We start from the raw sequence: 115,343 nt of genomic DNA, 5'->3' as shown, positions 1-115,343 counted from the left end.
GGCAGAATTTCAAGACTTCATAAAACAAAATTGGGATCCTCAAAATATCCGATAGACTTAAAGAAAGTGGGCTTCATCCTAATTTTTTTACTCTATTTTTGATATAATAGTGCGATGAAAAAAAGTAAAAAAGGAACCCTAACTATTTGGATTACCAGTATCGTTATTTTATTACTTCTTGTTGATATAGGAGTCACTTATTATTTTTATAATATTGCCTATGTCCGAGATGAGACACCGGTTAGTCAAGTGAAATCTACAAGTAAGAACTATTCTCTTGTTACTCAATTTGATAAACTAGAAAAAGAAAATCTGACATTAAACAACGATGGCTTAAAACTTAAAGCTTGGTATGTGCCAGCTGAAAAGAAAACCAATAAGACGGTAATCGTCGTGCATGGTTTCCGCCAAAATAAGGAAGCTATGCGCCAATATGCTCAACTTTTTCATGAGCTCGGTTACAACGTACTCATGCCAGACAATCGGGCCGCAGGTGAGTCTGAGGGTCAACTGATTACCTATGGTTATTCTGATAAAAAAGATATTATCGCTTGGGCAAAAAGAATAACACAAGAAAAGCCGCAGATTAATATTACTTTATTTGGGCTTTCTATGGGGGCTGCCACGGTTATGATGGCATCAAGCCAAGAGGATCTACCAAGTTCTGTCAATAGCATTATCGAAGATTGTGGCTACAGTGACGTTTGGTCTGAGATAACCTATCAGGCGAAGTCAGCTTACAGTATACCTCCATTTCCGCTTGTTTACAGCCTTTCAGCTATGAATAAAGTACGTCAAGGATGGTTCATAAAAGAAGCAAGCGCAACCCAAGCCCTTTCGAAAGATAAACTCCCTATACTCCTTATCCATGGTGATGCGGATACTTATGTACCAACATCGATGATCTATGATAATTTTAAAGCAGTGAAGGATGGAACCCCTAAAGAAATGCTCCTCGTAAAAGGGGCAGCTCATGCTAAGTCTTTTGAAACTGATCCTGAACTTTACCGACGTACTGTTACAACTTTCATGAAAAAATACAATGGACTATAAGCTCTAAGAACACCTCTTGTTGGCCACAGTTTTTCCTTGCATTCCACTTCGTAAAATGGTATTATATTAAAGTACTGCTAAGCGGAAGTGGCGGAATTGGCAGACGCGCAGGATTAAGGATCCTGTGGCCTATCTTGGCTGTGCGGGTTCAAGTCCCGCCTTCCGCATATTATTTAAACGTCTAGTTGATAGGCGTTTTTTTATACCTCGTCTGCTTCAAAAACATGTACAAAAATGGTATAATAATGACATCGAGAAAATATATATTCGCAATAATTAAGACACGTAAGTCTTGAAATAAGGAGATAATAAACGACGATGATGAATATGCAAAACATGATGAAGCAAGCACAAAAATTGCAAAAGCAAATGCAAGCTTCACAAGAAGAGATTGCTAATACTACTTTTGTAGGTAAATCAGCACAAGACTTAGTTCTTGCTGAATTTTCTGGTGATCGTAAACTGACTAATTTGACAATCAAGACAGATGTTATTGATCCTGAAGACCCTGAAACTTTGCAAGACTTGGTTGCAGATGCTGTAAATGATGCGCTGTCTCAAATTGAAAAAACAACTGAACAAAAACTTGGTAAGTTCTCCAAAGGACTACCATTCTAAATTTAAAAAGCCTAAAAGGCTTTTTCTTTAACATCAAAATATAAAAAACGCGAAATTATTTCGCGTTTTTTATTATTTTGTGTATTCTTCAACGAGTGCTACAACTTCTTCCATTGTTGCACATTCTGTAAGAGCTTTGTTTGAAAGTTCTTCCATCTTAGTTGAGTCCAAACGTTTCATCAATGAACGTGTTTGGAGAACTGATGTTGCTGACATTGAGAATTCATCAAGCCCGATACCCATGAGAAGTGGAACGGCAGTTTGGTCGCCGGCCATTTCACCACACATACCAGCCCATTTACCTTCTGCGTGAGCAGCTTTAACAACATTGTTGATAAGGCGAAGGATTGATGGGTTGTAAGGTTGGTAGAGGTATGATACTTGTTCGTTCATACGGTCTGCAGCCATTGTGTATTGGATCAAATCGTTTGTACCAATTGAGAAGAAGTCTACTTCTTTCGCGAATTGGTCAGCCATCATTGCTGCAGCTGGAATTTCGATCATAATACCTACTTCGATACCTTCAGCTACTGGAACACCTTCAGCGATCAGTTTAGCTTTTTCTTCGTCATAGATTTTCTTAGCAGCACGGAATTCTGTAACCAATGCAACCATTGGGAACATAATACGGAGTGTACCATGAACAGATGCACGAAGAAGCGCACGAAGTTGAGTACGGAACATTGCATCACCACTTGTAGAAAGTGAGATACGCAAAGCGCGCCATCCAAGGAACGGGTTCATTTCTTCTGGCAAATCAAAGTATGGTAATGTTTTATCACCACCGATATCCATAGTACGGACAACAACGGGTTTACCATTCATACCTTCAAGAACTGCTTTGTAAGCTTGGTATTGATCTTCTTCAGTTGGGAAGTCTTGGGCGTCCATATAGAGGAATTCTGTACGGTAAAGTCCAACCGCTTCTGCACCATTATCGTTTACACCCTCAACATCTTTAGGTGTACCGATATTGGCAGCCAACTCAAAATGCTTACCATCAGCTGTAACAGTTTCTGCATCTTTGAGGGCAGCCCATTCAGCTTTTTGAGCAGCATAAGCTTCACCAGCTGCGTGGAATTCACTTTGTTGTTCTGATGTTGGGTCAAGTACAACTTCACCAGTCAAGCCTGAAACTGCCATAAGTTGACCTTCAGTAACAAGTTCAGTGATATTGTTTGTACCCAATACAGCAGGAATTTCAAGTGTACGTGCCATAATCGCTGAGTGAGAAGTACGTCCACCGATGTTTGTAACAAAGGCTTTTACATATTTCTTATCAAGCTGTGCTGTATCTGATGGAGTTAAATCTTCCGCAACAATGATAACTTCTTCGTTGATCAATGCTGGACTTGGTAATTTAACACCAAGAAGGTTTGCCATTACACGTTTTGTAACGTCTTTAATATCGGCAGCACGTTCTTGCATGTAAGCATTGTCTTCCATACCTTCAAAGATAGCGATGAACATGTCAGTGATTTCTTTGAGGGCAGCTTCAGCATTAACTTTTTTAGATTCAATAGTAGCTTTGATTTGAGCGGTCATATCTGGGTCTGCAAGAACCATCATGTGTGCGTCAAATACGGCTGCGGCTTCTTCTCCGAGGCTATCTACTGCTTTATCTTTAATGATTTGAAGCTCGCTTTGAGCGGCAGCAAGAGCTGCATCAAGACGAGCTTCTTCATTTTCGATATTCTCAACAGTGACTGTCTCAAATGACAAGTCAGGTTGAACAAGCAAGTATGCCTTCGCTACGGCTACACCTGATGATGCAGCGATACCTTTAAGCATAGATGTCATTATTCAGCAAGACCTTCCTTAACCATTGTTTCAGCGATTGTGCTCAAAGCGTCTTCAGCGTCAGCACCTTCAGCAGTGATAGTAACATCAGCACCTTGACCAACACCGAGTGACATAACACCCATGATTGATTTAAGGTTTACAGATTTACCTTTATATTCAAGGTTAATTTCTGAAGTGAATTTAGAAGCTGTTTGAACAAGCAATGTAGCTGGACGTGCGTGGATACCAGTTTCTGCAACGATGTGGAATTCTTTAGATGCCATTTTTGGAATCTCCTTATTTCAATTTTTATTCGATAATGCCTTTTTATTCAGCATATCTATACTTCAACATTATACTACAAAGTGAAAAGGTTTGCAATAATTTTTTCATTAAATTATCCTTATCATTCTGTCTTCCTCACTTTAAAGCCTAGACTTCTTGTGATTCTGCCTTATAAATTTCATGTACCAAGGCATAGGTTTTTTCCCATCCCAAACAAGCATCTGTGATTGACTTCCCAAAGACCTCGGGGCTGTCTTGACGGCCATCTTCGAGATAAGATTCAATCATAAAGCCGCGAACATACCGATGAATTTTCTCATCCCAGTCACGATTAACTAAGGTCTGGCGGACAATTCTAATCTGCTCCATGTATTTCTTGCCAGAATTGTCATGGTTAGCATCAACGATAATAAATGGATTTTCTAGACCCATTTTCTCATAGTTTTCAATGACTTCTTGCAAGTTGTCGGTATAGTAGTTTGGGATATTCTTTCCATGCTCGTCTTGCCCGCCCCGTAAGATTGCATGAGCCAATGGATTGCCTGGAGTTTGTACTTCTGCCCGTCCAAAGAGAAAGTCTTGCTCGTGTTGTGCCGCGTATATTCCGTTGAGCATGACTTTAATATTACCAGAAGTTGGATTTTTCATCCCCGTGGGTGCATCTATACCTGAGGCCACAAAACGATGTTGTTGGTTTTCAACAGACCGTGCACCCACAGCATAGTAAGAAACCAAGTCATCAACCAAGGGAAGATTTTCGGGATAAAGCATTTCATCTGCAGTTGTCAGCCCTGTTTGCGTAATTACTTTATAATGCAAATCACGAACCATTTTTATCCCATTAATTAAATCTGCCTTCCCCGAAGCATCGGGCTGGTGAATAATTCCTTTATACCCATCTCCGTTTGTTCGTGGTTTGGCCGTATAAACACGCATTACCATAAATATTTTATCTTTAACTTCTTCTTGAAGTTTTGCTAGCCGATGTGCGTATTCAAGTACAGCTTCTTCATTGTCAGAGGAACAAGGACCGATGATAAGCAAGAGCCTCTGATCATCACCTTTGATAATTGATTCTAACTCCTTGTCTCTAGCTTGTTTTCTTTGATATTGTTCACTATTAAGGTGTCCTAACATCTTAACCGCATCGACATTTATCTCTGGGCTTATTATTTTGAAAGACATCTTTCTCCTTTCAATTTATTATTTATCAAATCACAAAAATGAAACACCCTAACTTAGGGTGTTTCATCTATTTTATCACTTTTTTGTCTAAGCTGTATGAACGCGACCATGACAGTTCTTGTATTTCTTACCTGAACCGCAAGGGCATTGGTCATTACGGCCTACGTGACTGAAATCAATTCCTTCTGATGAAGCTTGGCTCACATTTGTCAAGTTTTCTTGTGATGCTGTCACAGTTACACGTGGGGCTTGTTCTTGTATCGCTGTTTGTGGATGAATTTGAGCTTTCATCATCAAACGAGTCACTTCAAACTCAATAGCACCAATCATATTGTTAAACATTTTATGTGATTCTTCTTGATATTCAACAATCGGATTATTTTGAGCATACCCACGAAGTCCTACTGACTGACGCATTTGATCAAGGTGATCAATATGCTCAGACCAGTTATTGTCAACTACACGGAGGATCACTGCGCGTTGGAAATCAACTTGGCGTTCCGTATCTCCCAAGCGTTCCATTTGTGTGGTATAGTGTTCTTTAACTTTTTCAAAGAGGAAATCTTTGATATCTTGTACGCTCTTACCACGGAGGTCGTCTATACTGAAAGTATCAGCCGAAAGCATTGTATTCTCAATCGTTTCGTAAAGATTAAGCAGATTTTCCTCTTCTTTAAGATCTCCCGTAGCCGCATGTCCATCTACTTGACGGTCAATTGTGCGTTTGAACATCCCATAAAGAGCAGGTGTCATGTCTTCAGTTGCTACAATTACTTCGTGACGTTGAGCATAAATAACTTCACGTTGTTCACGTATAACATCATCGTACTGCAAAACTTGCTTACGTGAATCATAGTTATTACCTTCAACACGCTTTTGTGAACCTTCAATTTGGCGTGTAATCAAACCAGATTTAATAACTGCATCGTCACCACTGATACGCATACGATCAAGGAAGGCTGAGACACGTTCTGAACCAAAGCGTTTCATCAAATCATCTTCAAGTGAAAGATAGAATTGAGACACACCTGCATCTCCCTGACGTCCTGAACGACCACGAAGCTGATTATCAATACGGCGACTTTCATGACGCTCAGTACCGATTACGGCTAAACCTTGGTATTCTGGATTTGGATGTTCTTTAACCCCAGGGCCAAGCTTGATGTCGGTACCACGACCGGCCATATTTGTCGCAATCGTTACAGCACCTTGCTGACCAGCATTCATAATGATTTGAGCTTCACGGAAGTGATTTTTTGCATTCAAAACTTCATGTGGAATTTTAGCTTCAACCAATTTTTTTGAAATAATTTCTGAAGTTTCTACAGCAACCGTACCAATCAAAATAGGCTGCCCTTCCGAATGACGTCTTTTTACATCTTCCAAAACAGCGTTCAATTTTGCTTCGATCGTTGGATAAAGCAAATCTGGATGGTCTGTACGACGAATTGGACGGTTTGTTGGGATTGGAATAATTTGTATATTATAGATTTCGCGGAATTCTTCTTCTTCTGTTTTTGCTGTACCTGTCATCCCTGACAGTTTTTTATACATACGGAAGTAGTTTTGAATCGTGATAGAAGCCATGGTCTTCGATTCATCTTGAATAGGCACACCTTCTTTTGCTTCAATCGCTTGGTGCAAACCATCTGAATAACGACGCCCAGGCATTGTACGACCTGTAAACTGGTCAATAATTAGAACTTCTTGTTGATCATCAACCATATAGTCAATGTCATGAAGCATGATGTAATTGGCACGGAGTGCGTTGTCTACAAAGTGAGTCAAGGCAACATTTTCCATGTCATAAAGGTTTTCAATATCAAAGAAGCGCTCTGCTTTATCAATCCCCTCATCTGTAAGTGAGATTGTTTTTGATTGTAAGTCAATCTTATAATCATCACCTTCTTCATAGGATTCACGACCTACTAATGTTTTAGCAAACTGATCCGCACGGTAGTAAAGAGCAGATGATCCTTCAGCTTGACCAGAAATAATCAGGGGCGTACGCGCTTCATCAATCAAAATTGAGTCCACTTCATCGACAAGGGCGTAGTTAAGAGGACGCTGTACCATGTCCTCAAAGCGCGTTACCATATTATCTCGGAGGTAATCGAAGCCAAGTTCTGCTGAAGTTGAATATGTGATATCACAGGTATAAGCTTCACGTTTTTCTTCTGGTGATTTAGAGTTCAAGTTGAGTCCGACAGTTAAACCGAGCCAGTTATAAAGTTCACCCATTTCGGTTGCATCACGTGTTGTCAAGTATTCATTAACTGTGACAACGTGTACACCTTTGCCAGAAATGGCATTCAAATAAACAGGCATAGTGGCTGTCAAGGTTTTTCCTTCACCCGTACGCATCTCAGGGACATCACCATTGTGAAGGACAATACCACCCATAATTTGAACATGGAAAGGGAATAATCCCAATACACGTTTTGCTGCTTCACGACAGACAGCAAAAGCCTCGTACAGCATATCATCAAGACTTTCACCCGCTGCTGCACGTTCTCTAAATTCTTCAGTTTTGGCTTGGAGTTGCTCATCTGCAAGGCCAGCCATTTCTTCTTCATATGCTTCGACTTTTTGAGCCATTTTATGTAATTTTTTGAGCTCTTTTTTGTCGTTTTCTACTAATTTTTTAATAATATTTGGCATGTTTTCTCCGTCACTATCCTAGAGGATATTTCCTTCATTTTAGCATTTTTAAAGGTTTTTTCCAATAGATAACGTATTATTTCGCAATATACTTGTAATCTGGATCAATTTCCTTATCAAGTTGGGCAAAAGCAGCTTCCAAACGGCGATTAACCTCTTCAATACCTTCCGCATTGGCTTTTTTTATATCTGAAACATCGATGGGCTCACCAAAATTCAGTTGTACTCTTTCCCGTTTAAAAATCCCCTTCATTGACAAAGGCCCTTGATAAACCGCTGGGACGATACGAACCTTAGCCATCTTAGCTATAATTGTTACACCCCCTTTAAGCTCATTAGAATGGCGCGAACCAGTCGGAAACATAATAAGAGATTTATCTGACTTTTTCAACATCTTTACGGGATATTGAATAACCTCACGGCCGGGATTTTCACGATCCACAGGAAATGCTCCACATTTCTTAATCCACCAAGCAAAGAAAGGATTTTTAAAAAGTTCTTTTTTGGCCATGAAAATAAATTGCTTTGGTCGTGTCGCAAAAGCCATGTAAACCGGATCTAGAATCATTCGATGAGGCGCAACTAATATGTAGTTTTCTGACTTATCTGGAATACGTTCTGTATGATGATATTTGGCTCTACCATTGAAGATAAAAAGTAAGAAACGAACTAAGCCGCGTAAAAATGTATAAAACATAACTGATATAATACTCCTAAAAATATTTAGTTTTAATAAATTTTATACTATTTATCGAGATTTAGCTAGTCAAAAAACCAAAAAAACTCTTTATTAAAGAGTTTTTAGGTCTGAAAAAAATTAATGGAGTTTTAAGTCTAAAATTGTTTGGGGGCTTTGAAGATGAATTGTTTGCAAGCCCGCTTTCTGAGCGCCGTATATATTGGCAGCATTATCATCAATAAACAAAGTTTCCTCAGCGTGTAAACCAGCTTGTAGTAAAACTTCTTCAAAGGCCATTTTATCAGGCTTTCTGAGGTGTAAACCATGAGAGTAAAACACAGCATCAAAATAAGACTCTAAACTTTTTCCCATTTGCTCCACACATCTTTTTTCAAAGCATTCCGCATGGATACTGTTTGTATTTGAAAATAAAAAAATCTTGTATTCTTTTGAAATATTCTCAAGAAACTCCATTCGTTCTTTTTTAAAATCCTTCAAAATTAAATTCCAGGTAGCTTCGATAACCCGATCATCCAACTCTACCTCTGCTGCTTGTCTCAAACGCTCGCAAAATTCTTCTGATGTAATTAAACCTAACTCTAAATCTTCAAAAAAACCTGTTTGTTCTTTTAACGTAAAGTATCTCTCGAAATCTTTAACTCCCAGCTTATGAAACCGATCATTCATTCTTTTAGAATCTAGATCTAAAATAACACCACCAAGATCAAAAATAATATTTTGAAAAGGCATCTTTTCTCCTCTATTTACGCGCGTTTTTTGTGTCCACAAGTATAGTTACAGGTCCATCGTTGATAAGTGAAACTTGCATATCAGCTGCAAAAACTCCCGCTTTCGTCGGTACGATGTGATTAAACTGGTCATTGAACTTAAGATACATTGATTCTGCATATGCAGGATTACCCGCTTGAGAAAAGCTTGGTCGCGTTCCCTTGCGAATATCGGCATAAAGAGTGAATTGCGATATCGAAAGTATTTCTCCCTCGACATCTTGAATAGACAGGTTCATCTTGTCATTCTCATCCGAAAAAATACGCATTTTACTAATTTTACGTACAGCATAGTCAATGTCGAAATCTGTATCTGCATCTTCCACAGCTACAAGGAGCAGTAAACCTTGCTTGATTTCGCTTATGACCTTGTTTTCAATTGTTACTGAAGCTTCCTTAACTCTTTGAATTACTATTTTCATAATTTCATTTTATCAAAAAATCTATCCTTTGGATAGATTTCTTTTTTTAATTATTAACCATTTGTCCGCTTTACACTGTAAACGTCTGGAGTCATCTTAATTTTATCAACAATCAAGGTTAAATCAGACAAGTTTTTGATACCAATAGAAAGATGGATATTGGCCATTTTACGGTCTTTAGTCGGATGAGCATTGATTGAAATTAAACTCTTTGTCGTATTTGATAAAACTTGAACAATATCATTGAGCAAGTTTGGACGATTAAAAGCATAAACATGGATATTAGCCACATACTCTTTAGTTAAGTGTTGCGAATCATCCCACTCTACATCAATCAGACGTTTTTCAAAGTCTTCTTGACTTTGGACATTTTTACAATCTGCCCTATGTATCGAAACACCGCGACCCTTTGTAATATACCCCACAATCTTATCGCCTGGCACAGGATTACAACATTTACTAATATGAACCAGCATACTATCAACGCCAGAAACACTCACTCCTCCATCATGACGAATTTTCATGACGTTCTTGTTTTTGTTCTCCCGTTTCACTTCGCCCTTCATCAGTTGTTCAGATTCAGCTTTTAGCTTTTCTTTTTCAACCTTACGGCGTTCGCTTTCTGTCAAACGATTAAACACAGCAGTTGCCGATATCTCGCCAAAACCAACAGCTGCAAAAAGGGCTTCACTGTCACGATAGCTGAGTTTTTCAAGTACTTCGTCTAGATGTTTCTTGTCCAAATACTGGTTAGGTGTAAACCCGTTGTCTGCCAGCTCTGTTTGAAGCATTTCGCGTCCTTTATGGATTGAAAGTTCTTTGTCTTGGCTCTTGAAAAATTGTTTGATTTTATTGCGTGCTTTATTTGTTTTAACAAGTTTTATCCAGTCACGACTGGGACCAAATGATGTTTTTGAGGTAATAATTTCAACTTTATCACCTGTTTTTAGAACATAGTTGAGTGGCTGCATACGTTCATTGATCTTCGCCCCTGTCGCATGATCCCCAACCTGCGTGTGAATAGCATATGCAAAATCAATCGGGCCAGAGCCTGCTGGCAATTCTTGAACTGCTCCTGTAGGGGTAAAAACATAAATTTTATCGCCAAGTATGTCCTCTTGGACTGCTTTCACAAATTCTTCGGCTGAATCACCTGATTGTTCTTGCAATTCGACCAGTTCATTAATCCAGTTCAGTGTTTCAGAAATCTCATGTACGTCAACTTTTGCTTTACGTCCTTGCTTGTAAGCCCAGTGAGCTGCAACCCCATATTCGGCTATTTGATGCATCTCATGGGTTCTAATTTGGAACTCCATCGGTCCTTTAGGCCCGTAAACCGTGGTGTGAACCGATTGGTAACCGTTAGCTTTTGGATTTGCAATATAGTCTTTGAAACGGCCTGGCATCGGCTTCCACAGGTCATGAATATAACCTAAAGTAGTGTAAACATCACTTGTCGAATCTGTCAAGCACCGGATAGCAATCAGATCATAGATTTCATCAAAGCGTTTTTTCTTATCGTGCATTTTCCGATAAATGGAATAAATATGCTTTGGTCGACCATAAATCTCTGCGTCAACCTGAGCATCTTTCATACGCTCATTTAGCTTGTCAATAACCTCTGACACTAGGTTTTCACGTGCTGCTCGTTTTTCGTTCATTAAGCCGCGGATACGGTAAAACTCTGTTTCGTTCAAATAGCGGAAAGAAAGATCTTCAAGCTCCCACTTGATACTTCCAATACCCAAGCGGTGCGCCAGTGGGGCATATATCGCCATTGTCTCGCTGGAAATACGCTTTTGTTTATCTGGTCGTAGATTTTTCAAAGTACGCATGTTATGAAGTCGGTCAGCAAGTTTAACCAAGATAACACGGATATCCTTACTCATGGCCATAAGCATTTTGCGATGATTTTCCGCTAGTTGTTCTTCATGGGACTTGTATTCTACTTTACCAAGCTTAGTTACCCCATCAACAATATTAGCAATCTCTTCACCAAAAAGTTCTACTAAATCAGATTGTATAAAATTTGTATCTTCTACGACATCATGCAAAAAGCCTGCAGATACAGTCACTGCATCAAGTTGTAACTTTGCTAAAATCCCCGCAACTTGAATGGGATGGATAATGTAAGGCTCCCCACTCGCACGATATTGCTCAGCATGGGCTATGGAAGCACACTTCAAAGCTTTACGTACTAATAAGATGTCTTTTTCGTTCATATAGGCGGAGGCAAGTTTAACCACTTGATCTCCGGTAAAATTTGGTTCTGAGGGCATATTTTAATTCCTGTGAAGTAGCTCCACTTTCCTCCTTGATATATTTTTACTATTCTATCACATTTACGCGGATAAAATTACCCCTTGAGTACTTGAGGTATCGTTTTTCTTCCTTTTTGTTCGGTTTATTTCAGTAAATCAAAATAGGTGGACAGTGCTGACAAGGCATATAAAGGAGCTGTCTCCGCACGCATGATACGTGGTCCTAAACCAATAAGCTTTGCTCCAGCCTGCTCAAATAATGCTATTTCTTCTGGAGCAATGCCACCTTCTGGCCCAAAAATAAAAAGAATTTTCTGCCCTGCCTGAAGTTGTGACATACTTTGGGCAAACATAGATTGTTCTCCTGCTTTAGCAGATTCTTCATACGCAATTAAAACTTGATCAAACTGTGCAAATTCGGCAATTAGCTCTGTTAGTTTTTCAAAAAAACGAATTTCTGGAAGGACTTGTCGGCGAGACTGTTCTGCAGCCCCTAAAACAATCTTATCGAGCTTGTCTTTTTTCTTTGAGAGTTTTTTTGCATCCCATTTTGCCACTGACCATTTAAAAGGAGCACCCCAGATAGCACTTGCACCAAGCTCTGTTGCTTTTTCACTCACAAACTCTAGTTTGTCTCCTTTAGGAAAACCTAGTGCCACTGTTGCATGAACAGGGAGCTCTGTGTGCGTGTCAAGTATTTCTAGAAGTCGGGCCGTCTTTTGGTCACTTGAAACAACCTCGGCTACACCAACTTGCCCTTCCTTAAAGACCACTTGTATCTTTTCACCAGCATTTGCCCGCATCACCGTAAAAATATGATGTGCTGCTGCTTGGTCATCAATTGCAAAAATGTCGCCAATTGGGGGTTGTTTTTTAAATATAAAATACTGATTTGCCATGACTTAACCGCCAATCACTCCTTCTCGATTCTCCGTTTTTTTGAAAATCACACAATTCCACTCTCCTTGAGTCATGCGTGTTTCTAAGAAGAAACCTGCATTTTCAGCAGATTGGATTACCATATCTGCTTTCTCAGCGATAATTCCGCTCATGATCAAGTAACCTTCGTCTTTAACTAAGTTAAAAGCATCTTCTGTCATCAAAACGAGGATATCCGCTAAGATATTAGCGACGATTATTTCTGCTTTTTTTTCAATGCCTTCTAATAAATTATTGGCTGAAACAAAAATCTTTTCTGTATTGGGATTAAGTTCAATATTTTCTCGTGCTACTCGAACAGCAACTTCGTCAATGTCATAGGCATAAATCTCATTTGCCCCTAAGTAGGCACTTGCTACGGAAAGAACACCTGACCCTGTCCCCACATCAAAGACAGTTTCTCCACCCCGTATAACTTGCTCTAAAGCATATAAGCTCATTTTTGTGGTTGGATGTGTTCCTGTACCAAAAGCCATACCAGGATCTAAACGAATCAATTTTTCTGCCATTGATTGTGGCTCATAATCTGTCCAACTTGGAACAATAGTTAAATCATGGGTAATACGGGCTGGCTCAAAGTATTTTTTCCAAGCATCCGCCCAATCTTGTTCTGCCAGATTATTGGTCCTAACTTCTACGTTGGATAGATCAAAGCTCCCAGCTAAAGCCTTTATCTTTTGCTCAATATCTGACTTAAGCTCTGTGATTGGTAAATTTTCTGGATAGTAAGCTGTCACTTCAACCATTTCAGATTGTTCCACTTCTGGAAGAACTTCTCCAAAGAGGTCCTGATGGTTGAGATAGTCCGCACTGTCATTGATTTCCACTCCCGCTGAACCAGCTTCAATCAATATGTTGCTGACGGCTTCTTCGGCGGCACGTAGGATACTTACGGTAATGCTGTTCCAATTGTTCATTTTCTTCACTTTCTTATCTCTCTATGCTTTGGCTCAATAACGTGGGTATTTGAAAAAAGTAGTTTCTTCCAGTTTTTCTAGTCCCAATTCAAATTTTTCTTGATCAAATTCAAGCATAAATTCTTCCTCTTCTGAGTCCAAGAAATCCATCAAGGCATCCAAGCCCTTATCAGCTGTTTCCTGTAAAAATGCCACAAAATATGCAATATATTCCCGGGACAAACCTTTGTCAGAATAAGCAACACCTGCTAAGTATTCTTCCTCCGAAAACTTTGATTTATTTGGGTTATAAAAAATTACTGCATCTTCATAGAGAATATTTTCTTCTGATTCCACCCCATCGGCGTCTGACAAAGCGATTCCCTCAGGATTCGCAGCTTCCAATAAAAAACTGACTTCTACCGCAAAATTGCGTTTGTCCCAATTTATCTCATAATCATAACTAAAATTCTTGCTCAACTCTTCATCTAAAATATCTAAAAAACCATACTTTGCCATTTTTTCACCTCTTTTTTCTGTTATAATTATTATAACAGAAATAAAAATTATCTCTAGAGAGAAATATATGAAAATTAGACCTATTGAACCCCATGATTTCGCGAACGTGGCCAAAATCGAAAACCAAAACTGGACTTTAAAATCGACACCATTCATCATTAACAGTTCCGCAGAGAAGATAATGAAAAAAATCCTAAAAGGAACGCGTTATCTTCTTGCCGAAGAAAACGGGAAAATTCTAGGTGTTCTAGACTATGGGCAGCGTAACAAGTCCGAGTTTGGATCACATGTTATCACTTTTGGTGTGATGACGGTGCAAGAAGCTCGCGGTAAAGGAGTCGCTACGGCACTCATTCAGTACCTCATCCGAGAAGCTCGGACTGAAAATTATGAAAAAATCACTATCAATGCTATGTCAAGTAATCCTAAAGCACTCACTCTGTATGAACACCTCGGCTTTGTGCGTGAAGGAGAATTAAAAAAGGAATACTTTATTGATGGAACTTATATTGACAGTTTGATTTACGCTTATTACCTCTAGTCTCCAAGGAGAATACTACTATGACTCATCAAAACTTAGCGCGGCGTATGCGGCCTCGAAATATTGACGAAATTATTGGCCAAGAGCATCTCGTGGGTCCTAAAAAAATTATTCGTCGCATGGTTGAGACAAAACTTTTAACTTCAATGATTCTTTATGGCCCTCCAGGTATCGGAAAGACGTCCATCGCTTCGGCAATTGCGGGTACGATGAATGCTGCTTTTCGGAGTTTCAATGCCACGACTGACAGTAAGAAAAAATTGCAAGAAATCGCATCTGAAGCAGAATTTTCCGGACAACTGGTACTGCTCCTTGATGAGATACATCGTCTAGATAAACCGAAACAAGATTTTCTTCTACCTTTACTAGAAAATGGACAAATCATCTTAATCGGAGCAACCACAGAAAATCCTTATTTCAGCGTTGTACCCGCCATTCGCAGTCGAGTACAAATTTTTGAGCTCAAGCCTCTGGATAGCGAGGATTTACAAAAAGCTGTAAACCTAGCCCTTAAAGATGATACGCGAGGCTTTGATTTCCGTGTTACTATGGATGATGATGCCCTTTACTTTCTTACACATGCAACAAATGGCGATTTACGTGCCGTTTACAATGCTTTGGAGCTGGCTGTTTTATCCTCTGAAAACCACCATGTAAGTCTTGACGATATGGAAAACTCTTTACAGCGGAAAGCCCTCACTTTTGACAAAGACGGTGATGCGCATTATGATTTACTGAGTGCCTTGCAGAAGTCAATTCGTGGTTCTGATGTAAACGCAAGTTTACACTATGCGGCGCGATTAATCGAGGGAGGGGATTTACAAAGCCTTGCTCGCCGCTTGACCGTTATAGCTTATGAGGATATCGGTTTGGCAAATCCTGAAGCTGCTGTCCATACCATGCTAGGTTTACAGGCCGCAGAAAAACTAGGTTTCCCAGAAGCAAGAATTCCTCTTGCCAATATTGTTATTGATTTAGCTCTTTCTCCAAAGTCAAATGCTGCTTATGTTGCACTTGACTCAGCCATAGAGGATTTAGGTAAGTACGGCAATCTCCCTATACCCTCACATTTGCAAGATGGGCATTACGCTGGCGCCAAAGACCTCGGGCGTAGTGAAGGATATAAGTACCCTCATAACTTTCCTGACCATTGGGTTGAGCAAGAATATTTGCCGGAGAGATTGCGAAAAGTGGATTATTTCCAACCTGATCGTATGGGAAAATATGAGTGGGCGCTAAGTGAACGTAAAAAATGGATTGAAGAACAAAAGAAAAATCGTCAGAAATGACGATTTTTTCATTATTTATTTCTCAAACCCTTCAAGGCCCTTAAGGCATAGAGAATTGATACCACATCAATAACCTCTTGGAAAAGAGCTCCGATAATCGCTGGAATAAGACCTGTGGCCGCAATCAACATTAAGACAACACAGATGATAATCCCAATCAGCACGGACTGCTTAGCGATAGTCAGGGTATCACGACTAATCTTAACAGCTTTTGTTACGGAGGCCAAATCATTTTTTAATAAGACAATATCAGCGGCTTCACTGGCTACAGTATTGTTACCTGTGCCAATAGAAATGCCAACATCAGCAAGAGTTAGGGCAGGGGCATCGTTGACACCATCTCCTACCATGATAGTTGGGCGAATAGTTGAAGCTTCAATCTTCGCTAACTTCTCTTCGGGCAACATGCTGCTGTGAACCTCTGTGATGCCGACTTGTGTTGCAATTTTATCTGCCACACGCGCATTATCACCTGTAAGCATTACAATTTTTTCAAATCCATCATTCCGTAAATCTTTTATTACCTCAGGCGCATTTTCACGTAAGGTGTCTGAGAAGGTGACGGCTCCAATATAATGCCCAGCACGTGAAACATAAAAAGCTGTTTCAAAATTGAGCCCCTCTGGCGCTCCTACGAAGCTCGCCCGCCCAATCTTGACAAGTTGCTCTTTTATTTGCCCTGTGACACCTAAACCAGCAACTTCATTCAGACTTTCCAGCTCTAAACCTTGAATATTATGCGCTTCTGCATAACTTGATACTGCTTTTGCTAAAATATGGTTTGAAGACTTTTCGATAGTGTAAACAATCTCTAGTAATTCTTTTTGTGAAATGCCTTCTGCAGGTACAATGTCATCTACTTCGATTTTACCATCAGTAATTGTACCTGTTTTGTCAAAGAAGATTGCTTTAGCTGTAGCCAACTTCTCAATAATGGTCCCATTTTTAATCAGAAAACCATTTTTAGAAGAACGGCTCATTCCTGATACAAAAGCAATGGGAGCTGCCAAGATTAAAGGACATGGGCTTGCCACTACAAGTACTTCTGCAATACGTACAGGATCTCCAGAGATAAAATAAGCTACAGCTGCAATAATATAAGCTAAAATCGTAAAGGGTACAGCGTATCGGTCAGCTAAGCGAACAAAATTAGCTGGAGTTGCTTCTGCTTCACGAACTAAAGCAATAATTTTTTGAAATTGTGACTCACTAGCTGCTACAGTTGTACGAATCTCAATCGTCGAGCTCCCGTTAATGGCTCCTGAAAGGATTTCATCACCTTGTTGGAGCTCGTTAGGCTTTGTTTCCCCTGTAATTGAAGACTCATCGAGGATAGCTGCTTCCGATAAAAGACAGCCATCAATAGGTACTACCTCCAGGGGTTTAATCAGCAGATGTGCCCCTATTTCCACATCGTCTAAGTCCACATCAACAACTTTGCCCTCTTGTATCACATGCGCGATATCAGGTGTTTTTTGGAGCAACGCTGACAATTCACGATTGGCCCGACCTGCAGCATAGTCCTCTAGCGTTTCTCCGCCGACTAACATCAGAATAATGATGAGAGATGCCCAGTATTCACCTACTAAAAGGGTGGCTATTATAGCTGTAATAGCTAATAAATCCACACCATAATTCCCTTTACGCAAGGTCTTTATCATTTCAATGAACATGGACAGAGCTAAAATGCCCCCCGCCACAGTAATAATGACACGCGCGACCAAAGGGGACTCAAAAACAAACTGTGCCAAAAGAGAGGCGACAGCTATTAAAAATACTAGAACAAGTTTTTGCCAGTTTTTCATGTTTTCTCCTTATAAAATAATTTTTTTCTGAAGCTTTGCCCTGTTTGACTCAAAATATCCTTCATCGAACACTGATTTGTTCGGGATAGAAAAATATTCTTTATCGCACTTTGATTCCGAAGAACTGAGCTTTTATTTCATAAGTTACAACATTCTTAACTCTATATTAGCAAAAAAGAGAATATAATTCTAATCTAACAACTGTCAAATATGTTTGTCAATCCTGTTTTATTCTAGCCTAAAAAACAAAAACGTCAAGTAAAAATACTTTACAAAGCTTGCATTTCGAAAAAGATTAGTGTATTATAGTAAAGTACGTTTTTGGGCTTATCCAAAACGAAAAAATCTACGGAGGAATCAAACCATGGCAGTACCTGCACGTCACACTTCTAAATCTAAGAAAAACAAACGTCGTACACACTACAAAATGACAGCTCCAACTGTTACTTTTGACGAAACTACTGGTGACTACCGTCACTCACACCGTGTTTCACTTAAAGGCTACTACAAAGGCCGCCAAGTAAAAGACGCTAAATAAAAACAGTAAAAAAGTCAGAAAGGAACAGTTATGCGCGTAAATATTACACTTGAACACAAAGAATCTGGTGAACGTCTTTACCTTACTCAAAAGAACAAACGTAACAACCCAGACCGTTTGGAATTGAAAAAATACTCTCCAAAACTACGTAAACACGTTATTTTTAAAGAAGTTAAATAATATTAAACCGCTTATGCGGTTTTTTTGTTTCCATAATAAAAAGCTTTTCTCAATAGAGTTTGAGAAAAGTTTTTTTATTCAAAAAAAGCCTCAAGTAAGCTTGAAACCTTCATTACAATCATCACAATTAATTAAAGCGACCAATAAATATTGCCGCGTAAATTTTTAACACTTAGCATAGCCAAGAAGCTCAAAATATAGAGAACTGAGATAAACAACATCACTGTCATGATGGAATAATGCGCCAGAATAAATCCGATAATGATGGATGAAAAGCCACCAATACAACGTCCAGTATTCATAATCACATTATTTGCTGTTGCTCGAACTTCCGCTGGATATAAGCGTGAAACTATGGCACCAAAACCTGTAAACATCCCATTTGAAAAATAGCCGACTATTGCACCTACTAGCGTCAATGAGGCCAGTGTTGTTGGTATCGTTAAAACATAAACAGCCATAGATGAAGCAACTAAGAAAATACCGAAGGCTACTTTAGGTCCAAGCTTATCCAAGATCTGCCCGAAAGTTAACATCCCCAAAGACATTCCGATAATAGTCGCAATCATCCATGATGAAGAGCCCGCAACTGTCAAGTGAAGTTTATTTTGCATAATCGTAGGCAACCAGTTCATCAAACCAAAATAACCTGCGATTTGTACAATTGCCATCCACATCAAAACAAGTGTTTGGTGTGTCAATTGACGTGTTTTAAACAAATCAGAAATTTTTCCTTTGTTTTCTCTTTTTATAGCTTTAAAAGAGTCACTTTCCTTCAAGTGTTTTTGGATAAAGATAGTCAAAAAGACAGGAACAAGACCAAATAAGAACAAGAAGCGCCAACCGTAAGCAGGCAGGATGCTCATAGCTAATATCGCTGCCGTCATCGCCCCAACTTGCCCTGCAACAGCAACTATCGAAGATGTTCTCCCCAACTTCTTCTTGCTGAAGTTTTCAGCTAAAATAGTCATACCCACTCCGTATTCACCTCCGCCACCGATTCCGGCGATAAAGCGTAAAAGGTAGAGAGAGGTTATACTATGAGAAAAGTAGATAGCACCTGTAGCGAGACCAAAAATGAGGATAGAAAGTGACAACATCTTTACACGTCCAAATTTATCAGCTAGGATTCCAAAAAGTACCCCACCAAGCAGCATCCCTAAGTTAGTAACTGTAGAAATCGCCCCAGCTTCAGTAGTGGAAAGTCCAAATTCACTGATTATTGACGAAAGTGCAAAAGAGAGAAACATGATATCCATGTTCTCCAAACCAAATCCAGCAGAAACTAAAGTTCCCACCTTGACTTGGTAGCCACTGACAGCCTTGGTTTGCGCTATTGTGTTTGTTTTCATATTCAATTCCTCCAAATGCCAGATCTCTGTCTGACTTTATTTGCTTTAGACAGTTTATCATTTTGAAAATTGAGTTGCAAGGACGGGATATGCTTAAAAGAATGTAATCTTTTGAATGTTCGCTTTTTGCTTAATTAAGGACAAAAATAAAAAAGTATATCTTCCCGTATAAGCCATTTTTAGGAGGAAAGAGAAAATCTTTTGCTAAAATATTACTATGTGTACAAGTATAAAAATGCAAGATGCTAATGGAAGTATTGTTTTCGCAAGGACGATGGACTGGTACGACTTCACTCCCGAAGCACTTATTTTGCCTAAAAATTATTATTGGAAAAGTGTCTATGATGATAGTGAAATGATTAACTCTTATGCTATCTTAGGCGTCGGCAGAAATTTGCCTGATTTCCACGCAGATATTTCAGATGGAGTCAACGAATTTGGACTTTCAGTGCAGAAACTTACTTTCTCAAATCATTCTGAGTATGCAGAAAGTCCTCGTAAGGATAAAACCCAGCTCGCACCTTTTGAATTTGTGACATGGGCCTTGGGAAATTGTCGTTCTGTTGCAGATTTGGTCAGCCAGTTGGACAATATCCAATTGATGACGGATAAATTTTCCACCTATAAATTTGGACGTAGTGACTTACACTTTTCAGCTGTCGATGTTACAGGTCGTATGATTAATATTGAGCCACGAAATGGTTCCTTTGAGATTATTGAAAATACAATAGGCGTCGTCACAAACGCTCCGAAATTTGAACGTGAAATTTTGAAATTGCACGATTATATGGATTTGACACCCATACCAACCCGAGCAAATCGTATCTCCACAGGAAACTTTAGTGGCAAACCTGTTTTTCCTGGAGGTTTTACTCCAACATCACGCTTCATCCGGGCAACTATTTTAAAAGAACATGCCATCCTTGCCGCTGATGAACGACAAAATGTAAGTGAAGTTTGGCATATTTTAAATGCGGTGACCGTTCCGAAATCTGATGGGCGTTCTAATACTTATACGGTTTATCGGAGTGCAGTAGACTTAACAAGTCGTACTTTATACCTACAAACTTATGATTCATTATCTGTAATAAGTTATCCTTTTCCTAGCATGTAAAACTATGAGCCGGAACCCCCGGCTTTTTTACTTTATTCTCCCCTTTAAAGCTAATTTTTAAAGTGTGGGACTTATCATCTCTAGGAAAAATTCTAATTTTTCACACAAAATTATAGACACTACGTCCAGTTTGTGTTATAATTGCATATCGTAAACTCAATAAGGGTTATAATGAATATCTTTGCTAATTATAGACGCTATGTTCTTTTTATATTTTAGTAATAGAGGAGGATTTATGGAAAACAGAAAAGAACGTACAAAATCAAGACTTCGTGATGCGATTACTCAGCTTTTGCAGGAAAAACCATTCGACCATATTACAACAACAGAGCTTGTAAAAGTAGCTAAAATTAGTCGGAGCGGCTTCTATACGCATTACCAAGACAAGTACGATATGATCGATCAATACCAAAAGACCCTGTTTAACACAATTGAATACGTCTTTGAAAAAAATAATGGCGATCTACATAAGACAATGTTAGAGACTTATGAGTTTCTTGATAAAAATGAAATTTATGCTGCTTTATTTTCCGAAAATGGCAGCAAAGAAATCCATCAGTTTATGCAAGCTCAGTTGAAAAACATTCTGGCTCGCTCGATTTTGCCACAAAATCCTAAGCGAGATAAAATGAATAAATTGGAGAGCATTTATACAACGACTTACTATGCCCATGCTATTTTCGGTTTAACGCAAGCTTGGATTCGTCGTAAACGTAAAGAGTCGCCAGAACAAATCTCTGAGCTGTTAATGGCTCTTATTAACTGATATTAGAAATTAATCTACCTTAGATTTATTAAAAGAGGAGAATTTGTGAAACATATAAAAAATACCGGAAAACTATTTATTCTGGATTGGAAACGTATCTTTAAAAATCCAATAGCAATTTTTTTAGTGGTTGCATTGATGTTTATCCCATCTTTGTATGCTTGGTTTAATATTAAAGCCCTTTGGGATCCTTATGCGAATACTTCACAGCTCCCAATCGCTGTTTATAGTGATGACCGAACAGAGAAATTCCAAGACAAGTCAATCAATATTGGGGACGAAGTCTTAAGCAACCTTAAAGAGAATAAGCAACTGGGCTGGAAGTTTGTTGACTCAAAACAAGAGTTGGACAAAGGAGTCAAATCTGGTAAATATTACGCTGGTATCTACTTGCCTGCTGACTTTTCAAAGAACTTACTCAGCTTTACAACTGGAGATATCCAGAAACCTAAAATTGTTTATTCCATCAATGAAAAAATAAATGCTATTGCCCCTAAAATTACATCTAAAGGTGCCTCTTCTTTGCAAAGTCAGATTTCCGAAGAGTTTATCAAAACGGCAAGTAGCACCTTACTTAAAACCTTTAATGACATTGGATATGATATTGATAAAAACATGGTCAGTATCCAAAAGGTAAAGAGTACCATTTTATCCACTAATGATAATCTTGATACAATCGATCAATATACCCAACAAGTCGTGGACTTGCATGGCAAGATGCCCGATTTGAAAGCTAAACTGGCTAAAGCAAATGAATTCATCGATTATTTACCTGAAGTTGACGCTTTAGGCGAAAAAGTTGTTCAGCTTGATGAGAGTATGCCAGCCGTTAAAGATCAGCTTTCGATTATCATGACACTTCAAGAAAAAATACCTGAAATACAAAATGCTGGGAAACAGATTGCAATGATCGACAACGACTTTGCCTCTGTACAACAAACAATGAATGAAGGTATTCAAGAAGCTAAACAAGGTTTAATAATCATCCAGCAAGTGCAAACTGCTCTGCCCGATATTCGCAAACTAGGAAATCAAGCGGATCAGTTAGCTTCTACTACTTTGGAGGGGGCAACACAACTTCAGACTGCTTTGCCAAGTATTACAAGTAGTGTTGAAGTAACTTTAAAATCGCTACAAAATGTAGCGGATACTACTTCCTCTATCGTTAATACTATAAAGCAAGCTGTTGCGGATGGACAACTCACTGATGAGGAAAAAGAAAACATCGATAACCTCGTCAAAGCTTACCAAGCAAGTGTTCCCCAACAACAAGAGGCAATCAGAAATTTAGTTGGTTTTCTACAAAAAGCGCAAGAAAATGCAGGAAATGAAGAGTTTAAAGCTGCTATTGACTCGTTGAATAATTTATATACTTTATTAAGCGACATCAGTAGTACACTTGGTAATATAAATGCCATTATCCAAGATCCTTCTTCAGATGAGCATATCGACACTATTAAAGCTTATTTAGATCAAATTGATGCCCTCGCTAAGAACATTTCTGGTCTTGTTAGTCAAATTAATGTTGATGATATAACTGCAAAAATACAAAATGTCCTCACCCAACTCATCGCAACCATCCAGCACGCGCAAGGCCTCCTAACAAAAGCTCAAGCTATTGACTTTGAATCTTTGCTTAACTCAACAAGCAAGACCGTTACGAATGCGATTACTTTACTTGAAAAATATCAAAAAGAGATGCCGGCGATTAAGCAAGAAGTTCATGATGCCAATTTTATGCTCAATGGTAATATGGAGACAATCGTCAACGCCATTAATAAAGGTGCTTCTCTTTATCAAAACGAGCTGCCTCTTGTGGAGCAAAAGTTAGATAAAGCTGCTGATTTTGTCAAAAACGACTATCCTGGTATTCGTAAAGATCTTACACAAACTTTAGGAACTGTTAACGAAAAAATGCCTGATCTTGAGAAAGCCTTGAACCAAGCCAATGATTTAATTATCAATGATTGGCCTAGTATCAAAACAGGTATCCGCAAAGCTGCAGATGCCATTCAAAAGGGTGAAAAAGAAGTCAACTTGGGTGAAATTGTCAAACTTTTGAAACTGGATGCAACTAAAGAAAGTGAATTCTTGACTCAACCCGTTGATGTTCAAGAAAATGCTATCTATCCTATCGCTAATAATGGTTCGGCAAGCACTCCATTCTATACTGCACTTTGTTTATGGGTGGGCGCCGTCCTCTTCTCCAGTGTTGCCGTAACTGGTTTCCACTTGGATGGCAAAGATAAACTGCTCTATTCTAAACGTGAGCAATTCTCTGCCCGTATGCTTACTTTCATCGTGATGGGGCTGGGACAAGCTCTAATCGTTACTCTAGGTAATTACTTTGGCCTCGGGGTCGATGTCCACAATCCCGTCTACAGTGTCTTATTTGCTTTACTGATAGCCATCACCTTTATGATTATGGTGTATGTTTTAGTGGCACTCTTTGGAAATATTGGTAAAGGTATTGCGATTATCATCTTGGTACTTTCTATCTCCGGTGGGGGAGGGAACTATCCTATCCAAGTTTCAGGTAAGTTCTTCCAAGCCATTAATCCTTACTTACCATTCACTCACGCAGTTAACTTATTACGTGAGTCAGCTGGAGGTATCTATTGGCCAAACGCTTGGTTTGCCATTGTAATCCTTGTAGCTGTTTCTGTTGTCTTCTTAGTAGCGGGACTTCTACTTTTCCCACACCTAGAGAAAACTTCGAAAAAAATATCAGAGATGGCACAAAAAAGTCATATCTTCCATTAATAAAAAAAATCTCATGAAAAACATGAGGTTTTTTTGTATAAGGCTTGACCTTGCCCTAAGGTAAAGGTATATAATAAATCTATCAGCTGAAAGGAGACCTATGAAAAATATTAAAAATGTCACCAAAATGACGGGCTTAACTTCAAAAACACTGCGTCATTGGGAGTCTGTAGGGCTCCTTAACCCTCATAGAGATGAGAATGATTACCGCCTGTATTCTGACGAGGATCTTGCGCGGATATTTTATATCATGAGTTTAAGAACTTTTGACCTTCCACTTGAACAAATAAAGGCAATATTATCAGAAGGACGCGATGAAAAAGAAGCATTAAATCAGCATTTAAAACGCTTAAATAGCCAAAAGAAGCATTTGGAAAACTTAATCGCCCACCTGTCCCTAAAGCTAAATAAAGGAGATTATCAAATGAACGAAAAAGACTTTGAATTACTAAAAATCAAACAACTTAAAGAAAATGAAGAAAAATACGGGTCAGAAATACGCCAAAAATGGGGCGAAGCACGCGTAGAACAATCTTACAAAAAATACGCCAAAGCTGACCAAGCCAAAATAAAAGAGTGGCAGGAGTCACACGAAAAAGTTATTCAGCTACTCGAAGAAGCCTATGAGAATAAAGACGATAACTTGGCAAAACAAGCCATCAGTCTGCATAAAAAAATTTTGGAACTTTTTTGGCCAGAAGATACGATTAGCCCAGAAGCTCATATTGGACTCGGACAGATGTATGTTGAAGACCCTCGCTTCCGAGCAAACTATAATCAAAAACATGAAAATCTTCCTGAATATTTCTTAGAAGCCATTGAAAACTATTACAAATAAAAAAGTTCTATATAGGTCTTTTTATTAATCCAACTTTTTCCGAAGCTTCTCAACAAAAAGATAAGCTGCTGGACAAGTTACTGTATTTTTCAATGTTAGATTATTAATCTGGTAAATTTTTTTCCTGTCTGTATGAGGAAATTCACGGCATGCTTTGGGACGTACTTCATATATGCTACAAAGATTGTCACTGCCTAGAAAGGGGCAGGGCATGGTCTGAAAAACTTTATCCCCATCTTCATCTATACGCAGATAGTGTGCTTCAAAATCAGCAGGTTTCATCCGCAGAAACTTTGAAATACGTGTGATATCAGCTTCCGTAAAAAGAGGGCCTAAACTTTTACAACAGTTGGCACAGGCAGTACAATCAATCTCAGCAAAAACTTCATCATGTGTTTCTTTAACCAGATAGTCTAAATTTTTGGGTGCTTTCTTTTTTAAAGTTCCTAAAAACTTTTTGTGTTCTTTCTTTTTTTGAAGGGCTAAATCTTTATAATGTTCTATATCCATTTGCTATTTATTATACAAGAAAAGAACAAAAAATGCCTTAGCTAAGCTAAGACATTTTCTGCTTTTAGGAGTAGGTTTTATGAAAAATTTTATTGGAATAAGGATATTATAATAGACTCGACTTAAGCTAGACTGAAGCCTCGCTAAAATAAAACTAAAAGTCCAATTTATCTCAAATTACGGTGTTTCAAAAAGACTGAAAATATGATAGAATAAGGCGATAACCTTTATAAAAGTTAACTTTTATAAACCAATATATTCTAGGAGAAAAATATATCCATGCTTACAGTTTCTGATGTATCATTACAATTTTCTGACCGCAAGCTTTTTGATGATGTTAATATCAAGTTTACGGCAGGTAACTGCTATGGTTTAATCGGTGCCAACGGTGCCGGTAAATCAACATTTTTAAAAATCTTGGATGGTGAAATCCAACCTACAACCGGACATGTCTCAATGGGCCCAAATGAGCGTATGTCTGTACTTCGTCAAAATCACTATGACTACGAAGACCAAACACCTCTTGATGTCGTTATGATGGGTAACGAAAAGCTCTATGCTATTGCTCAAGAAAAAAATGCCATCTATATGAAAGAAGATTTTTCTGATGAAGATGGGATGCGTGCTGCCGAGCTAGAAGCTGAATTTGGCGAAATGGGTGGTTATGAAGCTGAAGCTGAAGCTGCTCAACTTCTTCAAAGCCTCGGTATCAAAACAGACCAACATTATGATGTCATGGCTAACTTGACTTCTGGTGAACACGTTAAAGTGCTTTTGGCCCGTGCCCTTTTCGGTAAACCTGATGTACTTCTTTTAGATGAACCTACCAACGGTTTGGATATCCAAGCCATCAGCTGGTTGGAAGACTTCTTGATTAATTTCGAAAACACAGTTATCGTCGTTTCCCATGACCGTCATTTCCTCAACAATGTATGTACATACATGGCGGATCTTGACTACGGTAAAATCAAACTCTATCCAGGTAACTATGATTTCTGGAAAGAATCTTCAGAGCTTGCGCTTCGTCTTCAAGGAGATGCTAACCGTAAAGCTGAAGAAAAAATCAAAGAGTTGCAAGACTTCATCGCACGTTTCTCTGCCAATGCTTCTAAATCAAAACAAGCCACATCACGTAAAAAAATGCTGGATAAAATCGAAGTTGAAAGTTTTGTTCCTTCTTCTCGTAAGTATCCATTTATCGGTTTTGACCAAGAACGTGAAATCGGAAATGACTTACTGCGTGTTGACAACTTGTCTGTTGAAATCGATGGTGAGAAAGTCATTGATAACATCAGCTTTATCTTAGCACCTGGCGATAAAACTGCCTTTATCGGACAAAACGATATCCAAACTACTGCTTTGATTCGTGCCTTGATGGGTGACATCGAGTATACAGGAGAGATTAAATGGGGAGTAACTTCTTCTCGCTCTTATCTTCCTAAAGACAACAGCCGTGACTTTGCGACTGATGAGTCTATCTTAGATTGGTTGCGTCAATTCGTCTTGACTAAAGAAGAAGATGACAATACTTATCTTCGTGGTTTCTTGGGTCGTATGCTCTTCAAAGGTGAGGAATCACTCAAATCTGTTTCTGTCCTTTCAGGGGGAGAAAAAGTTCGTGTAATGCTGTCTAAAATGATGTTGCAACGTGCGAATGTTTTGGTTCTTGATGATCCAACAAATCACTTGGACTTGGAATCAATTTCCGCTCTTAATGATGGCTTGAAAAAATTCAAAGGTAGTATTCTTTTCACTTCACATGACCGTGAATTCATCAACACTTTGGCCAACCATATCGTTGTTATTTCGAAAAATGGTGTCATTGACCGTATCGGTGAAACCTACGATGACTTCTTGGCAAATGATGAAGTTCAAGCTAAAGTTAAAGAACTTTGGTCTGAAGGTTAATAGTAGTTACACTAGACTAAAAGTACTGCTCCGCCAAGATTATCTTGAAGCGGAGCATTTTTGATAAGGGGAGAAGATGAATAATCAATTAAAAATATTTGCGACAGACATGGATGGGACCTTTCTCGATGAAAACCGTAGTTACGATAAAAGCCGCCTTCGGGATATCTTAAAAGAGTTCAAAAAGAGAAACTACCTCTTCTGTGCCGCCAGCGGCCGACAACTTTTAGCCTTAGAAGAACTCTTTGATGAATTCCAAGACCAAGTCGCCTTCTGCGCTGAAAATGGAGCCCTTGTAAAATACCAGGGAAACATCCTCTACAGTAGTATTCTCGGACAAGACAAGGCCAGCAAACTCGTGGATGTTGTGCGTCAAAACCCACATATGCACCGTGATGTCGTTCTTTTTTCTGGTCTAAATGGTGCTTACGCTCTTCAAACAGCTGACCCACAATTTGTTGAATTTGCTAATATGTATTATTCTGACTTACAATTAGTGAAGTCGGTCCACGATATTGAAGACGAAATCTTAAAAGTCTGTGTGGAATTTCCACCTGAACAGATCCGTGAATGTGAAAATTGGATTAATGCGCGTGTACCCGATGTTCGTGCCACTACAACAGGTTTCCGCTCTATTGATATCATGTCGGCTGGTATCAGTAAAGCAACGGGTCTATCACACCTTCTCACACACCTCCAAGCTCGACCTGAAGTCCTCACAGCTTTTGGGGATCAAAGTAATGACTTGGAGATGTTGGAACTTGCAGGTACCGCTGTTGCTGTCGAAAATGCCATTCCTGAGGTCTTAAAAATTTCTGATAAGGTCATCGGCCACAATCGAGATGCTGCTGTTTTAACGGAACTTGAAGCGATTTTGACAAATTAAACAAAAGCATGAGTTTTGTCTCATGTTTTTTTGTATTCTTAATTCTAAGCCCAATCATATTGGCTAAAAAAACAGATTTTCGCTATAATTGAACAGAGAAGTTATCGGAGGGTAATACTATGAGAATCGCAATCGATGCTATGGGTGGAGACTTTGCGCCCGAGTCAATCGTCAAAGGAATTAATTTAGCAAAAAAAGAATTTCCAAATATAGAATTTCAACTCTATGGAAATCCTGAAGCTATTAAGGCCCATCTAGAAGATGAAAAAAATGTAAAAATTATTGCAACAACTGAACTTATTGACTTTCATGATGAGCCTGTCAAAGCTATTCGTAAGAAAAAAGATAGTTCTCTTGTCCGTGCCGTAAAGGCAGTTAAAGATGATCAAGCTGATGCTGTTCTTTCGGCAGGAAATACTGGGGCTCTCCTTGCGGCTGGTCTCTTCATCGTCGGACGTATCAAACAAATCGACCGTCCTGCACTGATGAGTACCTTACCGACTGCTGATGGCACAGGCTTTGATATGTTAGACCTTGGGGCAAATGCTGAAAATAAACCTGAACATCTGGCAGATTTTGCTGTTTTGGGAAGCTATTATGCTGCGAATGTTCGTGGTGTGAAAAATCCTCGTGTAGCTCTTCTTTCCAACGGTTCAGAAGAATCGAAAGGCTCTACCATGATTAAGGAAGCACATGCTCTTCTTTCAGATATTGAAGGTATTAATTTCATCGGAAATATTGAGTCTCGCGATATTTTGACAGGCGCTGCTGATGTGGTTGTTGCAGATGGTTTCACGGGAAACGCTGTGCTGAAGGCGATTGAAGGTACTGCGAGTGTCCTCATGCGTCAGATTAAAAACGGTATCATGAATGGTGGTTTCTCTACCAAGATTGGTGGCGCTCTGGTTAAGAAAGAATTGAGTAAACTCAAAGATACCATGGGTACAGACAGCGCCGGCGGTGCAGCGCTAGTTGGTGTAAAGGCTCCAGTCATCAAAGCACACGGCAATTCGAGCCCCGAAGCTATCGTTTCAGCCATTCGCCAAATCCAGCGTATGCTTGATACAGATGTTACTGGTCAACTCGTCAAACACTTTGAAGAGAAAGAATAAAAAAAAGCTTTACCCTAGAGGCAAAGCTTTTTTGTTATTTGTATCTCTTGTAGTAAATATTTTTTACGAACTGTAAGAATAAGAGATAAGCAATGATGATTATGCCCCAATAGAAGAAAAAGGCAACTGGCAGATGGGCTAAATCAATAATTGATCCAAAAGAGCCTAGAATCAATATAAATCCAACGACAAAAGCACCAATGGTTGTGAAAATAACTGGTAACGAAGGTTTGCTTTGTAAGAAAGGAACCTTTTTCGTACGTAGGATATGGAAGGCCAAAGCCTGTGTTCCTAAGCTGACTGCAAACCACCCTGCTTGGAAAAGACTCGCATGCGCAACTGTATTGAAACCAAAAACATACCATAATACAAGGAAAGTAATGATATCAAAGATGGAAGATACTGGACCTACAATAAAGGCAAAGCGAGCAAGACCTTTGGTTTGCCATTTAACTGGTCGAGCAATATCTTCTTCATCCACATTATCCCAAGGGATGGAAAGTTGACTCATATCATAGATGAGATTCAAAGTTAAAATTTGTAAACTTAGCATCGGTAGGAAAGGCAAGAAAGCACTGGCCACCAATACAGAAAAGACATTCCCAAAGTTTGAAGATAAGGTAATACGAATATACTTCATCATATTTGTAAAGACTTTACGCCCTTCAGTTACACCTGTTTCCAATACTTGTAAACTCTTTTCCAGTAAGATAATATTGGACGCATCTTTGGTTATATCTGCTGCTGTATCTACAGAGATACCTATATCAGCGGCGCGTAAACTTGGAGCATCGTTTATCCCATCACCCATAAAACCAACAGTATGTACTTTACGGATTAGCTCAATGATACGTGCTTTTTGCATGGGATTAAGCTTAGCAAACAGGTGGACTTCCATCGCTGTATTGAAGAGTTCCTCATCATCCATGAGATCAATCTCACTTCCGATGCAATAACTGTCAACCGGTATACCGACATCCTCACAGACTTTTTGTGCAACAATAGCATTATCACCTGTCAACACTTTTACAGTTACACCATGATCTTGTAAACTCCTAATTGCTTTTGCAGCTGATTCTTTAGCAGGATCAAGGAAACCGATAAAGCCAACAAGTGTCATATCACGCTCACTTGCAGAGTCGAAATCTTCTAGTTCATCGTCGGAAATGATGCGCTCAGCTATTGTGAGTACACGCATGCCTTGCATATTCATCTCACGGTTGACTTCCTTCATCTCTGCAAGTCGTTCCTCCGTGATTTCGACACGCTTACCATCTTCCATGACATGGGTACAAATGGCTTGCATTTCCTCAACAGCACCTTTAGTAACCATCAAGTTTTTATTATTCGTTTTAACAACAACAGATAAAAGGCGACGTGAAAAATCGAAAGGAATTTCGTCTACTTTAGTTATATTTTCGTCTGGTAATTCCCGGTCCAACTTTTTAAAGTAGTCAATGACCGCAACATCCATCAAGTTTTTCCAACCCGTTTGGTAATTAGAGTTAATGTAAGCTGAATTTAGAACTTCATCAGCTTTATCTCCTCGTGAATTTACATACTCCACCATGACAACACGGTCTTCCGTAATCGTCCCTGTCTTGTCAGTACAAAGAATGTCCATTGAACCAAGATTTTGAATGGCAGACAGATTCTTAACAATAACTTTTTCTTTACTAAGCGCTACAGCCCCTTTAGCAAGATTAGCATTCACAATCATTGGTAACATTTCTGGAGTTAACCCAACTGCTACAGCGATAGCAAAGAAGAAAGATGTTTCAAAGTCACCTTTTGTCACCCAGTTTAGGATTAAAACAACTGGGAACATAATCGCAACCAAGGTTAAAAGTAAACGACTTACGCGACTTAAACCTTTGTCAAAGGAAGATTCAATTTTTGTAGCCGTGGCCTTGCTGGCGATATCGCCAAACATCGTTGAAGCACCTGTTTTAACGATTAATATTTCGCCATTACCTGATAGTACATCCGTTCCCATAAAGAGAATATTCGGGGCATCAAGTGCGGAGGTTAATTCCCAATCAATTTGTTCATCTTCATCCAAGTCTTCTGGTAGTCGTTTTTCTACAGGAAATGACTCCCCTGTCAACGAGGCTTGATTGATAAAGAGATCGCGGTGAGACAGCAAAATGGCATCTGCTGGAATCATGTCGCCAGTTTGCAGTTGGATAATATCACCTGGTACTACTTCATCCATGGGGATTTCGAAGTTCTCCGCTCCCCGTTTAACATTTGTCGTATTTTCAATCATCTCATGTAGAGCAATTGAAGCTTTTTGTGACTTATATTCCTGCACAAAGCTTACACCTGCAGATACGGTTACCATGAGCAACATATAGAGTGCTCCCTCCATATCGCCTGTTAGTGCGGAAACAACCGCCAAAAAAGCAAGGACAAAAACGAAGGGATTTTTAAAGGCATGAAGCAGTATTATATACCAGGGGGTTGGTTTTTGACTGGCAACTACATTCGGGCCATATTCATCTAAGCGTTCCTCAGCCTGTTCAGCGTTTAAACCTGTAAAGTTGGTGTTTAAACGTTCAAAAAGCTCGTCACGATTTAGCTGTGCTAGTTCTTTTAGCACTTCGTTTTTGTTGGTTTTCATTTTTTGCATACATGCACCTCCCATTTCTAGGGCGCGAGCTTCTTTAAGAAGCTCACTTTTCTTTTATTATGGTGTTGGTTTGCGAAATTCCTCTCTCTATTCTACTACAAATATCGCAAAAGACCGCCTAAGATAACCAAACGCAAACAGAATTTAATATTGTTTATAAAAAACAATCCTTTATACCTCTAACTGTTATTATCGTAAACTAAGCTGAAACACCTTTTCTACCACTGTAAATATATTTGACAGTACGTTGACATCTTACTTTTGGATGAGCAGTTTCAATAACTTTTGCTCTTTTTGTCTAATCTTTTTACACGCCACAATATTATTGAAAACAAAGTACATAAAAAACAGTTATTCACATGTGAATAACTGTTTTTTAATTTTCATGCCTCTTCGCAAAAAATATCTTGTAGAAATATTTTCCACATGTGTATAAGTTTAACCTACAACTAATTCTGCATCTAGTTCAATGGGTACTGAGGCCAAAGCTTTAGAAACGGGACACGTAACTTCCGTTTCCTTAGCTAATTTTTGAAATTCATCATCCGAGATTCCCGCAATTTTAGATTGATTTTTCAAATGAATCTTCGTAATAGCAGGTCCATCCGCCGTTACCGCAAAAGTAACATCTGCTTGCGTATAAATATTGTTTACTTTATAACCCTTTTCACTTAAAAGTAGTGAAAAGGCCATGCTAAAGCAGGCTGCATGAGCGGCACCAAGAAGTTCCTCAGGCGTTGTAATTGAAGCTGAATGTTCTGCACGTGCTACAAAATTATAAGGCGTATCTGTAAAAATTTGTGAAGAGTCAAGGCTGATTGTGCCTGAACCATTTTGCAAATCTCCTTGCCATTGTGCTGAAGCTGTTGATACATTTGCCATATGTTTCTCCTTTTCTATATTCTGAATATTTTGAGAGCTTATATTTAAAGTATAGGTTTTTATTATAGCCATTTCAAGAGATTGGGCTCAGACTTATTTGACATTTTTTGAAATTAAATGTAGAATGTCAAATATCAGAAGAGTAGCTTTTCATAAAATTCTTTAGGAAGTTGACGGTGGTGCGAGTCAATGTTTTTAGAAAAGTGAATGGACTGACAATAAATGATGATTTTAAGCAATATAAATCACGGCTGCTCCCGTTAAAAAAGCACTCGTTTCTTGACGAGCCAGAGGAAATTCAAAGAATTTCAAATTACGGTGGTACCGCGTGATAACGCCCGTAGAGTTTTTTTACAATGCTCTACGGGCGTTTTTTGTTCTTAAATCACACTATAAAAAGGAGATAATACTTATGAATAAACCTACAATCTTAACGGGCGACCGTCCTACGGGAAAACTCCATATCGGCCACTATGTGGGCTCTCTCAAAAACCGAGTTATCTTACAAAATACCGGCAACTATAACATGTTTGTTTTCCTTGCCGACCAGCAAGCACTCACAGATCATGCAAAAGATCCCGGAAAAATTATTCAATCTGTGGGTGATGTTACCTTGGATTATTTAGCAGCAGGTTTGGATCCGGAGAAATCAACCCTCTTTATCCAATCACAAATCCCTGAACTTGCTGAACTTTCAATGTACTATATGAACTTAGTATCTTTAGCACGCCTTGAACGCAATCCAACAGTTAAAACAGAAATAGCTCAAAAAGCCTTTGGTGAATCTATTCCTGCTGGTTTCTTGGTTTACCCTATCGCTCAAGCAGCAGATATTACGGCTTTCAAAGCTAATCTTGTTCCTGTAGGCAACGACCAAAAGCCAATGATTGAACAATGTCGTGAAATTGCTCGCTCATTTAACAATGCTTATGACTGTGATGTCTTAGTTGAACCTGAAGGTCTTTATCCAGAAAATGAAGCCGCTGGTCGCCTACCTGGTCTAGATGGCAATGCTAAAATGTCTAAGTCTTTAGGTAACGGTATTTACCTTGCAGACGACATGGATACACTTAAAAAGAAAGTAATGAGCATGTACACTGACCCTGATCATATCAAAGTTGAAGATCCAGGTAAAATTGAAGGAAATATGGTTTTCCACTATCTAGATGTGTTTGGTCGTGAAGAAGATGCCGAAACAATCGCTGAAATGAAAGCTCACTATCAAGCAGGCGGCTTAGGCGATGTTAAAACGAAGCGCTATTTGCTTGATATTCTTGACCGTGAACTTTCACCTATACGCGAACGTCGCATCGAATTTGCTAAAGATATGGGGGCCGTGTATGATATTCTAAAAGAAGGCTCTGAGAAAGCTCGTGCTGTTGCTGCAAATACACTGTCTGAAGTAAAATCTGCCATGGGCATCAACTACTTCGATACAAAATAAAAGAATTAGAGAAGTTATGATATTTGAAGAGAATATAGCCACCTTTGTGCAAAATATCCACCAAGATAATAAAGACGGGCACGGTTTTGACCACATTTATCGTGTGGTGCAACTTGCAAAAAAAATCTTAGCCACTGAACCGCAAGCGGATTCTGACTTAGTTTTAGCTGCAGCTTATCTCCATGATACCTATGATGAAAAACTTTATCCTGACGTCGCTCTGCAAAAACAAAAAGTTGCTGAGTTTCTAAAGTCCCTCAACTATTCAAAAGAAAAACAAGATAAAATCTTCTATATCATAGATAATATGAGTTATTCTTCTAATCTTACTCAACAAAAAGAGTTAGATATCAATGGCCAAATCGTTCAAGATGCGGATCGACTCGATGCTATGGGTGCCTGGGGTATAGTTCGTACGTTGGAATACGGCTGGACACATGGAAGAACACTTTATGATCCATCGGTGAAGCCAGAAAGTTTTTCTGACAAACATACCTATCATAAAAACAAAGGAACAACACTCAACCATTTTTATGAAAAGCTCTTCTTGCTTAAAAACTTAATAAATACAGCCAAAGGTCAAGAACTAGCTGAAAAAAGAGACAAAATTATGCACGAATTTGTTGCCGCTATTGAAGAAGAATATATGCTCTAAGAAGGGATATTATGACGATAAATTTAGCTAAAAACTATTCACGTGTAAACCCAAAACATTGTCTTATTTTTGCTCATCGTGGTTCAAAATCTAATCGACCTGAGAATACACTGAGCGCTTTTCGCGAAGCTTTAAATGTAAAGTCAGATGGGATCGAGCTGGACGTGCATCTTTCTAAAGACAAGCAGCTCATTGTCATCCATGATGAAAAAGTGAATCGAACCACCTCAGGAAAAGGATTTGTTAGTGACATGACTTTATCTGAATTAAAGCAACTTGATGCAGGATCATGGTTTCATAAAAGTTTCCAAGGGGAAAAAATACCAACATTAAAAGAAGTTCTAGATTTGTTAGTGGATGAAAAATTTACAGGCTACTTAAATATCGAAGTTAAGACTGACATTATTGACTATCCAGGTATCGAAAATAAACTAATGGAACTCATGAACAGTCGTATCTTCCCCTTTAAAACTATCTATTCTTCTTTTAATATCACCACGCTACGTCATCTTCATCAACTTGGCGTCAAAGAGGAACTTGCCTTTCTCTCAGGTAAAACTTTTCAAAGCGTTAAATTAGATGGTGTGGATGATTTTATAACGGGACTTCATTTAAAACAAAATTATGTGTTTAAACACCCGAAACTTATAGATTCTAACTCCAAAGCAATTCGTCTCTGGGTGATTAACTCCGAAAAAGATATGCGACGGATCTTCCAACACAATATCTCGGGTTTATTTACCGATTATCCTGAAAAAGCTATCAAATTACGAGAAAATTATGGAAGAAAATATTAATAATTCCTACTAAAAGCATGCGCCGTTCATGCTTTTTTATATTAAAAATAACTTCACAAATTTTTTATAAAAATAGCGTTATTTTCGCTTATGATAGCGGAGTCATTTTTCTTTACTTTCTATTTCACAAGGGATATAATGAAACTATATGTGCCAAATGTAAAATACCTTTGACATGTATTTCTAATGGAAGGAGAATCTATGCAATATATCAATTATCTCGGGCAGGATGCCTATACAAACATTGCGATGGATTCTTGGTTATTAAATAATCTGAAAGCAGATAAACCTGTTTTTGCTCTTTGGCAAAATAAGCGCGCTGTTATCGTTGGACGTAACCAAAATACTTTTGCTGAGATAAATCAAGATTATATTGATCAACATGATGTACAAGTTGTACGCCGAGTCTCGGGTGGCGGAGCTGTCTACCATGATCTGGGTAATATTTGCTTTACCTTTTTTGTCCCTGTAGCCAGTTCAGCCCATGTAAACTTTCATCAGTTTGTAAAGCCTATGTATGATGCGCTTCGTTCCCTCGGTATCGAAGCCGAAATCACGGGTAGAAATGATCTCGAAATTGCAGGAAAAAAAGTTTCTGGTAATGCCCAACGTTATGCGGGCGGATACCTTATGCATCATGGTACTTTATTATGGGATACTGATGTGGAGGCGATGATTCGCTCCCTTAATGTATCAGATGAAAAGTTCGTCTCCAAAGCTGCTAAATCTGTTCGATCGCGAGTTGGTAACATCAAAGACTTTGCGCCAGATTTAAATTTAGATACTTTTATTGATGCGCTCAAGTATTATTTGACGGATCAGGGTAAAGATGGGGAATTTATTCTAAGTGATGCACAGCTTGCAAGTATTAAAAAATTACGTGATGAACAATTTTCTACATGGGATTGGAATTTTGGAGAAAGTCCTCAATTTAGTTTCAACAACCATGCCAAATTTACTGGTGGATCCATTGACATTCAAGTTGAAGTCAATAATGGTCTGATTACGGATATTAATTTCTTAGGAGACTTCCTTGGTGTACGTGATTGGCGTGACATCAAGCAAGATTTTATTGGGATACCATTTAATCCAGACTCGGTGCTTGAAGTTTTAGAAAAGAACAAAGCCGGCCAGTATTTTGGAACAATTGAAAACAATGAACTTTCACAGCTCTTTAGGGCTGATGAATTGATTTAAAAAAGAAAACGAATTAAAAAAGGGAGATATTTATGTCAAATAGTACAAAAATCCTCGATTTCAAAGAACAATTAGAATTACAAGACAGCGCATTTCCGACGCTACAAATCTTAGACGAAAACGGAAAAATTGTTGATGAAGAAGGTCTTAAACGTGCAGATCTTTCTGATCAAGATTTAGTTGACCTCTTCAAAGATATGTTACTTAGCCGCCAAATCGACATTCGTTGTATGAAACTCGCTAAGCAAGGGCGTATGGGATTCTTCGGACCTACTGCAGGTCAAGAAGCTTCTCAAATGGCCACTTCTTTTGCTTTTACTGACGAAGATTGGCTTTTCCCAGGATACCGTGATTTGCCACAAATTTATGCTAAAGGTTGGCCAATCTGGAAAGGCCTCCTCTGGTCTCGTGGTCACCAACTCGGTAATGAATATACAACCGATGACGGTGCTGAAGTAAAATCTTGGTTCCCACAAATCATCATCGGTGCACAATACGTTGAAGCAGCCGGTGTTGCTTTGGGACTTAAAAAACGTAAAAAAGATGCAGTTGCCTTTGTCTATACGGGTGATGGTGGTTCTTCACAAGGTGATACTTATGAAGGAATCAACTTTGCTTCTGCCTATAAAGCACCACTGGTAGCCTTTATTCAAAACAATGGTTATGCGATTTCAACTCCACGCGAACTTCAAACTGCTGCACCACATTTGGCTGCTAAAGGTTGGGCTGCGGGTGCCCCTTCTATCGTTGTTGACGGTAATGATGCAATCGCTATGTACTTAGCTGCTAAAGAAGCACGTGCTTGGGCCGTAGCTGGAAACGGACCTGTAGTTATTGAAGCACTCACTAACCGTTTAGAACCACACTCAACAGCCGGTGATGACCCTATGCGCTACCGTAGCCAAGAAGGGCTTGACTCTTGGTGGGCTAAAGAACCTTTGCTCCGTATGCGTACTTACTTGACAGAAAAAGGTATCTGGGATGAAGCTCAAGAAGAAGCTTATATCGCTGAACTTGATGCTCGTATTGATGCTGATATCAAGAAAGCAAACAATGTTGAAAAACAAAAAGTATCAAGCTTCTTGAAAAATACACTTGAAGTACCTAGTCAAGTAATGGCTGAGCAAATTGCAAAATTTGAAAGTGAGGGCAAATAAACATGGCAGTAAAAACTTATATTGCAGCAATCACAGAAGCGCTTGACTTAGCGCTTGAGCGTGACGAAAATACATTAATCTTTGGTGAAGACGTTGGACAAAATGGTGGGGTATTCCGTGCCACTGACGGACTCCAAGCAAAACACGGTGAAGACCGTGTCTTCAACACACCACTTGCCGAATCTGGTATCGGTGGTTTAGCTATCGGGCTTTCAACACAAGGCTTCCGACCAGTCATGGAAATTCAATTTGGAACTTTTGTTTATGAAGTTTTTGACTCTATTGCTGGGCAAATGTCACGTACACGTTATCGTTTCAACAACACACGTCATAACCCTATTGTTATCCGTACTCCTTATGGGATTGGTACAAAAACTCCTGAAATGCATGCGGACTCTATTGAAGGTCTATTTGCTCAAATCCCTGGACTACGCGTGGTTATGCCTTCAAATCCGGCAGATGCCAAAGGGCTTCTTTTAGCTGCCATTGAAAACAATGACCCTGTAATGTACTTGGAAAACTTACACCTTTACCGTTCTGTTAAAGGTGAAGTTCCAGAAGGCTATTACACAACGCCTTTGGACCAAGCAGTTGTTGCTAAAGAAGGTTCAGATGTATCCATCATCGCTTACGGTGGTACAGTTCCTCTAGCTATTAAAGCTGCTGAGCAACTTGAAAAAGAAGGTATCAACGCTGAAGTGCTTGACCTTCGTACCGTTTCTCCTCTTGATATTAAATCTATCGGAGAAACTGTTGAAAAAACTGGACGTGTTGTTGTGGTTCAAGAAGCCCAACGTACAGCTGGTATCGCTGCGAATGTTATGGCGGAAATCTCCGAACGTTTTGTTCTGTCACTTAAAGCACCTATCGGCCGTGTAGCTGGCCCAGATTCTATCTTCCCATTTGCTCAAGCAGAAAATGACTGGGCAATTAAGGCAGACGATATTGTGAACAAAGTGAAAGAGGTAGTAAATTATGACTGAAATTTTTAAAATGCCTGATATCGGTGAAGGCATGCACGAAGGCGACATCGCGAACTGGCTTGTTAAAGTCGGTGACGTTGTTAAAGAAGACGATCCAGTTGCTGAAGTTCAAAATGACAAACTTATGCAAGAAATCCTGTCTCCTTACTCTGGTACAGTAACAAAACTCTTTGTTGAAGCAGGAACAACTGTTGAAGTTGGCGCTCCCCTCATCGAATATGATGGAGATGGGTCAAGCGAAGCAGCTCCTGCTGAGGCGGCTCCTGCCACTGCTTCTGAAGCTCCTGCAGGTGATGCACAAATCTTCACGATGCCTGATATCGGTGAAGGTATGCACGAAGGCGACATCGCAAACTGGCTTGTTAAAGTTGGTGATGAAGTCAAAGAAGACGATCCAGTCGCCGAGGTTCAAAATGATAAACTTATGCAAGAGATTTTATCACCTTACTCTGGTAAAGTAACGAAACTCTTTGTTGAAGCAGGAACTACTGTTGAAGTTGGCGCTCCCCTAATTGAGTATAATGGGAACGGTTCAGGAACAGCTGCTCCTGAGGCTCCTAAAGCTCCTGAAGCGGCAAAACCTGCTACTTCTGAAGCTCCTGCTCAGCCAGCAACAGACGGTGCCACAACACGTACTACTACAGATGGTCGTGTCCTTGCTATGCCTTCTGTACGCCACTATGCACGTGAGCACGGTATTGATTTGACTCAAGTCCAATCTACAGGTCGTCATGGACATACAACATTAGCTGACGTTAAGGCCTTTGCATCTGGTGCAGCTGCTCCTAAAGCTCCTGCTGCTGAAACTGCAAAACCTGCGGTTGAAGCACCTAAGCCTGCAGCTCCTAAAGCTGCGCCGGCTCCTGTACAAGCTGCAGACGGTGACCGTCGTGAACCAATGACTCCTACACGTAAAGCAATCTCAAACGCGATGAGCACACAAAATGCAAATATACCTGCGGTTACTAACTTTGACCAAGTGGAAGTATCTAAGTTAGTTGCTCACCGTAAAGAGTACAAAGAAATTGCTGCTAAACAAGATGTTAAACTCACTTATCTTGCTTATGTTACTAAAGCTCTCGCTGCTACAGCTAAGAAATTCCCAGAAATTAACGCTTCTATTGACGGTACCGATATTGTGTACCACAATGAAGTAAACATTGGTATTGCTGTAAATGCCCCAAGTGGACTTTACGTACCTGTTATTAAAAATGCAGACAAGAAATCAATCTTTGCTATTGCTAAAGAAATTGCGGAACTTGCTGAAGCAGTACGTACAGGTGCTATCAAACCTGACCAAATGCGCGGTTCAACAATCACAATTTCAAACATAGGATCTGCTCGTGGTACTTGGTTCACACCAATCATCAACGGTTCAGATGTTATGATTCTGGGACTTGGTTCAATCGTGAAAGAACCAATCGTTAATGCTGAAGGCGAATTAGCTGTCGGCCAAAACATGAAACTTTCAGTAAGCTATGACCACCGTCTCATCGATGGAATGCTTGGACAAGGTTCATTGAACTATCTTAAGAGCCTCTTAGCTGATCCAGCTTACATGCTCATGGAAGTTTAAAAAGAAAAGGGGAAAAAGAATTATGGTTGTTGGTGCACAAGCCACTGAAGTGGATACAGTTGTCATCGGATCAGGCCCTGGCGGATATGTTGCGGCTATCCGTGCGGCTGAACTTGGTAAAAAAGTTGTTGTTATCGAAAAAGATAACGTAGGTGGGGTATGTCTTAACATTGGTTGTATCCCTTCAAAAGCCTTGATTAATGTGGGTCACCACTATCAAGATGCGCTTAAACAAGAAGCTGGTAAAAGTCCATTTGGTCTATCAAATGGTGCAGTAAATCTTGATTGGGCTGCTACACAAGCTTGGAAAGATGAAAAAGTTGTTAAGCAACTTACTGGCGGTATTGCCATGCTTCTTAAAAAGCATAAAATCGAATTAATCAAAGGTACAGCTGAGTTCGTTGATAATGAAACAATTAACGTTGAACAAGAAGATGGCTTCCAATTGTTGAACTTCCAAAATGCGATTATCGCTACAGGTTCACGCCCAATTGAAATCCCTAGCTTCCCTTATGGTGGACGTATTATCGACTCTACAGGTGCGCTTAATCTTAAAGAAGTACCTAAACATTTAATCATCGTGGGTGGTGGTGTCATCGGTTCTGAACTTGGTGGTGCTTATCGTATGTTAGGTTCTAAAATCACTATCGTTGAAGGTTTAGATCATATCTTGAATGGTTTTGACAAAGAAATGTCAGATATCATTGCCAACCGTGTGAAAACAGCTGGATCAGAAATTTATACTTCTGCTATGGCAAAATCAGCTACACAAACAGATACAGATGTTACTTTGACATTTGAAGTAGATGGTAAAGAACAAACTGTTACAGGTGATTACTTGCTCGTTTCAGTAGGTCGTCGTCCAAATACAGATATGTTAGGTCTTAACAATACAGATGTTAAGTTGACAGACCGTGGACTCATCGAAGTGAGCGATTCATTCCAAACTTCAGTACCACATATCTATGCTATCGGTGACGTTGTTCCTGGCCCAATGCTCGCACATAAAGCTTCATTCCAAGCTAAGATTGCTGCTGCTGCTATTGCTGGTGGAGAAGACGCTGTTGACTTACATATCGCTCTCCCTGCTGTTGCTTACACAACAACAGAGTTAGCGACTGTAGGTGAAACTCCTGAGACTGTTAAAGATCGCATGGATCAAGTTAAAATCAGCAAATTCCCATTTGCTGCCAATGGACGTGCTATTTCAATGGACGATACAACAGGTTTCATCCGTTTAATTACAGATAATAAAGAAGGTGCCGTTATTGGCGCCCAAATCGTTGGTCCTGGAGCTTCTGACTTGATTTCCGGTTTAGCTTTAGCTATTGAAAATGGTTTAACTTCTAAAGATATCTCATTGACGATCCAGCCTCACCCAACGCTTGGTGAAGCAATTATGGATACAGCTGAGATTGCTGATGGTTTACCTATCCACGTTTAAAATAAAAAAAAGCATCTCAAGATGCTTTTTTTTATTTTTTCTAAATTAGTCTTTCATAATATCAGCCCAATCTTTCATGCTGTCTAAAAATTTTTTGGATTTCAAGTGAATACCGACATATTCCTCATAAAGCCCATCAATGAATAAGCGAATCTTCTGTTTCATATCCTCTTTAACAGAAATTTTTTCTAACTGGTTCAAGGATATTTCTTGAAAAAGATTAACCAAGTAAATGACATTAGGATCCAAATGCAAGCGGCGAATATCTTCGTTAAAATGATTTTTACAAAGACAAGCATTGAACTTATAAGAATAATCAAAGGGTCCTTGCTTACTATGACAAAACGCGCATTCTGCACAATTGAGACTCACACCAAAACGATTCAAAATTTGAAGTTCAAAAATGTTCGTAATGATTTCTTTATCAAAACCTTGCTCTAACAAATCTAAGCACTTCGTCAAAAAAGCATATAAAGAAGGGTCATATTGATTATCAGGTATTGCTGCATCTGCCAAACTAATAATGTAAGAAGCATGAGCATTAAGAAAAATATCCTCACTGATATGCTTATAAGTAACTGTCTCACTCACATCATCCAGGAAAGAAAAACCTTCATCATTTATCGTTCCCATCAAGCTAGAGTTTGTAAAATTCTGCAAGCTGCTCGCATATTTAGAGCGGGCAAAATTTTTAACAAAAAACATACGCTTACCAAAGGACTCCGTAAAAATTTTGACCAGCTTGTCCTTTTCTTTATAATTTTTAGTATATAGGACAAGGCCTCGAGTTTCCACACTTTTCATTCTTATATTTTACCACACCACTTAAATAAGGGCTACTGAATGTCACTAAAAGCAAATTATTAGGGATAGGATAAAATTAAGATAAATAACATATATTGAATTTTTAACTAAAGCGTAGTTAAAAACGGAACTAATTTTTGTCAATCAGGGGTTGTATATCAAAGGTATATGGACTTTAGCACAAGCAAACACCTCTGTGTAGTTTTCTTAAATAAAGTCTACAGTTTAAAAATAGTGTTCTAATATAATATAATCGGTAATTACTTTATATGCTGTAAATTATTGTAAGTACTAGTTTTATGTCTTATTTTTTTATTTGAGTGAAAGATAGGCTTTATAAGACTTATTTTATTTAATACATTTTATAGTACAATAAATGTATTAAATATATGAGGACCTCCCTATGAACAAACTTATTGACCTAGCTCCTTGGATTATTATTCCACTCTTAATAATATTAATCATCTTTTCTTCTAAGTATAAAACAATACTAAATAGTGTAAAAACAGATAGATTAAACCTTATAAAAAAAGAATACCCCGATTTGACCGATAAAGATATTAAATATCTCAAAGATGCTTTCGAAACATATAAAAAATGGTATTTCTATACTCCTTTACAAAGAAAACTTAATATAATACTTGGGAGTGCTTTACTTTTCTCCCTCGTTGGTTACGTACATTATATGATTTGGTTTAAATCAGTATATATACTTCTCGTTTTTCTTACTTTGTTTTTACTTGTTACACTTCTTGTAGGCATAACTCCTCCGACACTCAGACAACACCAGAAATTCTTAAAAAAATACCTTAAAGAAAATCCAGAGAATGAGTTTAAAGTGGTATTATTTAAAGATACGTATGTTGATAAGGTAGAAAAATCATCTCGAATATATAAAACTCTTTTTACGTTTATCGTTATTTTATTTTTACTTTTAACGCTGTCATTTTGGCACAATAACATATAAGATAAAAGCTCACAGTTTCGTGCTGTGAGCTTTTTTATAGTGACTTAGATAAATTATATTAGGAGCGATTAAATACGCGTGACAGCACATAAAAAGTCCATTTAGATTATGGACTTCTTGCACACTATATTATCCCACACGCTTTTTCTCCGCCATTTGACAAGATTATTATATCAAATATTTCCTATAAAAATCATCGTATTATGATCAGATAGGTCAATTATTTTCAACATCTTTTTTGCCTTAATAAAAATTGTCTTATATTTTTCTCTCTGATTGTGGTCTTTAAATATAATAATTCTTTTCTTTAGATTATTTAATGAAACCGTTCCTGTTAAATCTGATAAAGAGACCTGAGATTGTATAGTAGAATACTCTTCTAGTTCTATTAGAGCTTCATCCTCTGCAGCGTCTTCTTTAACTGGGCTACTCCGAACTTCTGTTGCCTGCTCTTTTTGCATGGTGGAGTTAGAGGCCGTTGTTCCTTTTGTTTCTTCGTTATTTTTAGAAGAACATCCTACTAAGGTTAGCGATAATATAAATGTGCTAAATAAAAAAATTTTTTTCATATAACCTTCCTTTATTCATCTTCATTCTACAACACTCTTGATTTATTTTTTATTTATATACTTAATTATATCAAAGCGTTCCAAGTGCCCCTAACGTTTTCTAAGACTCTTGTCCTACTTTTTAACTTCTCGGATAGTATTCGCACACAAGCGATAAATCTTGTTATAAGTTAGATCTATTTGTTATGTTCCTTTTTGATAAAAAATGTCAAGTTTTGTTTTGATTTTTTTTACTAATAAATGTAGAATGTAAGCAAGTTAAAACTGCAAACAAGAATTTACTATTAATATATTAATAAGAAGTCCGTGTGCTATTATAGAATATATTTGAGATGTGTTGGTTGGAGTCAGTAGAGTAAAGGAGATAAGATATAGAAAAGTATATTGTATATATTAGTACCGGGTTTATAGTAATCTATTCACTATATCATTTACTAATTAATTTTCAACAAAATCTATTTCTAGGTATTAGACAATTAGCTTTTACTTTGATAATATTTGTAATCTATTATTTTGTTAAACTTCGAAAAAGTTAGAATTAGTATCAGTTACTGAAATTCTTGATTCTTTCTAAAGTTGCACGCGAGATAAAAAGACGAAATGATTACAAAGAGGTGTATATTTAACTGGTCGTATCCTCGAATCTTCAAACTATAACATATGAATTGTCATAACTGATTGGAGTATAAATGAACAAGAAGACTAAAATACTATTATGCGGAATATCACTCATAACTCTAACTGCCTGTACAAGTCCAAAAACAAAAGAACACTTCTTTGACCCTAAGACAGACAAAGTCAGTAGCCAGTCTACTGTTGAGAGTTCTAGAGATGCTATACATACTGAACCCATAAATAAATTGTATTCTCGATTTATTAGACAAACTTCCAATAATATTAAAAGTTTTAAAGTTTTGGAAGAGAAACTACCTTTAATCACTAATTCAAAGGAAGTTGAATCTGAATATACAAGCATAGAAAACACCGATATTATGAGAACCTCAGAGAGAAGTCAACTTAAGACAAGGAAGTCTGAACTCACTATTGAACAGATACGACTAGTTGAGGACAAGTTTAAAGAGTACCAAAAGGAGTATCAAAGAGTGATGAAGCTGTTCCCTAATCATCCATAAAATAAAAATAAGGTCATTATTGTCACACACGAGTCCTCTATCAAAGAAGTATGTGTTTTAGTTATTAATCTTTGAAGGTAACTACGTAAACTCATAAGAAAAAAGTCCAGTTTTACTGGACTTTTTTCTTATTTATATTATGCCCCCTGCACTCAGGGGAGCACTACTACTTTAACAAAAAGAGTTGGAATGACTCGAGAAATCGAAAGGAAAATTTTTATTGGGAATATCAGAACATACTAAATCACGTAGCGCTTCTGAGCTTAGGAATCAAGATCTAACAGACTTAGTAAGTGTTATTGAAATCATAGACGATATCGAATGGGAGCTCTATATGACAAAGGAAGACATGAAGTTCTATAAGAAAAATCCTCATGCATCCTTATCATTTGTACAGTCTAGTAGTGAAAAACATATTGCAAAAGTAATCGCACATGGACCAGATACGTTCATACATGAGTAAAAAAATTTAGACTAGGAACTTTTATGAAAAACTTAAAACTTACACTCACATTAGGAGTTACGCTTCTTTTATTAGCAGGATGTGGCGCTACTTCTACCACAGATAAAAATTCTTCTGATACCTCAAATCAAAGTACAGAAGCTGCTTCATCCAATTCAGAACCAACTTATAAATTCGGTGAAGATTTAATGAAAAATGAGCGTATCATTTATCAATTATACCTAGGTTCTGAAACTCCAGGTATTAATACGGAAGTAGCTAGCGTTTACTATTTTAATAAAGGAAAAGTTACTATTTATAATACCGATAATACCCCTACACCTTTAGTATTAGGTGACTTTAAAGGGTTAAGTAATAAACAAATTATTGACAAAATGGTTGAACATCTTAAAAAACAAGACCTCAAAGAAACAATCCAAACAGGAGCCTATATAGCAAAAGGGCAAAAGACTAAATTTGTCGAGGGAACACCTCAAACTATTAAAATATCTGCAGTAACTGATTCAACTGGTAATAATATCCAAAGCGAAGAGATTACAGCTAGTGCCAAGGCCAACTTTGGTTTACAAATGGATAGCGTTCCTATTGTCAGTCATGAGGATGGGACACCTCTTCTCGGTGATAATGGTGAGCCAGAATACACAGACACAGTACTTCCCCACGACGAAAAGAATGATTTAAAATTAACACTTAGTACGCTTAATGGGACAACATTCACAGCTTATGATAAGCAATATATGATATTCGATGATACGGAAGATAAGACGTATGCTACTGAGTTTAATGGCACTTCAATGCCTGTATTTGACTCTGTAGATGATAACTATGTAACTGTTTCTACATCTAGATAGAAACTCTAAAAATACTAGTATAATCAATTCTCTGGTTATTACATTCATATTTTTAATATAAAAAAAGCACTTGGGTATAGTTTGGCGACCGTCCCTTGTGCTACTTAAAATAGTTAAAGCTAGTGTTAAAACACTACCTTTTGTCTACCTCTATTATATCAAATATAGGCAGATAAAAGCAGGTATTGGACATTACCTGCTTTGCTATTTTCTCATAAAACGTTAATTATAACTTTTGTATTACTGAATTAAAATTCAGTGACACATCAAATAGAAAATAGAGGTACACTCATATGACAACTTTAAATCAGACAGCACTTTTTACAGATATGACGCTTAAAAATCTTAGAATCAAATCTTCGAATGCCACACTCCCTGCAAGTGCAGTTATCATTTCTGCACATGCTACTGAAAAGCGGACAGACGAAAAAGACTCTAAGCCTATTCCAAATACAATTGATAAAATCAAGCTCTCTGCCTTAGATCCGCAAAAAGTTCAAGCTTTAAAATCTTTGGGAATCACTGACAAAGAAATTCGTAAACTGGCATTCACAATTGAAATTGAAAACGATGAAGAATATCTCTTCACCCTAGACCCGCTCAAATTAATCGGACAAGAAATTTCTTTAAAAGAGGCACTCCTTGCTCCTATGTGGAGCGGGAATGGTTCAAATGGCGCATACCGTGGTTTGAAAATCATTATCAATGAAGTTAAATTACATACTGGTAAAGCTCATGAATAGACTCAAAATAATAATCAGTAAAAGGAATTCAAGCAAAGCCTACGCCTACCTTTTTATCCTTAGTAGTTTTGTGTCTGTCCTTGCATTCGTCTTCTTACAGCTCACAAACAAATACAGTCTACATCTTTCCATACAGTCCAAAATAGTTCTTACAGCTCTTTCATCTTTGATTTTCTTTGAAATACTGTTCCTGTATGTTTTTAGTAAGAGTAGTCCAATTGAAGTTTTGGCATTACGAGCGAAACTTAAAAAGTTTACTCAATTACTCGTCAAAAAAATTGAATATGGAAATACAATTTTCACAGTCGAATGGCGCTATCAAATAAAAGATAGTCGAATTCGTATTGAACTTTATTCGGATGGGCTCATTGAAGATAAATCAAGGCTAGGTAAACAATTGAGCGAATACTTACGAATGTCCTTAATCAGCTTTACAGAAGAAGATTATAAGAGTATTTACACCTTCGGTAAACAACCTCCTCAATTAAATGGATTGGAGATTTTAGAAAATGAAGAAATATAACTATACTCCTATCCCTTTATATCATAATGTTCAGTGGAATCTGACAAGCGAATCATGTCACATCTTGCTGCTGTCCCCGACGGGTGGAGGTAAATCCTATCTGACTGCTTATTTACTAGCAATGGCAGTAAAAAGAGGACATACAGTATACTTCGTAGATGCTAAAAATTCTGATTTTGGGGCTATTGTAAAAAAAGCAGGAATCAAAGTAGCTTCTACTCCTGAAGAAATCATAGACCTCCTAAAATTCATGGTAAATAAAATGGAGTCTACCTACTCAGAACATTATGAAAACAGAACCATTGATTTTGGGGCTAACTTCTCCTCTCTAAATCTTCCAGCACATATACTTATCTTTGACGAAGTCCTTGCAGGACTTCATGCAGGGGATAAAAAGCAAAAACAAGAAATGGAAAATTTACTGAAACAAATTGCCCTTAAAGGACGCATGGCTGGATTTATTATCTGCCTAACAAGTCAATATCTTTTAAGCACTGACTTGCCTCAAAGTATAAATAGTCAATGCCAAACAAGAATTGTTCTCGGTTCCGAGGTATCGGAAGAACTTTTTCATATTGCTACACGTCATTATAAAAAAGACCTTGGAACGGCCTATAAAGGCGGTGTAGGTCGAGGATATGCCGTTACTCCACAAACTGGATTAACCTACTTTGAAGCTCCTAAAATGATACTCAAAGGCTATGATTACACTGGACTATTAAAAAAACTAAAAGGGGATAAGCATGACTAATCTTAGTATTCATACTGAAAATAAAATAACAAAAATCATAAGTGATGATTCTCAGTTATTGACCAATTACATTAAAAAAGGATATTGCCACACTCCAGAAAAGTTGTCTAATGGAATGTTTTCTGTAACGGTATCCGATAATTGGGTGTACCGCTCCACATTTCGGCGGAAAAATACTCGAACAAGAACATAATTATTTGGCTGTAAACATAATCAACTAAACCGCACCGCTTGACGGTGTAAGAGGCAGGAGCCTGCCGATATTAAGGCAAAGCGTCAACTTGGTTTACAGCGTATTATGATTTTAAATCTTTACTCATTACTTACCGTGTCCCAATCTGCCCCGCAGGGCATTCTTTTGGAAGATAGAGATATTTCTGTCTTCTATTGAGCGGTTGAGTAGGATATGTATGAATTTTTGAAACTGCTGGTAAGGGGTTTGGATTGCTGTGTAGAGGGCCGCTTACGGCACTCGAAACAAGCAATCTGATCTCCTATAAAGTGGTTGAAAAAATTTGTACAACTTCCATTTTGACCGCTCAATAGAAGATGTAAATAACTCTATCAATGTATATCTTCGCCTATCTTGTCAAAAGGCGAAGATACGACACTTTTAAATTTTAAAGTAACTTTAAAAAACTTATAATTCCTTTTAAAATAACCGTTTAGGAGGTATATGCGTAAATTTCAAAAATACTCAACGAAAATAACTGATTTCGGAAATTATCGTGAAGTTACAACATTCCACTCGCCACAGCTAAGAAGTAGCCAAGAGGGAAGACATAAAGGAGGACGAAGTGCTGATTCTGTAATTTCTGATGAGGCACAACAAGAACGTACTGAAAAACAAATGTTTTCTATAAAACGCAAAATCAGACACTACATACTCGCTAATGATTTCAAGTATTTTGTGACTTTAACTATAGACCCTAAAAAAAGGGATAGCTTAGATTATGAAATAGCCAAGCAAACACTGCTCAAATGGTGTAGAGCCCAACGTAAAACAAAAGGAAAATTTGACTATATTTTTGTTCCCGAATTTCATAAAAGCGGGAGAGTACACTTCCACGGTGTGATTGGGCAACCCGAGTATAGAAGTTTTACTTTGACTGAGGCAACTAACCCCAAAACAGGCGAAATCTTGATAAGACATAATAGACAGGTATTGGAATTAAAAGAATGGCGTTATGGTTTTACAGATGTGACGCTCATTGAAGATAAAGAACGCACAAGCTCTTACATGACAAAGTACATTTCTAAAGAATTAATGACTGGAGCTGAGATGTTCGGTAAAAAACGGTATTTTCCAAGTCGAGGACTTAAAAAACCCGAAATCCTGTTCATTGAAGATGAAGATAGTGATTACTCTGATTTTATTCCTAATTTTGGTGTTGTTGATACAGATGACTTTGGAAATAATATTCTAGAAAAAGCGATTTATAAGTTATATATAGACCCTGAAACAGGGGAAATCATTCAAAAAAATAGGGATAGCTTAATTAAAGCAAAAGAGCTCTAAAAAATCGCTACACCCCAAAGTTTTTGCAGAGATTATGAACAATTTTCAAATGCTCGAATCAAGTATAGAGACACTCCAACCTGTCTCTTGTAATTAAATTACGAGTTTATTTGACAAAACTTTTAGAATAGAAAGGCATTTAATTTAATGAAATTATCTGATTTATACCAAGAATGGTTGGAAGTAAAAATTTTCCCAAGCCCACGAAGTGAGGCTACACTAAGCAAATATCATAAGTTCGGAAAAATAATTCAAACTTCTTTCCCTCAAGATATCCAAGAAATTAAACCAAGCACCTACCAAAGAGCGTTTAACGAAATTGGAAAGAGTACTGGTAGAGACTACTCAAGACGAATACATCAAACAATTAAAAAAGTAGTTCAATTTGGTATTGCTGACGGAATTGACATTCAAGATTTTACTGTAGGGTTAGAAATCTTTGCTCAAAATCCTAAAAAACTCCGCGAAGAAAAGTATCTTCATAGTTTAAATGATTTTGAACTCGTTCTAGATCACTGTAAAAGACACTTCAATTATACTGACAGTATCTCTGCTTATTATCTCTACCTCCTCTTTCAAACTGGTTTACGTCCTGGGGAATTACTCGGATTGACTTGGGATAACGTATATTTTCAATCACAAGAAATTCATGTTGAAAATAGAGTGAGTACAATTACGCTCAAACAAGTTCCTCCCAAAAATTCTTTTTCAGTAAGAACTCTTCCTATAAATTCAGATACTCTGGAAGTACTTCACGAAATTAAAGAAAAGCAGGAATTAATGCTTAAAAATCATCATATGACAAACCCAAATAACCTAGTATTTGTACACTGGAACTACAAGCATACTCTCCCAACTCATACAACATTAACTAAAAGTCTAAAGACTGTGCTTGATACATTAAAAATAACGCCAAGAATAAGTCTTTATGGCGCACGTCATACAAAGTTAAGTGTCTTACTTGCTAACGGTGTCGAAATGGCTGTTGTAGCTCGATACGCGGGGCATGTATCAAATGAACAATTAATAAAAACGTATGGAGGTTTATTAGATGAAATCAAAACACAAGGCTTTGAACAAATCAGAAAGATTTGAGATAATAAGGCATGAATAAAAAACTAGAAAACTTATATTTTGGTTTTCAACTATCAAGATTGCTAAAGAAAAATGAACTATCACAAGCAGAAGCCTTGAAAATGTTGAACGAAATTACAGGTAAAGATACTAAACGCCAACAGTTCAATCGTTGGACTACTGGGGAAACTAAGCCAGAATCTCAAACAATTGATAAACTAGCATCTATTCTGAATGTCCCAGCAGTAGAATTTGAACTTTTTGACTTAGAAGAGTTTGGGATAGAACAGTCTTCTGCTGTTGAGCCTTGGTTGGGTGTATCTGCTCCTCCAGAACATCATCGTGCTTTTCAAGAATATGTTAGAAATGAAGTTATTTCTGCAGAGCTAGCAAAATTGAAAAAAAATATTGAAAAGTCTTTAACAGACTTATCTAAAATTGTAGGGTATGCAGAGGTCGAGGATAAGCTTCATGATGGCAGCCATAATAAAGGTTCAGCCGGTATATTTGATTATGATTTATACATAAATTTAAAAAAATGATGTAAACTAGTTGACATAATATTAAATTGTGATATACTTATTATGTAATAAAAAAAAACCGCCAAAGACGGTTTGATTTAAAACGAGGGAATCATCCCTCAGCAATGCCCCCTGCAGGGCTCGAACCTGCGACCCATAGATTAAGAGTCTACTGCTCTACCAACTGAGCTAAGGAGGCTATTCACGTGTAATAACTTACTTTATTAGTATAGCACTTTCAGCAAAAAAAGCAAGAATTTTTGTATGTCTTCACTTATTACTAACAAGCGCATTATAAGCTTATTCTAACCCTCTATCTGTGGAGTAGGGTAAGATAACACTTTTATTTATAAAAGGGCGTCAGGAGGCTTTAAGAGCCTTATTTGAAGCTTCTACGATACGAGGAGCCTAAATATATACAACTTCAAAGAAACTAGCCCATATAAGACAAATTGTAGGGAAAAAAACTAAATATATTCGATAGTTTTATCTCATGTTGAAATAGAAATTAAAAGCAAATATAGTAGAAATTAAAACGATTATAGTTAAAGCGACAGCAAAGCTTTCAATAAAAAACAAAGGCTTTCCTTGCGAAAACTGTTTAGCAATATTGCTTTTAGAGAAAGTAATTCCCAATATTAGAAATATAAGAGGGTATATGAATATAACTTCTTTATGCCACCAATTATCAAAGCCTCTCCTCAAAAAAATATGAGTGGGAATATAACTTGGTAATTTAGGATATAAATAAAATGACAATCCTAGTAACAATAACGACAAGGAAATTGTAATAATAAAAAATTTAGCATAAATACGATCCAATAATAGAGATAATTTATACATGAGTTCCTCCGAACAGTTTCTTATAATAAAAATACTTCTTTCTCAAGGCTTTAAAGTGCACTCTTTTTTGAGCCCATTATTTAATAGATAATAATATTCTTACTTGCTACTATTAAACTTTTTTAATGCATAAATGAAGTAGCAGAGTAACCCAAAAATAAAATAGCGATACTCATCCCAATAAACAAAAGGTCAATAATGACTAAAAGAGCAAGTGTCAATATTCTACCAAACTTACTATAGGGATTTATACTCACGCCATAACCAAATGCCTTTGGAACCCACAGAGGTGAGTCTGGTAGTCCTTTATAATGTTGGTAAGCAACTTTTGTGAAACCAACAGCCACGTGCATGAGAGCGATACAAAGGAGGGAAATAACAACTGTAACACTATTTAGTAAAGTTATATTATGAGAGACAAGAGGAACTAATACCACTGAAAAAAGCACAATCAAAGTAGTTAGGACAATCAGTATTATTGAGTACTTTTTATTCGCCTTTTTGGTATTGATTAATTCATAATCTTTTTTGACTTGCTCCATAAATTGCGTATCTCCTTTAATAATATCGAGTGAAAAATCGTAATAGTTGCTTAATTCGATAAGCATAGGTACATCTGGAAAATTCTTTCCGTTTTCCCAGTTCGAAAGAGACTGTCTAGAAATATAGAGAGCATCTGCAACGCTTTGTTGCGTTACGCCTTTTTTCTTACGTTCTTCTACTAAAACAGTGGATAGCTCCATGTTTACTCCTTTCTTACCACATTATAATATATCAAAAATTATTAAATGTCTAGCAAATATTTCTTGCGTGCTGTTATAACTGCAGTTAGAAGAGCTGTCAATCTGAGAAACCATTACTGTAAACTTTCTTTTCTTGAGAAAAGAAAAAAGCGATATTCTCGCTAGGTTTATACTTTTACTTCAATAAAAAAATATCACTCTTCATATAAAAGCACAAAAAAAAACACTGATTGAATGCCGTGTGCATACTCTAGTATTGAACCCGCTCGAAGCCAGGTGGGTGTTCTCGCTTCAAATCAGCTGCTCCTACTCGATTCGGAGTCTTAACGCTATCGAATGTCTCTTGAACCCCTATGCAATACAAATATAGTCGGTCAAAAAATTGAGTATGCTCGCACATTCCAGTGCTTTTCTATATTCTTATACTAACATGTTCTACTCTCTTTTTCAAGTAAAAGAGTTAGCGGTTTCATCGTTTTATATAATAAAACTAAAAAAGACAATCCTTAGATTGTCTCTACACTGCGGATGTCAGACTCGAACTGACGACATCATGATTAACAGTCATGCGCTACTACCAACTGAGCTAATCCGCAATACTTGGCATTTACCTTATCTCACAGGGGGCAACCCCCAACTACTTCCGGCGTGATAGGACTTAACTTCTGTGTTCGACATGGGAACAGGTGTATCTCCTATGCAATGAATACCAAATATGGGAACACGAGGATTTGAACCTCGGACCCCTGCGTTATCAACACAGTGCTCTAACCAACTGAGCTATGCTCCCAAATTTTTAAAAATTTTCCTAAATTAATAGTCAAATTAAGCGGGTGATGAGAATCGAACTCACAACATCAGCTTGGAAGGCTGAGGTTTTACCACTAAACTACACCCGCAAATGGCGCGAGACGGAATCGAACCGCCGACACATGGAGCTTCAATCCATTGCTCTACCAACTGAGCTACCGAGCCAAATGTAATTTATAATCTAATTGCGGGAGCAGGATTTGAACCTACGACCTTCGGGTTATGAGCCCGACGAGCTACCTAGCTGCTCCATCCCGCGATAATAAAAAGGAGGATGTGGGATTCGAACCCACGCACGGTTTTACCCGCCTGACGGTTTTCAAGACCGTTCCCTTCAGCCGGACTTGGGTAATCCTCCAAAAATAGTCCGTACGGGATTCGAACCCGTGTTACCGCCGTGAAAAGGCGGTGTCTTAACCCCTTGACCAACGGACCATCTTATTATTGCGCTGCCCTCTCGAACAGTACTTTTCTATTATACACTAATTAAAATATATGTCAAGAATAAACTTTACTTTATCCAAAATATTTTCATTTAAATTCGTGAATAGATGGTGTACCTTAAGTGACAACTATACTAGTATATCATATTTTATCATTTTGTCAAAGAAAAACTTATGAGGCCTTTTTCTCCACTTAGTAATAATTTTTAAAAGAAAAAAACAGTCTTATTCGACTGTTTTTTCTTCATTATTTTCAGTTTGAGCTTCTTCTTGAGCCTTATTAGCATCCTCACGAACTTCTTCAAATGATTTTGCTTCAACAGGTTCATCTTCGTTCTCGATAACATCGTTTGGCATTTTACCAGTCTTATAAAGAGACATGATTTGTTTCGCATCCAATGTTTCGTATTTAAGAAGAGCAAGAGCGATAGCTTTATGTTGTTCACGATGAGCTTGAATGATTTCCACAGCTTTGTCGTAAGCTTCTTTGGTAATTGCACGGATTTCTTCGTCAATAGCTTGAGCTGTTGCTTCAGAATAGGTTTTTGTTTGTCCGTAGTCACGGCCAATAAATACAGCCTGACTGCCTTCATAACTGATTGTACCTAATTTATCAGACATACCATACTGAGTAACCATACCACGCGCAATACGTGTAGCCTGTTCAAAGTCATTTGAAGCACCAGTAGTAATTGTATCAAAAATGATTTGTTCAGCTGCACGACCACCCATGAGCCCTGCAAGATTTTCTTGCATATCTTCTTTTGAAAGAAGGAACTGATCTTCTTTAGGAAGTGCAATCATGTAACCACCTGCACGACCACGTGGAACGATTGTAACTTTATGGACAGTATTCGCATTTGAAAGAACCAAACCAACGATTGTGTGTCCGGCTTCATGGTAGGCAACCATTTCACGTTCACGCTCAGAGATTCTTTTATCTCTTTTAGCTGGTCCAGCAATAACTCGGTCTTGTGCTTCATCAATATCAGATGCATCGATAACTTTTTTATCACGACGCGCAGCAACAAGAGCAGCTTCATTAAGGACATTTTCAAGGTCAGCTCCAACGAAACCTGGGGTTTGTTGAGCAACAACTTTAAGGTCAACACTTGAGTCAAGTGGTTTATTTTTTGCATGTACACGTAGAACTGCTTCACGTCCCTTAACGTCAGGAGCACCGACGAGAACTTTACGGTCAAAACGACCTGGACGAAGCAAGGCTGGGTCTAGTACATCAGAACGGTTAGTGGCCGCAATAACGATAACTGAATTATCATTATCTTGGAAACCATCCATCTCAACCAAAAGCTGGTTAAGTGTTTGTTCGCGTTCATCATTACCGCCACCAAGACCTGCGCCACGTTGACGTCCAACAGCATCGATTTCATCAATAAAGATGATAGAAGGAGCTGTTTTCTTAGCATTTTCAAAGAGATCACGGACACGGCTCGCACCAACACCGACAAACATTTCGACGAAGTCAGAACCAGAAATAGAATAGAAAGGTACGCCTGCCTCACCTGCAACAGCTTTGGCAAGTAAAGTTTTACCTGTACCCGGAGGGCCCTCTAAGAGTACGCCCGCAGGAATACGTGCCCCAAGGTTATGGTATTTTTTAGGGTCTTTGAGGAAATCAACAACTTCTACAAGTTCTTGTTTTTCTTCTTCAGAACCAGCAACATCGGCAAAACGTACTTTTGATGTTTTAGCATCTTGCTGTTTCGCACGGGATTTACCAAAACTCATCGGATTACCAGCTCCACCGCCACCGCGTGAGCCCATTCCGCCCATCATCAACCAGAAGAAGCCGACCATAAGGAGCATTGGTAAGATGTATGACAGAATTTGAATCCACATACCGCTTGTTGATGCTGCGACAACGTTAACTTGGATTCCTTTTTCATCCGCAGCTGCTTGCACATCTTTGATGATACTATCTGTCGGGATAATAAGTGATTGGAAATTTGACACTTTAGAAGTGTTACCTGGTAAAAATGAGAAGTTATTATTTCCTTCTACAGGTTTAGGTTCCTTATATTCGCCAGATACTGTAAACAGACTATCACTAGGCTGCATTTTCAGTGATTTTATATTGCCATCTTTAATGTCGCTCATCAATCTACTGTAGCTGATTTTATCAACATTTGATTGATTGCCACTAAAGAAAGCATTAATACCGAAAACAATGACGATTACAAGCAATACCCAACCAAGAGTGCTTTTAATAAAGCCCCCATTTTTGTTGTTGTTAGGATTTGGATTGTTCATATTTTCTTCTTTGCCTTTTATTTTTTTATCTCTTAGTTATAGCATACTTACCTATCTTTTGCTATTAGTAAGCCCTATCATGATCATTTTTCATACTTTGGTATGAGTTTTTTATTTGCTATAAATTTCTTCTTTTAGTACACCTACATAAGGGAGGTTACGATAATGATTATCATAATCAAGACCGAAGCCTACAACAAATTCATTAGGAATTGTAAAGCCAGTATAATCTGCATCAATTTCGACCACGCGACCTTCTGGCTTATCCAAAAGTGTAACAATTTTTACTGTAGCTCCGCGGTGTTCGAGAAGTTCTTTGAGATACTTCAAAGTACGCCCAGTATCGATGATGTCTTCAACAATAATAATTTCACGCCCTGATACAGGAGTAGCCACGTCAAGCAATAATTTCACTTCACCTGATGATTCTGTTCCTCCATGATAGCTTGAAACTGTCATGAAGTCTATTTCCAATTGAATATCCATGCGCTTAATCAATTCCGCAAGGAAGGGAACAGAACCACGTAGGATACCCAAAAGTAATGGATTTTTATCTTTATATTCATCAGCAAGAGTTTTTCCTAATTCAATCGTTTTTTCTTGAATTTCTTCTTCTGAAATGAGTATTTTTTTTATGTCTTTTTCAAGCATTATCAATATCCTCTCTTATAGTGGGTTTGACCCACAGCGTCCTTTTCATTTTATCATTTTTGAGGGCTTTACTCAAATCTGAAACTGTTAAACCCGTGATTGCATAAACATCTTTTTCCACTAGAATTAAAAAATTATCACGTTTCCTTAAATCTATGTGTTGATCTATAAAAAACTTTCTAAGTTTTTTATGATGACCATTAATAAAAATTACATCGCCTGGCTGGCGCTTACGTATCGTAATTTCTCCTGTGGGTGGAAGATCAACCCGCATAAAACGAGAGTCTTCCGGATCCTCATCACGTATTTCTAGATCTATTTCTTTGTTAGACGATTTAGGCGAGATGATAAAATGCTTATCACTTTTTATAAAAAAATAGTCTTTTGATAGTTCCGAATGATACTGTTGGGGCCTTTCAATAATCCATAACAATTCTTCAAATTTCGACTTAGACACTTGCAAATCTGGAAATTTTTCAAGATATTCTTGCAAAATAAAGTTTTGTAGAGCCCTTGACTGTTGAAGGAAGAGGGAAATATCTATTTCATCCTTTAATATCTCTAATTCTGCTATCTTATCTTTAATAACTGAAAAAGCCAAATTAATTTCTTCTGACATACTTAAAATTGCTTCAGAAAATTTTGGATTTTCTTTTGTCAAAGTAGGGATGTATTGATTTCGTATACGATTCCGTAAGTAGTCATTTCCTGCATTTGTTACATCCTCAAAGTATTCTGCAGCATCAAAATCCTTCTTTTCAAAATTCAGGAGAGGGCGAATGAGTTCTCCTGAACCGAAAGCTTGGCGTTCAGGAATACCTGTAAGATGCCGAAGGCGTCTTCCGGTGATTTGTCGCATCAGAACTGTCTCGGCCTGGTCCCCCTTATGATGAGCCGTGACAAGAGCTGTACAGCTTTTTTCTTGCATGACTTCCTGGAAAAAATCATAACGCATCTTGCGCCCTGCATCTTCACTGAAAGTTTCACCTGAGAAATGGGCAACCGAAAAGTCAACCCCGAGTGTGTACATTTTTTGACGAAGTTGCTCCTCTTCCCAATCTGCTACATCACGTAAACCATAGTTTACATGAGCTGTAAACAGTTCGATATCCAAAGTCTCCCTAAGTTCATAGAGCCAATTAAAAAGGGTCATTGAATCTTTACCACCAGATAAGGCAAGGAGAACTCGTCGATGACTCCTGAAGAAGTCCTTTTTCTGAACTACTTTCAAAAATTCATTCATTTTAAAACTCCATAAATATCTCTTGAAATTTGTGAAATCATTTGATCACTTCCGCCTTTAGTTTCGACTACTAAAATATACGGTTCAGGTGCAAAAACAATTGCGGCATCATGATTATAAGCATCTGCAGCTCCGATTTTATGAGCTACACGGATATTTTTGGGGACCCCAGCCTGAATCTTAATGTCATCAAATTGTGTACCAAACAAAGCGTTAAAAGAATAACCGCCTTCGTTGTAAAGTGCTTCTAGTATTTTTCCTGTCATTTCGGCGGACGCCTCACGTTCTACTGGATCCCAAGCTTGACCTGCCAGCTTGGTAATCTCGTTTTGAAATGCGGGCGAAAATTGACCAGTTTCATAGTAAGCAAGTAAATTACTTCCTACATTGTCAGAATTCTTTGCGGTGCGGTCAATAACCTCAGATAATGAATAGGAAACATTATTAGCAATTACAGGTAAAGTGCCCGTGCCCCCTGCTTCAAAAGAGCCTTTAAAGGTATTTATTGCAGTATTATATTGTAGCTTATCATTCAAAGTAGCCTGTCCTTCATTTAGACGTTTCTGTGTCCAATACAAAATAGGAAGTTTAGATAGGCTCGCTGCATATAACTTTTCTTTTTGGTTTACACCAACCGTAAACGGATTATTCAATTGTTTAACATAAATGGAGTACTTGGAATCATTGTATTTTTTATTTAATAATTCTTGTACTTGAAGCATCTTAGGATTCTCTAAGCGTAATTTATCTGAACTGATCCAACCTGTCTGTCCGCCATTAAAATTAACCTCATAATAGGTTCCCCAATGTGTTTTTGCAATCTGATTTGTTGTCAGTTGCTGTCCTTGACAGAGTGTAGTGTAAACTTCCTTGTCATACGTTGTAAACGGGTTATAATAGACCTCTGTCATCTTCGAAGTATATACTGTTGCTTTCTTTTCCTTTTTTGATAGAAGGATATCTGACACTATAGACTTTGTATCTGCTTTGATAAAAGTATGGTTTGCTAATTCAAATACATTATTGTTTACTTTGATAATATCTAATTGCGTTTTCTTAGGAAGCTCACCCACTTTTTGTTGAAGAGCTTTATCTTTATATACAGGCATACTCGTTAGGTTAACAGCACGAGAAGGAATTTCACTGTAATAAGTTGCTTGTCTTTGTTTTACTTCCTTAACTTTAGCTTCTGCATTGCCTTCTTTACCTTTTTGGGGCAAGACAAAAAAGGCTGGAATGATCATTATTATCATCACCAACCATACAGCAATATTAATTTTATTTTTCAGATTTTGCATTTTCTCAAACCTTTAAACTACTCTCTTTTGTAGTCATAGTCTTCTGAGGTCTCCATTTTTTATTTTTAACTGTTCAAGCTGCTCCGCACTTTCTTCTAAAAAGTGACCGAAAGTTTCTTTAAAATCTCTTTCGACAAATTTTAGTTCGTATTTCCCATCTTCATGTACTTTTAAAACTTCTATACCGATAAGGTCACCGGACTTAAATTTGCCATGTTTTTTTGGTAAATTTGACCAGCGAAGCAGTCCAGTTTTTGCATCAGAAAAAAGGACAAAAAGCCCAAATTTACTGATTGATTTTACTTTTCCAATCAAGGCTCTATCCCACCGTTAACAAGTTCTGGAATACTAAATACTTTTTCATTTGATTGTGAATCATCCAATTTTGCTCTGGCATATTTAGCCAAGAAAGTGGGATCCTTAAGTTTACTTATATCTGAACTTTTCAAGGCTAAATCACGATCTAAAGATGCATTCTTTTGAGCAGCTTGCGCTTCCATCTCAACTTGCTTTTGCAAATTTTGGTAAGACTGAACCACACTGATTGTTGCTAAGCTAAACAGCAACATTGCACCAACCAAAATAACACCTAAATGTTTCCGCTTAGGTAAATTGTGTTGTGTTTCTTCCATTCTTTTAGTCTTATTATAATCATTTTTCAAATGAATAATTTGTTTTTCCATTTTTCCTCCGAAAAAGTTATATATAAAAATTAAAGTTCAGTCTCAGCTGTAATCCTTGTTTCATTAAGAATTTTATACATTTTTTCTGCATCTTCTTTACGCGTAAATTCTTTAAGCTCTGAAACTTGGACCTCAACAATCTTATTTCCAAAACGAATTTCGATAATATCGTCAAATTTAACATCACTTGAAGATTTTGCTATTTTCCCATTGATTTTAATACGACCTTTATCCGCAACCTCTTTGGCCACAGGACGGCGTTTTATCAGACGAGAAACTTTTAAAAATTTATCTAATCTCATAGTGGTTATTATAACACACTTCAAGTCTTTTGAAAAATCAAGTGAAAAATTCTGTATAGCTCTAAAGGCTATCAATGAAAGAACTTACTTACAAAAAAAGAATAATGTTTCATATGAAACATTATTCTTTTTCGTGTTTATCTCTAAGCTCAGATAATTTTTCTGTAAACTTCATTATTTCACTTAGAAGGACCACATCTGTGCGTTTTTCAATCTTAAATCGAAAAGTCATTCTACCTAATTTTTCGCCGACACTAGCTTTCAAGGTTGTTTCTGACAAGGCTTCAAAATACTCTTGGGGGTCATACATCGTATTAGCAGATTTGGCCATACTCAATACAACTTCAAATTTGGTCTTCTCAATTTTTTCAACCAAGGCATTGTCCGCAAACGTTTTTAATAAACCGACTTCTAAAAGATAAGCAACCTCATCTGGATATTCGCCAAATCGGTCCATCAATTCATCTTGAAGTTCTTCATAATTTTGACGATTATCAACCTGACGAATACGTTTGTAAATTTCAATTTTTTGACGCTCATCTCCAATGTAATAACTAGGAATAAAGGCATCTAGTCCTAGTAATATCTCGGAATTCGTCTTCGTTTTAGCCTTCTCTCCACCCATACGTTTATGGACTGCTTCCTCAAGCAACTGTGAGTAAAGTTCAAATCCGACAGAATCAATGAAGCCAGATTGCTCAGCCCCAAGTAAATTACCTGCCCCACGTATAGATAGATCTCGCATAGCTATTTTAAAGCCAGATCCTAACTCAGTAAACCCTTTAATGGCTTCTAAACGTTTTTCAGAAACTTCCGACAATATTTTCTCTGGTTTATACATAAAGTAAGCATAAGCTACACGGTTACTTCGCCCAACGCGGCCGCGCAATTGATACAGTTGAGAAAGACCCATCATATCCGCATTCTCAATAAATAGAGTATTGGCATTAGGAATATCCACCCCTGTTTCAATAATGGTTGTAGCCACTAAAACATCATAGTCTCCATTAATAAATTCCATCAAGGTATTTTCTAATTGGATTTCAGTCATCTGCCCATGAATATAACCGATCCTTGCTTCAGGAATAAGTTCTTCAAGCTGTGAAACTTTTTGCTCAATACTGTCTACTCTATTATGAATATAGTAAACTTGCCCACCACGTGAAATTTCTCGCAAAACAGCATCACGAACTACACCATAGTTTGTTTCTAGCACATAGGTTTGGACGGGGTAGCGGTTAGTTGGAGGTGTCTCAATAACGGATAAATCCCGGATACCTAACATGGACATATGCAGTGTTCTTGGGATCGGTGTTGCAGTTAGAGTCAATACGTCAACCTGCGTTTTTAACTCTTTCAGTCGTTCCTTATGTTTTACACCGAAACGTTGTTCCTCATCAATAACCATTAATCCTAAATCAAGAAATTCAACATCTTTTGACAAAAGACGATGAGTACCAATAATCAGGTCAATGCGTCCTTTTTTTAGCTTATCTAATATTTCAGTCTGTTGTGCCTTTGTTTGAAAACGACTCAAGACAGCAATGTTTACACCAAAGTTTACAAAACGTTCCATGAAGTTATTGTAATGTTGTTCAGCTAAAACTGTAGTTGGCACTAGAATAGCAACCTGTTTACTATCATTTATAGCTTTGAAAGCTGCACGCATAGCTACTTCCGTTTTACCAAAACCAACATCACCCACTAAAAGACGATCCATTGGTCGCTCAAGTTCCATATCTTTCTTAATTTCATTGATTGAGCGGATCTGATCAAGAGTTTCTGGGTAAGCAAAACCATTATCAAATTCTTCTTGATTAGTATCATCAGGTGAGAATGCGTGTCCTTTTAAAGCCTGTCTTGCAGAATAAAGTTTAATCAAGTCCTCAGAAATATCTTCAACTTGCTTGTTAACTGAAGCCATTGTTCTACGCCAACGGCCATCATTAAGTTTATTGATCTTAGGAGATTTTCCTTCAGCAGCAGAATATTTGCTTAACAGATTCAAATGATCTACTGGGACAGAAATAGTATCGCCATTTTGATATTGAATTGTCAGATAATCTCGGTGCATGCCCGAAACTTCAATCGTTTGGATACCTAGATATTTACCAATACCATGGTTTTTATGTACAACATAATCACCAATCTCTAGCTCATTATAATCTTTTAAACGCTCAGCATTGGTAATATTTAAACGACGTGTTTTTTTCTTTCGTGCTTTCCCAAATATTTCTGATTCGGTAATAACAACTAACTTTTCATCAATAAAATTAAAGCCATTTGCCAAGTTCAAATCAAGTAGATTTACTTTTCCTTTTTGTATTTCTTCAGCCGAAACTATTTGGAAATCGAATTCTAGCTTTTGTAACTCTGTTCTTAATTTTTCAGAAGCCACTGCTAAGATAACTGTAAAACCTTGTTTTACAAACCTGTCAACTTCAGTGTAAAAGAGTTCCATTTGCCCAAAAAACTGTTGCATTGTATGTTGATTGAAATTATACAATGAATCAAATTTTATATTCCCTAAACCTTTTTGGAAATTAGAGAAAAAGCTGGCTGGCTTATGGGTACGAATTTTAGAAATTACATCTAGAAGATAAGATTGACCTTCAAATGAACGGCCCATACTCTTTTCAGAAACAATAAAATCTGCAAGCTCCTGCTCTGTCTTATTGTTTGCTTCATTAATTTTTTGAAAATCATCAATAAAGAACTGAATGTTTTTAGGAAAATAATTTAAAAGAGAAGAGGGTTTTTCATAGAAATATTCTGCAAATTTACGCAAATCTTTATGGTAATAATGATTTTCTGCAGCAGCAATAACTTCTTCAAAATAAGATTTTGCAGTAGCATCTGTTATATTTTCGAGATTTTTGGCCATGGATTTGACGCCTTGATCAAACTCCCAAGGCATCAATATAAAATCACTGGCGGGATAAATCTCAACCTGTTCCATATTTTCAAGAGAACGTTGACTTTCACTATCAAAGGCTCGAATGGAATCTACTTCATCCCCAAAAAATTCTAAACGTAAAGGTTGAGCAACATCTAGAGGATAAATATCGACAATATCTCCACGTTGTGAAAATTCACCTGGAACCATCACACGTTGTGTTTTTTCATAACCGGCATTCGATAGCATCTCTACGAGGTTAGTCATATCAAACTCATCACCTTGAGTGAGGAGAAGATAGTTCTCTTGAAAATTATCCGGATGTGGTAATAAAGAGCGCAAAGCCATAAATGGAACGACCAAAAACCCTGTTTGATGTGTATCGAGCAGGAAATTTAGAGCTTCTAGACGATAGGCTGTACGATCTTTACTGGCTATAGCAAATTCCGCATACACATTATCATCTGAAAAAAATTGATAAACATTTTTCTCATCTAACAGATTAGACAGTTCATCATATAGTTCATTTGCATGAAACTGATTATCAGTGATAATCACATATTTATCAGGATTATTGTCATAGGCATTCGCCATGGCCATGGCCTTAGCTGTTCCTGAAAGTCCTGTTAAGAGAGTACGTTCTGACTTAGCAAAACTTCTCTGCCATGATTGTAGATCATGGTTCTGGTCAAAAAATTCGTTTATTTTCATTGTCCGTTAAATTTATTCATTGCTTTAGCAAAATCACTTGATTCTACATAATACTTCACTGCATCCACTGCTTTACTTATACCTGTTTGTGCAATTTCTGAATTTTCCTTGTCAAATTTTGATAAAACATGTGCGACTACCGTCTTGCCATTCTCCGGACGTCCGATGCCGATTTTTACGCGGTTAAATTGTTCTGTTCCTAAATGCGTAATTGTTGATTTAATTCCTCTTTGTCCACCTGAGGAACCTTTTGAACGCAAACGTACTCGTCCAACAGCAGAATCCATATCATCAACAATCACGGTTAAATCTGAAGGATCCATATTGTAATAAGTTAACAGAGGTTGGATAGCTCGTCCTGACTCATTCATAAACGTTTGAGGCTTTACAAGAAAAATCTTCTCACCGTTCACAAAAGTTGAAGCGACCTCTGCCATGAAAGTTTTTTCCATACTAAAATTTACACCATACTCGTGTGCAAGTAAATCTAGGGCCATAAAACCCATGTTATGTTTTGTTTTTTCATATTTATCCCCTGGGTTACCAAGGCCTACAATCATTTTTGTCATCTTTTCTCCTGTTTCCAAAAAATAGCAAAAGGCTGATTTTTACAAATCAGCTCTTTTTAGTTAATGCAAACGTTTTTTGCTTGTAATTTTAAATACTGTGACAAAGTTTTTAAACATTAAAGCGGAATTCCATGATGTCTCCATCTTGTCCAACATATTCTTTACCTTCTTCGCGTAAGCGACCTGCCTCTTTTACAGCTTTTTCACTGCCGTATTTCATCAAATCATCGTAAGACATTGTTACAGCACGAATAAACCCTTTTTCAAAGTCACTATGAATAACGCCCGCTAGCTGAGGAGCTTTCATGCCACGTTTAAAGGTCCACGCACGCACTTCTTTTTCACCCGCTGTAAAGTAAGTGGCAAGACCAAGTAGGTGGTAAGCAGCTTTAGTTAATTTATCTACACCTGATTCTTCTAAACCGAGGGCTTCTAAAAATTCTGCTTTATCTTCATCATCCAGTTCAGCGATTTCTTCCTCGGCACGAGCTGAAATAACGACAACCTCAGCATTTTCCGTTGCTGCAAACTCACGAATTTGTTTCACATATTCAATATCATCGGGAGCACTTACTTCATCTTCACCAACATTTGCAACATATAAGACTGGTTTAGTCGTCAACAAGAAAAGTTGCTTAACAACTTTTTGTTCTTCTTCATCAAACTCTACAGTACGCGCAGATTTACCATCTTCCAAAACGGGTTTAATTTTTGATAAAACATTAAATTCTGCCACAGCGTCTTTATCTTTAACTGTACGGGCTACTTTTTCAACACGCGCATAACGTTTATTTACAGACTCTAAATCTGCAAGAATTAACTCCAAGTTAATTGTTTCAATATCCGCTAAAGGGTCAACAAAAGAATCTTCACGATTATTTTCACGCATAACATTTTCATCATCAAATGCACGAACGACGTGTACAATCGCATCAACTTCACGAATATTTGCTAAAAATTTATTCCCCAGACCTTCTCCTTTAGAAGCTCCTTTGACAATACCGGCAATATCTGTAAATTCAAAAGTTGTGGGTACAGTTTTTTTAGGTTTAATTAATTCTGTAATTTTAGTCAAGCGTTCATCTGGAACTTCAACCATACCTACGTTAGGTTCTATTGTTGCGAAAGGATAATTTGCTGCTTCCGCTCCAGCTTTTGTAATTGCATTAAAAAGAGTAGATTTTCCGACATTGGGAAGGCCGACGATACCTGCTGTTAAAGCCATATTTATACATTTCTCCGTAAAATTTTATAGTCACCCAATTATACCTTAAATCATTAAAAAAGACAAAAAAGCAAATGCTCTCTTTTTCTTTCCATCAAACTTATATATTTAGGATATCAAATATTTTTTAGACATAATTATTCTCATAACACTTCTGTAGAAAGGTGAATTATGCCAATCATTCAAAATGCACTCCAGCTTCAGAATTCTCTCTATAATTAAGTAAAAAAAAGTGCTGACTACTTTGTCAGCACTTTTTTTATTTTTTTATTAAAGTCATTACGGTTCATCATCACAATATGATCACAATTTGTACAACGTATTTTTATGTCTGCTCCCATACGGACAATTTCCCAGCTGTTGGCCTTCTTACCTGTTGATTTAATTATACATGCATGAGGTTTTTTCATCTCAACAACTGACCCTAAATCATAGTTTATCATCCTAAATCCTTTCTATAATAACCCTTTCTGGCCCCCCTAATAAAATTAAATACTTTTCAATTTGGTTGACACCATAAGCTTTTCTCAATGCCTCTGCATAGAGCTCCATTTGCACTTCATAAGTGCTTTTTATTTCAGCAATTTGACTCAAACTACGGAAGCGATCTGTCTTATAGTCAAACAGAACAATTTTATCTTCAAATCTGATAAACCCATCACATATCCCACGTACAATATACTGTTCCTGAGCTATTTCATCAGTCCTTAGCATTGAAAAAGGTGCCTCTTTAGTGGTTTTATCAACATTATCCATCAATAATTTACCAAAATCGGTATCAAACAGAGTCAATATTTTTGGTAAATCAATTTTGTTCTTTAATTCCTCACTAAGATTCATCTGATCCAGAGTTTGTTGGAAATCTAATAAATTAGGGTGAGAAAAATCTGAAAGTTGCATAAAGCTATGTATAGCTGAACCAATCTCTGCGGCAGTAATTTTTGGTTTGGCAAAATCAAATAATTCTAATTTTTTAACACGTACATGTTCACTGGAAGGTAAAACATTACCCAATTCTAATTGTTTTTCATAGCTTCTTTTTTTGACTTGACTAGGAGTCTGGATGCTAGACAACTCTGTAGCAGCAACTTTAGGATACTGATAATTCATGATTCGACGTGCCTCTTTGACATCATCCAAGTTATCCATTATTTTATCAAATTTTTTCGATTCATCTGCTAATTTTTTGAAATCCAGATGTGCTGTAAACTTTTTATCAATATCTTGTAAATCAGCAAAATTACTTAGTTTTACCTCCATAGGCAATGAATGAGCAGTATGAAGAGCTAAAAGCCAATGTTGGTATCCCGTTGCTGCCTGTCGATATTTATCGGGAAGGATACCATTTTCTAGTTTGATACTCGCATATTTTTCTAACTCTTTTTTCTTAACTTTACCCACCATGTAAAGTTTTTTCTTAGCACGCGTAAAGGCTACATAAAGGACACGCATTTCTTCAGATAAAGTAGCATTACGTTTTAAATCTTTATTGACAATATAGGGAAGAGTATCCATTTTGACCAAGGCATAAGGAAAGTCTGTCTCAACAGCTGCTTCATTTTTCAAATCTGCCGTGTATTTCATCCCTAAACCATTTTCCCGCGTAAGTATCACAGACTCTCTCAAATCTTTCTGATTGAATTTGGTTTGTAAATTCATTAAGAAAACAACATCAAACTCTAAACCTTTTGACTTGTGAAAAGTCATCACTCTCACAGCATTTTGAGGGAGTTTGATATTTACAGAGGCAAGATCATTATTTTGCTCCATAAATTTATCAATCATTTTTATGAATTTAAATAATCCCTTATAGCCAGAACTTTCATAAGATTCAGCGCGGATGGATAGGGCTTGGAGATTGGCTTGTCGCATTTCTCCATTAGGAAGAGCCCCTACATAATCCATGTAATATGTTTCTGTATAAATTTTCCAGAGCAATTCATGTATAGAAATTTCGTTTACAAGTTTACGCCATGCTGTAAACTTGTCTAAGAATGAAGAAATTTTATCTTTAAGTTGGGGAGTGATTAATTCACCATCTGTTATTTGTAATTTTTTCCAAAAGCGTGTATCAGAACCTGCACTTAGACTAATCCTTGTCAGCTCATCTTCTGTAAATCTAAACATTGGTGAGCGCAAGGTGGCTACAAGTGAAATATCATAGAGAGGATTATCAATAGCACGTAAAACATCCAAAATTAAAATTACTTCAAGTGATTTTAAAAAGTCAACGCGCCCTTCATCGAGTACAACTGGAATATCATAAGCTTTAAGAATATCTTCTATTTTATTATTTTGAGATTTTGATCGCACTAGTAAGGCAATATCTTTATACTCTAAATTTTCATCTGAGGTTATTAAATCTTTGATTTTTTGGGCAACAATTTTAATTTCACCATCACTAATTTGCTCCGTATCATCTTCAGATGAATCTTCCTCATACAGAAGAAGTTCAGGGTAAAAATTGGCGTCAGCATGTTCAGGATAATCTACAATATTTCCTTGAACCAACTCCTCCTCTTTACCATACACCATCTCACCAATATCTTCATTCATCAAATGTTTAAATACTTCATTCGTAAAATCTAAGACCTCCCCACGAGATCGAAAATTTTCTTTCAAACGAATAAGTTGGTTGGGATTGTTCTCTTGGGCGTAATAATGATATTTTTTAAGAAAAAGACGAGGGTCAGCTAGACGGAAGCCGTAGATAGATTGCTTTATATCACCGACCATAAAAAGATTATTTGTTCCATCACCATTTTTACTAAGTAAACGTAACATCGCTTCTTGAACATGGCTTGTATCTTGATATTCATCAATCATTATTTCACTATATTTCTCACGATAGGCTTTTGAAATATCTGAATTTTCTTCTAGTATTTGAATCGCAAAGTGAGCAATATCCGAATATTCAAAAGCATTTTCCGAACGTTTTCTCTCAAGGTAAATTTTATAAAAATAAAGAACAAATTTTTGAAGATTTTCAGCCATAATTTTTGCTTCAGGCTGATATTTTTCAATCGTCGGTAAATGTTTAACTTTTTCAAGAAAATCACGGACTAAACCCGGATCTGTCTTAGTTCCTATTACTGTTTTGAATATTTCTGCTAAAATTTCATCTTTTTTAAGCGACCAACGCGAAAAATCAAGAGATCGAAAGAGCTCCGTAAACTGTCCATAATCTTGCTTATCCAAACTCTCAAATAAATATTCTTGATTATCAAGGACAATCTGTGCTTTCTCTAATGTTTTAGCTGTTAAATTTTTCTCATCGATGGACCTTTGCAAAGCTAGAATAAAATCTTCCATTTTATATCTAATATTATTTGCAAAGTTATCTGGTAAATCTGCAAACTTTTGATATAAATCAAACCCTTTGAGGAAGTCATTTTCTAACCACTTTTCTGGATTTTCTGTGGCTGATGCAAAGCTGTATATAGTGTAAACTACATTTTGAAAACCTTTGATATTTCTATCTTTGGAGAAATTTTTGACTAGCTTTTCAAAAGATATTTTATCTATTTTAGCTGCGGTATCAATAACATCGTTCTCAGAAAAATACTGTTCTACAAGATCTTCAAATACTTCTTGTTTTATAAGATCACTTTCTGTCTGATCAGCTAAGATTCGAAAATTAGGATCTACATCTACACGATTAAAGTGCGTACGTAATAGCTTTTGTGTAAAGCTGTCCATTGTTCCAACATCTGCATTGGGCAAATTTTGTAGTGCAAGTTTTATTCGTTGATTTTCAAGTGTATCCTGAGACAGTTGACTTGCTTGTTTCAAATCTTTTTCCAAGCGCATGCGCAGTTCTGCTGCAGCTTTTTTGGTGAAGGTAGAAATAAATAAGCTTTCAATATCAATACCATTTTTTATCTTTTCAACGATACGATTAGCCATGACAAAGGTTTTTCCTGAACCCGCACTGGCAGAGACTAATATATTATGTCCTTGGCTATGTATTGCTTCTTCCTGTTCTGGTGTCAATTTCACATCAGTCATTTGCTTCCCCTCCCTTCAATTCTTCAAGAATTTCTTTGCGATCTTTCTTACCTATTTCACGTGCGTCACTCATATGTCTATTGGCTTCAAAGCGACAAATTGATTTCAAGGGACAGTATCTGCAACCATGCACATTTCCAGACTTATCAATACCTTCTTTAGTCATGACTGGATTGATAGCTATCTCTCCCTCACGAATTCGCTGACCTGCGTGAACATAATGTTCTTCATTAAGTTTTATTAAACTTTCAAACTCTTCCTGATTATAGACGTTATTTCGATTAATATTTACAAAATCAATGTCCTTGCTTACTTTATCCTTATATTCCTCTAAAATAAGGCCTTCATATCGCATATTTTTAGCAATTAAAGCAGAAATTTCACCCAAATAATCAACATCCGAAAGGTTAATTGCCTCATTTTTTAGATGTAAATATAAAGCTCCCCACAGTTTTTGATCTGCATTCATCTGTTTTAAAACATCGAGGTATGTTAGAAACTGTAAATTCGTGCCATCATAAGCTGAAGATAAATCAAACTTGTGCTGACTCGATTTATAATCAATGGCACCAATACTGTCTTCAAAAAATTGATCAATACGGTCAATACGACCTCGTAGATTAATTTGGTCTATATTAAAACTACCCAGCTCGCTTTGAGGAAAGCCAAAAGCACTTTCCGTGGCTAAAGTTTTAATTTGATTATTTTCTAAACCTTTTTTCAAAATGACAGAAGTTTGTTTTACAATTTCGCCGAGATTTGCCCATGTAAATTGCGAAGTAGCATCTTGAGTGAAATATCGTTCATACTCACTGTCAACTTCGTGTAAAATACTTTCTAACTGTAAGTCGAAGTTTTCACTGTTCAAGTTCGGTCTTACTAAAAGCTTTTCAAAGACTTCATGAAAGAAGTTTCCAACAACTTTCGAATTCAAATCAATATTTTCAAAACTTTCTAGACCTAAAGTTTTTTCTAAAAAATATTGATATTCACAATTATAAAAACGTTCAAAACTACTTACTGAAGCATAAATTTCGTCACTGTAAACTTCTTTTACAGTTTCTGGTGCTAAAGGAACGGGGGTAATGTCTTGATCCAGATTAAGAATAAGCTTTTGAAACTCTTGATTTTCTTTCGTAAGTATTCTAAATAAACTAGACCAAAAGGCACGCTTGTCATTTTCGGTTTCAGTATCCGTTTGAGCAAGTATATGTTCTATTTTACCTATATTTGAAATTAAGGAACGCTTGTTACCGATATGCTCAACAGTTTCTGCTAGGTTAACAGAAGATACTTCACGTTTAATACTTTCTCCTGCTTTGGTGTGATTTATAAAAAGCTGAAGTAGTGGTGAGATATCATCCTGTATGTTGGCATAAATTTGTGGAGTAGAAAGAACTAATTTTTCGGTTGCAGCATTCATTAAAGATAAACTTGTAAATGTGTTTTTACTGTAATTTGTGACGTTCATCTGTTCAATAAAACGAAAATCCTCATGCGATACATTTTCATTAATAGCTGCCCGTTCCTCATCTGACAATAAACTAGAATTTTTCTTTACTTTAGGAAAGTTAGCCAAAGTTAAACCAATAGCATAGATATATTTATTAGTTCTCGCCTCAACAAGTTCATAATCTTTAATATTTACCACATCAACATTTGCTGGTATCTGACGGTATTTAGCATTCTTTAATCCAGCTAAAATTAAATCTAAAAATTCTAAAACCTTCATCTTTTGATCAGCAAAAATAGCTTGAAACTCTCTCAAATTAGATAAAAGCAGTTTCCAAACTTGTTCATATTTATCAGCCAAGACATGATTATTTTCATAATCTGCTTGATTATAGAGTAGATTAATATTTTCTAAAATATTTCCATCCTGGATAAATTGTTGAAAGGCTTCAATCCAAGCACTTCCCGTTTTTTCTGTGCTTCCTTTCAAAAATATTTGTAAGGCGGATTTTTCACCAAGGATTTCTTCTCTTAATTTTTCAATTTGTTCTAACTCTAAAAATTCACTTTCATCAAAAGAAGTGGCAAAACTTTTTCTGCCTCGTATTTTATATTTATTGACATAATATTCAAAGTAGTCAAGTGAGTCTTGATTAAAGTTTACACTGGTGTAAACTTTACTTTTAAGCAAGTTAACGACATCATTGGTTCGATAATTATTCTTTTTAATTGCGTAAAGACTTTCTAAAAGAATAATTAAGGGATGTTGACTCATTGACTCTTCTTGAGCATAAAAGAAAGGTATGTCATACAAGTCAAAAGTTTCTTGAACAGGGATAGCATATGCACTAACATCCCCTACTAAAACAGTAAACTCTTTAAATGATGCACCTCTTACTATTTTCTGACGAATATCTTTAGCAACAGCTTCGATTTCAGCGATTTGATTTTCTGCTTCCCAGATTTCAAAATGTTCTCTGTCTTGATTCCTAAATTCAATAGTCTCTTTTTCACGAAGAAAATTCGTTTCTATCTCAATCAAATTAGTTATCTTTTGATAAACCGTAGGCGCAATTGTCTCTCGAACAGATTTTACTTTAGCTGAAAATTTATTTCGGAAACGCTCAATCATTTCTAAAGCGTCCCTGTAAACGGAAAGAGAAAAATCTGTCAACTTGTAATCTGTTTCTGTGGCATAAGTGCCAATTATTACTTCGGAAGCTTGCTGTTGAAGAATACCAATGAAGTTTTCTTCCTGCGCCGTAAAACGAGTATAACCATCAATAATAAAGACCGCATCGCGAAATCCCGAGGTAAATTTACCCTCTATTATATTTTGAATAAAAGCTTGAAATTCTGAAAAATTGGCATAAGAAGCATTCAGTTCTTCTTCAAAGCGCTCCAAAATCGAAGACAATTCTTCATTTTTAGGGCTAACAGGTAAATCAGAAAAAGTTAAATTTGCCGTGAGTAGTTCTGCACGCAAATTTACCAGCATTTCTAGAAAAGCTGACGAATTTTGTAAATTATGGTAAAGGGGAAGTTCTTCTTTAGAAAAAGACTTTAAAACTTTCCGGAAAAGCATACTTAGTCCTGACTGACTGAGCTCAATTTTTTCCTCGCTAGCTCCATCTTTGCGGTCAAAATAGTATGGAAGCTGTTTAAAACGCGTCACATACAAATCAAAAACTGCTGTATCTTTCCCTGAATTAATTCGCTCTAAGATATCTTTTTCTTTTTCAAAAGACATTGAAGAAGGAACAATATAATATACTTTTTTTCCTGTTTTTAGAGCAGTTTTAGCTCGTTCAAGAAGGAAGGCTGTTAAATCCTGTGTGATTTCAGTATAAATGATTTCCATAAAAAAATAGACCTCACTTTCGTTAAGTCTATTCTAACATTTTTTAGTTTGTTCTAACAGGTGTGATAAGTTGGACAAAACTATCTGTATCATTTTTAGGAAGAAGAGTGAAAGGACGAACATTTGAAATAAATCGAATACGAACTTCAGCTTCCTTGATTACACGAAGCGCATCAATCAAATATTGAGGGTTAAAACTGATAGCTAAATCTTCACCAGTTTTTTCAATAGTTGTCAACTCTTCATGTACACTACCAACTTCAGGAGAGTTAGCAGTAGTTATGACTGAATCTCCTGATACTGTAAGTTTAACTGTACCATTTGCAGTTGCATTAGATAAAAGACGTGCACGTTCCATCGTACGACGTAAAGCTGCAACATCAAAAACCAAATTCAAGCTATAATCCTCTTCATTTGGAATCAATCGATTTGTATCAGGATAAGTGCCTTCAATTAAACGACTATAGTAGCTCACGCGCTCATTGCGAAAGAGAATTTGATTATTGGCAAGCAAGATGTCAAGATCTTCTTCATCGTTGGTAAATACATTTTTAAAACTTTGAATTGATTTACTTGGTAATACTACATCAAAATCAGAACCTTCATTTTCCAGAACAAGAAGACGTTGGCTCATGCGATGTGAGTCTGTCGCAACTGCTTTAAGATTCTTCTTGTCAGATAAAATCAAATGAACACCCGTAAAAATAGGACGACTTTCTTGTGTACTTACAGCAAATACAGTTTCTGTAAAAATTTCTTTCAGGAAGCCAACGTTAATTTTAAGTGGATTTTCTTGAGAAACTTCTTGAATACGAGGATATATTTCTGCGTCTTGGCCTTTTAAAGTAATTTCTGATTTACCAGAAGTCAAAAGGACTTGTTTTTGTTCTAATTCTTCAAATTCTAAAGTAAGTTCAGGCATCTGACTAACAACACTTTCGAAGAAAGATGCTTCTAGTAGAATACTACCTGTATCCGAAATATTCATACCAGCATCTTTATCATTTGCTGGTAAAAAGTTTTCAATAGAAATTTGACCATTTGATCCAGTTAGAGTAATTCCTTCAGTTGTAACAGTAATTTTTAATTTAGTTAAAGCAGGAATAGTCACTTTAGAACCAATTGCTTGTTTTGTAATTTTTAGTGCATTTTGAAAAGCTACTTTATTAATTGAAAATTTTATCATGAGTGTCCTTTTCTTTATTATTTATTTATATAAATATATTAGTAATAGTAGTAGGTCCTGTGAGTATGGGGATAAGCTCCAAAACATGAATTTTTACTAAGTTTTCCACTGTGCATAAGTAGAGGATAAGTCTAGGAAAAACCACCTAAGTTTTCCACAGGCTTTTTTATTGGAAGAGACGCTTAATAGCATCAATGTCCTTTTGAACATCAATATCATTCTTCATTTTCTCAGTAATTTGTTTATGAGCATACATGACTGTCGTATGGTCACGCCCGCCAAACTCATTTCCAATTGCTGGAAGGCTAAGAGCTAAGAGTTCCCGAATTAAATACATAGCAATTTGCCTCGGAAATGCAATTTCCTTAGGGCGTTTAGGCCCCACCAAATCCGCCGTTGATACATGGTAGTATTTGGCAACTTCATCTTGAATTTTTTTGACTGTCAGATTAGATAACGGCTGTTGCGTGTTACTCTTCAAAGAACGTAATGCTTCACTTGCAGTGTCAATATTAACAATAGTTTGATTATTTGTTTTTGCAACAAACTCTACTCGATTCAAAGCACCTTCAAGCTCTCGAACGTTGGAGTCAATCTGACCAGCAATATAGCTAAGCGTTTCTTGAGGAAACTCGAGATTACTGCTTTCCGATTTAGTTTGTAAAATAGCCATACGCGTTTCGTAATCTGGCGCAGTAATATCAGTAGTCAAGCCCCAAGAGAAGCGAGTAACTAAACGTTCTTCAAGTTTATTTAATTCCTGTGGGATGCGGTCTGAAGTCAACACGATTTGCGCTCCACGGTCATGAAGCGTATTAAAAGTATTGAAAAACTCGTTTTGCGTTCCCTCTTTGTCACTAAAGAACTGTACATCGTCAAGGAGAAGTATATCTAGATTGCGATATGTTTCTTCAAACTTTGCCATTTGCCCTTTACGTGTTGCATTAACATAATCATTGACAAAAGTTTCGGCAGATACATATTTGACTTTAGAATGAGGATTATCCTTGAGGATTTCATTGCCAATAGCATGCATCAAATGTGTCTTGCCAAGTCCTGACCCGCCATAGATAAAGAGCGGATTATAGACATCACCAGGTTTATCAGCAACAGCAAAAGCCGCAGCTTTTGCCCATTTGTTACCTTCACCTTGAATATAATTATCAAAGATGTACTTTGGATTTAACCTTGTGAATTCAGGAGTTGCAAGCGCGGGAGCCTCGTCAAGACCATCGAATTCATGCATTTCTTCTTCAAGCTTTTCTGAAACTTCTTCTTCTGAAAGTAAATTGAAACGAATTGGACGATCAAATACTTCAAACCCAGCCGTGCTAATCAAGCCTTCCTGACTACGCCAAAAATCCTTATGAAATTTTGCTCCTACAATAATGGTGGCAATATCATTTTCGATTTCTAACAATTGAGCGGGCTCAATAAAAAAATCATAAGACTGCGGTTTGATATTTTTTTTCGCTAATTCTTTTACTCTCGTCCAAAATTCTTTTTTTTCTTTTTGGAGAGTCATATTTTTCCTCTAACTATATTAAATTAAGTAGAACCTATTATATCATGTTGATAACTATTTATCCACCGTTGTTGAAAAAATATTTGAGTTTTCCACAGAAGTGGATAACTATTACCGAAATTGTGGATAATGTGTATATCTAAAAAGTTTTCCACAGGAACGAAAAGGTATATCAAAGGGTGTGAGGCTTTTTCCACAGATATGAAAAAGATAAATTTTGTGCATAAATCTTGGGATAAAAAAATCCACAGCAATGCTACTGTGAACTTTTTGTTAATATTTCTATGACTTCTTCCAATTTTTCTAAGTTATCAAATTGTAGTTCAATTTTTCCTTGTTGTTTACTTTGATTAAAGGAAATTTTGTTACTGATACCAAGATTTTTTGTAATTTCTTTTTCCTTTTTTTCTATATAAATGCTTTTTTTACTTCCATTTTTTTTATCATTGTTTTTTTTATAAATAATATTCTCAAGTTGTCGAACATTCAATTTATCGGCTACTGTTCTGTTAGCTAAAGTAATCTGCTTTTCTTCATTTTCCTCAGCAAGAAGGGTTCTGGCATGAGCTAAAGTTAATTTTTTATCTTCTAATAGTAGAAGAACAGGGCGGGGGAGTTTTAAGATTCTAAGGAGATTTGAAATATAGGAACGAGATTTCCCCAAATGTCTAGCTACTTCTTCATGTGTCATCGAGCTTTTTTCAATAATTTTTTTAACGCTCTCAGCTTCATCCAAAGGATCCATATTATCTCTTTGAAGATTCTCTAAAATAGAGAGGACCATCATATCATCATCTGAATATGAACGAATAATTGCAGGTACTTTATCTAATTTTGCTAATTTTGCTGCACGCAATCGTCGCTCTCCTGCAAGTAACTCATAACCTAGTAGATTACTTTTACGTACTATTAGAGGTTGAAGTATACCACTTGCTTCTATAGACTTAGCTAGCTCATTCAACTTATCTTGGTTGAAATTTTTACGAGGCTGATATGGGTTTTTACTTATTTCCTCTATTTTTAACTGATAAATTTTTTCATCCATGTGCTAATAATATCATAAAATAGAAAAAACGAGAATTAAATCAAATAAATTATACAAGACAAACCCGACAACGGCGGGGTTTTCCGAACGTAGGCGAAAAAAAAGGTAAAAATTCACAGTTTATTCTTGACAGCTGGGAGGTAGTTTGATAGAATATAATAGTTGTCGCGAGAGAGCACATCTCTTGAGAGAGCGATAGACCTTTGAAAACTGAATAAAGTAGAATGACTATATGCGAGAAGGGAACTTCTTGTATACCAACTGTCAATTCAATAATGAAAGACAAAACAAAAACACAGCCAGTTCATTTGTGAACTAAAATTAAATGAGAGTTTGATCCTGGCTCAGGACGAACGCTGGCGGCGTGCCTAATACATGCAAGTCGAGCGATGATTAGAGATAGCTTGCTATCTTTATGAAGAGCGGCGAACGGGTGAGTAACGCGTGGGAAATCTGCCGAGTAGCGGGGGACAACGTTTGGAAACGAACGCTAATACCGCATAACAATGAGGATCGCATGATTCTTATTTAAAAGAAGCAAATGCTTCACTACTTGATGATCCCGCGTTGTATTAGCTAGTTGGTAGTGTAAAGGACTACCAAGGCGATGATACATAGCCGACCTGAGAGGGTGATCGGCCACACTGGGACTGAGACACGGCCCAGACTCCTACGGGAGGCAGCAGTAGGGAATCTTCGGCAATGGGGGCAACCCTGACCGAGCAACGCCGCGTGAGTGAAGAAGGTTTTCGGATCGTAAAACTCTGTTGTTAGAGAAGAACGTTAAGTAGAGTGGAAAGTTACTTAAGTGACGGTATCTAACCAGAAAGGGACGGCTAACTACGTGCCAGCAGCCGCGGTAATACGTAGGTCCCAAGCGTTGTCCGGATTTATTGGGCGTAAAGCGAGCGCAGGTGGTTTCTTAAGTCTGATGTAAAAGGCAGTGGCTCAACCATTGTGTGCATTGGAAACTGGGAGACTTGAGTGCAGGAGAGGAGAGTGGAATTCCATGTGTAGCGGTGAAATGCGTAGATATATGGAGGAACACCGGAGGCGAAAGCGGCTCTCTGGCCTGTAACTGACACTGAGGCTCGAAAGCGTGGGGAGCAAACAGGATTAGATACCCTGGTAGTCCACGCCGTAAACGATGAGTGCTAGCTGTAGGGAGCTATAAGTTCTCTGTAGCGCAGCTAACGCATTAAGCACTCCGCCTGGGGAGTACGACCGCAAGGTTGAAACTCAAAGGAATTGACGGGGGCCCGCACAAGCGGTGGAGCATGTGGTTTAATTCGAAGCAACGCGAAGAACCTTACCAGGTCTTGACATACCAGTGCTATCCTTAGAGATAAGGAGTTCCTTCGGGACACTGGATACAGGTGGTGCATGGTTGTCGTCAGCTCGTGTCGTGAGATGTTGGGTTAAGTCCCGCAACGAGCGCAACCCTTATTACTAGTTGCCATCATTAAGTTGGGCACTCTAGTGAGACTGCCGGTGATAAACCGGAGGAAGGTGGGGATGACGTCAAATCATCATGCCCCTTATGACCTGGGCTACACACGTGCTACAATGGATGGTACAACGAGTCGCCAACCCGCGAGGGTGCGCTAATCTCTTAAAACCATTCTCAGTTCGGATTGCAGGCTGCAACTCGCCTGCATGAAGTCGGAATCGCTAGTAATCGCGGATCAGCACGCCGCGGTGAATACGTTCCCGGGCCTTGTACACACCGCCCGTCACACCACGGAAGTTGGGAGTACCCAAAGTAGGTTGCCTAACCGCAAGGAGGGCGCTTCCTAAGGTAAGACCGATGACTGGGGTGAAGTCGTAACAAGGTAGCCGTATCGGAAGGTGCGGCTGGATCACCTCCTTTCTAAGGAATATAAAAAAAGATGTTGTTCTACTTTATTCAGTTTTGAGGGGTCTATAAAGACCATACAAGCAGTCTTTTGATGCAAGATAGAGAAGATTGCGTTGAGAGAAGGGGCCTTAGCTCAGCTGGGAGAGCGCCTGCTTTGCACGCAGGAGGTCAGCGGTTCGATCCCGCTAGGCTCCATAAGATACGGAAGTATCTTGTCAACGAAGACGTAAAAATAGGAATTGATCATTGAAAACTAAATAACAATATCTTATAACGATAAATAAACCGAGAAATGTTTTAAACATTTCTGTAAAGCTGCGAATTATTTTAAATAGTTCGAAAAAACTTATACTTGTTTTAATGGCAAAGTTAATAAGGGCGCACGGTGGATGCCTTGGCATTAAGAGCCGAAGAAGGACGTGACTAACGACGATATTCTAGGGGGAGCAGTAAGTACGCATTGATCCCTAGGTCTCCGAATGGGGAAACCCACTATGTTATGCATAGTATCCGTAAGTGAATACATAGCTTACGTGAAGGTAACGCAGAGAACTGAAACATCTAAGTACCTGCAGGAAGAGAAAGTAAAAACGATTTCCTAAGTAGCGGCGAGCGAACGGGAAACAGGCCAAACCAAGAAGCTTGCTTCTTGGGGTTGTAGGACTGCAACGTGGACTTAAAGTTTATAGAAGAATTACCTGGGAAGGTAAGCCAAAGAGAGTAATAGCCTCGTATTTGAAATAGACTTTATACCTAGCAGTATCCTGAGTAGGGCTGGACACGCGAAATCCAGTTTGAATCCGGGAGGACCATCTCCCAAGCCTAAATACTCCTTAATGACCGATAGTGAACCAGTACCGTGAGGGAAAGGTGAAAAGAACCCCGGGAGGGGAGTGAAATAGCACCTGAAACCGTGTGCCTACAAGAAGTTCGAGCCCGTCAATGGGTGAGAGCGTGCCTTTTGTAGAATGAACCGGCGAGTTACGTTATGATGCGAGGTTAAGCTGAAGAGGCGGAGCCGTAGCGAAAGCGAGTCTGAATAGGGCGCTTTAGTATCATGATGTAGACCCGAAACCTAGTGACCTATCCATGAGCAGGTTGAAGGTGCGGTAAGACGCACTGGAGGACCGAACCAGGACACGTTGAAAAGTGTTTGGATGACTTGTGGATAGCGGAGAAATTCCAAACGAACTGGGAGATAGCTGGTTCTCTCCGAAATAGCTTTAGGGCTAGCGTCGCAATTTAAGTGTATTGGAGGTAGAGCACTGTTTGGATGAGGGGCCCATCTCGGGTTACCAATTTCAGATAAACTCCGAATGCTAATACACATGTGCGGCAGTCAGACTGCGAGTGCTAAGATCCGTAGTCGAAAGGGAAACAGCCCAGACCACCAGCTAAGGTCCCAAAATATATGTTAAGTGGAAAAGGATGTGGGGTTGCACAGACAACTAGGATGTTAGCTCAGAAGCAGCTATCATTCAAAGAGTGCGTAATAGCTCACTAGTCGAGTGACCCTGCGCCGAAAATGTACCGGGGCTAAACATATTACCGAAGCTGTGGATTTAATAATAATTAAATGGTAGGAGAGCGTTGTAATCAGCGATGAAGGTATACCGTGAGGGGTGCTGGAGCGATTACAAGTGAGAATGCCGGTATGAGTAGCGCAAGATAAGTGAGAATCTTATCCACCGTAAGACTAAGGTTTCCAGGGGAAGGCTCGTCCGCCCTGGGTTAGTCGGGACCTAAGGCGAGGCCGAAAGGCGTAGTCGATGGACAACAGGTTGATATTCCTGTACTAGTATTATAAGTGATGGAGGGACGCAGTAGGCTAAAGGGAGCCAGTTAATGGATTCTGGTCTAAGCAGTGAGGTGTGGAATGTGTCAAATGCATTTTCCTTTAACATTGAGCTGTGATGGGGAAGCAACTACGGTTGCGAAGCCCTTGATGTCACACTGCCAAGAAAATCTTCTAGCGTTTAATATAATACTACCCGTACCGCAAACCGACACAGGTAGTCGAGGCGAGTAGCCTCAGGTGATCGAGAGAACTCTCGTTAAGGAACTCGGCAAAATGACCCCGTAACTTCGGGAGAAGGGGTGCTGTACTATGTACAGCCGCAGTGAAAAGATCCAAGCAACTGTTTATCAAAAACACAGCTCTCTGCTAAACCGCAAGGTGATGTATAGGGGGTGACGCCTGCCCGGTGCTGGAAGGTTAAGAGGAGGGGTTAGACTTCGGTCGAAGCTCTGAATTGAAGCCCCAGTAAACGGCGGCCGTAACTATAACGGTCCTAAGGTAGCGAAATTCCTTGTCGGGTAAGTTCCGACCCGCACGAAAGGCGTAATGATTTGGATACTGTCTCAACGAGAGACTCGGTGAAATTTTAGTACCTGTGAAGATGCAGGTTACCCGCGACAGGACGGAAAGACCCCATGGAGCTTTACTGCAGATTGATATTGAGTACCTGTGAAGCATGTACAGGATAGGTAGGAGACTTTGACCTTGGGACGCTAGTTTCAAGTGAGTCGCTGTTGGGATACTACCCTTGCTTCATGGTTGCTCTAACCCACACGCATAATCGGCGTGGGAGACAGTGTCTGTCGGGCAGTTTGACTGGGGCGGTCGCCTCCTAAAGAGTAACGGAGGCGCCCAAAGGTTCCCTCAACATGGTTGGAAATCATGTGTAGAGTGTAAAGGTATAAGGGAGCTTGACTGCGAGAGCTACAACTCGAGCAGGTAGGAAACTAGGGCTTAGTGATCCGGTGGTACCGCATGGAAGGGCCATCGCTCAACGGATAAAAGCTACCCTGGGGATAACAGGCTTATCTCCCCCAAGAGTTCACATCGACGGGGAGGTTTGGCACCTCGATGTCGGCTCGTCGCATCCTGGGGCTGTAGTCGGTCCCAAGGGTTGGGCTGTTCGCCCATTAAAGCGGCACGCGAGCTGGGTTCAGAACGTCGTGAGACAGTTCGGTCCCTATCCGTCGCGGGCGTAGGAAATTTGAGAGGATCTGCCCTTAGTACGAGAGGACCGGGGTGGACTTACCGCTGGTGTACCAGTTGTTCCGCCAGGAGCACCGCTGGGTAGCTATGTAGGGAAGGGATAAGCGCTGAAAGCATCTAAGTGCGAAGCCCACCTCAAGATGAGATTTCCCATTCTTTATGAATTAAGAGCCCTGAGAGATGATCAGGTTGATAGGCTGGAAGTGGAAGTCCTGCGAGGGATGGAGCGGACCAGTACTAATAGCTCGAGGACTTTACCAAAGAATAGAACTTATGAGTTCAGCTTTACATATTTATTGTGAGATTGTTATTTAGTTTTGAGTGTTCAATACATTCAGACCATGATTTGGTATTCATTGCATAGGAGATACACCTGTTCCCATGTCGAACACAGAAGTTAAGTCCTATTACGCCGGAAGTAGTTGGGGGTTGCCCCCTGTGAGATATGGTAAATGCCAAGTTTATATGGTCCGTTGGTCAAGGGGTTAAGACACCGCCTTTTCACGGCGGTAACACGGGTTCGAATCCCGTACGGACTATATTTACAAATCCCGATTTTTGATCGGGTTTTGTTTTATGCGGATTAGCTCAGTTGGTAGAGCGCACGACTGTTAATCGTGTTGTCGTCGGTTCGAGCCCGACATCCGCAGTTGAATCAGTCAGCCCAAGGCTGACTTTTTTTGTTATAATGGTGTAGGATTGAAGGTAATAATATATAATGCTAAAAAGATATACAACTTGGAATGAATATTTAAGAGGGACTTTTGGAGAGAAAATTTTTAAAGTTCCTATTGATGCAGGATTTGATTGTCCGAATAGAGATGGTACTGTAGCGCATGGAGGATGTACTTTTTGTACGGTCTCTGGTTCTGGTGATTTGATTTTAGAACCTGATGCCCCGATTGCTGAGCAATTTCGTGTCGAAGTTGAAGCTTTTCATAAAAAATGGCCCGGTGTCAAGAAATATATTGTATATTTTCAAAATTTTACTAATACACATGCGCCTGTCGAAGTTTTACGTGAGCGATTCGAAGAAGCGGTCAACCAGCCCGATGTGGTGGGCATCTCTATAGGTACACGACCCGACTGTCTTCCTCCTGATGTGATCGATTATTTAGCCGAACTTAACGAGCGAATGGAGGTCTGGATTGATTTAGGCTTACAGACTACATTTGAAGAAACAAGTGATTTGATTAATAGAGCACATGATTACCAAACTTATACAGATGCTGTTGCTCGTTTGCGTGAACATGATATCAATGTTTGTGTGCATTTGATTAATGGACTACCTGGAGAAACACACGACATGATGCTAGAAAATGTTCGTCGTATGATTTTAGACTCTGATATACAGGGAGTCAAATTGCATTTATTGCATTTAATGAAAAATACTCGTTTGCAGCGGGATTACCATGATGGACGTTTACAGCTTCTTTCTCAAGAAGAATATGTGAACATTATTTGCGATCAACTTGAAATGATACCTAAGGAAATCGTTATTCATCGTCTTACAGGTGATGCACCTCGTGATTCTTTAATTGGACCCATGTGGTCTCTTAAGAAATGGGAAGTTTTAAATTCTATTGATCAGGAGATGGAGCGCCGCGGCTCAATTCAAGGATGTAAAGATATCAGAAAAGTGGAGCCTACCACATATGATTAAACCGATTGAAATGGCACATAAGATGTTATCCCAAATTGTTAAGACTGGTGATATAGTGATTGATGCAACTATGGGTAACGGGTGGGATACAGTTTTTTTAGCAGAACTAACAAATAATGTTTATGCTTTTGACATTCAAAAAGAAGCTATCAAATCAACTGAAGCCATGTTGTCAGAAAAGAGATTACAAGCACATTTGATTTTGGATGGCCATGAAAACATTGATAAATATGTCACTCAACCCGTTAAAGCTGCTATTTTTAATTTAGGCTATTTACCTCGTACCGATAAGTCTATTATTACGCGTCCCGATACGACTTTGAAGGCTTTGGAAATTTTAAAGAAAAAACTACTTCCTCAAGGTCAGATTATGATTGTTATCTATTATGGACATGAGGGTGGTCAAGTTGAAAAAGATACAGTTGTGTCTTGGGCAAGTGCCCTTCCCCAAGCAGAATGGCATGTCATGAAATATGAACCGATGAATCAAATTCATAATCCTCCATTTTTAATTTGTATTGAGAAGAGATAAAGCACGAAACCAACGTGTTTTATTTTTTTTAATATTTTTATTCTGATAAAATAAAAGTAAGATGAAAATGAGTCGTAAATGAATTTTGAAAAGAGGCCACCATGGGAGCGCTAGAAAAAATAGCAGATCTAAAGTATTGTTATCAAGTATTAGATTGTATAAAAGATCTCGAAAAAGTATTTTATAAACGTGAACTACTAATTAAAGAACTACATGAGAGAGTAAATCAAGAAGTTGATCACTTGGCCTTTTGGAGCGCCTGGATTATGCCTATACTAAGCTTACTCGCTCTCACTTTCTTTAGTTTTAAGAATATTGGATCAATGCAGCTCTGGGATATTATTGTTGGTATTCTTGCAACAGTATCTATCAGTTGTTTTTTATATGCACTCATGTATTTTGGTGTAAAAATCTCTTGGGAAAAAGGATTTATGGGGAAAAGAAAATCTAAATTGTATTTGAAATGGGCAAAGAGATTAGAAAACGATAAAATATTAATCAATCGAAATTTAGAAAAGATATTAGAAAATGATGTTTTAAAAAATCCTCGAATTGATTTATGCTACTACTCGAGTAATAGCTTCGAACAATTTATACATTGCTTAGAAATGGATAAAGCGGGCTTTTTAAGTGAAGCCGTCTATATTTCTGAAAAAAATAAAGAATTAATTGCAAGAAGCAATATTGTGGACGAAGTAAAAAAGCAGTTAGACAAAGATTTTTTATTAGAAAGTATCAAAAATTAGAAAAGGCTTACTAAGAATAATACATTGATATTTGTTTATAATAATGGTAAAATAAGAAGATTTTTATTTATTATTTATTTTACATTGGGAGGAATAAAATGGAGGGAATTTTACTTGCTCTAGTTCCGATGTTTGCTTGGGGATCTATTGGTTTTGTGTCTAACAAGATAGGAGGCACGGCTAAGCAACAGACTTTAGGCATGACTTTTGGAGCATTCGTCTTTGCATTAATTGTATTTTTGATTCGTCTGCCACAGTTAAGTCTACCTATTTTTATTATCGGTCTAGTTGGGGGCTTTATTTGGGCGATTGGGCAAAGTGGCCAGTTTCATGCAATGAAATATATTGGAGTATCTGTTGCAGGACCTTTGTCAGCAGGTTCTCAACTTGTTCTAGCAGCTCTGATTGGAGTCTTTGTTTTTCACGAGTGGACCCAAAGTATTCAATATACACTAGGCTTCATTGCTATTTGGGCTTTAGTTATTGGCTTTTATTTCTCAGCTAAACGTGATCCAGAAAATAACATTACTGTCGAAAAGCACCACTCTGTACGCGGTCTCCTCAGTCTCACTTATTCTACCTTAGCTTATGTTTTTTATGTTATTTTATTTAATAATTTGTCAGTTCTTTGGTTTGACGTACATTTTGATACATTAACAATTATATTTCCCATGTCTATTGGTATGGTTATCGGCGCCTTTGTTTTATCCGGTGGTGATATTAAAATAGAAGCAGTTGTTTTTAAAAATATTTTTGTGGGTTTGATGTGGGGTGTGGGAAATATATTTATGCTTCTTGCAGCCTCCATGGCTGGCAATGCTATTGCTTTTTCTTTCTCTCAACTGGGTGTAATTATTTCGACAATTGGTGGGATACTCTTTTTAGGGGAGCGAAAAACCAAAAAAGAGTTGATTTACATTACCATAGGCACTCTATTATTTATTATTGGGGCGATTTTATTAGCTATAGTAAAATCAAAAGGAATTAATAACTAACCCGTTATGTGTAATAACAATAACAGTTTGTATAAGGAGCTAGAAGGCAGAGAATTCACATGAATATATTTCGTAAAAGAGTAATACAAGAAAAAAGTGAAATGAAACGTACTCTTAATTCTATGGATCTAACCCTACTAGGATTAGGCTCCATGGTTGGAGCAGGTATCTTTACTTTTACAGGTATGGGCGCTGCGCTGATTGCAGGTCCTTCACTGGTTATTTCCATTATTATTGCAGGGATTGCGGTAGGGCTGTCTGCGTTAATTTTTGCGGAGTTTGCTTCACGTATTCCAAGCCATGGCGGCCCATATGGCTACATCTATGCTATTTTTGGTGAATTTCCTGCATGGATAGTAGGTTGGCTTTTAGCTATAGAATTCTTTACAACAATCGCTTTGGTAGCTAAATCATGGAGTGGTTATTTTAAAGGTTTGATTCATTTGCAACTTCCTGATAGTCTAAGTGGGCCAGTACGTTATATACCAACGGTGTCTATTGATTTAATCCCTATGCTTGTGGTTGCGGCAGTGACTATTATGGTTTTTCTGAATGCTAGGGCTGTTTCACGTTTGAACAATATATTGGTTGTTTTGAAGTTTTCGGCGTTAATCATCTTTGTAATCGTGGGTCTTTTCTATCTAGAGCCAGCAAACTGGTCTAACTTTGCTCCATTTGGGGTAGGGACATTAATAGGTGGAGAAACGGGAATTCTACCCGGCGCCTCAATGCTCTTCATTGCCTTTATTGGTTATGAAACAGTATCTACAGCTGTTGATGAAGCAGAAAGTCCAAGACGCAATATTCCTTATGGGGTTATTAGTTCGCTATTTGTTGCTGTGATCTTTTATGTAATTGTAACTTTAGTTCTTACCGGAACTGTGCCATATTATAAGCTAAACGTCACAAATTCCATTGCTTTTGCATTGACCTATTTAGGAGTAGGCTGGGCCTCGACATATATTTCAGTTATTGCTGTGGTAACCTTGCTCAGTGTGGCGATTACAATGTCGTATGCTTTATCCCGGTTACTTTATTCCATGAGTCGTGACGGACTTTTGCCAAAAAGGTTCAGTAAAATATCTAATAAATACCATACACCGATTAATGCGACACTGGCTATTGGCAGTATTTCAACACTTATTGCAGGGTTAGTTCCCATGTCAGTTTTGACACAGTTTTTAAGTTTGTCTACCTTACTTTATTTAATTATTTTAGCTGTCGCTTTACTGAAGCTACGTAAACAGCAAGGATTACCACAAGTGAATGAATTTAAAACACCTTTGGTACCTTTCTTGCCAATCTTATCAATTGTGGTTAATGGATTTTTGATTGTCCACTATCATGCCCAAATTTGGTTGTTTCTCGTGGGTTTAATAGTGCTTGCCTCTATCTTTTACTTTACTTATAGTTATCGACATTCTAAACTTGAAAATTAAAAATAATAAAAAGACTTTCTTATTAATCAAGAAAGTCTTTTTATTAAAGTTTTTCATTTACAAAACGTACAAATTTATTCCACATAACAGTAAAGACATTTGCGCGTTCCACATTTGTTTTGGCAATAAGTGGAAACTGGTAACCAGAGAACCCAGGCAGATAACCTAAGCTGTCTTTTTGGGTTGCTGTGACTTGAACTAATTTTTCGCCTTTCTTGATTGGGGCCTCCACAGTTGTTTTGGGATCTTTATCAAAAGAAATAGAAATAGTCGATGTATCGGCTGCTCCATTTTTCATTGGGACGACCGCAGAAAAATCCTTTCCAGCAACCAAATCTATAGAATTTTTCTTTCCATCCTGCACTGGGAGACTTGGCAAGTCATCCATTGCACCCTCTTTATCAACAATATGTGCACTCGTCCATGAAGCATAAACTTGATTCATAAGTGAATTCGTTAAAGTAAAAGGAGTTGTATTATCTTCAGAAGCATCTTTGCTTTCTAAAACAACAGTAATAATTCGAAAACCATTTTGCACAGTAGTTGCAGCAAAACAATCCACGTAAAATGAAGTCGATCCTGTTTTTAAACCATCAACGCCAGCCCGTGTCGTAGTAAAACCATTTAGCATCTGATTGGTATTTGATAATGTCGTCTCAGATTTCCCCCCTTTATCAAAAGCAAGTTCAGTTTTTTCCGTAATTTTTAATATTTCAGGGTAATCCTTTATTAAATGCGTACACATGATAGCTACATCTTGCGCACTCATAGTATTGGCATCATTTTCGTTAGAACCAGGATAAATATTCTCTCCGAGTTCGCTATTAGGCAAGCCTGAAGAAGAGTAGAGGTGTGCATCTGTAATGCCCCACTCTTTGAGTTGAGCCATCATCATGTCAACAAATTTAGGTTCAGATCCAGCAATTTTTTCTGCAAGAGCTATGGCTGCTGAGTTGGCAGAAGGTAAGAGGAGGGCATTAAGGAGATCCTTCACGCTAATTTCTGTTCCTTCAGCTAGAGGAATGTTACTTGCATTGCTGTTCATCGTAAGATTGTAAGCATAGTCAGAAATAGGAACCTTCGTATCCCAAGAAATTTTTTTCTCATCAATACTTTTGTAAACCAGATAAGCAGTCAAAAGTTTTGTGATGGAAGCAATGCGTGTGCTAGAATCAGTAGCATTTTGACTATAGAGGACTTTTCCACTATTCGCATCTACAGCAATAGAAGATTTTGCAGCAACAGAAAAACTATCGGCATAAGCATTTGTAGCTGTCAAAGGAGATAATAAGAGCAACAAGGCAAGAAATATTGTCAGGAATTTTTTCATGTATCTATTATAACATAGACTGGAAAAGGCTATGTTATTATTTAAAACGTCTTTTGATTTATGACAGAATGGTGTTTGATTGGAGTAAAAAATATGTTTATTATAAATTTTTAGAGCTTATTATAAGTGTTAAAGAGTTAAAAACAAGTATAAAGTTGACAGAACGAATGAAATTTGATAAGATATTAAACGGTACTTTTTATATTTGGTCCTAATAAGGAGAACTTGTATAAGTTGCCAAACTTCTTGTCAGAACTTGGATTAAGCGACCATATACTGACATTCCAACCTTATAAAAAAACAGAAAGGATTGTTTATTCATTTTATTTCGCTTTGCGGTTCTCCGTAAATAAAAAGGATAAGCAGACAGAAAAATGCCTACTATTAACCAATTGGTGCGTAAAGGTCGTCACTCTAAAGTGGAAAAATCTAACTCACCTGCATTGAACATCGGCTACAACAGTCGTAAAAAACTCCAAACTAAAGTAGCAAGCCCACAAAAACGTGGTGTTGCAACTCGTGTTGGAACAATGACTCCGAAAAAACCTAACTCAGCGCTTCGTAAATTCGCGCGTGTACGTTTATCTAACCTTATCGAGGTTACAGCATACATCCCAGGTATCGGTCACAACTTGCAAGAACACAGCGTAGTACTTCTTCGTGGTGGTCGTGTAAAAGACTTGCCAGGGGTACGTTACCACATCGTTCGTGGTGCACTCGATACAGCTGGTGTAACAGATCGTAAACAAAGCCGTTCTAAATACGGTACTAAAAAACCAAAAGCGTAATTGAAAGGAGATAAGAAGAATGCGTAAAAATCGTGCCCCAAAACGTGAAGTTTTGGCAGATCCAATGTACAACTCAGTAGTAGTAACACGTCTTATCAACCGCGTTATGCTTGATGGTAAACGTGGCGTTTCTACAAATATCGTTTACGGAGCTTTCAAACAAATTGAAGAAGCTACTGGAAACAACCCACTTGAAGTTTTCGAAACAGCTATGGAAAATATCATGCCTGTTCTTGAAGTTCGCGCTCGTCGTGTTGGTGGTTCTAACTATCAAGTCCCAGTTGAAGTTCGTCCAGAACGTCGTACAACTCTCGGACTCCGTTGGTTGGTAACAATCGCTCGTAACCGTGGAGAACACACTATGCAAGACCGTCTTGCAAAAGAAATTCTTGATGCTGCAAACAACACAGGTGCTGCAGTTAAGAAACGTGAAGACACACACAAAATGGCAGAAGCAAACCGTGCGTTCGCTCACTTCCGTTGGTAAGAAATACGACATTCGTCGTAATTCACTAAAAAACACCTTGATTCAAAAGAATCAAGGTGTTTTTTGTATTCATTTGAGAAATAATGAAAAAAATAGAAAAATAATAATACGAATTCTATAACAAAAAATAAATAAAAAAGCTACTAAACCCACTTAAACGCCTTGCGGATTTCTTTAAATTATAGTAAAATAAGACGAAAACACTTTCAAATAAGGAGTATTTAAACATTATGAAAAAATTGTCTAAGACCGCTTATGGCGGCGTTGCAGGGAAAGATTATCTCCCCTATGAAGATGGTCGTAAAAAGAGTGCCGGCAACCCAGTTGTTATTATTATTGGTATTATTTTGGCTATTCTCTTTGCAGCATCTACAGCATACTCAGGAATGCGCGCTGGTTTAACAGTAGCCGCAGGTATCCCGGGTGCTATTCTCGGATCAGGACTTTTGTCAATTTTTATCCGAAAAAATAACTTCCTTATGAAGAATATCCTCCAGTCAATGGCGACTGGTGGTGAGTCTATTGCCTCAGGACTTATCTTTGTGTTACCAGCAGTTATCCTTATCGGACAACAAGTCACTTTCTTTGAAGGTGTTATTGTGGGTGTATCTGCGGTTCTTGTGTCACTTGGTATTTTGTCATTTGTACAAGATTACCTTTTGGTTGAAGAACACGGTACACTTGTTTACCCAGAAGCCATGGCTATCTCTGAGACACTTGTTGCATCGTCAACAGGTGGTAACTCTCTTAAATATATGGGTATCGGTTTTGGTGTTGGTGGTCTTATTACAGCATTTACATCAGCAGTTTTCGGTGTTGTTAACAACGTGGTGAGCTACACAAATGAAACATTCTATAAATGGAAACTTGAAATTGAAGTAAATCCTATGCTTGCCGCTATCGGATTTATCGTTGGACTTGAAGTTGCCGTAATGATGTTTGCGGGTTCAATCCTTGCCAACTTTGGTATTGCTCCATTGATCGGTTACTTCTCAGAGATGGCAGGAGGAGGACATAACGTTTGGAATGATCCTTCAACTACAATCCAAGCTATGAATTTTGCTGCTATTTCTGGATCATATGTAAAATACATCGGTGCTGGGATGATGATTTCTGGTGGTATGATTGGTGCCCTTCGTCTTATTCCAACAATCATTAACTCTGTAAAAGCAACCCTCGATGGGCGTAAAAATGCTGAAGCAGGTGAGCGTGATTCACTTGGTATCTTTGCAATCCTCATTGGTGTTGTTGCAACATTTGTTGTTGGCTTCATTATCTCAGGTGGAAATATCGCAATGACTTTCCTTGCCGGGATTTTGTCTATCGTCCTTTCAATGTTGTTCATCATCGTTGCAGGTCGTTTAACTGGTACAATCGGTACTTCTAACTTACCAGTTTCTGGTATGACCATCGCTTCACTCGTTATCTTAACTCTTGTTTTCTTGACAATGGGTTGGACATCAAGTGCAGACCTTAAATCACTCTTGCTCTTCGGTACTTTCATCGTCGTAGCAATCTCTGTAGCTGGTGGTTACACACAAGCTCAAAAAGTTACCTTCATCACTGGTGGTAATAAATATGAAGTTCGTCGTTTCTTCCTTGTTGCTGCCGTACTTGGTGTAGTTGTTGTAACTGGTGTTATTGTATTGCTTCGCGATCAATTAGCTTTAACTGGTGATGCTGCACAATTTGCCTTGCCACAAGCAAACTTGATGGCAACTTTAACTGATGGTATCATCGGTGGAGAACTCCCATGGCACATGATCATTGCAGGTATTGTCTTCGGTATTATCCTTTACATGATTAAAGTTCCAGTAATGACTTTTGCGATTGGTTTCTACCTACCAATTTCAACAACATCAATCATCCTTATCGGTGCATTGGTGCGTGTACTCGTTGAAATTCTTGGTAAAAAAGATACAGAAGCTGTTAAAGAAGAACGTATGTCTTCAGGTGTATCTCTGTCATCTGGTTTAGTTGCAGGTGCCTCAATTATTGGTTTGTTGGGTATTATCCTACAAGTTTCAGGTGTTGTAACACCAGGAGCTCCTACAGGATTCCTCGGATCTAACAGTATGGCTTGGGTACTCATGGTTGTCTTAATCATTGCAATCGTAGCTCCTTTGATGGCTATCAAGAAAGCGCCGGTAGCTGAGAAAACAGATGAGTAATAAGAAAAAAGAAGAAATTTCAGATGAAAATCTGAATATGATTTTCCGAAAAAGAGATAAAGTGCTCTTCGAATGGCATGAAGATCGAATTCGGGTTTATAAAGATCAAAAACATTGGACACAGAATCTTATGCGTAAGATAGGGGCTAAAATTCCTCAGAGAACGTATATGAACCTAGATGAATATGGTACAGTTGTTTTTAGCATGATTGATGGTAAGACTACTGTGAAGGAAATAGGGGAAGCACTGAGTGCTCAGCATGAGGAAGCTTCACAACAGTTATATGAACGCTTGTTCCTTTACCTTAATCATTTAGAGTCTGTTGAAAGATGGATTGAGATTGTTGAAAAAGAGGAGTAATCTTCTTTTTCTTTTAAGCAATGAAACAAATAAAAGGAATCAAGCTATTTTATATAAGCCTGATTCCTTTTAATATAAAGGAAAGTTAAAAAAAGAACTATAAAAACCTTGATTATTATGATATAATGGGGTGTAAAACTAAAAATTAATTAGGAGAAAACTATGGCTCGCGAATTTTCACTTGAAAATACTCGTAATATCGGTATCATGGCTCACGTCGATGCCGGTAAAACAACTACCACTGAACGTGTCCTTTACTATACTGGTAAAATTCACAAAATCGGTGAAACTCACGAAGGTGCATCACAAATGGACTGGATGGAGCAAGAACAAGAACGTGGTATCACTATCACTTCTGCTGCTACAACTGCCCAATGGAAAGGCAACCGTGTAAACATTATTGATACACCAGGTCACGTGGACTTCACAATTGAAGTGCAACGTTCACTCCGTGTACTTGACGGTGCAGTAACAGTACTTGATGCTCAATCAGGTGTTGAACCTCAAACAGAAACAGTTTGGCGTCAAGCTACTGATTATGGAGTTCCACGTATCGTTTTTGCTAACAAAATGGACAAAATCGGTGCTGATTTCTTCTACTCACTTTCTACATTGCATGATCGTTTGGGAGCTAACGCCCACCCAATCCAAATCCCAATTGGTGCTGAAGAAGACTTCGTAGGTATCATTGACTTGGTAACTATGCGTGCGGAAATCTATACTAATGACCTTGGTACAGACATTCGCGATGAAGAAATCCCAGAAGAATACAAAGAACAAGCTGAAGAATGGCGTACAAAACTTATCGAAGCTATCGCTGAAACAGACGAAGATTTGATGGAAAAATACTTTGCTGGTGAAGAAATCACTGAAGCAGAGTTGAAAGCAGCTATTCGTAAAGCAACAATTAACGTTGAATTCTACCCAATGCTTGCAGGTTCTGCCTTCAAGAACAAAGGTGTTCAAATGATGCTTGATGCGGTTATTGACTACCTCCCAAGCCCATTGGATATTCCTCCAATCAAAGGTATCAACCCAGATACAGAAGAAGAAGATGAACGCCCAGCAACAGATGATGCTCCGTTTGCGGCACTTGCCTTCAAGATCATGACAGACCCATTTGTTGGACGTCTTTCATTCTTCCGTGTTTACTCTGGTACATTGGATGCTGGATCATACGTTTTGAATACTTCTAAAGGTAAACGTGAACGTATCGGACGTATCCTCCAAATGCACGCTAACACACGTCAAGAAATCCAAACAGTTTATGCTGGGGATATCGCTGCCGCTGTTGGTTTGAAAAACACAACAACTGGTGACTCATTGACAGACGAAAAAGCACGCATCATCCTTGAGTCTATCGAAGTTCCAGAACCAGTTATCCAACTTTCTGTTGAACCTAAATCTAAAGCAGACCAAGATAAAATGGGTGTTGCCCTCACTAAATTGGCTGAAGAAGATCCAACATTCCGCGTTGAAACAAACGTTGAAACTGGTGAAACAGTTATCTCTGGTATGGGTGAACTTCACCTTGACGTCCTTGTTGACCGTATGAAACGTGAATTCAAAGTTGAAGCTAACGTTGGGGCTCCTCAAGTATCATACCGTGAAACTTTCCGTGCTGGTACTCAAGCGCGTGGATTCTTCAAACGTCAATCAGGTGGTAAAGGTCAATACGGTGACGTATGGATTGAATTCACACCTAATGAAGAAGGTGCTGGTTTCGAATTTGAAAATGCTATCGTCGGTGGTGTGGTTCCTCGTGAATTCGTACCAGCCGTTGAAAAAGGTTTGGTAGAAACTATGGCTAACGGTGTTCTTGCTGGTTACCCAATGGTTGACATCAAAGCTAAGCTTTACGATGGTTCATATCACGATGTCGATTCATCAGAAACTGCCTTCAAGGTTGCGGCTTCACTCGCTATGAAAGAAGCTGCTAAGACTGCACAACCTGCAATCCTTGAACCAATGATGAAAGTTGTTATCACAGTTCCTGAAGAAAACCTCGGTGATGTTATGGGTCACGTAACAGCTCGTCGTGGACGTGTAAACAGCATGGAAGCACATGGTAAATCACAAATCGTTAACGCATTTGTACCACTTGCTGAAATGTTTGGTTATGCAACTACACTTCGTTCATCTTCACAAGGTCGTGGTACATTCATGATGACATTTGACCACTACGAAGATGTACCTAAATCAGTACAAGAAGAAATCATCAAGAAAAATGGTCGCGGTGGTGACTCTGAATAATCTTTGATTATTTCGAATAATATAAAAAGCAAAACTACTAGGTTTTGCTTTTTTATTTCACTTAGATATGGCTTATTTGCTTGATTGTTCGGTTTTTCTACGTTATAATTAAAGCAACAAAATGAAAAAGGGTGAATAGTATGAAAAGAAACGAACGATTAGTGGATTTTACGAATTTTTTATTGAATAGACCCAATAGAATGCTGAACCTCAATGAAATTAGTAAACGCTATGAAGTTGCGAAGTCTTCTATTTCGGAAGATCTTGTTTTTATTAAGCGTGTTTTTGAGGATCAAAATATTGGAATCGTTGAAACTTTTCCTGGTAGCTTAGGAGGCGTGCGCTTTACCCCCTACATTTCGGATGAAGTCTCTCGTGATCGTGCGATGGAGCTTGCAGATCTTTTACGAGAAGAAAATCGTATCTTGCCTGGAGGCTACATCTATCTTTCAGATATTTTAGGACACCCTGTAAATTTAAAAAAGATTGGACAAATAATTGCCCATGAATACTGTGATAAACAAGTAGATGTTGTAATGACAATCGCTACAAAGGGAATTCCTATTGCACAGTCGGTGGCGGAAATTTTAGATGTACCATTTGTTATTGTGCGTCGTGATCCTAAAGTTACTGAGGGTGCTACATTAAATGTTAATTATATGTCGGGCTCAAGCAGTCGTGTAGAAAACATGACTCTTTCGAAGCGCAGTCTGTCTATTGGTCAGAGTGTACTCATTGTGGATGATTTTATGAAAGGAGCGGGAACAATTAATGGTATGAAGAGTCTTGTTCATGAATTTGATTGTTTTCTTGCTGGTGTAGCTGTTTTCCTTGAAGGCCCCTTTAAAGGAGAGCGCCTCGTAGATGACTATAAATCAATTTTAAAAGTAGATCAAATTGATGTGGCTAAACGTACGATTGCGGTCGAACTGGGTAATATATTTGAAGAGAAGTAAAGAGGTAAACTAAAAAAGCTCTGTCCACGAGACAGAACTTTTTTTAGTTTAAAGTCGAAATTTTATTTAGGGGCCAAATACGGAACATCGTACGTCCAACAATATCTGAACGTTTGAAAGTTCCAACAGCTCGGCTGTCGCGAGATACGATACGATTATCTCCTAAGAGAAGATACTCTCCCTCAGGCACCTTAACTGTGAAGGAAGGATTACCAGTGGAGTCAGTCGTAAAGGCTTGAGTCTGTTGTGCAAGCTGAACAAAGTAAGCTCTACTCGCTTCGGAGAGTTCAGAAGTTAAAGGATAATCTTGATAAGTTTTTTCGAGTTTTCCATCGGACAACTGTTTTTTGAAATCTGCCAAATAAGGCTCATCAGCTTTTTTTCCATTAATGTATAACTGGTCATTATCAAACTTAATTTCGTCACCCGGCATACCAACCACTCGCTTAACAACATCTTTGGTTTCGGTTTTCCCATTTACTGTTTCCGTTTCCTTCGCGACTACAATGTCTGAACGATTAATACTTGCTGTTTTAACCAAGACGAGTCGTTGCTTGTCAGATAAGTTTGGGTCCATGGAATGACCATCAACCACAACAAGTGACCAAATGAAGATGCGAGAGAGGATGGCAATAGTAATAATTGCTAAGAAGATGCCCCACTCTTTGAGAAAGCGCGAGAAGGCGCTGGGTTGTTTATTCTTTTTAGTATTTTCCATATTTTACTTTCTATAGATGTGCTATTTTGATTGCTTTTTTTGTATTAGCAAAATGTAATTTCGCGTATTGATCTAAAGCTTCTACACCATTATGATGGATAATTTTTGCCGCCACTTGATCAGAAAGGAAACCAGCACCACTAGGGAGTTTCATACCAGCTTCTTTAGATAATTCTTTTAGAGTTTCTAAAAAAAGATAGCGCGCGATAATTGAACTGCAAGCTACCGCCAAAAATTGATCTTCAGCTTTAGTTAAAAGAGTAACTTTTCCCGTAACTTTATTTTTTTCTGCTCTTAAATATTTTTCATAATTTTTTTCACTGGTGAAAGCATCAATAACAATATGATCAATTTTTTCGGAAACACGCTGTTCAAGAAGAAAGATTGCTTGATTATGTAGAGCTACTTTTATGCTTACAGCATTGTATCCTGATTCAATAACTTGATTATATTTCCTAGGGTAAACCGTTAAGGGCACATGTGTAATATGCTCTATCAATTGAGGGGCAATTTGACAAATCTTGTCATCAGTTAGTTTTTTTGAGTCAGCTACTCCAAGTTTTTTCAAAAGAATGAGATCTTGTGCATTGATAAAGCTAGCCACCACCACCAACGGACCAAAGTAAGAACCATTACCAACTTCATCGGTGCCGATTATATTAGTTTGTTGCTGTGGTCGCTGAGATGCTGCATAACCAAATTGTTGGGCGAGAATTTCTGCCTCCTCACCTTGAAAGACAACTTTTCCAGAACTATAAACAGAAATGGTAGCTCGAGGTAATTTGGCATAGAAAGTGATATATTGATTCTTTGATGCCTTCTTATATTTGTCGAATTTAAGAAAAAGTTTATCCAACATTTTTTTATCTAGGTTAAGAACTACATTCATGCTAATAGTTTAACATAAAAGCAAAAAAATTAAAAATGAATCTTGACAAGTCTTGACATATGTGGTATTATGATAAACGGTATTGTTTACCCCATTTTTGTGGCCCCGGAAACCCAAAAATATTTGCAGGACTCTTACACCTGCCGTAAACAAATTCTAAGTAAAGGAAACTTAACCCAAATGATGAAAACAACATTCATGGCTAACGCTTCAAACGTTGACCGTAAATGGTACGTGGTTGACGCAACTGATGTACCTCTTGGTCGTTTGTCAGCTGTAGTTGCTAGCGTACTTCGCGGTAAAAACAAACCAACATTCACACCCCACACAGATACAGGCGATTTTGTTATCGTTGTTAATGCCGAAAAAGTAAAACTTACTGGTAAAAAAGCAACTGATAAAGTTTACTACCGTCACAGTCTTCACCCAGGTGGATTGAAATCTATCACTGCTGGTGAACTCCGTGAGAAAAATGCTGTACGTTTGATTGAAAAATCAGTTAAAGGTATGCTTCCACACAACACTCTTGGACGTGCTCAAGGCATGAAACTTAAAGTGTTTGTTGGTGGTGAACACACACACGCAGCACAAAAACCTGAAGTTCTTGATATTTCAGGTCTTATCTAAGGAGGGAACGCACTAAATGGCACAAGTACAATATGCTGGCACAGGACGCCGTAAAAATTCAGTTGCTCGTGTACGTCTCGTACCCGGCACAGGTAAAATCGTAATCAACAAACGTGATGTAGAAGACTACATCCCACAAGCAGCACTTCGCCTTGTTATCAACCAACCATTTGCAGCTACACAAACTGAAGGTAGCTACGACACACTCGTAAACGTAAACGGTGGTGGTGTATCAGGTCAATCAGGAGCTATCCGTCATGGTATCGCTCGTGCATTGCTTGAAGTGGATCCAGACTTCCGTGGTGCTTTGAAACGCGCTGGCTTGCTTACACGTGACGCTCGTATGGTTGAACGTAAAAAAGCTGGTCTTAAGAAAGCCCGTAAAGCTTCACAATTCTCAAAACGTTAATCTGTTTCAGATATATCAACGTTTTGGACTATTATTTGGTGGAAATTGGTGTAAAAATCAATTTTCTTATCAATATAAAAGCAAAAGACATCAGTGTTTTACTGGTGTTTTTTTATTTTTATCGAGAAATTTGTAAAACTGTTATAATATATTTACTGAGTATATTATTAGGAGGTTTTATTTTGGCGGAAAATTTGAAAAAAATAATTTATTTTGATGAGACATCTACAATTGATTTATTGCAGATAGAGAAAAAGGGAAACTTTAATCAAACAATAGAACTAGTTAATGAAGTAAGTGGTGGAGCCAATGGTGAAGTAAAAGCCAGTGCGGCCGCTGGGAAGCAAAGTGCAGTTAAAGCTGTTTTTGAAAAATTAACAGGGTTGTCGGGTTCAATTGAGGGTCAAATTGGAGCTTCTGGAGCTATTCATGGCGGAAGAATTGCAAAAACATTATTAGAGAATACTTTACTCTCTGATTTTTTAGATACTGTTGAATTTAGAAAAAGAAAATCATTGATAGATATTACAAGTGGATATAAATTGACTATCGATAAAGAATCTATGACTTATTTTGCTATGATTGCCCCTATAACGGAAATGATGGAAGGTAATCAAAGGGTAGGTGAAGAGATAACAATGACAGTATCTAAAATGAATCAAGGGATAAGGAATACCAAAGGGTATTATGAATTGATAGGAACAAAAACCCAATCTGTAGATGATTCAACTGATAAAGTTATAGATAAGAGAATTTTTCGATTTAATATCGATTCTTTCAAAAACAATTATAGAATTCAAGATTTAAGAAGAATGAACTTAAACTTATACTCTATATATGTTGGGGAAACATATATGTCTGAATTAAATTTTGAAAAAGAATTTGATTTAAATTCAGATAAAACTGAATTGGACTTTCAAGGATTTAGTAATAAGAAGGCTGATGAAAAAGTTATATCTGATGAAATTGTCCCAGTATATGATGTAATATTGGCAGGAGTGAAATAAATGGATAAGATAGTTCTTTTTGATGGATCAAAAAAAGATTTTAATGCTTATGTTGAAAAACATGGTGTTGAAGAATATACTCCATTTATGGAGCTGATTAGACAATATAATGAAAAAATTAGAGCTAATGATACATCTGCTGTAAATGAAGTGGGTGAGGTAAATAAGAATATTATTGAAAATGTAGTTATTTATTCTGATGATTTTGCTTCTGTAACAGATCATGTAATTACTAACTTCCCTAACATAGTGATTTTAGGACATGATATTGAGAATTTATATATTCAAAATGCACCTAAACGTGTTAAGTATTCGTTGGAGGTGGAGTTTGATAATATAATAAAAAACCGTAAGTCTGATTATTATGAAGCAGATTCGGAAGATATCATTAAATTTTATAATGATGTAAAAAATAGTCATGTTGTAGGACAAGAGGAAGCTAAGAAAAAAACTTGTGTTGGTTTGTACAAGTCAACTGTTTTGAAAGAAAATCAACCATTAGTGCTATTGTATTACGGTCCCTCAGGAGTAGGGAAAACGGAACTTGCAAAAAAAATAAGTAGTTTTTATGATGGAAAGCTCACAAGAATTCAATTTTCCATGATGCAAACAGATGAAGCATTTAAATATATATTTGGAGATACTCATGGGAAGCCATCTTTAGCGAGAGACTTATTATCTAGGGAAACAAATGTAGTGTTAATTGATGAGTTTGATAAAGTATCACCCTCTCTGTACAATGTTTTTTATCAAATGTTTGATGAGGGAGAATTTGAAGATATAAATTATAAGGTTGATGTATCAAATTGTATTTTTATACTCACATCTAACTTCAACAATGAAAAAAATATTGCTGAAGTACTTGGCTTTCCAATTTTTTCAAGAATAGATACCAAAATAAAGTTTAAAGAACTAACAAAATCAGAACTCTCTTTAGTAATAGAAAAAATATTTGAAAGTATTTATAAAAAAATATCAACTGAAGACCAAAAACTTATTGATGAGGTTGAACTAAAAAATAAGTATTTGGAGTCAGTTGAAATTTTTAAAAATATTAGACTGTTAGATAAGTTTATAGAAAATGATATCTTTAATGTATTATTTGAAAATAGAATTCAGGGAAATGATAGCTAAAAATTGTTATTTTAATGAATTTAATAGATTTAAAGCGTCTGTATCTTGCAGGTGCTTTTTTTCTGGCATTAATTCAAGATAGTAATTCATTGTGGTTTGTAAATTTGAATGCCCTAATCGTTGTGAAATATAGTCCAATCTAATGTTGTCATTTGAAAATAGAAATGAAGCGTGAGTATCTCGAAGCCCATGAAAAGTTGTTCTAGGGATTTCTAATTTCTTCAGTAGTCTTGCTAATTTCGCTGATTGTTGAAATCCGTCTGGATCAAATAAATAACCATTCTCTTTTGGTTTTAGAGTGTTAACAATCTCATAAACATCTTTATTAATAGACACAGTCCGTTTAGATTTCTTTGTTTTAAGACGAGTATCGGGGCTTGTGGGGCTGATTGAGCGCTCTATTTTAATGCCATACTTAATTATATCATTCTTAGTCAAGGCGAGCAGTTCGCCACGTCTAGCACCAGTTTCAAGCGCTAAGAGTACCATAACATAAAACTCCTTATTATGATTTTGAAGGAGATAAGAACGTAATTTCTTAAAGTCAGAAATAGATAGTGCTTTATTTCTTTTTTCAAGTTCTTTACCACGGGTTTTTACAAGACCAGCAAAATCTGAAACAAGAAGATTTCTTCCGTAAGCGTAACGAAGCGAAGTTCTTAATTTTAATAATAATTCGGTTGTTGTTTTACGAGAATGAGTTTTTCCATACTCATCTATCTTCATTTGTACTACTAGGTCATTTAATTCATTTAATTTTATATCTTTGAATAGTTGTTTTACTACAGGAATAGTCCTGGTATAATTTACAAAGGTAGCGGGTCTTACATCATTCTTTTTTACAATATAAACCCAATTTTCATAAAAGCTTGAAAAACTATCTTGCCTTTGTGCGAGGTCTATACCGTCACCTTTTGCTATTTCGTGTTGCATAGCCCAACGTTTCGCCTCAGCTTTAGTTTTGAATGTTTTTGTAATCCGATTATTTACGCCATGTTTATAGTTAGAAATTTCTGCACGATATGAATTGCCTCTTTTAATTATTGTTGCCATTTACCTAACCTCGCTTAATGGATTGAATGATTAACAATAAATTTTTCAAGTTCAGTGATTGTATAACGCTCCTGTTTTCCAACCATGAACCTTTTTAGCTCATCTGAACTCCTAACATACTTGTCAAAAGATTTTGGGTCAATCCCTAAGAAATTAGCTGCCATTTCCCTTGTCAACAATAAAGGAAAGTTTTTTACTTCACGATTCATTTTATTTCCTCACATTTAATCAATTTTTATTTTTTTATATTTGATACGGTTCTCTAAGAGTTCTCCATTTTTGAAAATCTTACCTGAATACTCTGTTTCATATAAAACTTCATTATGTTTGATGATATTTTCGGTATCTTCAAATGTAACGAATTTAAGTACTTCAGGTTTTTTCAGATTTCTTGAAGAATAAAAAGATTTCTTTCCATAACTTTCAAGAAGTTCCTGTCCGATTCCCTTTTCAAAGTACTTCGAAACGTACCTCCCGCGACTTGATTTTGAATCAACATCAATTTTATTAATCCATACTCCTCCAAGACCCCAAACTTTTACTAAATCATGTTGGGGAATAAATGGAAAATCAAAAAGCATAATATGAACGTGCCAAGCACCTCTTTTTTGCTTTTCTAATACAGCAAGATATTTAAGTAGTCGTTTTTTTGAATTAAAAATTTTATAGTTTAAACGTTTGATGAATTTGTCGAAAAGTAAATTAAATTGATTTCTATCTTGAATATTTTCTTTTGTTGTAAGTGTGAGGAATGAAGTTCTTTTGTCGAAATTAGTATCAACTAATCTCATAACTTCCCAACGTGAATTTTTTCTTGTTTTTGAAATTCTTTCTAGTCGTTCATTTTGTTCTTCAGTAGATAATTCATCAAAATTTCGTTTCTTTTTTCGTTCTTTTTTCGGTTCAGTATTTTCAATATTTTCATCTTGAGTAAAGATAACTTTTTCATATTCATATACTTCGATATATGAAGCAGTGCGGATAATTTTTCGGTTATAACTCACAAAAAATCACCATATTTTCAATATTTTTCTCGTAGTGTTTGCTTATACAATAAATAAACTAGGAAGAGTTCTCCAAACTCTTCCGTATCTCTAAATTTTGGATCAAGAACATTATCGCTCCGCTTTGCCCCTGACGGGGGCAGTCTGTTCTTGAACCAAAATAAGAGCTACAAAAACTAGAAATTATTTATTAGTTGGTAGGACATCAGCACAAGAGAACCATAAATTTCCATTAAATTGACCAACATTTAAATCTTGAAGTAAAACGGGAGTAGTTTTATTATTTTTCAAATCTTGAACACTCAAGCTAGGAGACACATTATTAACTTTTACTTGAATCATTTCCATGAAGAAGTCTGAATTCTCATCTTGAATAGAAACGTTTAAGCGATATGCAGATAACTTTTGTGTTTCACGGTCTAATACTTCAGAATATCCTTTTACGGCTAAGAATTTATTTCCAAGTAATTCAGGCTTCAAAAAATCATTTAATTTCATATCGAAATTCCTTTCATTCCAGCTTTTAGAGTCGTTCAGGTTTGGACATACATAAATTTTTGTGTTAATTTTCAGGCAAAGCCTGACCGCCCTTATCACTCGGCGGAATCGTGAAGAACCACTTTTCCAGTTCATTCAGAAAACCGCTGAATAAACTAAAAAAGTAGTTGTAATTAGGGATTTGGCATGATATTTAATATCACTTGTTTAAATTCTTGTTTAGTCTTTAAATCAACAAAAGGGGCAACTGTGATTTCAGGCTCTATCATATTTTGTCCGTCAGCATAGAAGAGGGCCTCGCCCTTTCTGCCTGTTACTGTAGGTATATTTTCAAGTTCACACATAGCGAAAGCCATACGTATTCTATCTGCTGATGGAGAGCCCATATATAAAACCGCAGAAATCTGGTTTCTTAATTCCACAGGTATATTTTCAGCATTTGGGTCTTGTGTGCTAATGCATAAATGACAACCCGCCTGGCGTCCTTTTCTAGCGATTAGTCCTAGGTTTTGAAGTATCTCATTCCACAAAGCCTTACCGTCTTTAGACGAGCCACAAGAATCTCTGATACTGGCTAACTCATCAATAAACAAGAAATTAGGGGTCATGTCTAAGTCATAAGCATCAGCATTTAGTTCATCGCTATTTTTTATTAGCTCAAAGCGTTCATTCATGACTTCACAAAACTCCCTAGAGAGCTTGGCAAGAGAATGTGGAGTTTGACCAATGTTAATCTGTTCCCCCAAAGTTTCTTTCAATATCTCCCCCAAACTATATAGATCAGCTCCCTTCCCATCGACTATGCTTAAATAGGTATTTGGATATAGACCACACCCCTTTGAAATTGCATTATATAAAATCCATTGTAAACTGATAGTTTTGCCTGACCCAGTTCGACCATATAGTCCCAAATTCGTATTACTCCTCAGAGAGAACTGTTGAGTATTCGATAGTCGGATAATATCTATTGGAGTATTTTCAAAAAAATCTCTAGTCAATGTATTGGAAAATACGTATTGCTCAATTTCTTGTTTGTTTTTCAAAAAGGTATATTTAACTACATCAGGGAGGATGTGCTTTTCTTCAATTGGGAGAGCTAGTAAACCTTGTAATTCAACATCTAATGCTTCCATGCGTTTAGAGTAAATATCTCCTGTTTTATAACAAAAAATGATAATTTTGCCAGAGCTTTCTAAATAAGATAATTCTGCTGAACTTTCTATAATGGTTCTGCTTTTTTCTTTAAACCGCCCATTTTCATAGATTTCAAATTTTTCTTGGCTTTTTTTGTAAAGATTATTATTCAAGATAAAATCATATAAAAGCCACTCTAGATAGTGTTTTTTCCCAACTGCTTTTTTTATTTGCTTTGAAAATTGCCTGATTTTCATAACACAGACTACTCCCAATCCTATGACAACCAACAGAAGAAGGAGGTTTTTAATAGTTGAAATTAAGAAGGACAGTAGCAAAAATAAAAAGATGTAGGAAATAACTGTTGCTACAGTGACGATTTTTAACCAATCAAATGGCTTCTTGTATAAGGAAATAATCATCTAAATCTCTCCTTTAATCTTACCTATCCAATACCTAATTCGAGCTAATATAGATTCAGTCGCATATTTTACCAAAAAGAAAAAACTTATAAAGAAGGATATTGCTCCCAAAGATAAGGTTAAAAAATTCAGAAAGTCGTTATCAATCACTATTTGATTGGTAATTCCAAACAGCATTCCAAGAATAAGAAAGGCTCCCCCAAAAAATTTTGATTTTTTCATTTTATTTGCTTCTCCTAATTTTTTCTCGCTTTATTTTTGACGTATTCTTCAAGAAGGCGACCTAGAACAGCTAGAAGTATGGCTAAGAACGAAAAAATAAAAAATGAAGAAAAGAGAGAGAATTGGACTATAGAACTCGTTGCTTTGTGAATAACTGAATTATAATAAGAAAGGTAAAAGCCACCCACAACAAAGTCTGATCCCACGGGACTAAGACCAACGTTCGAGATGAAACTTAGGATTAATCCGAAAATTATGAAAACTGCTACCATGGGTAACAGATAAACCAAGTTTAAAATGCTCTTTTTATACAATTTTGTCATTTTTTTGTCTCCATTCTTCATTTCCAGAAATATGAGGATAACTTTCATAAAGGTTAGTTATGAAAGACTTGGGATAAATTCTTTTATTTTCCAAAAAGTCATCAATTAAAAAATGATTGTTCTTATAGTGTCTTACGTGAATAATAATATTAAAGATTGCTATTAGTTTTCTAGCATACTCAATAGGTAAACGCTTTAAATCATTCTCATCTCTAATAATTTTTGCAACATGTACGACATGGTTCGTGATAGGTGGCAGGAGCAAATTGTAAGCTTTCCCTATACGTATCAGTTTTCTACGTTGATAAACTGAAGTGTTTCTGATAAGCTTTTCGATATTGATAGTTGTTCCGATTTCATATGTCATTTTATTGACCTCCATATTAAAAGATTAGTTTGGGACAGTAGTAATATTTTGGTTAATGGTGATGCTCTAATATTCATAATTCCTCCAAAATTACAATTCTTAGTAGTTATACTAAGATACATTGGTTGTAAAAAATTAAACCATTACGGCTCAATTTTAATTGTTTTACTTTTCCTCCATATATTCTAACCAGCCAGCAAAAAGAACCAACTTTATAATATAGGAAAGTCTCAGAATTCTTTTGTTACCTTCCCCCATAAGCTTACGTTGATAGTTCTCTAACCCTTGCCAAACATAATCATCTAAATATAATTTGGGCGTATTGCTAGTTTCAGCAGATGAATGCTGGAAAGTTTCCATTTTTTGAGCTATATTTTTCCAGTCCTCAAGGCTATAATTTTCTGTATTTCTGTAACACATTTCTACTATACTGGAGAAGCTGACTTTAAAGGATATATTTCTTGAGATACCATTAAGAAAGGGGTAAGACTCGAGTAGATTTTCTTCAGCTTTTCCCAATAAATCATCTTTCATTTGTTCATCTAATTGTTCTTGTTTCCAAGCTATTAAATCATCTGCCCATGTAGAAGTGACAGCAGCCAAACGAACGCTTTTATAAAGTCTCACAATATACCTCCTTAAATGTATCTCGATAGGACCACTGAGTTATTTTTATTTTAACATTTTACCAAAGGGACTGTCAAGTATGAACAAGGATAAAAACAATTTAGTGAAAATAATGGTGTAAATTGGTGGTAAAGTCTCCCCAATTCATCAATAAATATCCATTTCCAAAACTTTCAAAAATAAAAAAATATTGATAAGAAGGGATTTTAAAGTATAGAAAATCCTAACTCTAGGTCTTGTTATTGCTCAAAACGTTAATATATACTTATTATATAGTTTTAAAACATCAGGTTTCTGGTGTTTTTTTTTGTTTTAATGCAGTTCAATTTATACAAGGAAAATTATATGTCCATACGGTATTTAATATTTTTCCAATTTTGGTATAATTGAATGAATATTATTATATAGAGTTTTATTTTAGGAGAAGTATATATGTCACTTGCGACAATTTATAGTTTTATTGGAACACTGATAACGATCAATACGGTGCTGGCGCTTGTGACGATTTTTCGTAAGCCTCGGTCTATTGCTAGTATTTTAGCATGGTTCATGTTTCTGGTTTTTTTACCAGGTATCGGATTTCTCGGGTACCTCTTTTTAGGTCGCGGCCTTGATCGTACAACTGTCCGACGTTTTGAAGAAGAGAATAAGTACAATTTAGCTCTTCTGGGCCAACGTGTTCATGAAAACAATCAAAAATTTGGACCGAAAGACATGACGCCTCATGAGAAGTTGCTTAAGCGTTATTTTAATAATATGGAGCGAACGCCATTATGTCGGGGAAATTCAGTAGATTTTTATCTTGATGGGGAAGAAAAATTTGCGGCGTTATTTGAAGATATAAAAAATGCTAAGGATAATATCCACGTGGAGTATTATGCATTCTTCAATGATAAGATTGGAACCATTTTTCGAGATCATCTGATTACTAAGGCTAAAGAAGGCCTTGAAGTTAGAGTTATTTATGACCCATGGGGTGGAAAAACCAAAAAAGATTTCTTTAAACCTTTAGAAGATGCAGGTGGAAAAGTTACAGCTTTCATTACGTCCCGTAATACTTTGATGAAAACTCGGCTCAACTATCACCTGCACCGCAAAATTGTTGTCATTGACGGGCAAGTGGGTTGGACAGGTGGTTTTAATGTAGGTGATCAATATATTTATAACAGCAAAAAATTTGGTTTTTGGCGTGACACACATGGGCGAATTGTTGGAACAGCAGCATTTGGACTACAAGAAACTTTTATTCGAGATTGGAATGTTTCTGTTAAAGACCCCCAAGATAAGCTAGATCGAAAAGCCGATTATTTTGTGGTACCAGAGCAAGAAGGAAGTGTGGATATTCAGATTGTAGCCAATGGCCCAGAAAGCGACCATAAAATTTTGCGCACAGGGTTCATGAAAATGATTATGGATGCCGAAGATTACATTTGGCTTCAGTCTCCTTACCTAATCCCCGATGATTCTATGATAGCAGCACTTGTGGCAGCAGCAAATTCAGGTGTAGATGTAAAAATTATGATACCAGATATGCCTGACCATCCATTTATTTTTCGGGCGACACAGTATTATGCCAACTATCTACATAAGCATGGTGTAAAAATCTACAATTATTCCAATGGCTTTCTCCATTCTAAGACCCTTGTAATGGATGGGAAGTTGGGCGTATTTGGCACAACTAATCAAGATATCCGCAGTTATGAATTGAATTTTGAAATAAGTGCGTTTTGCTATGATGAAGGAGTAGCAGAGGAAATGACTCGTACATTTGAGAAAGACATGGAAAATTCATGTCTATTAACGGATGAGTTAATTTCACGCCAATCACTTTGGCTCAAATTTAAGCAAAATTTTTCGAGGTTACTCAGCCCAATACTTTAATGAACAGCTCAAACAATCCAAAAGGATTGTTTTTTTTAGCGTTAAAGAAGGTGACAACGGCGGGGTTTTCCGAACGTAGGCGAAAAAAAAGGTAAAAATTCACAGTTTATTCTTGACAGCTGGGAGGTAGTTTGATAGAATATAATAGTTGTCGCGAGAGAGCACATCTCTTGAGAGAGCGATAGACCTTTGAAAACTGAATAAAGTAGAATGACTATATGCGAGAAGGGAACTTCTTGTATACCAACTGTCAATTCAATAATGAAAGACAAAACAAAAACACAGCCAGTTCATTTGTGAACTAAAATTAAATGAGAGTTTGATCCTGGCTCAGGACGAACGCTGGCGGCGTGCCTAATACATGCAAGTCGAGCGATGATTAGAGATAGCTTGCTATCTTTATGAAGAGCGGCGAACGGGTGAGTAACGCGTGGGAAATCTGCCGAGTAGCGGGGGACAACGTTTGGAAACGAACGCTAATACCGCATAACAATGAGGATCGCATGATTCTTATTTAAAAGAAGCAAATGCTTCACTACTTGATGATCCCGCGTTGTATTAGCTAGTTGGTAGTGTAAAGGACTACCAAGGCGATGATACATAGCCGACCTGAGAGGGTGATCGGCCACACTGGGACTGAGACACGGCCCAGACTCCTACGGGAGGCAGCAGTAGGGAATCTTCGGCAATGGGGGCAACCCTGACCGAGCAACGCCGCGTGAGTGAAGAAGGTTTTCGGATCGTAAAACTCTGTTGTTAGAGAAGAACGTTAAGTAGAGTGGAAAGTTACTTAAGTGACGGTATCTAACCAGAAAGGGACGGCTAACTACGTGCCAGCAGCCGCGGTAATACGTAGGTCCCAAGCGTTGTCCGGATTTATTGGGCGTAAAGCGAGCGCAGGTGGTTTCTTAAGTCTGATGTAAAAGGCAGTGGCTCAACCATTGTGTGCATTGGAAACTGGGAGACTTGAGTGCAGGAGAGGAGAGTGGAATTCCATGTGTAGCGGTGAAATGCGTAGATATATGGAGGAACACCGGAGGCGAAAGCGGCTCTCTGGCCTGTAACTGACACTGAGGCTCGAAAGCGTGGGGAGCAAACAGGATTAGATACCCTGGTAGTCCACGCCGTAAACGATGAGTGCTAGCTGTAGGGAGCTATAAGTTCTCTGTAGCGCAGCTAACGCATTAAGCACTCCGCCTGGGGAGTACGACCGCAAGGTTGAAACTCAAAGGAATTGACGGGGGCCCGCACAAGCGGTGGAGCATGTGGTTTAATTCGAAGCAACGCGAAGAACCTTACCAGGTCTTGACATACCAGTGCTATCCTTAGAGATAAGGAGTTCCTTCGGGACACTGGATACAGGTGGTGCATGGTTGTCGTCAGCTCGTGTCGTGAGATGTTGGGTTAAGTCCCGCAACGAGCGCAACCCTTATTACTAGTTGCCATCATTAAGTTGGGCACTCTAGTGAGACTGCCGGTGATAAACCGGAGGAAGGTGGGGATGACGTCAAATCATCATGCCCCTTATGACCTGGGCTACACACGTGCTACAATGGATGGTACAACGAGTCGCCAACCCGCGAGGGTGCGCTAATCTCTTAAAACCATTCTCAGTTCGGATTGCAGGCTGCAACTCGCCTGCATGAAGTCGGAATCGCTAGTAATCGCGGATCAGCACGCCGCGGTGAATACGTTCCCGGGCCTTGTACACACCGCCCGTCACACCACGGAAGTTGGGAGTACCCAAAGTAGGTTGCCTAACCGCAAGGAGGGCGCTTCCTAAGGTAAGACCGATGACTGGGGTGAAGTCGTAACAAGGTAGCCGTATCGGAAGGTGCGGCTGGATCACCTCCTTTCTAAGGAATATAAAAAAAGATGTTGTTCTACTTTATTCAGTTTTGAGGGGTCTATAAAGACCATACAAGCAGTCTTTTGATGCAAGATAGAGAAGATTGCGTTGAGAGAAGGGGCCTTAGCTCAGCTGGGAGAGCGCCTGCTTTGCACGCAGGAGGTCAGCGGTTCGATCCCGCTAGGCTCCATAAGATACGGAAGTATCTTGTCAACGAAGACGTAAAAATAGGAATTGATCATTGAAAACTAAATAACAATATCTTATAACGATAAATAAACCGAGAAATGTTTTAAACATTTCTGTAAAGCTGCGAATTATTTTAAATAGTTCGAAAAAACTTATACTTGTTTTAATGGCAAAGTTAATAAGGGCGCACGGTGGATGCCTTGGCATTAAGAGCCGAAGAAGGACGTGACTAACGACGATATTCTAGGGGGAGCAGTAAGTACGCATTGATCCCTAGGTCTCCGAATGGGGAAACCCACTATGTTATGCATAGTATCCGTAAGTGAATACATAGCTTACGTGAAGGTAACGCAGAGAACTGAAACATCTAAGTACCTGCAGGAAGAGAAAGTAAAAACGATTTCCTAAGTAGCGGCGAGCGAACGGGAAACAGGCCAAACCAAGAAGCTTGCTTCTTGGGGTTGTAGGACTGCAACGTGGACTTAAAGTTTATAGAAGAATTACCTGGGAAGGTAAGCCAAAGAGAGTAATAGCCTCGTATTTGAAATAGACTTTATACCTAGCAGTATCCTGAGTAGGGCTGGACACGCGAAATCCAGTTTGAATCCGGGAGGACCATCTCCCAAGCCTAAATACTCCTTAATGACCGATAGTGAACCAGTACCGTGAGGGAAAGGTGAAAAGAACCCCGGGAGGGGAGTGAAATAGCACCTGAAACCGTGTGCCTACAAGAAGTTCGAGCCCGTCAATGGGTGAGAGCGTGCCTTTTGTAGAATGAACCGGCGAGTTACGTTATGATGCGAGGTTAAGCTGAAGAGGCGGAGCCGTAGCGAAAGCGAGTCTGAATAGGGCGCTTTAGTATCATGATGTAGACCCGAAACCTAGTGACCTATCCATGAGCAGGTTGAAGGTGCGGTAAGACGCACTGGAGGACCGAACCAGGACACGTTGAAAAGTGTTTGGATGACTTGTGGATAGCGGAGAAATTCCAAACGAACTGGGAGATAGCTGGTTCTCTCCGAAATAGCTTTAGGGCTAGCGTCGCAATTTAAGTGTATTGGAGGTAGAGCACTGTTTGGATGAGGGGCCCATCTCGGGTTACCAATTTCAGATAAACTCCGAATGCTAATACACATGTGCGGCAGTCAGACTGCGAGTGCTAAGATCCGTAGTCGAAAGGGAAACAGCCCAGACCACCAGCTAAGGTCCCAAAATATATGTTAAGTGGAAAAGGATGTGGGGTTGCACAGACAACTAGGATGTTAGCTCAGAAGCAGCTATCATTCAAAGAGTGCGTAATAGCTCACTAGTCGAGTGACCCTGCGCCGAAAATGTACCGGGGCTAAACATATTACCGAAGCTGTGGATTTAATAATAATTAAATGGTAGGAGAGCGTTGTAATCAGCGATGAAGGTATACCGTGAGGGGTGCTGGAGCGATTACAAGTGAGAATGCCGGTATGAGTAGCGCAAGATAAGTGAGAATCTTATCCACCGTAAGACTAAGGTTTCCAGGGGAAGGCTCGTCCGCCCTGGGTTAGTCGGGACCTAAGGCGAGGCCGAAAGGCGTAGTCGATGGACAACAGGTTGATATTCCTGTACTAGTATTATAAGTGATGGAGGGACGCAGTAGGCTAAAGGGAGCCAGTTAATGGATTCTGGTCTAAGCAGTGAGGTGTGGAATGTGTCAAATGCATTTTCCTTTAACATTGAGCTGTGATGGGGAAGCAACTACGGTTGCGAAGCCCTTGATGTCACACTGCCAAGAAAATCTTCTAGCGTTTAATATAATACTACCCGTACCGCAAACCGACACAGGTAGTCGAGGCGAGTAGCCTCAGGTGATCGAGAGAACTCTCGTTAAGGAACTCGGCAAAATGACCCCGTAACTTCGGGAGAAGGGGTGCTGTACTATGTACAGCCGCAGTGAAAAGATCCAAGCAACTGTTTATCAAAAACACAGCTCTCTGCTAAACCGCAAGGTGATGTATAGGGGGTGACGCCTGCCCGGTGCTGGAAGGTTAAGAGGAGGGGTTAGACTTCGGTCGAAGCTCTGAATTGAAGCCCCAGTAAACGGCGGCCGTAACTATAACGGTCCTAAGGTAGCGAAATTCCTTGTCGGGTAAGTTCCGACCCGCACGAAAGGCGTAATGATTTGGATACTGTCTCAACGAGAGACTCGGTGAAATTTTAGTACCTGTGAAGATGCAGGTTACCCGCGACAGGACGGAAAGACCCCATGGAGCTTTACTGCAGATTGATATTGAGTACCTGTGAAGCATGTACAGGATAGGTAGGAGACTTTGACCTTGGGACGCTAGTTTCAAGTGAGTCGCTGTTGGGATACTACCCTTGCTTCATGGTTGCTCTAACCCACACGCATAATCGGCGTGGGAGACAGTGTCTGTCGGGCAGTTTGACTGGGGCGGTCGCCTCCTAAAGAGTAACGGAGGCGCCCAAAGGTTCCCTCAACATGGTTGGAAATCATGTGTAGAGTGTAAAGGTATAAGGGAGCTTGACTGCGAGAGCTACAACTCGAGCAGGTAGGAAACTAGGGCTTAGTGATCCGGTGGTACCGCATGGAAGGGCCATCGCTCAACGGATAAAAGCTACCCTGGGGATAACAGGCTTATCTCCCCCAAGAGTTCACATCGACGGGGAGGTTTGGCACCTCGATGTCGGCTCGTCGCATCCTGGGGCTGTAGTCGGTCCCAAGGGTTGGGCTGTTCGCCCATTAAAGCGGCACGCGAGCTGGGTTCAGAACGTCGTGAGACAGTTCGGTCCCTATCCGTCGCGGGCGTAGGAAATTTGAGAGGATCTGCCCTTAGTACGAGAGGACCGGGGTGGACTTACCGCTGGTGTACCAGTTGTTCCGCCAGGAGCACCGCTGGGTAGCTATGTAGGGAAGGGATAAGCGCTGAAAGCATCTAAGTGCGAAGCCCACCTCAAGATGAGATTTCCCATTCTTTATGAATTAAGAGCCCTGAGAGATGATCAGGTTGATAGGCTGGAAGTGGAAGTCCTGCGAGGGATGGAGCGGACCAGTACTAATAGCTCGAGGACTTTACCAAAGAATAGAACTTATGAGTTCAGCTTTACATATTTATTGTGAGATTGTTATTTAGTTTTGAGTGTTCAATACATTCAGACCATGATTTGGTATTCATTGCATAGGAGATACACCTGTTCCCATGTCGAACACAGAAGTTAAGTCCTATTACGCCGGAAGTAGTTGGGGGTTGCCCCCTGTGAGATATGGTAAATGCCAAGTGATTGGGAGTTTAGCTCAGCTGGGAGAGCATCTGCCTTACAAGCAGAGGGTCAGCGGTTCGATCCCGTTAACTCCCATCGAATATGTTATAATATATTCGATAACAATTAAAGAAATATCGGAAGGGTAGCGAAGAGGCTAAACGCGGCGGACTGTAAATCCGCTCCTTCGGGTTCGGGGGTTCGAATCCCTCCCCTTCCATAGTTTTACGGGCATAGTATAAAGGTAGTACAAAGGTCTCCAAAACCTTTGGTGTGGGTTCAATTCCTGCTGCCCGTGTTTGTATTATGGCGGATGTGGTGAAGTGGTTAACACACCAGCTTGTGGCGCTGGCACTCGCGGGTTCGATTCCCGTCATCCGCCCTTTTAATGGGGTATAGCCAAGCGGTAAGGCAAGGGACTTTGACTCCCTCATGCGTTGGTTCGAATCCAGCTACCCCAGTTCAAATACATTTTCTATTTGAGAAAAGTCTGTTGCCGAAGTGGCGGAATAGGCAGACGCGCCAGACTCAAAATCTGGTTCCTTCACGGGAGTGCCGGTTCGACCCCGGCCTTCGGCATAATTAATAAAAAACAGATTCGAGCTTTCTTGGATCTGTTTTTTATTAACAAAACTGTAAATAGCAATGAAAAAAATACTTTCTATAAGAGAAAGTATTTTTCTATTACGCAAGGAAAGTTTTATCTGCTTTTTTAATAAGATATTTTTCAATCTCAATCACCACAAAGATGACAAGTGAGAGTAAGATTGCGATTAGCCAGTGTGTAGCGGTAAGGGGAACCACATCAATAAATGTACGTAAGGGTGTTAATGTGAATATAAAGGTAGTCACAAGGGAAATAATTGTTGTCCAGAATATTGTTTTATTGGAATATAAACCATCTTTGAAGATAGAATCATTACTCCGGGCATTAAATATATGGTAAGTGGATGCAAGAGCTAGAACGAGAAAGGTCATCGACTGTCCTAACTGCAGGCTTGGAGTGCTTCCTGCT

At 38.0% G+C, this 115,343-nt stretch carries 95 protein-coding genes, 19 tRNA genes, 7 rRNA genes, 1 other RNA gene and 1 other annotated feature (2 of these 123 running past the window's edge); of the genes, 64 read left to right on the top strand and 58 right to left on the bottom strand.

Features of this window, described 5'->3' with window-relative positions; all coding sequences use genetic code 11:
- The 4 genes from I6G50_RS09255 to I6G50_RS09240 all read left to right on the top strand — a co-directional run.
- Positions 1-55 carry the end of a hypothetical protein gene (locus tag I6G50_RS09255; protein WP_197908661.1) on the top strand. The gene continues 461 nt to the left of window position 1, outside the view, so 55 of the gene's 516 nt are visible here — the last part of the coding sequence; the start codon falls outside the window, past its left edge; the stop codon is at positions 53-55.
- Between the two features lie 59 nt (positions 56-114).
- Positions 115-1,053 (top strand): alpha/beta hydrolase, encoded by a 939-nt coding sequence (locus I6G50_RS09250; protein WP_197908660.1) that lies wholly within the window; start codon positions 115-117, stop codon positions 1,051-1,053.
- 81 nt (positions 1,054-1,134) lie between these two features.
- Positions 1,135-1,220 (top strand) — tRNA-Leu (locus I6G50_RS09245).
- Between the two features lie 151 nt (positions 1,221-1,371).
- A complete protein-coding gene (locus I6G50_RS09240; protein WP_003135265.1) occupies positions 1,372-1,671 on the top strand; it encodes a YbaB/EbfC family nucleoid-associated protein in 300 nt (99 codons plus the stop codon).
- 72 nt (positions 1,672-1,743) lie between these two features.
- Here the strand turns inward: I6G50_RS09240 and ptsP are convergent, their stop codons facing one another.
- The 11 genes from ptsP to I6G50_RS09185 all read right to left on the bottom strand — a co-directional run bounded on the left by ptsP (position 1,744) and on the right by I6G50_RS09185 (position 14,088).
- On the bottom strand, positions 1,744-3,471 hold the full coding sequence (gene ptsP, locus I6G50_RS09235; RefSeq protein ID WP_197908658.1) for a phosphoenolpyruvate--protein phosphotransferase: 1,728 nt from the start codon (positions 3,469-3,471) through the stop codon (positions 1,744-1,746).
- Positions 3,471-3,737: a phosphocarrier protein HPr gene (locus I6G50_RS09230; RefSeq protein ID WP_003135269.1), complete on the bottom strand. Its 267-nt coding sequence runs from the start codon at positions 3,735-3,737 to the stop codon at positions 3,471-3,473. Before I6G50_RS09230 ends, ptsP begins: the two co-directional genes overlap by 1 nt.
- Before the next feature lie 148 nt (positions 3,738-3,885).
- Positions 3,886-4,923: a 3-deoxy-7-phosphoheptulonate synthase gene (locus I6G50_RS09225; RefSeq protein ID WP_003135270.1), complete on the bottom strand. Its 1,038-nt coding sequence runs from the start codon at positions 4,921-4,923 to the stop codon at positions 3,886-3,888.
- An 87-nt stretch (positions 4,924-5,010) separates the two neighbouring features.
- Complete coding sequence (secA, locus tag I6G50_RS09220; protein ID WP_197908657.1) at positions 5,011-7,584, bottom strand: preprotein translocase subunit SecA; 2,574 nt, start codon at positions 7,582-7,584, stop codon at positions 5,011-5,013.
- A gap of 76 nt (positions 7,585-7,660) precedes the next feature.
- Positions 7,661-8,281, bottom strand: a complete 621-nt coding sequence (locus I6G50_RS09215; RefSeq protein WP_197908656.1) for a lysophospholipid acyltransferase family protein — start codon at positions 8,279-8,281, stop codon at positions 7,661-7,663.
- A 120-nt stretch (positions 8,282-8,401) separates the two neighbouring features.
- Positions 8,402-9,013 (bottom strand): HAD family hydrolase, encoded by a 612-nt coding sequence (locus tag I6G50_RS09210; protein ID WP_197908654.1) that lies wholly within the window; start codon positions 9,011-9,013, stop codon positions 8,402-8,404.
- A 10-nt stretch (positions 9,014-9,023) separates the two neighbouring features.
- Positions 9,024-9,473 carry a D-aminoacyl-tRNA deacylase gene (gene dtd / locus I6G50_RS09205; protein WP_197908653.1) on the bottom strand — a complete coding sequence of 150 codons (450 nt, stop codon included), beginning with the start codon at positions 9,471-9,473 and terminating at the stop codon, positions 9,024-9,026.
- Positions 9,474-9,526: 53 nt separating this feature from the next.
- Entirely contained in the window at positions 9,527-11,752 is a 2,226-nt protein-coding gene (locus tag I6G50_RS09200; protein WP_081165780.1) for a RelA/SpoT family protein, read from the bottom strand.
- 125 nt (positions 11,753-11,877) lie between these two features.
- Entirely contained in the window at positions 11,878-12,633 is a 756-nt protein-coding gene (locus tag I6G50_RS09195) for a 16S rRNA (uracil(1498)-N(3))-methyltransferase (protein WP_003135281.1), read from the bottom strand.
- A 3-nt stretch (positions 12,634-12,636) separates the two neighbouring features.
- Entirely contained in the window at positions 12,637-13,590 is a 954-nt protein-coding gene (gene prmA, locus I6G50_RS09190; RefSeq protein WP_081165786.1) for a 50S ribosomal protein L11 methyltransferase, read from the bottom strand.
- Positions 13,591-13,623: 33 nt separating this feature from the next.
- Complete coding sequence (locus tag I6G50_RS09185; RefSeq protein WP_003135286.1) at positions 13,624-14,088, bottom strand: DUF3013 family protein; 465 nt, start codon at positions 14,086-14,088, stop codon at positions 13,624-13,626.
- 67 nt (positions 14,089-14,155) lie between these two features.
- Between I6G50_RS09185 and I6G50_RS09180 the strand changes: the two genes are divergently transcribed.
- Positions 14,156-14,629 carry a GNAT family N-acetyltransferase gene (locus tag I6G50_RS09180; protein WP_042753132.1) on the top strand — a complete coding sequence of 158 codons (474 nt, stop codon included), beginning with the start codon at positions 14,156-14,158 and terminating at the stop codon, positions 14,627-14,629.
- A 20-nt stretch (positions 14,630-14,649) separates the two neighbouring features.
- Positions 14,650-15,918, top strand: coding sequence for a replication-associated recombination protein A (locus tag I6G50_RS09175; protein WP_197908651.1), 1,269 nt, complete (start codon positions 14,650-14,652; stop codon positions 15,916-15,918).
- A gap of 11 nt (positions 15,919-15,929) precedes the next feature.
- Here the strand turns inward: I6G50_RS09175 and I6G50_RS09170 are convergent, their stop codons facing one another.
- On the bottom strand, positions 15,930-17,723 hold the full coding sequence (locus I6G50_RS09170; protein WP_197908649.1) for a heavy metal translocating P-type ATPase: 1,794 nt from the start codon (positions 17,721-17,723) through the stop codon (positions 15,930-15,932).
- A gap of 364 nt (positions 17,724-18,087) precedes the next feature.
- Here I6G50_RS09170 and rpmF point away from each other — a divergent pair, with 364 nt between their 5' ends.
- Positions 18,088-18,261, top strand: a complete 174-nt coding sequence (gene rpmF, locus I6G50_RS09165) for a 50S ribosomal protein L32 (RefSeq protein ID WP_003135292.1) — start codon at positions 18,088-18,090, stop codon at positions 18,259-18,261.
- A gap of 30 nt (positions 18,262-18,291) precedes the next feature.
- A complete protein-coding gene (gene rpmG, locus I6G50_RS09160; RefSeq protein ID WP_003135293.1) occupies positions 18,292-18,441 on the top strand; it encodes a 50S ribosomal protein L33 in 150 nt (49 codons plus the stop codon).
- A gap of 131 nt (positions 18,442-18,572) precedes the next feature.
- On the opposite strand, the gene I6G50_RS09155 is transcribed toward rpmG, so the two are convergent.
- On the bottom strand, positions 18,573-19,793 hold the full coding sequence (locus I6G50_RS09155) for an MFS transporter (RefSeq protein WP_003135936.1): 1,221 nt from the start codon (positions 19,791-19,793) through the stop codon (positions 18,573-18,575).
- Positions 19,794-20,010: 217 nt separating this feature from the next.
- Here I6G50_RS09155 and I6G50_RS09150 point away from each other — a divergent pair, with 217 nt between their 5' ends.
- The 4 genes from I6G50_RS09150 to I6G50_RS09135 all read left to right on the top strand — a co-directional run bounded on the left by I6G50_RS09150 (position 20,011) and on the right by I6G50_RS09135 (position 25,274).
- Positions 20,011-20,907 carry a choloylglycine hydrolase family protein gene (locus tag I6G50_RS09150; RefSeq protein WP_197908648.1) on the top strand — a complete coding sequence of 299 codons (897 nt, stop codon included), beginning with the start codon at positions 20,011-20,013 and terminating at the stop codon, positions 20,905-20,907.
- Positions 20,908-21,142: 235 nt separating this feature from the next.
- Entirely contained in the window at positions 21,143-21,673 is a 531-nt protein-coding gene (locus I6G50_RS09145; protein ID WP_003135938.1) for a TetR/AcrR family transcriptional regulator, read from the top strand.
- Between the two features lie 45 nt (positions 21,674-21,718).
- A complete protein-coding gene (locus tag I6G50_RS09140; protein WP_197908646.1) occupies positions 21,719-24,436 on the top strand; it encodes a YhgE/Pip domain-containing protein in 2,718 nt (905 codons plus the stop codon).
- Between the two features lie 100 nt (positions 24,437-24,536).
- Positions 24,537-25,274, top strand: a complete 738-nt coding sequence (locus I6G50_RS09135; RefSeq protein WP_197908644.1) for a MerR family transcriptional regulator — start codon at positions 24,537-24,539, stop codon at positions 25,272-25,274.
- A gap of 24 nt (positions 25,275-25,298) precedes the next feature.
- Here the strand turns inward: I6G50_RS09135 and I6G50_RS09130 are convergent, their stop codons facing one another.
- Positions 25,299-25,784: a YkgJ family cysteine cluster protein gene (locus I6G50_RS09130; RefSeq protein WP_003135941.1), complete on the bottom strand. Its 486-nt coding sequence runs from the start codon at positions 25,782-25,784 to the stop codon at positions 25,299-25,301.
- A 279-nt stretch (positions 25,785-26,063) separates the two neighbouring features.
- On the opposite strand from I6G50_RS09130, the gene I6G50_RS09125 reads away from it, so the two are divergent.
- The 3 genes from I6G50_RS09125 (at position 26,064) to plsX (ending at position 29,690) form a co-directional block, all read left to right on the top strand.
- On the top strand, positions 26,064-27,692 hold the full coding sequence (locus I6G50_RS09125) for an ABC-F family ATP-binding cassette domain-containing protein (protein ID WP_003135946.1): 1,629 nt from the start codon (positions 26,064-26,066) through the stop codon (positions 27,690-27,692).
- A gap of 76 nt (positions 27,693-27,768) precedes the next feature.
- Positions 27,769-28,578: an HAD family hydrolase gene (locus I6G50_RS09120; protein ID WP_197908642.1), complete on the top strand. Its 810-nt coding sequence runs from the start codon at positions 27,769-27,771 to the stop codon at positions 28,576-28,578.
- Positions 28,579-28,697: 119 nt separating this feature from the next.
- Entirely contained in the window at positions 28,698-29,690 is a 993-nt protein-coding gene (gene plsX, locus I6G50_RS09115; protein ID WP_081165822.1) for a phosphate acyltransferase PlsX, read from the top strand.
- 34 nt (positions 29,691-29,724) lie between these two features.
- On the opposite strand, the gene mgtA is transcribed toward plsX, so the two are convergent.
- Both mgtA and I6G50_RS09105 read right to left on the bottom strand, forming a co-directional pair.
- Complete coding sequence (gene mgtA / locus I6G50_RS09110) at positions 29,725-32,322, bottom strand: magnesium-translocating P-type ATPase (protein WP_232252354.1); 2,598 nt, start codon at positions 32,320-32,322, stop codon at positions 29,725-29,727.
- Positions 32,323-32,760: 438 nt separating this feature from the next.
- Positions 32,761-33,204 (bottom strand): OsmC family protein, encoded by a 444-nt coding sequence (locus I6G50_RS09105; protein WP_197908639.1) that lies wholly within the window; start codon positions 33,202-33,204, stop codon positions 32,761-32,763.
- Between the two features lie 120 nt (positions 33,205-33,324).
- Positions 33,325-33,549 (top strand) — a binding site (T-box leader).
- 67 nt (positions 33,550-33,616) lie between these two features.
- Here I6G50_RS09105 and trpS point away from each other — a divergent pair.
- The 8 genes from trpS (at position 33,617) to lpdA (ending at position 42,457) form a co-directional block, all read left to right on the top strand.
- A complete protein-coding gene (trpS, locus tag I6G50_RS09100; protein WP_197908638.1) occupies positions 33,617-34,648 on the top strand; it encodes a tryptophan--tRNA ligase in 1,032 nt (343 codons plus the stop codon).
- A gap of 16 nt (positions 34,649-34,664) precedes the next feature.
- Positions 34,665-35,303, top strand: coding sequence for an HD domain-containing protein (locus I6G50_RS09095; RefSeq protein WP_197908636.1), 639 nt, complete (start codon positions 34,665-34,667; stop codon positions 35,301-35,303).
- 17 nt (positions 35,304-35,320) lie between these two features.
- Positions 35,321-36,100, top strand: a complete 780-nt coding sequence (locus I6G50_RS09090; protein WP_420028280.1) for a glycerophosphodiester phosphodiesterase — start codon at positions 35,321-35,323, stop codon at positions 36,098-36,100.
- A gap of 201 nt (positions 36,101-36,301) precedes the next feature.
- The gene (locus tag I6G50_RS09085) at positions 36,302-37,297 is read left to right on the top strand and encodes a lipoate--protein ligase (RefSeq protein WP_081165834.1); all 996 of its coding nucleotides are present in this window, start codon (positions 36,302-36,304) and stop codon (positions 37,295-37,297) included.
- A gap of 32 nt (positions 37,298-37,329) precedes the next feature.
- Positions 37,330-38,454, top strand: a complete 1,125-nt coding sequence (locus tag I6G50_RS09080; protein ID WP_081165837.1) for a thiamine pyrophosphate-dependent dehydrogenase E1 component subunit alpha — start codon at positions 37,330-37,332, stop codon at positions 38,452-38,454.
- Positions 38,455-38,456: 2 nt separating this feature from the next.
- Positions 38,457-39,437: an alpha-ketoacid dehydrogenase subunit beta gene (locus I6G50_RS09075; RefSeq protein ID WP_003135963.1), complete on the top strand. Its 981-nt coding sequence runs from the start codon at positions 38,457-38,459 to the stop codon at positions 39,435-39,437.
- Positions 39,430-41,013, top strand: a complete 1,584-nt coding sequence (locus I6G50_RS09070; protein WP_197908633.1) for a 2-oxo acid dehydrogenase subunit E2 — start codon at positions 39,430-39,432, stop codon at positions 41,011-41,013. The genes I6G50_RS09075 and I6G50_RS09070 overlap by 8 nt, the downstream gene beginning before the upstream one ends.
- 22 nt (positions 41,014-41,035) lie before the next feature.
- Positions 41,036-42,457 (top strand): dihydrolipoyl dehydrogenase, encoded by a 1,422-nt coding sequence (gene lpdA, locus I6G50_RS09065; RefSeq protein WP_081165843.1) that lies wholly within the window; start codon positions 41,036-41,038, stop codon positions 42,455-42,457.
- Between the two features lie 45 nt (positions 42,458-42,502).
- Here lpdA and recO read toward each other — a convergent pair whose 3' ends face one another.
- Complete coding sequence (gene recO, locus I6G50_RS09060; protein ID WP_197908632.1) at positions 42,503-43,261, bottom strand: DNA repair protein RecO; 759 nt, start codon at positions 43,259-43,261, stop codon at positions 42,503-42,505.
- Between the two features lie 403 nt (positions 43,262-43,664).
- Between recO and I6G50_RS09055 the strand changes: the two genes are divergently transcribed.
- Entirely contained in the window at positions 43,665-44,228 is a 564-nt protein-coding gene (locus I6G50_RS09055; RefSeq protein ID WP_197908631.1) for a hypothetical protein, read from the top strand.
- 173 nt (positions 44,229-44,401) lie between these two features.
- On the opposite strand, the gene I6G50_RS09050 is transcribed toward I6G50_RS09055, so the two are convergent.
- On the bottom strand, positions 44,402-44,797 hold the full coding sequence (locus I6G50_RS09050) for a hypothetical protein (protein WP_003135968.1): 396 nt from the start codon (positions 44,795-44,797) through the stop codon (positions 44,402-44,404).
- A 689-nt stretch (positions 44,798-45,486) separates the two neighbouring features.
- Here I6G50_RS09050 and I6G50_RS09045 point away from each other — a divergent pair.
- The 5 genes from I6G50_RS09045 to I6G50_RS09025 all read left to right on the top strand — a co-directional run bounded on the left by I6G50_RS09045 (position 45,487) and on the right by I6G50_RS09025 (position 49,261).
- The gene (locus I6G50_RS09045) at positions 45,487-45,930 is read left to right on the top strand and encodes a hypothetical protein (protein WP_197908630.1); all 444 of its coding nucleotides are present in this window, start codon (positions 45,487-45,489) and stop codon (positions 45,928-45,930) included.
- Positions 45,931-46,416: 486 nt separating this feature from the next.
- Entirely contained in the window at positions 46,417-47,244 is an 828-nt protein-coding gene (locus I6G50_RS09040; protein WP_017371117.1) for a hypothetical protein, read from the top strand.
- 293 nt (positions 47,245-47,537) lie between these two features.
- On the top strand, positions 47,538-47,987 hold the full coding sequence (locus I6G50_RS09035; protein WP_014024089.1) for a hypothetical protein: 450 nt from the start codon (positions 47,538-47,540) through the stop codon (positions 47,985-47,987).
- Positions 47,980-48,510 carry a hypothetical protein gene (locus I6G50_RS09030; RefSeq protein ID WP_232252353.1) on the top strand — a complete coding sequence of 177 codons (531 nt, stop codon included), beginning with the start codon at positions 47,980-47,982 and terminating at the stop codon, positions 48,508-48,510. Before I6G50_RS09035 ends, I6G50_RS09030 begins: the two co-directional genes overlap by 8 nt.
- Entirely contained in the window at positions 48,497-49,261 is a 765-nt protein-coding gene (locus I6G50_RS09025) for a helicase HerA domain-containing protein (protein WP_017371119.1), read from the top strand. The genes I6G50_RS09030 and I6G50_RS09025 overlap by 14 nt, the downstream gene beginning before the upstream one ends.
- Before the next feature lie 323 nt (positions 49,262-49,584).
- On the opposite strand, the gene I6G50_RS09020 is transcribed toward I6G50_RS09025, so the two are convergent.
- A complete protein-coding gene (locus tag I6G50_RS09020; protein ID WP_157786597.1) occupies positions 49,585-49,746 on the bottom strand; it encodes a hypothetical protein in 162 nt (53 codons plus the stop codon).
- 191 nt (positions 49,747-49,937) lie between these two features.
- Here I6G50_RS09020 and I6G50_RS09015 point away from each other — a divergent pair, with 191 nt between their 5' ends.
- The 3 genes from I6G50_RS09015 (at position 49,938) to I6G50_RS09005 (ending at position 52,396) form a co-directional block, all read left to right on the top strand.
- Complete coding sequence (locus I6G50_RS09015; protein WP_003129706.1) at positions 49,938-50,780, top strand: rolling circle replication-associated protein; 843 nt, start codon at positions 49,938-49,940, stop codon at positions 50,778-50,780.
- A gap of 147 nt (positions 50,781-50,927) precedes the next feature.
- Complete coding sequence (locus tag I6G50_RS09010; protein ID WP_017371120.1) at positions 50,928-51,875, top strand: tyrosine-type recombinase/integrase; 948 nt, start codon at positions 50,928-50,930, stop codon at positions 51,873-51,875.
- Positions 51,876-51,886: 11 nt separating this feature from the next.
- Positions 51,887-52,396 carry a helix-turn-helix domain-containing protein gene (locus I6G50_RS09005; RefSeq protein WP_017371121.1) on the top strand — a complete coding sequence of 170 codons (510 nt, stop codon included), beginning with the start codon at positions 51,887-51,889 and terminating at the stop codon, positions 52,394-52,396.
- Between the two features lie 105 nt (positions 52,397-52,501).
- Here I6G50_RS09005 and I6G50_RS09000 read toward each other — a convergent pair.
- The 27 genes from I6G50_RS09000 to I6G50_RS08870 form a co-directional block, all read right to left on the bottom strand.
- A tRNA-Lys gene (locus I6G50_RS09000) sits at positions 52,502-52,574 on the bottom strand.
- Positions 52,575-53,340: 766 nt separating this feature from the next.
- On the bottom strand, positions 53,341-53,961 hold the full coding sequence (locus I6G50_RS08995) for a helix-turn-helix domain-containing protein (RefSeq protein ID WP_197908629.1): 621 nt from the start codon (positions 53,959-53,961) through the stop codon (positions 53,341-53,343).
- A gap of 219 nt (positions 53,962-54,180) precedes the next feature.
- Positions 54,181-54,372: non-coding RNA, 6S RNA (gene ssrS, locus I6G50_RS08990), on the bottom strand.
- Positions 54,373-54,483: 111 nt separating this feature from the next.
- Positions 54,484-54,557, bottom strand: a tRNA-Asn gene (locus tag I6G50_RS08985).
- A 2-nt stretch (positions 54,558-54,559) separates the two neighbouring features.
- Positions 54,560-54,675, bottom strand: a 5S ribosomal RNA gene (gene rrf, locus I6G50_RS08980).
- Between the two features lie 2 nt (positions 54,676-54,677).
- Positions 54,678-54,751 (bottom strand) — tRNA-Ile (locus I6G50_RS08975).
- 38 nt (positions 54,752-54,789) lie between these two features.
- Positions 54,790-54,860: transfer RNA gene (locus I6G50_RS08970), tRNA-Gly, on the bottom strand.
- 3 nt (positions 54,861-54,863) lie between these two features.
- Positions 54,864-54,936 (bottom strand) — tRNA-Phe (locus I6G50_RS08965).
- A 20-nt stretch (positions 54,937-54,956) separates the two neighbouring features.
- Positions 54,957-55,030, bottom strand: a tRNA-Met gene (locus I6G50_RS08960).
- Positions 55,031-55,039: 9 nt separating this feature from the next.
- Positions 55,040-55,129: transfer RNA gene (locus I6G50_RS08955), tRNA-Ser, on the bottom strand.
- 5 nt (positions 55,130-55,134) lie between these two features.
- Positions 55,135-55,206 (bottom strand) — tRNA-Glu (locus I6G50_RS08950).
- A 233-nt stretch (positions 55,207-55,439) separates the two neighbouring features.
- Positions 55,440-57,485 carry an ATP-dependent zinc metalloprotease FtsH gene (ftsH, locus tag I6G50_RS08945; RefSeq protein ID WP_003135987.1) on the bottom strand — a complete coding sequence of 682 codons (2,046 nt, stop codon included), beginning with the start codon at positions 57,483-57,485 and terminating at the stop codon, positions 55,440-55,442.
- 111 nt (positions 57,486-57,596) lie between these two features.
- Positions 57,597-58,136 (bottom strand): hypoxanthine phosphoribosyltransferase, encoded by a 540-nt coding sequence (hpt, locus tag I6G50_RS08940; RefSeq protein WP_003135986.1) that lies wholly within the window; start codon positions 58,134-58,136, stop codon positions 57,597-57,599.
- Entirely contained in the window at positions 58,129-59,379 is a 1,251-nt protein-coding gene (tilS, locus tag I6G50_RS08935) for a tRNA lysidine(34) synthetase TilS (RefSeq protein ID WP_197908628.1), read from the bottom strand. Before tilS ends, hpt begins: the two co-directional genes overlap by 8 nt.
- Complete coding sequence (locus I6G50_RS08930; RefSeq protein ID WP_197908627.1) at positions 59,376-60,677, bottom strand: serine hydrolase; 1,302 nt, start codon at positions 60,675-60,677, stop codon at positions 59,376-59,378. Before I6G50_RS08930 ends, tilS begins: the two co-directional genes overlap by 4 nt.
- Before the next feature lie 33 nt (positions 60,678-60,710).
- Entirely contained in the window at positions 60,711-60,992 is a 282-nt protein-coding gene (locus tag I6G50_RS08925) for a hypothetical protein (RefSeq protein WP_003135983.1), read from the bottom strand.
- The gene (locus I6G50_RS08920) at positions 60,989-61,360 is read right to left on the bottom strand and encodes a septum formation initiator family protein (protein WP_003135982.1); all 372 of its coding nucleotides are present in this window, start codon (positions 61,358-61,360) and stop codon (positions 60,989-60,991) included. The genes I6G50_RS08925 and I6G50_RS08920 overlap by 4 nt, the downstream gene beginning before the upstream one ends.
- Positions 61,361-61,389: 29 nt before the next feature.
- Positions 61,390-61,662, bottom strand: a complete 273-nt coding sequence (locus tag I6G50_RS08915) for an RNA-binding S4 domain-containing protein (RefSeq protein ID WP_003135981.1) — start codon at positions 61,660-61,662, stop codon at positions 61,390-61,392.
- A 121-nt stretch (positions 61,663-61,783) separates the two neighbouring features.
- Complete coding sequence (mfd, locus tag I6G50_RS08910) at positions 61,784-65,269, bottom strand: transcription-repair coupling factor (protein WP_197908626.1); 3,486 nt, start codon at positions 65,267-65,269, stop codon at positions 61,784-61,786.
- Complete coding sequence (gene pth, locus I6G50_RS08905; protein ID WP_197908625.1) at positions 65,266-65,838, bottom strand: aminoacyl-tRNA hydrolase; 573 nt, start codon at positions 65,836-65,838, stop codon at positions 65,266-65,268. Before pth ends, mfd begins: the two co-directional genes overlap by 4 nt.
- Before the next feature lie 109 nt (positions 65,839-65,947).
- On the bottom strand, positions 65,948-67,063 hold the full coding sequence (gene ychF / locus I6G50_RS08900; RefSeq protein ID WP_003133569.1) for a redox-regulated ATPase YchF: 1,116 nt from the start codon (positions 67,061-67,063) through the stop codon (positions 65,948-65,950).
- A 239-nt stretch (positions 67,064-67,302) separates the two neighbouring features.
- On the bottom strand, positions 67,303-67,506 hold the full coding sequence (locus I6G50_RS08895) for a DUF951 domain-containing protein (protein WP_003135976.1): 204 nt from the start codon (positions 67,504-67,506) through the stop codon (positions 67,303-67,305).
- A gap of 1 nt (position 67,507) precedes the next feature.
- Positions 67,508-71,071, bottom strand: coding sequence for a helicase-exonuclease AddAB subunit AddA (addA, locus tag I6G50_RS08890; RefSeq protein WP_197908624.1), 3,564 nt, complete (start codon positions 71,069-71,071; stop codon positions 67,508-67,510).
- Complete coding sequence (rexB, locus tag I6G50_RS08885) at positions 71,064-74,384, bottom strand: ATP-dependent nuclease subunit B (protein WP_197908623.1); 3,321 nt, start codon at positions 74,382-74,384, stop codon at positions 71,064-71,066. Before rexB ends, addA begins: the two co-directional genes overlap by 8 nt.
- Positions 74,385-74,427: 43 nt before the next feature.
- Complete coding sequence (gene dnaN, locus I6G50_RS08880; protein ID WP_197908622.1) at positions 74,428-75,570, bottom strand: DNA polymerase III subunit beta; 1,143 nt, start codon at positions 75,568-75,570, stop codon at positions 74,428-74,430.
- 166 nt (positions 75,571-75,736) lie between these two features.
- Complete coding sequence (gene dnaA / locus I6G50_RS08875) at positions 75,737-77,095, bottom strand: chromosomal replication initiator protein DnaA (RefSeq protein ID WP_003135972.1); 1,359 nt, start codon at positions 77,093-77,095, stop codon at positions 75,737-75,739.
- A 256-nt stretch (positions 77,096-77,351) separates the two neighbouring features.
- Positions 77,352-78,140 (bottom strand): ParB/RepB/Spo0J family partition protein, encoded by a 789-nt coding sequence (locus tag I6G50_RS08870; protein ID WP_197908620.1) that lies wholly within the window; start codon positions 78,138-78,140, stop codon positions 77,352-77,354.
- A 321-nt stretch (positions 78,141-78,461) separates the two neighbouring features.
- Between I6G50_RS08870 and I6G50_RS08865 the strand changes: the two genes are divergently transcribed.
- The 11 genes from I6G50_RS08865 (at position 78,462) to I6G50_RS08815 (ending at position 88,377) form a co-directional block, all read left to right on the top strand.
- A 16S ribosomal RNA gene (locus I6G50_RS08865) occupies positions 78,462-80,010 on the top strand.
- A 110-nt stretch (positions 80,011-80,120) separates the two neighbouring features.
- Positions 80,121-80,193, top strand: a tRNA-Ala gene (locus I6G50_RS08860).
- A 167-nt stretch (positions 80,194-80,360) separates the two neighbouring features.
- Positions 80,361-83,263: ribosomal RNA gene (locus I6G50_RS08855) — 23S ribosomal RNA — on the top strand.
- Between the two features lie 84 nt (positions 83,264-83,347).
- A 5S ribosomal RNA gene (gene rrf / locus I6G50_RS08850) occupies positions 83,348-83,463 on the top strand.
- A gap of 6 nt (positions 83,464-83,469) precedes the next feature.
- Positions 83,470-83,541, top strand: a tRNA-Glu gene (locus tag I6G50_RS08845).
- Positions 83,542-83,579: 38 nt separating this feature from the next.
- Positions 83,580-83,652: transfer RNA gene (locus I6G50_RS08840), tRNA-Asn, on the top strand.
- Between the two features lie 68 nt (positions 83,653-83,720).
- Complete coding sequence (locus I6G50_RS08835) at positions 83,721-84,665, top strand: TIGR01212 family radical SAM protein (protein ID WP_197908618.1); 945 nt, start codon at positions 83,721-83,723, stop codon at positions 84,663-84,665.
- Positions 84,658-85,197: a class I SAM-dependent methyltransferase gene (locus I6G50_RS08830; protein ID WP_197908616.1), complete on the top strand. Its 540-nt coding sequence runs from the start codon at positions 84,658-84,660 to the stop codon at positions 85,195-85,197. The genes I6G50_RS08835 and I6G50_RS08830 overlap by 8 nt, the downstream gene beginning before the upstream one ends.
- A 101-nt stretch (positions 85,198-85,298) precedes the next feature.
- Complete coding sequence (locus I6G50_RS08825; RefSeq protein WP_197908614.1) at positions 85,299-85,943, top strand: hypothetical protein; 645 nt, start codon at positions 85,299-85,301, stop codon at positions 85,941-85,943.
- 98 nt (positions 85,944-86,041) lie between these two features.
- Complete coding sequence (locus I6G50_RS08820; protein WP_197908612.1) at positions 86,042-86,938, top strand: GRP family sugar transporter; 897 nt, start codon at positions 86,042-86,044, stop codon at positions 86,936-86,938.
- 59 nt (positions 86,939-86,997) lie between these two features.
- Entirely contained in the window at positions 86,998-88,377 is a 1,380-nt protein-coding gene (locus I6G50_RS08815; RefSeq protein WP_197908611.1) for an APC family permease, read from the top strand.
- A gap of 43 nt (positions 88,378-88,420) precedes the next feature.
- Here I6G50_RS08815 and I6G50_RS08810 read toward each other — a convergent pair whose 3' ends face one another.
- Entirely contained in the window at positions 88,421-89,707 is a 1,287-nt protein-coding gene (locus I6G50_RS08810; RefSeq protein WP_081167418.1) for a serine hydrolase, read from the bottom strand.
- 374 nt (positions 89,708-90,081) lie between these two features.
- On the opposite strand from I6G50_RS08810, the gene rpsL reads away from it, so the two are divergent.
- The 6 genes from rpsL to purR all read left to right on the top strand — a co-directional run bounded on the left by rpsL (position 90,082) and on the right by purR (position 96,723).
- Positions 90,082-90,495: a 30S ribosomal protein S12 gene (rpsL, locus tag I6G50_RS08805; protein WP_003133552.1), complete on the top strand. Its 414-nt coding sequence runs from the start codon at positions 90,082-90,084 to the stop codon at positions 90,493-90,495.
- A gap of 19 nt (positions 90,496-90,514) precedes the next feature.
- Entirely contained in the window at positions 90,515-90,982 is a 468-nt protein-coding gene (rpsG, locus tag I6G50_RS08800) for a 30S ribosomal protein S7 (RefSeq protein WP_003133550.1), read from the top strand.
- Positions 90,983-91,212: 230 nt separating this feature from the next.
- Complete coding sequence (locus tag I6G50_RS08795; protein WP_003136107.1) at positions 91,213-93,153, top strand: OPT/YSL family transporter; 1,941 nt, start codon at positions 91,213-91,215, stop codon at positions 93,151-93,153.
- Positions 93,146-93,514 carry a PqqD family protein gene (locus tag I6G50_RS08790; protein ID WP_003136106.1) on the top strand — a complete coding sequence of 123 codons (369 nt, stop codon included), beginning with the start codon at positions 93,146-93,148 and terminating at the stop codon, positions 93,512-93,514. Before I6G50_RS08795 ends, I6G50_RS08790 begins: the two co-directional genes overlap by 8 nt.
- Before the next feature lie 162 nt (positions 93,515-93,676).
- Positions 93,677-95,767: an elongation factor G gene (fusA, locus tag I6G50_RS08785; RefSeq protein WP_003136105.1), complete on the top strand. Its 2,091-nt coding sequence runs from the start codon at positions 93,677-93,679 to the stop codon at positions 95,765-95,767.
- A gap of 140 nt (positions 95,768-95,907) precedes the next feature.
- Positions 95,908-96,723, top strand: a complete 816-nt coding sequence (gene purR / locus I6G50_RS08780; RefSeq protein WP_197908609.1) for a pur operon repressor — start codon at positions 95,908-95,910, stop codon at positions 96,721-96,723.
- A gap of 43 nt (positions 96,724-96,766) precedes the next feature.
- On the opposite strand, the gene lepB is transcribed toward purR, so the two are convergent.
- Together lepB and rnhC are read right to left on the bottom strand one after the other, a co-directional pair.
- Positions 96,767-97,441 carry a signal peptidase I gene (gene lepB / locus I6G50_RS08775; RefSeq protein WP_197908607.1) on the bottom strand — a complete coding sequence of 225 codons (675 nt, stop codon included), beginning with the start codon at positions 97,439-97,441 and terminating at the stop codon, positions 96,767-96,769.
- Between the two features lie 10 nt (positions 97,442-97,451).
- On the bottom strand, positions 97,452-98,330 hold the full coding sequence (gene rnhC / locus I6G50_RS08770) for a ribonuclease HIII (protein ID WP_197908605.1): 879 nt from the start codon (positions 98,328-98,330) through the stop codon (positions 97,452-97,454).
- 180 nt (positions 98,331-98,510) lie between these two features.
- Between rnhC and rplM the strand changes: the two genes are divergently transcribed.
- From rplM to I6G50_RS08750, 4 genes are read left to right on the top strand one after another with little or no spacing between them, the layout of a single operon-like run.
- Complete coding sequence (rplM, locus tag I6G50_RS08765) at positions 98,511-98,957, top strand: 50S ribosomal protein L13 (protein ID WP_003136101.1); 447 nt, start codon at positions 98,511-98,513, stop codon at positions 98,955-98,957.
- 16 nt (positions 98,958-98,973) lie between these two features.
- Entirely contained in the window at positions 98,974-99,366 is a 393-nt protein-coding gene (rpsI, locus tag I6G50_RS08760) for a 30S ribosomal protein S9 (RefSeq protein ID WP_003133537.1), read from the top strand.
- A 23-nt stretch (positions 99,367-99,389) separates the two neighbouring features.
- Positions 99,390-100,373, top strand: coding sequence for a DUF6414 family protein (locus tag I6G50_RS08755; protein ID WP_232252352.1), 984 nt, complete (start codon positions 99,390-99,392; stop codon positions 100,371-100,373).
- On the top strand, positions 100,374-101,507 hold the full coding sequence (locus I6G50_RS08750) for an AAA family ATPase (RefSeq protein ID WP_197908603.1): 1,134 nt from the start codon (positions 100,374-100,376) through the stop codon (positions 101,505-101,507).
- Positions 101,508-101,513: 6 nt separating this feature from the next.
- Here the strand turns inward: I6G50_RS08750 and I6G50_RS08745 are convergent, their stop codons facing one another.
- From I6G50_RS08745 to I6G50_RS08710, 8 genes are all read right to left on the bottom strand, one after another.
- Positions 101,514-102,560: a site-specific integrase gene (locus tag I6G50_RS08745; protein WP_197908601.1), complete on the bottom strand. Its 1,047-nt coding sequence runs from the start codon at positions 102,558-102,560 to the stop codon at positions 101,514-101,516.
- A 14-nt stretch (positions 102,561-102,574) separates the two neighbouring features.
- Complete coding sequence (locus I6G50_RS08740; RefSeq protein WP_197908599.1) at positions 102,575-102,769, bottom strand: DNA-binding protein; 195 nt, start codon at positions 102,767-102,769, stop codon at positions 102,575-102,577.
- Positions 102,770-102,784: 15 nt separating this feature from the next.
- On the bottom strand, positions 102,785-103,564 hold the full coding sequence (locus I6G50_RS08735; RefSeq protein ID WP_197908597.1) for a rolling circle replication-associated protein: 780 nt from the start codon (positions 103,562-103,564) through the stop codon (positions 102,785-102,787).
- A gap of 183 nt (positions 103,565-103,747) precedes the next feature.
- Complete coding sequence (locus I6G50_RS08730; RefSeq protein WP_197908596.1) at positions 103,748-104,062, bottom strand: hypothetical protein; 315 nt, start codon at positions 104,060-104,062, stop codon at positions 103,748-103,750.
- 173 nt (positions 104,063-104,235) lie between these two features.
- On the bottom strand, positions 104,236-105,453 hold the full coding sequence (locus I6G50_RS08725; RefSeq protein WP_404887041.1) for a cell division protein FtsK: 1,218 nt from the start codon (positions 105,451-105,453) through the stop codon (positions 104,236-104,238).
- Positions 105,454-105,618: 165 nt separating this feature from the next.
- Positions 105,619-105,840: a hypothetical protein gene (locus I6G50_RS08720; protein ID WP_167839613.1), complete on the bottom strand. Its 222-nt coding sequence runs from the start codon at positions 105,838-105,840 to the stop codon at positions 105,619-105,621.
- Positions 105,841-106,146: 306 nt separating this feature from the next.
- Positions 106,147-106,530, bottom strand: a complete 384-nt coding sequence (locus I6G50_RS08715; RefSeq protein WP_197908592.1) for a hypothetical protein — start codon at positions 106,528-106,530, stop codon at positions 106,147-106,149.
- Between the two features lie 165 nt (positions 106,531-106,695).
- Complete coding sequence (locus tag I6G50_RS08710; RefSeq protein WP_197908590.1) at positions 106,696-107,157, bottom strand: hypothetical protein; 462 nt, start codon at positions 107,155-107,157, stop codon at positions 106,696-106,698.
- Between the two features lie 432 nt (positions 107,158-107,589).
- Here I6G50_RS08710 and cls point away from each other — a divergent pair, with 432 nt between their 5' ends.
- From cls to I6G50_RS08655, 11 genes are all read left to right on the top strand, one after another.
- Positions 107,590-109,038, top strand: a complete 1,449-nt coding sequence (cls, locus tag I6G50_RS08705) for a cardiolipin synthase (RefSeq protein ID WP_197908588.1) — start codon at positions 107,590-107,592, stop codon at positions 109,036-109,038.
- A gap of 307 nt (positions 109,039-109,345) precedes the next feature.
- Positions 109,346-110,894: ribosomal RNA gene (locus I6G50_RS08700) — 16S ribosomal RNA — on the top strand.
- A gap of 110 nt (positions 110,895-111,004) precedes the next feature.
- Positions 111,005-111,077 (top strand) — tRNA-Ala (locus I6G50_RS08695).
- 167 nt (positions 111,078-111,244) lie between these two features.
- Positions 111,245-114,147 (top strand): 23S ribosomal RNA (locus tag I6G50_RS08690).
- An 84-nt stretch (positions 114,148-114,231) separates the two neighbouring features.
- Positions 114,232-114,347: ribosomal RNA gene (rrf, locus tag I6G50_RS08685) — 5S ribosomal RNA — on the top strand.
- Positions 114,348-114,351: 4 nt separating this feature from the next.
- Positions 114,352-114,424: transfer RNA gene (locus tag I6G50_RS08680), tRNA-Val, on the top strand.
- Between the two features lie 43 nt (positions 114,425-114,467).
- A tRNA-Tyr gene (locus I6G50_RS08675) sits at positions 114,468-114,548 on the top strand.
- A gap of 7 nt (positions 114,549-114,555) precedes the next feature.
- Positions 114,556-114,626 (top strand) — tRNA-Trp (locus tag I6G50_RS08670).
- An 11-nt stretch (positions 114,627-114,637) separates the two neighbouring features.
- Positions 114,638-114,710 (top strand) — tRNA-His (locus I6G50_RS08665).
- Positions 114,711-114,717: 7 nt separating this feature from the next.
- Positions 114,718-114,789 (top strand) — tRNA-Gln (locus tag I6G50_RS08660).
- A gap of 34 nt (positions 114,790-114,823) precedes the next feature.
- Positions 114,824-114,907: transfer RNA gene (locus I6G50_RS08655), tRNA-Leu, on the top strand.
- Between the two features lie 105 nt (positions 114,908-115,012).
- On the opposite strand, the gene I6G50_RS08650 is transcribed toward I6G50_RS08655, so the two are convergent.
- Positions 115,013-115,343, bottom strand: partial view of a cation-translocating P-type ATPase gene (locus I6G50_RS08650; protein ID WP_197908586.1) — the 3' end only. It continues 2,276 nt past the right edge of the window; only the last 331 of its 2,607 coding nucleotides appear in the window; its start codon lies beyond the right edge, outside the window; its stop codon occupies positions 115,013-115,015.

The organism is Lactococcus garvieae, from assembly GCF_016027715.1.
Taxonomy (GTDB): Bacteria; Bacillota; Bacilli; order Lactobacillales; family Streptococcaceae; genus Lactococcus; species Lactococcus garvieae_A.
The sequence above is the reverse complement of the archived record's forward strand: the minus strand, read 5'-3'. Positions and strand labels throughout refer to the sequence as shown.

Coding starts and splice junctions, on each gene's coding strand:
- I6G50_RS09145 (WP_003135938.1), top strand. CDS start 21,143: ATGGAAAACAGAAAAGAACGTACAAAATCAAGACTTCGTGATGCGATT.
- I6G50_RS09045 (WP_197908630.1), top strand. CDS start 45,487: ATGAACAAGAAGACTAAAATACTATTATGCGGAATATCACTCATAACT.
- tilS (WP_197908628.1), bottom strand. CDS start 59,379: ATGAATGAATTTTTGAAAGTAGTTCAGAAAAAGGACTTCTTCAGGAGT.
- I6G50_RS09185 (WP_003135286.1), bottom strand. CDS start 14,088: ATGGCAAAGTATGGTTTTTTAGATATTTTAGATGAAGAGTTGAGCAAG.
- I6G50_RS09075 (WP_003135963.1), top strand. CDS start 38,457: ATGGCAGTAAAAACTTATATTGCAGCAATCACAGAAGCGCTTGACTTA.
- lpdA (WP_081165843.1), top strand. CDS start 41,036: ATGGTTGTTGGTGCACAAGCCACTGAAGTGGATACAGTTGTCATCGGA.
- rplM (WP_003136101.1), top strand. CDS start 98,511: ATGATGAAAACAACATTCATGGCTAACGCTTCAAACGTTGACCGTAAA.
- I6G50_RS08720 (WP_167839613.1), bottom strand. CDS start 105,840: ATGAAAAAATCAAAATTTTTTGGGGGAGCCTTTCTTATTCTTGGAATG.
- I6G50_RS08895 (WP_003135976.1), bottom strand. CDS start 67,506: ATGATAAACTATGATTTAGGGTCAGTTGTTGAGATGAAAAAACCTCAT.
- rpsG (WP_003133550.1), top strand. CDS start 90,515: ATGCGTAAAAATCGTGCCCCAAAACGTGAAGTTTTGGCAGATCCAATG.
- prmA (WP_081165786.1), bottom strand. CDS start 13,590: ATGAACAATTGGAACAGCATTACCGTAAGTATCCTACGTGCCGCCGAA.
- rpmG (WP_003135293.1), top strand. CDS start 18,292: ATGCGCGTAAATATTACACTTGAACACAAAGAATCTGGTGAACGTCTT.
- I6G50_RS09040 (WP_017371117.1), top strand. CDS start 46,417: ATGAAAAACTTAAAACTTACACTCACATTAGGAGTTACGCTTCTTTTA.
- cls (WP_197908588.1), top strand. CDS start 107,590: ATGTCACTTGCGACAATTTATAGTTTTATTGGAACACTGATAACGATC.
- I6G50_RS08820 (WP_197908612.1), top strand. CDS start 86,042: ATGGAGGGAATTTTACTTGCTCTAGTTCCGATGTTTGCTTGGGGATCT.
- I6G50_RS08995 (WP_197908629.1), bottom strand. CDS start 53,961: ATGGAGCTATCCACTGTTTTAGTAGAAGAACGTAAGAAAAAAGGCGTA.
- I6G50_RS09080 (WP_081165837.1), top strand. CDS start 37,330: ATGTCAAATAGTACAAAAATCCTCGATTTCAAAGAACAATTAGAATTA.
- rnhC (WP_197908605.1), bottom strand. CDS start 98,330: ATGAATGTAGTTCTTAACCTAGATAAAAAAATGTTGGATAAACTTTTT.
- pth (WP_197908625.1), bottom strand. CDS start 65,838: ATGACAAAAATGATTGTAGGCCTTGGTAACCCAGGGGATAAATATGAA.
- I6G50_RS09010 (WP_017371120.1), top strand. CDS start 50,928: ATGAAATTATCTGATTTATACCAAGAATGGTTGGAAGTAAAAATTTTC.
- I6G50_RS09015 (WP_003129706.1), top strand. CDS start 49,938: ATGCGTAAATTTCAAAAATACTCAACGAAAATAACTGATTTCGGAAAT.
- I6G50_RS08725 (WP_404887041.1), bottom strand. CDS start 105,453: ATGAAAATCAGGCAATTTTCAAAGCAAATAAAAAAAGCAGTTGGGAAA.
- I6G50_RS09120 (WP_197908642.1), top strand. CDS start 27,769: ATGAATAATCAATTAAAAATATTTGCGACAGACATGGATGGGACCTTT.
- plsX (WP_081165822.1), top strand. CDS start 28,698: ATGAGAATCGCAATCGATGCTATGGGTGGAGACTTTGCGCCCGAGTCA.
- hpt (WP_003135986.1), bottom strand. CDS start 58,136: ATGCTTGAAAAAGACATAAAAAAAATACTCATTTCAGAAGAAGAAATT.
- I6G50_RS08790 (WP_003136106.1), top strand. CDS start 93,146: ATGAGTAATAAGAAAAAAGAAGAAATTTCAGATGAAAATCTGAATATG.
- dtd (WP_197908653.1), bottom strand. CDS start 9,473: ATGAAAATAGTAATTCAAAGAGTTAAGGAAGCTTCAGTAACAATTGAA.
- I6G50_RS09210 (WP_197908654.1), bottom strand. CDS start 9,013: ATGCCTTTTCAAAATATTATTTTTGATCTTGGTGGTGTTATTTTAGAT.
- I6G50_RS09125 (WP_003135946.1), top strand. CDS start 26,064: ATGCTTACAGTTTCTGATGTATCATTACAATTTTCTGACCGCAAGCTT.
- I6G50_RS09180 (WP_042753132.1), top strand. CDS start 14,156: ATGAAAATTAGACCTATTGAACCCCATGATTTCGCGAACGTGGCCAAA.
- I6G50_RS08715 (WP_197908592.1), bottom strand. CDS start 106,530: ATGACATATGAAATCGGAACAACTATCAATATCGAAAAGCTTATCAGA.
- I6G50_RS08810 (WP_081167418.1), bottom strand. CDS start 89,707: ATGAAAAAATTCCTGACAATATTTCTTGCCTTGTTGCTCTTATTATCT.
- I6G50_RS09175 (WP_197908651.1), top strand. CDS start 14,650: ATGACTCATCAAAACTTAGCGCGGCGTATGCGGCCTCGAAATATTGAC.
- ptsP (WP_197908658.1), bottom strand. CDS start 3,471: ATGACATCTATGCTTAAAGGTATCGCTGCATCATCAGGTGTAGCCGTA.
- I6G50_RS09070 (WP_197908633.1), top strand. CDS start 39,430: ATGACTGAAATTTTTAAAATGCCTGATATCGGTGAAGGCATGCACGAA.
- I6G50_RS09225 (WP_003135270.1), bottom strand. CDS start 4,923: ATGTCTTTCAAAATAATAAGCCCAGAGATAAATGTCGATGCGGTTAAG.
- I6G50_RS09055 (WP_197908631.1), top strand. CDS start 43,665: ATGAACAAACTTATTGACCTAGCTCCTTGGATTATTATTCCACTCTTA.
- trpS (WP_197908638.1), top strand. CDS start 33,617: ATGAATAAACCTACAATCTTAACGGGCGACCGTCCTACGGGAAAACTC.
- I6G50_RS09030 (WP_232252353.1), top strand. CDS start 47,980: ATGAATAGACTCAAAATAATAATCAGTAAAAGGAATTCAAGCAAAGCC.
- I6G50_RS08835 (WP_197908618.1), top strand. CDS start 83,721: ATGCTAAAAAGATATACAACTTGGAATGAATATTTAAGAGGGACTTTT.
- I6G50_RS09085 (WP_081165834.1), top strand. CDS start 36,302: ATGCAATATATCAATTATCTCGGGCAGGATGCCTATACAAACATTGCG.
- I6G50_RS09035 (WP_014024089.1), top strand. CDS start 47,538: ATGACAACTTTAAATCAGACAGCACTTTTTACAGATATGACGCTTAAA.
- recO (WP_197908632.1), bottom strand. CDS start 43,261: ATGAAAAGTGTGGAAACTCGAGGCCTTGTCCTATATACTAAAAATTAT.
- I6G50_RS08870 (WP_197908620.1), bottom strand. CDS start 78,140: ATGGATGAAAAAATTTATCAGTTAAAAATAGAGGAAATAAGTAAAAAC.
- I6G50_RS09150 (WP_197908648.1), top strand. CDS start 20,011: ATGTGTACAAGTATAAAAATGCAAGATGCTAATGGAAGTATTGTTTTC.
- I6G50_RS08930 (WP_197908627.1), bottom strand. CDS start 60,677: ATGCAAAATCTGAAAAATAAAATTAATATTGCTGTATGGTTGGTGATG.
- I6G50_RS08830 (WP_197908616.1), top strand. CDS start 84,658: ATGATTAAACCGATTGAAATGGCACATAAGATGTTATCCCAAATTGTT.
- secA (WP_197908657.1), bottom strand. CDS start 7,584: ATGCCAAATATTATTAAAAAATTAGTAGAAAACGACAAAAAAGAGCTC.
- I6G50_RS08915 (WP_003135981.1), bottom strand. CDS start 61,662: ATGAGATTAGATAAATTTTTAAAAGTTTCTCGTCTGATAAAACGCCGT.
- I6G50_RS08920 (WP_003135982.1), bottom strand. CDS start 61,360: ATGGAAAAACAAATTATTCATTTGAAAAATGATTATAATAAGACTAAA.
- I6G50_RS08750 (WP_197908603.1), top strand. CDS start 100,374: ATGGATAAGATAGTTCTTTTTGATGGATCAAAAAAAGATTTTAATGCT.
- I6G50_RS09105 (WP_197908639.1), bottom strand. CDS start 33,204: ATGGCAAATGTATCAACAGCTTCAGCACAATGGCAAGGAGATTTGCAA.
- I6G50_RS09195 (WP_003135281.1), bottom strand. CDS start 12,633: ATGGCAAATCAGTATTTTATATTTAAAAAACAACCCCCAATTGGCGAC.
- mfd (WP_197908626.1), bottom strand. CDS start 65,269: ATGAAAATAAACGAATTTTTTGACCAGAACCATGATCTACAATCATGG.
- I6G50_RS08825 (WP_197908614.1), top strand. CDS start 85,299: ATGGGAGCGCTAGAAAAAATAGCAGATCTAAAGTATTGTTATCAAGTA.
- rexB (WP_197908623.1), bottom strand. CDS start 74,384: ATGGAAATCATTTATACTGAAATCACACAGGATTTAACAGCCTTCCTT.
- rpsI (WP_003133537.1), top strand. CDS start 98,974: ATGGCACAAGTACAATATGCTGGCACAGGACGCCGTAAAAATTCAGTT.
- I6G50_RS09095 (WP_197908636.1), top strand. CDS start 34,665: ATGATATTTGAAGAGAATATAGCCACCTTTGTGCAAAATATCCACCAA.
- addA (WP_197908624.1), bottom strand. CDS start 71,071: ATGACTGATGTGAAATTGACACCAGAACAGGAAGAAGCAATACATAGC.
- I6G50_RS08740 (WP_197908599.1), bottom strand. CDS start 102,769: ATGAATCGTGAAGTAAAAAACTTTCCTTTATTGTTGACAAGGGAAATG.
- I6G50_RS08745 (WP_197908601.1), bottom strand. CDS start 102,560: ATGGCAACAATAATTAAAAGAGGCAATTCATATCGTGCAGAAATTTCT.
- rpmF (WP_003135292.1), top strand. CDS start 18,088: ATGGCAGTACCTGCACGTCACACTTCTAAATCTAAGAAAAACAAACGT.
- I6G50_RS09025 (WP_017371119.1), top strand. CDS start 48,497: ATGAAGAAATATAACTATACTCCTATCCCTTTATATCATAATGTTCAG.
- fusA (WP_003136105.1), top strand. CDS start 93,677: ATGGCTCGCGAATTTTCACTTGAAAATACTCGTAATATCGGTATCATG.
- ftsH (WP_003135987.1), bottom strand. CDS start 57,485: ATGAACAATCCAAATCCTAACAACAACAAAAATGGGGGCTTTATTAAA.
- I6G50_RS09250 (WP_197908660.1), top strand. CDS start 115: ATGAAAAAAAGTAAAAAAGGAACCCTAACTATTTGGATTACCAGTATC.
- lepB (WP_197908607.1), bottom strand. CDS start 97,441: ATGGAAAATACTAAAAAGAATAAACAACCCAGCGCCTTCTCGCGCTTT.
- I6G50_RS08795 (WP_003136107.1), top strand. CDS start 91,213: ATGAAAAAATTGTCTAAGACCGCTTATGGCGGCGTTGCAGGGAAAGAT.
- purR (WP_197908609.1), top strand. CDS start 95,908: ATGAAAAGAAACGAACGATTAGTGGATTTTACGAATTTTTTATTGAAT.
- I6G50_RS09135 (WP_197908644.1), top strand. CDS start 24,537: ATGAAAAATATTAAAAATGTCACCAAAATGACGGGCTTAACTTCAAAA.
- I6G50_RS09240 (WP_003135265.1), top strand. CDS start 1,372: ATGATGAATATGCAAAACATGATGAAGCAAGCACAAAAATTGCAAAAG.
- I6G50_RS09200 (WP_081165780.1), bottom strand. CDS start 11,752: ATGCCCTCAGAACCAAATTTTACCGGAGATCAAGTGGTTAAACTTGCC.
- I6G50_RS09170 (WP_197908649.1), bottom strand. CDS start 17,723: ATGAAAAACTGGCAAAAACTTGTTCTAGTATTTTTAATAGCTGTCGCC.
- I6G50_RS09130 (WP_003135941.1), bottom strand. CDS start 25,784: ATGGATATAGAACATTATAAAGATTTAGCCCTTCAAAAAAAGAAAGAA.
- rpsL (WP_003133552.1), top strand. CDS start 90,082: ATGCCTACTATTAACCAATTGGTGCGTAAAGGTCGTCACTCTAAAGTG.
- ychF (WP_003133569.1), bottom strand. CDS start 67,063: ATGGCTTTAACAGCAGGTATCGTCGGCCTTCCCAATGTCGGAAAATCT.
- I6G50_RS08815 (WP_197908611.1), top strand. CDS start 86,998: ATGAATATATTTCGTAAAAGAGTAATACAAGAAAAAAGTGAAATGAAA.
- I6G50_RS08730 (WP_197908596.1), bottom strand. CDS start 104,062: ATGAAATTAAATGATTTTTTGAAGCCTGAATTACTTGGAAATAAATTC.
- I6G50_RS09155 (WP_003135936.1), bottom strand. CDS start 19,793: ATGAAAACAAACACAATAGCGCAAACCAAGGCTGTCAGTGGCTACCAA.
- mgtA (WP_232252354.1), bottom strand. CDS start 32,322: ATGCAAAAAATGAAAACCAACAAAAACGAAGTGCTAAAAGAACTAGCA.
- dnaA (WP_003135972.1), bottom strand. CDS start 77,095: ATGACTCTCCAAAAAGAAAAAAAAGAATTTTGGACGAGAGTAAAAGAA.
- I6G50_RS09230 (WP_003135269.1), bottom strand. CDS start 3,737: ATGGCATCTAAAGAATTCCACATCGTTGCAGAAACTGGTATCCACGCA.
- I6G50_RS09215 (WP_197908656.1), bottom strand. CDS start 8,281: ATGTTTTATACATTTTTACGCGGCTTAGTTCGTTTCTTACTTTTTATC.
- I6G50_RS09050 (WP_003135968.1), bottom strand. CDS start 44,797: ATGAAAAAAATTTTTTTATTTAGCACATTTATATTATCGCTAACCTTA.
- dnaN (WP_197908622.1), bottom strand. CDS start 75,570: ATGATAAAATTTTCAATTAATAAAGTAGCTTTTCAAAATGCACTAAAA.
- I6G50_RS09005 (WP_017371121.1), top strand. CDS start 51,887: ATGAATAAAAAACTAGAAAACTTATATTTTGGTTTTCAACTATCAAGA.